At 61.6% G+C, this 115,343-nt stretch carries 95 protein-coding genes and 6 pseudogenes (2 of these 101 running past the window's edge); 49 read left to right on the plus strand and 52 right to left on the minus strand.

Annotated elements, in window-relative coordinates; all coding sequences use genetic code 11:
• The 3 genes from glnL to glnA all read right to left on the minus strand — a co-directional run.
• Window positions 1–659, minus strand: the 5' portion of a protein-coding gene (glnL, locus tag QF045_RS04710) for a nitrogen regulation protein NR(II) (protein WP_005783937.1). Its footprint begins 427 nt before the window's first position; 659 of the gene's 1,086 nt are visible here — the first part of the coding sequence; the start codon lies at window positions 657–659; its stop codon lies off the left edge, out of view.
• Window positions 660–1,031: 372 nt separating this feature from the next.
• Window positions 1,032–1,616, minus strand: coding sequence for a chorismate mutase (locus QF045_RS04715; RefSeq protein WP_306494854.1), 585 nt, complete (start codon window positions 1,614–1,616; stop codon window positions 1,032–1,034).
• Window positions 1,617–1,770: 154 nt separating this feature from the next.
• A complete protein-coding gene (glnA, locus tag QF045_RS04720; RefSeq protein ID WP_024072899.1) occupies window positions 1,771–3,177 on the minus strand; it encodes a glutamate--ammonia ligase in 1,407 nt (468 codons plus the stop codon).
• A gap of 334 nt (window positions 3,178–3,511) precedes the next feature.
• On the opposite strand from glnA, the gene thiI reads away from it, so the two are divergent.
• Both thiI and typA read left to right on the plus strand, forming a co-directional pair.
• A complete protein-coding gene (gene thiI, locus QF045_RS04725) occupies window positions 3,512–4,966 on the plus strand; it encodes a tRNA uracil 4-sulfurtransferase ThiI (protein ID WP_306491249.1) in 1,455 nt (484 codons plus the stop codon).
• Between the two features lie 139 nt (window positions 4,967–5,105).
• Window positions 5,106–6,926 (plus strand): translational GTPase TypA, encoded by a 1,821-nt coding sequence (typA, locus tag QF045_RS04730; protein ID WP_032890153.1) that lies wholly within the window; start codon window positions 5,106–5,108, stop codon window positions 6,924–6,926.
• Window positions 6,927–7,118: 192 nt separating this feature from the next.
• On the opposite strand, the gene QF045_RS04735 is transcribed toward typA, so the two are convergent.
• The gene (locus tag QF045_RS04735; RefSeq protein ID WP_003237464.1) at window positions 7,119–7,553 is read right to left on the minus strand and encodes a YkgJ family cysteine cluster protein; all 435 of its coding nucleotides are present in this window, start codon (window positions 7,551–7,553) and stop codon (window positions 7,119–7,121) included.
• Window positions 7,554–7,805: 252 nt separating this feature from the next.
• On the opposite strand from QF045_RS04735, the gene QF045_RS04740 reads away from it, so the two are divergent.
• From QF045_RS04740 to QF045_RS04765, 6 genes are all read left to right on the plus strand, one after another.
• A complete protein-coding gene (locus tag QF045_RS04740) occupies window positions 7,806–10,256 on the plus strand; it encodes a glycogen/starch/alpha-glucan phosphorylase (RefSeq protein ID WP_306491250.1) in 2,451 nt (816 codons plus the stop codon).
• Between the two features lie 170 nt (window positions 10,257–10,426).
• Window positions 10,427–13,939, plus strand: coding sequence for a DUF2339 domain-containing protein (locus QF045_RS04745; RefSeq protein ID WP_306491251.1), 3,513 nt, complete (start codon window positions 10,427–10,429; stop codon window positions 13,937–13,939).
• The gene (locus QF045_RS04750) at window positions 13,939–15,291 is read left to right on the plus strand and encodes a DUF3999 domain-containing protein (RefSeq protein WP_306494855.1); all 1,353 of its coding nucleotides are present in this window, start codon (window positions 13,939–13,941) and stop codon (window positions 15,289–15,291) included. The genes QF045_RS04745 and QF045_RS04750 overlap by 1 nt, the downstream gene beginning before the upstream one ends.
• Window positions 15,292–15,386: 95 nt before the next feature.
• The gene (locus tag QF045_RS04755) at window positions 15,387–16,397 is read left to right on the plus strand and encodes a class 1 fructose-bisphosphatase (RefSeq protein WP_003187818.1); all 1,011 of its coding nucleotides are present in this window, start codon (window positions 15,387–15,389) and stop codon (window positions 16,395–16,397) included.
• Window positions 16,398–16,647: 250 nt separating this feature from the next.
• The gene (locus tag QF045_RS04760; protein WP_033897714.1) at window positions 16,648–16,902 is read left to right on the plus strand and encodes a lipoprotein; all 255 of its coding nucleotides are present in this window, start codon (window positions 16,648–16,650) and stop codon (window positions 16,900–16,902) included.
• 30 nt (window positions 16,903–16,932) lie between these two features.
• Entirely contained in the window at window positions 16,933–17,502 is a 570-nt protein-coding gene (locus QF045_RS04765; RefSeq protein ID WP_306491252.1) for a lipocalin family protein, read from the plus strand.
• A 43-nt stretch (window positions 17,503–17,545) separates the two neighbouring features.
• Here the strand turns inward: QF045_RS04765 and QF045_RS04770 are convergent, their stop codons facing one another.
• Window positions 17,546–18,910, minus strand: a complete 1,365-nt coding sequence (locus QF045_RS04770; protein WP_306491253.1) for a formimidoylglutamate deiminase — start codon at window positions 18,908–18,910, stop codon at window positions 17,546–17,548.
• 147 nt (window positions 18,911–19,057) lie between these two features.
• Between QF045_RS04770 and hutC the strand changes: the two genes are divergently transcribed.
• The 20 genes and pseudogenes from hutC (at window position 19,058) to QF045_RS04875 (ending at window position 43,490) form a co-directional block, all read left to right on the plus strand.
• Window positions 19,058–19,768, plus strand: coding sequence for a histidine utilization repressor (gene hutC / locus QF045_RS04775; protein ID WP_173668614.1), 711 nt, complete (start codon window positions 19,058–19,060; stop codon window positions 19,766–19,768).
• Window positions 19,765–20,325 (plus strand): HutD family protein, encoded by a 561-nt coding sequence (locus tag QF045_RS04780; RefSeq protein ID WP_306491255.1) that lies wholly within the window; start codon window positions 19,765–19,767, stop codon window positions 20,323–20,325. The genes hutC and QF045_RS04780 overlap by 4 nt, the downstream gene beginning before the upstream one ends.
• Window positions 20,326–20,665: 340 nt before the next feature.
• Entirely contained in the window at window positions 20,666–22,336 is a 1,671-nt protein-coding gene (gene hutU, locus QF045_RS04785) for a urocanate hydratase (RefSeq protein WP_306491256.1), read from the plus strand.
• Between the two features lie 141 nt (window positions 22,337–22,477).
• Window positions 22,478–23,938: a cytosine permease gene (locus QF045_RS04790; RefSeq protein ID WP_306491257.1), complete on the plus strand. Its 1,461-nt coding sequence runs from the start codon at window positions 22,478–22,480 to the stop codon at window positions 23,936–23,938.
• Window positions 23,939–24,006: 68 nt separating this feature from the next.
• Window positions 24,007–24,972 (plus strand): ABC transporter substrate-binding protein, encoded by a 966-nt coding sequence (locus QF045_RS04795; RefSeq protein WP_306491258.1) that lies wholly within the window; start codon window positions 24,007–24,009, stop codon window positions 24,970–24,972.
• A 71-nt stretch (window positions 24,973–25,043) separates the two neighbouring features.
• Complete coding sequence (locus QF045_RS04800) at window positions 25,044–25,895, plus strand: proline/glycine betaine ABC transporter permease (RefSeq protein WP_057724462.1); 852 nt, start codon at window positions 25,044–25,046, stop codon at window positions 25,893–25,895.
• Entirely contained in the window at window positions 25,892–26,716 is an 825-nt protein-coding gene (locus QF045_RS04805) for a glycine betaine/L-proline ABC transporter ATP-binding protein (protein WP_167662987.1), read from the plus strand. The genes QF045_RS04800 and QF045_RS04805 overlap by 4 nt, the downstream gene beginning before the upstream one ends.
• A 166-nt stretch (window positions 26,717–26,882) precedes the next feature.
• A complete protein-coding gene (gene hutH / locus QF045_RS04810; RefSeq protein WP_306491259.1) occupies window positions 26,883–28,391 on the plus strand; it encodes a histidine ammonia-lyase in 1,509 nt (502 codons plus the stop codon).
• Window positions 28,392–28,430: 39 nt separating this feature from the next.
• Window positions 28,431–29,963 carry a histidine ammonia-lyase gene (gene hutH / locus QF045_RS04815; protein ID WP_306491260.1) on the plus strand — a complete coding sequence of 511 codons (1,533 nt, stop codon included), beginning with the start codon at window positions 28,431–28,433 and terminating at the stop codon, window positions 29,961–29,963.
• Between the two features lie 161 nt (window positions 29,964–30,124).
• Complete coding sequence (locus QF045_RS04825) at window positions 30,125–31,534, plus strand: amino acid permease (RefSeq protein ID WP_306491261.1); 1,410 nt, start codon at window positions 30,125–30,127, stop codon at window positions 31,532–31,534.
• 15 nt (window positions 31,535–31,549) lie between these two features.
• On the plus strand, window positions 31,550–32,755 hold the full coding sequence (gene hutI / locus QF045_RS04830) for an imidazolonepropionase (RefSeq protein WP_306491262.1): 1,206 nt from the start codon (window positions 31,550–31,552) through the stop codon (window positions 32,753–32,755).
• Between the two features lie 11 nt (window positions 32,756–32,766).
• The gene (gene hutG, locus QF045_RS04835) at window positions 32,767–33,567 is read left to right on the plus strand and encodes an N-formylglutamate deformylase (protein WP_306491263.1); all 801 of its coding nucleotides are present in this window, start codon (window positions 32,767–32,769) and stop codon (window positions 33,565–33,567) included.
• A 121-nt stretch (window positions 33,568–33,688) separates the two neighbouring features.
• A complete protein-coding gene (pip, locus tag QF045_RS04840; RefSeq protein WP_306491264.1) occupies window positions 33,689–34,660 on the plus strand; it encodes a prolyl aminopeptidase in 972 nt (323 codons plus the stop codon).
• A complete protein-coding gene (dtd, locus tag QF045_RS04845; RefSeq protein WP_306491265.1) occupies window positions 34,657–35,094 on the plus strand; it encodes a D-aminoacyl-tRNA deacylase in 438 nt (145 codons plus the stop codon). The genes pip and dtd overlap by 4 nt, the downstream gene beginning before the upstream one ends.
• A 266-nt stretch (window positions 35,095–35,360) precedes the next feature.
• Window positions 35,361–37,113: pseudogene (locus QF045_RS04850) on the plus strand (glucan biosynthesis protein G).
• Window positions 37,106–39,678: pseudogene (gene mdoH, locus QF045_RS04855) on the plus strand (glucans biosynthesis glucosyltransferase MdoH); the annotation flags it as partial. The pseudogenes QF045_RS04850 and mdoH, both read left to right, overlap by 8 nt.
• Before the next feature lie 184 nt (window positions 39,679–39,862).
• Window positions 39,863–40,663: a transporter substrate-binding domain-containing protein gene (locus QF045_RS04860; protein WP_306491266.1), complete on the plus strand. Its 801-nt coding sequence runs from the start codon at window positions 39,863–39,865 to the stop codon at window positions 40,661–40,663.
• 219 nt (window positions 40,664–40,882) lie between these two features.
• Window positions 40,883–41,680: a transporter substrate-binding domain-containing protein gene (locus tag QF045_RS04865; RefSeq protein ID WP_306491267.1), complete on the plus strand. Its 798-nt coding sequence runs from the start codon at window positions 40,883–40,885 to the stop codon at window positions 41,678–41,680.
• Window positions 41,681–41,803: 123 nt separating this feature from the next.
• Window positions 41,804–42,763 (plus strand): amino acid ABC transporter permease, encoded by a 960-nt coding sequence (locus tag QF045_RS04870; protein ID WP_306491268.1) that lies wholly within the window; start codon window positions 41,804–41,806, stop codon window positions 42,761–42,763.
• Window positions 42,756–43,490 carry an amino acid ABC transporter ATP-binding protein gene (locus tag QF045_RS04875; protein WP_306491269.1) on the plus strand — a complete coding sequence of 245 codons (735 nt, stop codon included), beginning with the start codon at window positions 42,756–42,758 and terminating at the stop codon, window positions 43,488–43,490. The genes QF045_RS04870 and QF045_RS04875 overlap by 8 nt, the downstream gene beginning before the upstream one ends.
• Before the next feature lie 124 nt (window positions 43,491–43,614).
• Here the strand turns inward: QF045_RS04875 and QF045_RS04880 are convergent, their stop codons facing one another.
• From QF045_RS04880 to ubiE, 12 genes and pseudogenes are all read right to left on the minus strand, one after another.
• On the minus strand, window positions 43,615–45,522 hold the full coding sequence (locus QF045_RS04880; RefSeq protein ID WP_306491270.1) for a methyl-accepting chemotaxis protein: 1,908 nt from the start codon (window positions 45,520–45,522) through the stop codon (window positions 43,615–43,617).
• A gap of 134 nt (window positions 45,523–45,656) precedes the next feature.
• Window positions 45,657–46,529 (minus strand): methyl-accepting chemotaxis protein, encoded by an 873-nt coding sequence (locus QF045_RS27670; RefSeq protein WP_373424470.1) that lies wholly within the window; start codon window positions 46,527–46,529, stop codon window positions 45,657–45,659.
• Window positions 46,515–47,573 (minus strand): annotated as a pseudogene (locus QF045_RS27675) (methyl-accepting chemotaxis protein); the annotation flags it as partial. The pseudogene QF045_RS27675 and the gene QF045_RS27670, both read right to left, overlap by 15 nt.
• 253 nt (window positions 47,574–47,826) lie before the next feature.
• Window positions 47,827–48,534, minus strand: a complete 708-nt coding sequence (locus QF045_RS04890) for a 16S rRNA (uracil(1498)-N(3))-methyltransferase (RefSeq protein WP_306491272.1) — start codon at window positions 48,532–48,534, stop codon at window positions 47,827–47,829.
• Complete coding sequence (tatC, locus tag QF045_RS04895; RefSeq protein WP_306491273.1) at window positions 48,531–49,322, minus strand: twin-arginine translocase subunit TatC; 792 nt, start codon at window positions 49,320–49,322, stop codon at window positions 48,531–48,533. Before tatC ends, QF045_RS04890 begins: the two co-directional genes overlap by 4 nt.
• The gene (tatB, locus tag QF045_RS04900; protein WP_306491274.1) at window positions 49,319–49,717 is read right to left on the minus strand and encodes a Sec-independent protein translocase protein TatB; all 399 of its coding nucleotides are present in this window, start codon (window positions 49,715–49,717) and stop codon (window positions 49,319–49,321) included. Before tatB ends, tatC begins: the two co-directional genes overlap by 4 nt.
• Window positions 49,718–49,727: 10 nt before the next feature.
• Entirely contained in the window at window positions 49,728–50,006 is a 279-nt protein-coding gene (locus QF045_RS04905) for a twin-arginine translocase TatA/TatE family subunit (protein ID WP_306491275.1), read from the minus strand.
• 25 nt (window positions 50,007–50,031) lie between these two features.
• Entirely contained in the window at window positions 50,032–50,364 is a 333-nt protein-coding gene (locus QF045_RS04910; RefSeq protein WP_124364757.1) for a phosphoribosyl-ATP diphosphatase, read from the minus strand.
• A 2-nt stretch (window positions 50,365–50,366) separates the two neighbouring features.
• Window positions 50,367–50,759, minus strand: a complete 393-nt coding sequence (gene hisI, locus QF045_RS04915) for a phosphoribosyl-AMP cyclohydrolase (protein WP_065893709.1) — start codon at window positions 50,757–50,759, stop codon at window positions 50,367–50,369.
• A gap of 39 nt (window positions 50,760–50,798) precedes the next feature.
• A complete protein-coding gene (ubiB, locus tag QF045_RS04920; RefSeq protein ID WP_306491276.1) occupies window positions 50,799–52,403 on the minus strand; it encodes a ubiquinone biosynthesis regulatory protein kinase UbiB in 1,605 nt (534 codons plus the stop codon).
• Window positions 52,400–53,023: an SCP2 domain-containing protein gene (locus QF045_RS04925; protein ID WP_306491277.1), complete on the minus strand. Its 624-nt coding sequence runs from the start codon at window positions 53,021–53,023 to the stop codon at window positions 52,400–52,402. Before QF045_RS04925 ends, ubiB begins: the two co-directional genes overlap by 4 nt.
• Window positions 53,023–53,794 (minus strand): annotated as a pseudogene (gene ubiE / locus QF045_RS04930) (bifunctional demethylmenaquinone methyltransferase/2-methoxy-6-polyprenyl-1,4-benzoquinol methylase UbiE). Before ubiE ends, QF045_RS04925 begins: the two are co-directional and overlap by 1 nt.
• Window positions 53,795–53,938: 144 nt before the next feature.
• Here ubiE and QF045_RS04935 point away from each other — a divergent pair.
• From QF045_RS04935 to QF045_RS04945, 3 genes are all read left to right on the plus strand, one after another.
• Window positions 53,939–54,214 (plus strand): polyhydroxyalkanoic acid system family protein, encoded by a 276-nt coding sequence (locus tag QF045_RS04935; RefSeq protein WP_306491278.1) that lies wholly within the window; start codon window positions 53,939–53,941, stop codon window positions 54,212–54,214.
• A 104-nt stretch (window positions 54,215–54,318) separates the two neighbouring features.
• Complete coding sequence (locus QF045_RS04940) at window positions 54,319–54,741, plus strand: phasin family protein (protein ID WP_306491279.1); 423 nt, start codon at window positions 54,319–54,321, stop codon at window positions 54,739–54,741.
• Window positions 54,742–54,753: 12 nt separating this feature from the next.
• Entirely contained in the window at window positions 54,754–55,653 is a 900-nt protein-coding gene (locus QF045_RS04945; RefSeq protein ID WP_306491280.1) for a phasin family protein, read from the plus strand.
• A gap of 82 nt (window positions 55,654–55,735) precedes the next feature.
• Here the strand turns inward: QF045_RS04945 and QF045_RS04950 are convergent, their stop codons facing one another.
• From QF045_RS04950 to QF045_RS04995, 10 genes are all read right to left on the minus strand, one after another.
• Window positions 55,736–56,356: a TetR/AcrR family transcriptional regulator gene (locus QF045_RS04950; RefSeq protein WP_306491281.1), complete on the minus strand. Its 621-nt coding sequence runs from the start codon at window positions 56,354–56,356 to the stop codon at window positions 55,736–55,738.
• 27 nt (window positions 56,357–56,383) lie between these two features.
• Window positions 56,384–58,066, minus strand: a complete 1,683-nt coding sequence (gene phaC / locus QF045_RS04955) for a class II poly(R)-hydroxyalkanoic acid synthase (protein ID WP_306491282.1) — start codon at window positions 58,064–58,066, stop codon at window positions 56,384–56,386.
• A gap of 89 nt (window positions 58,067–58,155) precedes the next feature.
• Window positions 58,156–59,001: a poly(3-hydroxyalkanoate) depolymerase gene (phaZ, locus tag QF045_RS04960; RefSeq protein ID WP_306491283.1), complete on the minus strand. Its 846-nt coding sequence runs from the start codon at window positions 58,999–59,001 to the stop codon at window positions 58,156–58,158.
• Between the two features lie 149 nt (window positions 59,002–59,150).
• Window positions 59,151–60,830: a class II poly(R)-hydroxyalkanoic acid synthase gene (gene phaC / locus QF045_RS04965; protein WP_306491284.1), complete on the minus strand. Its 1,680-nt coding sequence runs from the start codon at window positions 60,828–60,830 to the stop codon at window positions 59,151–59,153.
• Between the two features lie 248 nt (window positions 60,831–61,078).
• Window positions 61,079–61,456 carry a gamma-butyrobetaine hydroxylase-like domain-containing protein gene (locus QF045_RS04970; protein WP_124384758.1) on the minus strand — a complete coding sequence of 126 codons (378 nt, stop codon included), beginning with the start codon at window positions 61,454–61,456 and terminating at the stop codon, window positions 61,079–61,081.
• A gap of 224 nt (window positions 61,457–61,680) precedes the next feature.
• Entirely contained in the window at window positions 61,681–63,018 is a 1,338-nt protein-coding gene (hslU, locus tag QF045_RS04975; RefSeq protein WP_306491285.1) for an ATP-dependent protease ATPase subunit HslU, read from the minus strand.
• Between the two features lie 37 nt (window positions 63,019–63,055).
• Window positions 63,056–63,586, minus strand: coding sequence for an ATP-dependent protease subunit HslV (gene hslV, locus QF045_RS04980; RefSeq protein ID WP_003171209.1), 531 nt, complete (start codon window positions 63,584–63,586; stop codon window positions 63,056–63,058).
• A 258-nt stretch (window positions 63,587–63,844) separates the two neighbouring features.
• Window positions 63,845–64,546 carry an SPOR domain-containing protein gene (locus QF045_RS04985; protein WP_306491286.1) on the minus strand — a complete coding sequence of 234 codons (702 nt, stop codon included), beginning with the start codon at window positions 64,544–64,546 and terminating at the stop codon, window positions 63,845–63,847.
• Window position 64,547: 1 nt separating this feature from the next.
• On the minus strand, window positions 64,548–66,284 hold the full coding sequence (gene argS, locus QF045_RS04990) for an arginine--tRNA ligase (RefSeq protein WP_306491287.1): 1,737 nt from the start codon (window positions 66,282–66,284) through the stop codon (window positions 64,548–64,550).
• A 235-nt stretch (window positions 66,285–66,519) separates the two neighbouring features.
• Window positions 66,520–68,739: a primosomal protein N' gene (locus QF045_RS04995; protein ID WP_306491288.1), complete on the minus strand. Its 2,220-nt coding sequence runs from the start codon at window positions 68,737–68,739 to the stop codon at window positions 66,520–66,522.
• Between the two features lie 244 nt (window positions 68,740–68,983).
• Here QF045_RS04995 and rpmE point away from each other — a divergent pair, with 244 nt between their 5' ends.
• From rpmE to QF045_RS05010, 3 genes and pseudogenes are all read left to right on the plus strand, one after another.
• Window positions 68,984–69,217, plus strand: a complete 234-nt coding sequence (gene rpmE, locus QF045_RS05000) for a 50S ribosomal protein L31 (protein WP_005784030.1) — start codon at window positions 68,984–68,986, stop codon at window positions 69,215–69,217.
• A gap of 14 nt (window positions 69,218–69,231) precedes the next feature.
• Complete coding sequence (locus QF045_RS05005; RefSeq protein WP_306491289.1) at window positions 69,232–70,038, plus strand: thermonuclease family protein; 807 nt, start codon at window positions 69,232–69,234, stop codon at window positions 70,036–70,038.
• A 181-nt stretch (window positions 70,039–70,219) separates the two neighbouring features.
• Window positions 70,220–71,489: pseudogene (locus QF045_RS05010) on the plus strand (malic enzyme-like NAD(P)-binding protein).
• 165 nt (window positions 71,490–71,654) lie between these two features.
• On the opposite strand, the pseudogene QF045_RS05015 reads toward QF045_RS05010, so the two are convergent.
• Window positions 71,655–74,118 (minus strand): annotated as a pseudogene (locus tag QF045_RS05015) (penicillin-binding protein 1A).
• A gap of 51 nt (window positions 74,119–74,169) precedes the next feature.
• On the opposite strand from QF045_RS05015, the gene QF045_RS05020 reads away from it, so the two are divergent.
• The 11 genes from QF045_RS05020 (at window position 74,170) to hemE (ending at window position 88,790) form a co-directional block, all read left to right on the plus strand.
• Window positions 74,170–74,316 (plus strand): hypothetical protein, encoded by a 147-nt coding sequence (locus QF045_RS05020; protein ID WP_306491290.1) that lies wholly within the window; start codon window positions 74,170–74,172, stop codon window positions 74,314–74,316.
• 23 nt (window positions 74,317–74,339) lie between these two features.
• Complete coding sequence (gene pilM / locus QF045_RS05025) at window positions 74,340–74,996, plus strand: type IV pilus biogenesis protein PilM (protein WP_306491291.1); 657 nt, start codon at window positions 74,340–74,342, stop codon at window positions 74,994–74,996.
• Window positions 74,993–75,544 (plus strand): PilN domain-containing protein, encoded by a 552-nt coding sequence (locus QF045_RS05030; RefSeq protein ID WP_306491292.1) that lies wholly within the window; start codon window positions 74,993–74,995, stop codon window positions 75,542–75,544. Before pilM ends, QF045_RS05030 begins: the two co-directional genes overlap by 4 nt.
• Complete coding sequence (locus QF045_RS05035; protein ID WP_306491293.1) at window positions 75,541–76,512, plus strand: pilus assembly protein PilP; 972 nt, start codon at window positions 75,541–75,543, stop codon at window positions 76,510–76,512. The genes QF045_RS05030 and QF045_RS05035 overlap by 4 nt, the downstream gene beginning before the upstream one ends.
• Before the next feature lie 69 nt (window positions 76,513–76,581).
• Window positions 76,582–77,907 (plus strand): type IV pilus secretin PilQ, encoded by a 1,326-nt coding sequence (locus tag QF045_RS05040; RefSeq protein WP_306494856.1) that lies wholly within the window; start codon window positions 76,582–76,584, stop codon window positions 77,905–77,907.
• A gap of 4 nt (window positions 77,908–77,911) precedes the next feature.
• Window positions 77,912–78,430, plus strand: a complete 519-nt coding sequence (aroK, locus tag QF045_RS05045) for a shikimate kinase AroK (protein ID WP_003171222.1) — start codon at window positions 77,912–77,914, stop codon at window positions 78,428–78,430.
• Window positions 78,431–78,555: 125 nt separating this feature from the next.
• Window positions 78,556–79,656 (plus strand): 3-dehydroquinate synthase, encoded by a 1,101-nt coding sequence (aroB, locus tag QF045_RS05050; protein WP_124384768.1) that lies wholly within the window; start codon window positions 78,556–78,558, stop codon window positions 79,654–79,656.
• 9 nt (window positions 79,657–79,665) lie between these two features.
• Window positions 79,666–81,231, plus strand: coding sequence for an SPOR domain-containing protein (locus QF045_RS05055; RefSeq protein ID WP_306491294.1), 1,566 nt, complete (start codon window positions 79,666–79,668; stop codon window positions 81,229–81,231).
• A 350-nt stretch (window positions 81,232–81,581) separates the two neighbouring features.
• The gene (gene gltB / locus QF045_RS05060; RefSeq protein WP_306491295.1) at window positions 81,582–86,027 is read left to right on the plus strand and encodes a glutamate synthase large subunit; all 4,446 of its coding nucleotides are present in this window, start codon (window positions 81,582–81,584) and stop codon (window positions 86,025–86,027) included.
• A gap of 32 nt (window positions 86,028–86,059) precedes the next feature.
• Complete coding sequence (locus QF045_RS05065; protein WP_003171228.1) at window positions 86,060–87,478, plus strand: FAD-dependent oxidoreductase; 1,419 nt, start codon at window positions 86,060–86,062, stop codon at window positions 87,476–87,478.
• Window positions 87,479–87,722: 244 nt separating this feature from the next.
• Entirely contained in the window at window positions 87,723–88,790 is a 1,068-nt protein-coding gene (hemE, locus tag QF045_RS05070) for a uroporphyrinogen decarboxylase (protein ID WP_306491296.1), read from the plus strand.
• Window positions 88,791–88,907: 117 nt separating this feature from the next.
• On the opposite strand, the gene QF045_RS05075 is transcribed toward hemE, so the two are convergent.
• Window positions 88,908–90,134: an MFS transporter gene (locus tag QF045_RS05075; RefSeq protein WP_373424471.1), complete on the minus strand. Its 1,227-nt coding sequence runs from the start codon at window positions 90,132–90,134 to the stop codon at window positions 88,908–88,910.
• Between the two features lie 170 nt (window positions 90,135–90,304).
• Here QF045_RS05075 and QF045_RS05080 point away from each other — a divergent pair, with 170 nt between their 5' ends.
• Entirely contained in the window at window positions 90,305–91,198 is an 894-nt protein-coding gene (locus tag QF045_RS05080) for a LysR family transcriptional regulator (RefSeq protein ID WP_306491298.1), read from the plus strand.
• A gap of 51 nt (window positions 91,199–91,249) precedes the next feature.
• Here QF045_RS05080 and QF045_RS05085 read toward each other — a convergent pair whose 3' ends face one another.
• The 20 genes from QF045_RS05085 to QF045_RS05180 are packed head-to-tail and all read right to left on the minus strand — an operon-like array spanning window position 91,250 to window position 108,577.
• On the minus strand, window positions 91,250–91,645 hold the full coding sequence (locus QF045_RS05085; RefSeq protein ID WP_306491299.1) for a hypothetical protein: 396 nt from the start codon (window positions 91,643–91,645) through the stop codon (window positions 91,250–91,252).
• Window positions 91,646–91,671: 26 nt separating this feature from the next.
• A complete protein-coding gene (locus QF045_RS05090) occupies window positions 91,672–92,898 on the minus strand; it encodes a beta-ketoacyl-ACP synthase (RefSeq protein WP_306491300.1) in 1,227 nt (408 codons plus the stop codon).
• The gene (gene fabG, locus QF045_RS05095) at window positions 92,898–93,626 is read right to left on the minus strand and encodes a 3-oxoacyl-ACP reductase FabG (protein WP_306491301.1); all 729 of its coding nucleotides are present in this window, start codon (window positions 93,624–93,626) and stop codon (window positions 92,898–92,900) included. Before fabG ends, QF045_RS05090 begins: the two co-directional genes overlap by 1 nt.
• On the minus strand, window positions 93,623–94,084 hold the full coding sequence (locus tag QF045_RS05100; protein WP_306491302.1) for a hotdog family protein: 462 nt from the start codon (window positions 94,082–94,084) through the stop codon (window positions 93,623–93,625). Before QF045_RS05100 ends, fabG begins: the two co-directional genes overlap by 4 nt.
• Window positions 94,081–95,247: a beta-ketoacyl-[acyl-carrier-protein] synthase family protein gene (locus QF045_RS05105; protein WP_306491303.1), complete on the minus strand. Its 1,167-nt coding sequence runs from the start codon at window positions 95,245–95,247 to the stop codon at window positions 94,081–94,083. The genes QF045_RS05100 and QF045_RS05105 overlap by 4 nt, the downstream gene beginning before the upstream one ends.
• Complete coding sequence (locus QF045_RS05110) at window positions 95,244–95,726, minus strand: hypothetical protein (RefSeq protein ID WP_306491304.1); 483 nt, start codon at window positions 95,724–95,726, stop codon at window positions 95,244–95,246. The genes QF045_RS05105 and QF045_RS05110 overlap by 4 nt, the downstream gene beginning before the upstream one ends.
• Window positions 95,723–96,457 carry a class I SAM-dependent methyltransferase gene (locus QF045_RS05115; protein WP_306491305.1) on the minus strand — a complete coding sequence of 245 codons (735 nt, stop codon included), beginning with the start codon at window positions 96,455–96,457 and terminating at the stop codon, window positions 95,723–95,725. Before QF045_RS05115 ends, QF045_RS05110 begins: the two co-directional genes overlap by 4 nt.
• On the minus strand, window positions 96,454–97,701 hold the full coding sequence (locus tag QF045_RS05120; protein WP_306491306.1) for an NAD(P)/FAD-dependent oxidoreductase: 1,248 nt from the start codon (window positions 97,699–97,701) through the stop codon (window positions 96,454–96,456). The genes QF045_RS05115 and QF045_RS05120 overlap by 4 nt, the downstream gene beginning before the upstream one ends.
• A 33-nt stretch (window positions 97,702–97,734) precedes the next feature.
• Window positions 97,735–100,065: an MMPL family transporter gene (locus tag QF045_RS05125; protein ID WP_306491307.1), complete on the minus strand. Its 2,331-nt coding sequence runs from the start codon at window positions 100,063–100,065 to the stop codon at window positions 97,735–97,737.
• Window positions 100,037–100,720, minus strand: a complete 684-nt coding sequence (locus QF045_RS05130) for an outer membrane lipoprotein carrier protein LolA (RefSeq protein ID WP_306491308.1) — start codon at window positions 100,718–100,720, stop codon at window positions 100,037–100,039. The genes QF045_RS05125 and QF045_RS05130 overlap by 29 nt, the downstream gene beginning before the upstream one ends.
• Window positions 100,717–101,142 (minus strand): thioesterase family protein, encoded by a 426-nt coding sequence (locus QF045_RS05135; RefSeq protein ID WP_306491309.1) that lies wholly within the window; start codon window positions 101,140–101,142, stop codon window positions 100,717–100,719. The genes QF045_RS05130 and QF045_RS05135 overlap by 4 nt, the downstream gene beginning before the upstream one ends.
• Entirely contained in the window at window positions 101,135–102,676 is a 1,542-nt protein-coding gene (hutH, locus tag QF045_RS05140) for a histidine ammonia-lyase (protein WP_306491310.1), read from the minus strand. The genes QF045_RS05135 and hutH (QF045_RS05140) overlap by 8 nt, the downstream gene beginning before the upstream one ends.
• Window positions 102,660–103,595: a glycosyl transferase gene (locus QF045_RS05145; protein ID WP_306491311.1), complete on the minus strand. Its 936-nt coding sequence runs from the start codon at window positions 103,593–103,595 to the stop codon at window positions 102,660–102,662. The genes hutH (QF045_RS05140) and QF045_RS05145 overlap by 17 nt, the downstream gene beginning before the upstream one ends.
• Window positions 103,592–104,326 carry a glycosyltransferase family 2 protein gene (locus QF045_RS05150; protein ID WP_306491312.1) on the minus strand — a complete coding sequence of 245 codons (735 nt, stop codon included), beginning with the start codon at window positions 104,324–104,326 and terminating at the stop codon, window positions 103,592–103,594. Before QF045_RS05150 ends, QF045_RS05145 begins: the two co-directional genes overlap by 4 nt.
• A gap of 23 nt (window positions 104,327–104,349) precedes the next feature.
• Window positions 104,350–106,020, minus strand: coding sequence for an acyl-CoA synthetase family protein (locus QF045_RS05155; RefSeq protein ID WP_306491313.1), 1,671 nt, complete (start codon window positions 106,018–106,020; stop codon window positions 104,350–104,352).
• A complete protein-coding gene (locus tag QF045_RS05160) occupies window positions 106,017–106,562 on the minus strand; it encodes a hypothetical protein (RefSeq protein WP_306491314.1) in 546 nt (181 codons plus the stop codon). The genes QF045_RS05155 and QF045_RS05160 overlap by 4 nt, the downstream gene beginning before the upstream one ends.
• Window positions 106,559–106,813 carry an acyl carrier protein gene (locus QF045_RS05165; protein WP_003209389.1) on the minus strand — a complete coding sequence of 85 codons (255 nt, stop codon included), beginning with the start codon at window positions 106,811–106,813 and terminating at the stop codon, window positions 106,559–106,561. Before QF045_RS05165 ends, QF045_RS05160 begins: the two co-directional genes overlap by 4 nt.
• 9 nt (window positions 106,814–106,822) lie before the next feature.
• Window positions 106,823–107,092, minus strand: a complete 270-nt coding sequence (locus tag QF045_RS05170) for a phosphopantetheine-binding protein (RefSeq protein ID WP_306491315.1) — start codon at window positions 107,090–107,092, stop codon at window positions 106,823–106,825.
• Window positions 107,070–107,882, minus strand: coding sequence for a 1-acyl-sn-glycerol-3-phosphate acyltransferase (locus QF045_RS05175; RefSeq protein ID WP_306491316.1), 813 nt, complete (start codon window positions 107,880–107,882; stop codon window positions 107,070–107,072). The genes QF045_RS05170 and QF045_RS05175 overlap by 23 nt, the downstream gene beginning before the upstream one ends.
• Window positions 107,858–108,577, minus strand: a complete 720-nt coding sequence (locus QF045_RS05180) for a beta-ketoacyl synthase chain length factor (RefSeq protein ID WP_306491317.1) — start codon at window positions 108,575–108,577, stop codon at window positions 107,858–107,860. The genes QF045_RS05175 and QF045_RS05180 overlap by 25 nt, the downstream gene beginning before the upstream one ends.
• 315 nt (window positions 108,578–108,892) lie before the next feature.
• On the opposite strand from QF045_RS05180, the gene QF045_RS05185 reads away from it, so the two are divergent.
• A complete protein-coding gene (locus QF045_RS05185; RefSeq protein WP_306491318.1) occupies window positions 108,893–109,663 on the plus strand; it encodes a ParA family protein in 771 nt (256 codons plus the stop codon).
• A gap of 737 nt (window positions 109,664–110,400) precedes the next feature.
• Here the strand turns inward: QF045_RS05185 and trxC are convergent.
• Window positions 110,401–110,835: a thioredoxin TrxC gene (gene trxC, locus QF045_RS05190; RefSeq protein WP_306491319.1), complete on the minus strand. Its 435-nt coding sequence runs from the start codon at window positions 110,833–110,835 to the stop codon at window positions 110,401–110,403.
• A gap of 223 nt (window positions 110,836–111,058) precedes the next feature.
• Between trxC and QF045_RS05195 the strand changes: the two genes are divergently transcribed.
• The gene (locus tag QF045_RS05195; protein WP_043047206.1) at window positions 111,059–111,355 is read left to right on the plus strand and encodes a type II toxin-antitoxin system HigB family toxin; all 297 of its coding nucleotides are present in this window, start codon (window positions 111,059–111,061) and stop codon (window positions 111,353–111,355) included.
• Window positions 111,352–111,753 (plus strand): type II toxin-antitoxin system HigA family antitoxin, encoded by a 402-nt coding sequence (locus QF045_RS05200; protein WP_306491320.1) that lies wholly within the window; start codon window positions 111,352–111,354, stop codon window positions 111,751–111,753. Before QF045_RS05195 ends, QF045_RS05200 begins: the two co-directional genes overlap by 4 nt.
• Before the next feature lie 4 nt (window positions 111,754–111,757).
• On the opposite strand, the gene selO is transcribed toward QF045_RS05200, so the two are convergent.
• Together selO and mscK are read right to left on the minus strand one after the other, a co-directional pair.
• Window positions 111,758–113,221, minus strand: coding sequence for a protein adenylyltransferase SelO (gene selO / locus QF045_RS05205; protein WP_306491321.1), 1,464 nt, complete (start codon window positions 113,219–113,221; stop codon window positions 111,758–111,760).
• A gap of 48 nt (window positions 113,222–113,269) precedes the next feature.
• Window positions 113,270–115,343: the 3' portion of a mechanosensitive channel MscK gene (gene mscK / locus QF045_RS05210; protein ID WP_306491322.1), read on the minus strand. The gene runs 1,304 nt beyond the window's last position; the window shows 2,074 of its 3,378 coding nt (coding positions 1,305–3,378); its start codon lies off the right edge, out of view; it ends in the stop codon at window positions 113,270–113,272.

A 115,343-nucleotide genomic window follows, 5' to 3' on the forward strand; every position in this document is an offset into this window, starting at 1 on the left:
CAACCCTGGCTTTCGGCTTCGACCAGTTGGCAGACGCGCTCCAGCACCTCGTGCACGTTGGTCATGGCCAAGGACGGCAGCTTGTTGGAACCGAGCATGCGGTCCACCAGGTTACGCAGGCGGTCGGCTTCTTCAATGATGACATTGGTGTAGTCCTTGAGATGCTCCTCCGGCAGCTCGCGGGCCAGCAACTGTGCCGCGCCGCGAATACCACCCAGCGGGTTCTTGATCTCATGGGCCAAGCCGCGCACCAGCATCTTGCTGGTTTCCTGCTTGGACAGCTGCGCCTCTTCCTTGGTAATGCGCAGCAGGCGGTCGCGGGGATGCACTTCGAGCAGCAGCAGGGTCGCGCCATTGCTCAGGATCGGCGTCACCGCGTAATCGACGGTCAACGTCTGGCCGGTCAGGGCGGTGAGCATCGCCTCGCGCTTGGTGAATGGGTGTGCCTGCTCCACGGCCTGGCGCAACGAGCTCAAGGCTTCGGCCGACTCGGTGAACAATTCGCTGATGAACTGCCCATGGCTGCGCTGGCCGCTGATGGCCAGGAGCATCTCCGCCGCCGGGTTCATGTACTCAAGGCGCAGGTCGGCATTGAGCAGGATGGTCGCGGTGGTCAGGTTGTCGAGTAACAAACGGTGCAGTGCATCACTGATGGTCATCAGGACCTCTTTTGGAGCAAGGCGCAGGCTTGAGGCACACGCTGATACAAGGAAAATGCAAAAACCAAACCAAGGCTCCGAAAAGAAGCGTTAAAGCCCTGAAATAAGCAGTTTTGGCGCGAAACTGTGGCGTTCTGCCAGCTTTGTCGCGAGGATTCGAACCAAAATGGGCTGAGCAGGTGGAGAGGGTGCAGTCTCTCGCACCAATATAGTGCGGTTTCAGAAAATCTGTTCAGGAAGTTGAATGCGCGCAAATTCAATGTGGGAGGGGGCTTGCTCCCGATAGCGGTGTATCAGCTGGCAAATATGCTGACTGACACCCTGCTATCGGGGGCAAGCCCCCTCCCACAGTTTTGATTGGGTCTGCAGGCGTTAGCCTTTGTAGACGCACAGCTCGGCGGTGGCGCGGATCATTGCCAATTGGCGCAGCGGGTCATTCAATGGCTCATGCACCGCCTCGGCGAGCCATTGGGGGCACTTGGGGTCGGTGCGTTGCGGGGTGAAGTCGGCCAACTGCTGCAGCAGGCGTTTTTGCAGCTCGTCCAGTTGCGGGCGGATCTGCTTGACCAGGTCCGGGCGCGGGTCATCGGGCGCCTTGCCCTGGAATTGCCAGTCGGACAGGTGGGTGTACTGCACCAGTTTGTTGGCTTCGATCTGCGCCGAGAAAAACTGCTCGGCGGCGGCGGGGTCCAGCTTGTAGCCGGGTGCCTGGGCGGTGACGCTGGCGATCACCTCCTGCTCGCGCTTCTTGTCTTCTACGGGCTTGTGGCTGTCCCATTTGCTCAAGGCCACCTGATCGGCGATCTCCAGGCGCTCGGCGATGCTGTTGAGCAGCGGCTCGAGGGTGGGCGGTGCGGCGCAGGCGCTGGCACTGACGAACAGCAGGGCGAACACGAGTCTATGTTTCAATGCAGATCTCCTGTGGGAGGGGGCTTGCTCCCGATGGCGGTGTGTCAGTAATACCTATGCTGCCTGACACTCTGCCATCGGGAGCGAGCCCCCTCCCACATTTTTTATCGAATTTGCAGGCGGTAAAGCGGCGTAATCCCACAAAAAAAGGCCTCCCGAAGGAGGCCTTTTTCGTCACGCTACGTCAAGCAGCGCTACCGGATCAGCAGCTGTAGTACAGCTCGTATTCCAGTGGGTGTACGAAGGTGCGAACCTTGATTTCTTCTTCGCTTTTGAGCTCGATGTAGGCATCGATGAAGTCGTCGCTGAACACGCCGCCTTTGGTCAGGAACGCACGGCCCTTGTCCAGCTCTTCCAGGGCTTCTTTCAGGCTGCCGCACACTTGTGGGATCTCTTTGGCCTCTTCAGGCGGCAGGTCGTACAAGTTCTTGTCGGCGGCGTCGCCCGGGTGGATCTTGTTCTGGATACCGTCCAGGCCAGCCATGACCAGGGCTGCGAAAGCCAGGTATGGGTTGGCTGCCGGGTCCGGGAAGCGCGCTTCGATACGACGGGCGCGTGGGCTGGACACGTATGGAATACGGATCGAGGCCGAACGGTTACGGGCCGAGTAGGCCAGCATGACCGGCGCTTCGAAACCTGGGACCAGACGCTTGTAGGAGTTGGTCGACGGGTTGGTGAAGCCGTTCAGGGCCTTACCGTGCTTGATGATACCGCCGATGAAGTAAAGGGCAGTGTCGGACAGGCCGGCATAACCTTCGCCAGCGAAGGTGTTCTTGCCTTCTTTGGCGATGGACAGGTGAACGTGCATACCCGAACCGTTATCGCCGTACAGCGGCTTAGGCATGAAGGTAGCGGTACGGCCGTAGGCATCAGCTACGTTGTGTACGCAGTACTTCAGGGTCTGTACTTCGTCAGCCTTGGCCACTAGGGTGTTGAACTTCACACCGATTTCGTTCTGGCCGGCAGTGGCCACTTCGTGGTGGTGAACTTCGATAACCAGACCCATTTCTTCCATGGCGTTGCACATGGAGGTACGGATTTCGTGGTCATGGTCGAACGGCGGAACTGGGAAGTAGCCACCTTTGATACCTGGACGGTGGCCCTTGTTGCCGCCTTCCACGTCCTGGTCGGACATCCACGAACCTTGTTCGGAGAAAATCTTGAACATGGACCCGGAGATGTCGGACTTGAACTTGACCGAATCGAAGATGAAGAATTCTGGCTCTGGACCTACGAATACGGTGTCGCCGATACCGGTCGACTTCAGGTATTCCTCGGCACGCTTGGCGATCGCACGTGGGTCGCGGTCGTAGCCTTGCATGGTCGAAGGCTCGATCACGTCGCAGACGATGATCAGGGTTGGGTCTTCGGTGAACGGGTCGAGGACGGCAGTGCTGTCGTCCGGCATCAGGATCATGTCGGAGGCTTCGATGCCTTTCCAGCCAGCGATGGAGGAACCGTCGAACATCTTGCCTTCTTCGAAGAAAGCATCATCCAGCGCGTCGCGAGCCGGCATGGTCACGTGGTGCTGAGTACCTTTGGTGTCCGTGAAGCGCAGATCAATCCATTTAACGTCATGATCTTTGATGAGTTGAACCGACTTCGACATGGTGTCCTCCGGGTGGCTTCGGGCTAGGGTAGTGGAGTTAGCCCTTAGAATTTGGGTGATGCCGGCGCGGATACTCCGCCAAGGCAACCTGCCTCACAAGAGAGCAAATTGCATGCCAGTGCGCCAACATGGTCTTTTTGCCTCAAAATGGCCCCTATAACGGTGCAAACGGCCAAAGCGCGATAAATAGCGCACTGCAATGTAGCGTCATTCGGCGAAAATGACCCGTTTTGGTGCGCCGAACATGTGGTGCATATTAACTGGTTAAACCTTGAGCGATTTCCGCTATAATCCGCGCCCCCCTTTTTCAGCAGGCCCGGCGCGCGCTGTTTCCATGAAATTAATCGTTAAAGTCTTCCCCGAGATCACCATCAAAAGCCGACCGGTACGGACGCGTTTCATCCGTCAGTTGGCCAAGAACATCCGTGCCGTGCTCCGTGACCTGGACCCGGCTGTGGTGGTGAATGGCGTGTGGGACAACCTCGAGCTGGAAACCCGCCTGACCGACGCCAAAGCCTTGAAGGACATGACCGAGCGCCTGAGCTGCATGCCGGGCATCGCGCATTTCCTGCAGGTGGACGAATACCCGCTGGGCGACTTCGACGACATCACCGACAAGTGCAGGCAGCACTTCGGTGACGCGCTGGCCGGCAAGATTTTTTCGGTGCGCTGCAAGCGTGCCGGCAAGCACCCGTTCAGCTCCATGGATGTGGAAAAATACGTCGGCAGCAAGCTGCGTCGCGAGTGCGGCGCCGCCGGAATTTCCCTGAAAGCACCCGAAATTGAAGTGCGCATGGAAATTCGCGACCAACGGTTGTTCGTGATCCACAGCCAGCACAACAGCATCGGCGGTTACCCGCTGGGCGCCTTGGAACAGACTCTGGTGCTGATGTCCGGCGGTTTCGATTCGACCGTGGCGGCTTACCAGATCATGCGTCGCGGCCTGATGAGCCACTTCTGCTTCTTTAATCTGGGCGGGCGTGCACACGAATTGGGCGTCATGGAAGTCGCGCACTTTATCTGGAAGAAGTACGGCAGCTCCCAGCGCGTGCTATTTGTGAGCGTACCCTTCGAGGAAGTGCTGGGCGAAATTCTCGGCAAAGTCGATAACGGTCATATGGGCGTCGTATTGAAGCGTATGATGTTGCGCGCGGCGTCGCGGATTGCCGATCAGTTGCAGATCGACGCGCTGGTGACCGGCGAGGCGATCTCCCAGGTGTCCAGCCAGACGCTGCCGAACCTGTCGCTGATCGACTGCGTGACCGAAAAGCTGGTGTTGCGCCCGCTGATCGCCAGTCACAAGCAGGACATCATCGACCTGGCCGAAGAAATCGGCACGGCGGATTTCGCCAAGCACATGCCTGAATATTGCGGGGTCATCTCGGTGAACCCCAAGACCCACGCCAAGCGCAACCGTGTGGAGTATGAAGAACAACAGTTCGACATGGCGATTCTGGAGCGTGCGCTCGAGAACGCCAAAATGGTCCCGATCGATCGAGTGATCGACGAATTGGGCCAGGATGTGCAAATCGAAGAAGTCGACGAAGCCCTGGCCGGCCAGATCGTCATCGACATCCGTCACCCGGATGCCGCTGAGGATGAGCCGCTGGAAATCGCCGGCATCGACGTACAAACGCTGCCGTTCTATGCATTGAACGCGCGTTTCAAGGAACTGGATAACAGCCGTCAGTACCTGTTGTATTGCGACAAAGGCGTGATGAGTCGCCTGCATGCCCACCATTTGCTCAGTGAGGGGCATGCCAATGTGCGCGTTTATCGACCGAGCTAAGAGCCCGGGGCTGTTTGCCTGTGGCCTGCGTCACCGGCCCCCCGACTCTGCCGTCAAGCTGTAACGGCAAGGCCTGACTCTACTGTAAATCGCTGCCACGACCTGTCAGCACACCGAATCCTCTGATCGAGATACACAAGTGATCGAAAATCTACGTAACATCGCCATCATTGCTCACGTTGACCATGGTAAAACCACCCTGGTAGACAAACTCCTGCGTCAATCCGGCACCCTGGAGCGCAACGAGCTCAACGACGAGCGCGTGATGGACTCCAACGACCAGGAAAAAGAGCGCGGTATTACCATCCTGGCAAAAAACACCGCTATCAACTGGAACGGCTACCACATCAACATCGTGGATACCCCGGGCCACGCCGACTTCGGCGGCGAAGTAGAACGCGTAATGTCGATGGTTGACTCCGTTCTGCTGCTGGTTGACGCTCAAGACGGCCCTATGCCGCAAACCCGCTTCGTGACCAAGAAGGCTTTCGAAGCCGGCCTGCGTCCGATCGTGTGCATCAACAAGGTTGACCGTCCAGGCGCGCGTCCGGACTGGGTTCTGGACCAGATCTTCGACCTGTTCGACAACCTCGGTGCCACCGAAGAACAGCTGGACTTCAAAGTCGTCTACGCCTCGGCCCTGAACGGCATTGCCGGTCTGGAACACACCGACATGGCTGAAGACATGACCCCGCTGTACCAGTCGATCGTCGACAACGTACCGGCGCCTAAAGTTGACCGTGACGGTCCGTTCCAGATGCAAATCTCGGCACTGGACTACAACAGCTTCCTGGGTGTTATCGGTGTTGGCCGTATCGCTCGTGGTAGCGTCAAGCCGAACACCCCGGTTGTCGCCATCGGCGCCGACGGCAAGAAGCGTAACGGCCGTATCCTGAAGCTGATGGGCCACCACGGCCTGCACCGTATCGACGTCGAAGAAGCCTTCGCCGGCGACATCGTGTGCGTCAGCGGCATGGACTCGCTGTTCATCTCCGACACCCTGTGCCAGCCGGACAACGTCGAGGCGATGAAGCCTCTGACCGTTGACGAGCCAACCGTTTCCATGACCTTCCAGGTAAACGACTCGCCATTCTGCGGTAAAGAAGGCAAGTTCGTGACCTCCCGTAACATCAAGGAGCGTCTGGACAAAGAGCTGCTGTACAACGTTGCACTGCGCGTTGAAGAAGGCGACTCGGCTGACAAGTTCAAGGTCTCCGGCCGTGGTGAGCTGCACCTCTCGGTACTGATCGAAACCATGCGTCGCGAAGGCTTCGAAATGGGTGTTGGTCGTCCGGAAGTGATCATCCGTCAGGTTGACGGCGTGAAGCAGGAACCGTTCGAAAACGTCACCATCGACACCCCTGAAGAATCCCAGGGCAAGGTCATGGAAGAGATGGGCCTGCGTAAGGGCGACCTGACCAACATGGTGCCGGATGGCAAAGGCCGTGTACGTCTGGAATACAACATCCCTGCTCGTGGTCTGATCGGTTTCCGTAACCAGTTCCTGACCCTGACCAACGGTGCTGGCATCCTGACCTCGATCTTCGATCGCTACGACACCATGAAGTCCGGCGACATGTCCGGCCGTCAGAACGGTGTTCTGGTATCGGTAGAAACCGGCAAGGCGCTGACCTACTCCCTGGAAACTCTCCAGGCGCGTGGCAAGCTGTTCGTTGAACACGGTCAAGAGATCTACAACGGTCAGATCGTTGGTCTGAACAGCCGTGACAACGACATGGGCGTCAACCCAACCAAAGGCAAGAAGCTCGATAACATGCGTGCTTCGGGCAAAGACGAAACCATCGCTCTGGTTCCACCTGTTCGCTTCACCCTGGAACAGGCCCTGGAATTCATCCAGGACGACGAGCTGTGCGAAGTCACGCCTAAGTCGATCCGCCTGCGTAAGAAGATCCTGGACGAAGGCGAGCGTACCCGCGCTGCCAAGAAAGCCAAGAACTGAGTTAACTCAGGCTGAATGAAAAACGCCCCCGGTCGAAAGGCCGGGGGCGTTTTTTTATGTCTGCAGATTTAGTAGTGACTGTGCCGGCCCTATCGGGGGCAAGCCCCCTCCCACCTTGACCTGTGAATACATTCAAAATGTGGGAGGGGGCTTGCCCCCGATGAGGCCCGAGAGAGCCCCACAAAATCCGGATCAGAACTTGTCGAGGGTCTTGAAGTTAGTCTCGCGCACCACTTCCTTGGGCTTGTACGCGCAATACCCCGGCCGCGGCCCGATCTTCGGGTGGTTGCGGCAGGTGTCCGGACGCTTGTCATAAATAGTGCAAAAGCGCGTCTTACGATCCAGGTACAGGCAGTCGTTGTTGCTCATGCGCTGCAGGGTAAAAATCTCGGATTTGGAATTGAAGCGCTCGACGATGCCTTCCTTCTGCAAGCGCTTGGCGATGTTCTTCGGCGGGTCGCCGCGCTCGAACTCGTCGACGATGCCGATGCGGATCAGGTCCTTGATCTTCACTTCGACCGGCAGCGTGCAGCAGCTGGACACGCAGCCACCGCACATATGGGCAGAATATTTCTGCCAGGTCTCGAGACGGTCGAGTTCCGCGGCGGCGATCAGTTGAGGCTTCATCGGGGTTCCAAAAGGTGGGGCTGTGTCCGGGCGCGCGATCATACCGGGATTGGTGTTTTTTTGAACAATATTTTCTGAGTTTCGGTCAGAAGGTGCTTGCCGTTGAGCAGTTGAGTTCAAAACAGGCACGGCCAATGCATTAAACCCCGATAAAGGTAAATGCGTTAAAAAACTGCCGAACCAGAGAGGTCGCCGTCTGTCAGACCGTCTAGGCTCTAGCAACTCCTTCTATCTCGCCCGAGGTCGCAATTGATGTCTCAGGAACCACTTGCACGAGAAGCAGAGGTAGCCGCATTTCGCGATGCCGTCTTGACCAAGCTCACCTACGCGGTGGGCAAGGACCCGGATCACGCCTTCGACCACGACTGGTTCGAAGCCATTGCCCTGGCCGCCCGCGACCAGATGGTCGACCACTGGATGGACCATACGCGGCGGATCTACCGCAAAGGCCAGAAGCGGGTCTATTACCTCTCGCTGGAATTTCTTATCGGCCGCTTGCTCTACGACAGCCTGAGTAACCTCGGCGTGCTGGAGATCGCTCGCGATGCCTTGTCCGAACTGGGTGTCGACCTTGAGCGCATCCGCCTGCTGGAGCCCGACGCTGCGCTGGGCAACGGTGGCCTGGGACGCCTGGCCGCGTGCTTCATGGAAAGCATGTCGACCCTGGGCATCGCCGGTCACGGTTATGGCATCCGTTACGAGCACGGCCTGTTCCGCCAGGCGATTGTCGATGGCTGGCAACAGGAGCAAACCGAACGCTGGCTGGATTTCGGCAACCCGTGGGAGTTCGAGCGCGCCGAGGTGATTTACCCGATCGGCTTTGGCGGCAGCGTGGAAACCCTGGCGGATGCGTCCGGCAAGATGATCCAGGTGTGGTCGCCCAGCGAAACCGTACGTGCGGTGGCCTACGACACCCCGGTAGTCGGCTGGCGCGGCGCCAGCGTCAACACCCTGCGCCTGTGGCGTGCCCGGGCGGTGGAGGACCTGCATCTGGAGCGCTTCAACGCCGGTGACCACTTGGGCGCGGTAGCCGAGGTGGCCCGCGCTGAAAGCATTTCCCGCGTACTCTACCCGGCCGACAGCACCGAAGCCGGGCAGGAACTGCGCCTGCGCCAGGAATACTTCTTCGTTTCGGCCTCGTTGCAAGACTTGCTGCGCCGCCACAAGAACATGCACGGCTCAGTGCTCAGCCTGGGCGAACACGCGGCTATCCAGCTCAACGATACCCACCCGTCCATCGCCGTGGCCGAGTTGATGCGCCAACTGGTCGACCTGCACGACATCCCGTGGGAAGCCGCTTGGGACGTTACCGTCGAAACGCTTTCCTACACCAACCACACCTTGCTGCCCGAGGCGTTGGAAACCTGGCCTGTGGGCTTGATGGAACGCATGCTGCCCCGGCACATGCAGATCATCTACCTGATCAACGCCCAGCACATCGACTCGCTGCGGGCCAAAGGCATTCATGACTTCGACGTGCTGCGTGCGGTGTCATTGATTGAAGAAGACAACGGCCGGCGTGTGCGCATGGGCAACCTGGCATTCCTCGGCTCCCACAGCGTCAACGGCGTGTCCGGCCTGCACACCCAACTGATGCGCAGCACGGTGTTTTCCGAACTGCATAAGCTCTACCCGGAGCGCATCAACAACAAAACCAACGGCATCACCTTCCGCCGCTGGCTGTACCAGGCCAACCCCAAGCTCACCGATATGCTGGTGGAAGCGCTGGGGCCGGACATTCTCGACACCATGGAAACCCGCCTGGGCGAACTGGAAACCTTCGCCGAGAAACAGACCTTCCGCAAAGCCTTCGCTGACCAACGCCTGCACAGCAAGCGTGCGTTGGCCGAGATCATCCATGAGCGCCTGGGCATTTCGGTGAACCCGGCGGCGATGTTCGACGTGCAGGTCAAGCGTATCCACGAGTACAAGCGCCAGTTGCTCAACCTGCTGCACACCGTGGCGCTGTATCAGGCGATCCGGGCCGAGCCGGAGGTCGATTGGGTGCCGCGGGTGAAAATCTTCGCCGGCAAGGCCGCGGCGAGTTATCACCAGGCCAAGCTCATCATCAAACTGACCAACGACATCGCCCGCACCGTCAACAACGACCCGACCGTGCGCGGCTTGCTCAAGGTGGTGTTCCTGCCCAACTACAACGTCAGCCTGGCGGAAAGCATCATTCCGGCGGCGGACTTGTCGGAGCAAATCTCTACCGCCGGTTTCGAGGCGTCGGGCACCAGTAACATGAAGTTCGGCCTCAACGGCGCGCTGACCATCGGTACCATGGACGGCGCCAACGTGGAGATGCACGAGCGCGTGGGTGCCGAGCACATGTTCATCTTTGGCCTCAGCGCCCAGCAGGTAGAAGCCCGCAAGCATGCCGGCGAGTTCAATGCCGGGCCGGATATCGCCGCATCCCATCGCTTGAACGATGTGTTGCAAGCGATCCGTGGCGGGGTGTTCTCGCCAGATGATCCGGGCCGCTATGTGGGCTTGATCGATGGGCTGATCGATTACGACCGCTTCCTGGTGTGTGCCGACTTCGACGCCTACTGGGACGCCCAGGCGCGGGTCGAGGCGCATTGGCATGATTCCAAGGCGTGGTGGCGCTCGGCGGTGCTGAATACGGCGCGCATGGGTTGGTTCTCCTCGGACAGGACGATCCGCGAGTACGCCACCGAGATCTGGAAAGCGCTCGATTAAACACCGCAGTACAAATGTGGGAGGGGGCTTGCCCCCGATAACGGTCTACCAGTTAACAGATATGTCGACTGGAACACCGCTATCGGGAGCAAGCCCCCTCCCACATTGGTTGCGCGTCGATATACTGGCCCCCGGTTTGCCCGCCTCGGGCTGCTTAGGGAATATCGACCATGCAATGGATTTTCATGCTGATTGGCCTGGTGCTCGGCTGGACGCTCGATGAGTCGTTCAGCGATGCGGGCATTGGTGCGTTATTGGGGTTGGGCATCGGCCAGGCGATTCGCCTGTCGAAACTGGCGACCCAGGCGGACCAGCAGGCGCAACAGCTGGAAACCACGCAGAAAGCCCTGATAGCCCTGGGCGAACGCCTGCGGCAATTGGAAGTACCGCTGCCGACCCATAGCGTCGTGGTTGAAGCGCCTATTCCTGAACCTCAACCTCAACCTGTCGCCAAGGCCCCCGAGCTTGTCTGGGAGCTGCCGGCTGAATTGACGCCCGTCGCCATGGTGGCCGAACCGAGCCAGCCGCTGCCGGATACCGTTCGGGTTGCTTCGGCGCGTCCTCAAGCGCCTGCCACCCCCCGCGAGCCCAACCTGATCGAGCGCGGCATCAGCGCTGCGCGCAATTGGTTGTTCGGCGGCAACACTGTGCTGCGCGTCGGCGTGGTGCTGTTGTTTCTTGGCCTGGCGTTTCTGCTGCGTTACGCCACCGAAGGCATGGTGGTGCCGGTCGAGCTGCGCTACGCCGGGGTTGGGGCAGCTGCCGTCGGCCTGCTGGGCCTGGGCTGGTGGCTGCGGCTGCGCAACCGCCAATACGGGCTGATGCTGCAAGGCACCGGCATCGCGGTGCTGTACCTCACGGTGTTTGCGGCGATGCGCCTGCACCCGCTGATCGACCCAGGCGCGGCGTTGGGCCTGTTGGTGGCGGTCACCGTGTTCTCGGCGATCCTGGCCGTTACTCAGGATGCGCTGGGTCTGGCCTGCGCCGCGGCGCTCGGTGGTTTTGCGGCGCCGATCCTCACGTCGACCGGCGCCGGTAACCATGTCGCGTTGTTCAGTTATTTCGCATTGCTCAACGCCGGCATCCTCGCCATCGCCTGGTTCAAGGCCTGGCGTCTGCTTAATCTGATCGGTTTTGTCGGTACTTTCGGCATCGGCTTTGCCTGGGGCATGCGCTCCTACACCCCCGAACTGCTGTGGAGCACCGAGCCGTTCCTGATTGTGTTTTTCCTGATGTACCTGGCCATCGGTCTACTGTTTGCCCGGCGCAAATTGCTGGAGGCGGGAAATGCGCCCGAGGACCGTGATGGGTTGCTGCGCTGGTCGGCGGCCAAGGGCGATTATGTCGACGGGAGTCTGCTGTTCGGCCCGCCGCTGGTGGGGTTCGGCTTGCAGTTCGCGCTGGTCCAGCACCTGGAATTTGCCGCCGCCTTCAGCGCGTTGGGCCTGGGCATTATCTACATGGGGCTGGCGCGGCTATTGAGCGGCGGTCGCGCCTTGCTGCTGGCGCAAACCTGCCTGGCGCTGGGCGTGATCTTCTCCAGCCTGGCGATTCCCCTCGGGCTGGATGCGCGCTGGACCGCTGTGGCCTGGGCGGTGGAAGGGGCGGGGATCTTCTGGCTGGGCTTGCGTCAGCAGAGGCCATTGGCGCGGGTGTTTGGCTTGCTGCTGCAGTTGGGTTCGGCGCTGGCGTTTCTCAGCGAGCTGCACCCCGGCGAGCGGACCTTGCTCGACGGCGCGCCATTGGGTGCGCTGCTGCTGGGCGCAGCGCTGCTGTTCAGCTTCCACCATTTGCGCAAGGCGCCGACCGAACAGGCGAGGGAGTGGGAGCGCAACGGGTTGCCGGTGCTGGCGAGCCTGGGCCTGGGCTTTCTATACCTGCTCGCGCCGCTGCTGTTGCTGACCCAAGGCACCGCCATCAGTTGGGCAATCGCTGGTCTGGTGACGTTGTTTGTTGGCCTGCGCATCGGCTCACGCACCTTCCTCTTCACCGCCTTCGCCGTGCAGTTGCTGGGCGGCGCGTTGTTTCTGCTGCGCTTGCAAGGCGGTGATGGCGCGGCGGTGTTCAGTGCGGGCTGGGGCGGTTTAATCACCGCCTCGTTGATCGGCTTGGCCTTGATCGCAGGCATGCTGCTGGCGGTGCGTGACGAAAAGGTGCGCAGTGATGGGCGGCTGCTGCGCGGGTTGTCGGTGGTGTTGCTGGCCGGTCTGGTGTTGATCAACCTGGCCGTACTGTTCGTACTGCCGTGGGAAAGCGCCAGCGGCGTATGGGCGGCCAGTGGTTTGTTGATCATCTGGCTGAGCCTGTACCTGCAACAGCGCGTCAGTTTTGTGTTTGGTCTGCTGCTGCAACTGGTTGGCGGCGGGTCGTTCCTGCTCGCCGTGCCGCAGTGGGTCGGGCCGTTGACGGGCGAGGGCTTGAGCCCCTTGGCGCACAGCGGTTTCTGGACGCCGATGGTGCTGGGGCTGGCGGCCTTGGTGGGCGCCTGGCGTTTGCAGCGTGAACCCCATGCGCCGCTGTTTGCGTCGCTGAAACTGCAACGCGTGTCCGACCTGTTATTGGTGTGGGGCGCTGCCTGGTGGACGCTGGCGGTGACGGGCGAAGTGTTGAGGTTTGTGCCCGTCGAGCTGCGCGGCGCTTTCCTGCTGGGCGGCGCGGCGATCAGCGTGGCGATCTGGACGCTGCTGGCCTGGCGGCTGAAGTGGTCGTCACTGGGCCTGTTGTGCACCTTGCTGATGCCGGCGGCGAGTGTGGTTTTGCTGCTGAGCGCCCATACCTATTATCACCCGGCGGCGCATTATGGCTGGCTGGCGTGGCCGGCGCTGTTCGCGGTGCATTTTCTTTCATTGCGCCGCTTGGCGGTGGTGGCTCCGCGCAGAGCGCTGGGCATCGCTCATGTGTTGGGCTGCTGGATGTTGCTTGGCCTGCTGGCGCTGGAGCTGCGCTACGGGTTGCTGCGCTTTACGGCCGAATACAATGCCTGGCGCTGGCTGGGTTGGGCGATCCTGCCAAGCCTCTACCTGGTGCTGGCCGCCGCGCCGCGCAGGTTTGCGTGGCCGGTGTCGGCGTATGCCAGGGAATACCGCGTATTCGCAGCGCTGCCCCTGGCGGTGCTGATGCTCGGCTGGTTCTGGCTGGCGAATATGTTCAGCGACGGTACGGCCAATCCGTTGCCCTATGTGCCCTTGCTGAACCCGCTGGACCTGGGCCTGCTGTTCGCATTGCTGGGTGTGTATGTGTGGACACGAAGCGTGGTACCGCAACGCGGGCCACATGCCGAGCGGCTCGCCCAAGGCATCGCGGGGCTTTCACTGTTTGCGTTCTTCACCGCATTGGTGATGCGCACCGCTCACCATTGGGGCGGCGTGCCGTTCCATCTGGATGCGTTGCTCGAATCAATGCTGGTGCAAGCCGGCCTGTCGATCGTCTGGACCCTGATCGCTCTGGGCCTGATGATCGGCGGCCACCTGCGTCATCGTCGCGAGGTGTGGCTGATCGGCGCGGTATTGATTGCCGTGGTGGTGGCCAAGCTGTTTTTTGTCGAACTGAGCAACCGTGGCGGCCTGGCGCGGATCGTGTCGTTCATCGGCGTTGGCGCATTGTTACTGGTGGTGGGCTACTTCGCGCCGCTGCCGCCCAAGCGCGCCGAGCCTGTACTGGAAACTGAAGGAGCAGCCTCTTGATAGGTAAGTTGAGCGTAGTGGTGGTGGGCATGTGTGTGACGTTGTCCGCGTGGGCTCAGGAAACACCCGCCGACTTCAGTACCCAGGTGGCGCTGAGTGTCAGCGGCGACGGCCCTTGGTATCGCCTTGAATTGCCCTTGGCCGTGCAATTGAGCGCCCGTCAGGCCGACCTCAGCGATGTGCGGGTATTTAACGCCGCCGGCGAAGCGCAGGCTTATGCGCTGTCGCGTCAATCACCCTCGCACACTGAAAGCCGCGATGTGACGCCGGTGAAGTGGTTCCCGCTGTACGCCGCCGACACCCAGGAAAACCTGCCCGGTGTGGTAATGAAAACCACCGCCGAAGGCACGCTGGTTGAAATCAAACCGGCCACTGCTGCGAAACCCGGCAAGCAGGTGCTGCGTGGCTGGGTGTTGGACGCCAGCGCGATCAAGGCACCGTTGCAGCAACTGAGCCTCGACTGGAGCCGCGAACAAGACGGTTTCCAGCGTTTCAGCATCGAAGCCAGCAACGACTTGCAGCACTGGGAAGCCTGGGGTGACGGGCAAGTGGCGCGCCTGTCGTTTGCCGATGAGCGGGTCGAACAGCATGACGTCAGCTTGCCGGGCCAATCAGCGCGTTACCTGCGCCTGGTGTGGCAGGGGCAGGCGGCGCCGCTGCTGACGTCTGCCACGCTGGCGAGTGCGACCCGCAGCAGCCTGCCGCTGCCGCTGGTGTGGTCGCAACCGCTGGCGGGCGTGCGGCTCACGGCCGGTGAATATAGCTGGCAGTTGCCGACGGGCCTGAATGTCGAGCGCCTGCGTATCGAGCTCAAGCAGCCCAACACCTTGGCACCTGTGACGCTGCTGGGGCGAAGTGATGCCAGACAGACGTGGCAGCCGTTGAGCAAAGGGTTGTTGTATCGCCTGACCCAGAACGGCAAGGACGTGATGCAGGATCAATTGCAGTTGCCGGGTCAGACGGTCGCTGAGCTGAAACTGCAAGTGGATGAGCGCGGCGGTGGCTTGGGCAGCGAAGCCCCGGCGTTGCGCTTTGCGGTAAGCGCCACACAGCTTGTGTTCCTGGCGCGGGGCGAGCCACCGTTCACGCTGGCACTGGGGAACGGCTCGGTCAAGGCGGCCAACCTGCCGCTGTCTACCTTGATTCCCGACTACAACGCTGAGCGTTTCAGCGCACTGGGGCAGGCCAGGCTGGCGGGGGAGGTCGTGCTCAAACCCGCTGCCGTTGCCGTATCGCCGCCGGTGGGCACCGACTGGAAAAAGCTCGGTCTGTGGGCGGTGTTGCTGCTCGGTGTGGCTGCTCTCGGGGCGATGGCCTACAGCCTGTTGCGCAAACCGCAGGGCCAGCCGTGAACTCTATTGGCGTTAAATCCTCTGATTAGAGGAAATCAGCCCCGACTCGCGCTAAACTGCGCGGGTTTTCAGCCCCCCATTCATCGGAGCCTTCCATGTCCCGCGTTACCTTGAGTCGCTATTTGATCGAGCAGACCCGCAGCAACAACACGCCTGCCGATCTGCGCTTCCTTATCGAAGTGGTGGCGCGTGCTTGCAAGGAAATCAGCCACGCCGTGTCCAAAGGTGCACTGGGCGGTGTCCTGGGCAGCATGGGCACTGAAAACGTGCAGGGCGAAGTGCAGAAGAAGCTGGACGTGCTGTCCAACGAAATCCTGCTCGAAGCCAACGAATGGGGCGGTCACCTGGCCGGCATGGCTTCCGAAGAAATGGACAATGCCTACCAGATTCCGGGCAAATACCCTAAAGGCGCGTACCTGCTGGTATTCGACCCACTGGACGGTTCGTCCAACATCGACATCAACGCGCCGGTCGGCACCATCTTCTCGGTACTGCGTTGCCCGAACGAATACCTGAGCCAGAACGAAGCCCTGAACGAAAAGGCCTTCCTGCAGCCGGGCACCGAGCAAGTCGCCGCCGGTTACGCCATCTACGGCCCGCAGACCATGCTGGTGCTGACCCTGGGCGATGGTGTCAAAGGCTTCACCCTGGACCGCGAAATGGGCAGCTTCGTACTCACCCACGAAGACATCTCCATTCCCGCTTCCACTCAGGAATTTGCGATCAACATGTCCAACCAGCGTCACTGGGAAGAACCGGTGAAACGCTACGTCAACGAGTTGATGGAAGGCGAAGAAGGCCCGTTGAAGAAAAACTTCAACATGCGCTGGGTCGCCGCCATGGTTGCCGACGTGCACCGCATCCTGACCCGTGGTGGCCTGTTCATGTACCCACGTGACAGCCGTGAGCCGTCAAAACCAGGCAAGCTGCGCCTGATGTACGAAGCCAACCCGATGTCGTTCCTGGTCGAGCAGGCGGGCGGTGCGTCCACTGACGGCCACCAGCGCATCCTCGACATCCAGCCCGAAGGCCTGCACCAGCGTGTGGCGGTGTTCCTGGGTTCGAAGGAAGAGGTTGAGCGTGTGACGGCGTATCACAAGAAGTAACTGTGGCGAGAAAGCTTGCTCTCGCTCGGGTGCGTAGCGCCCGCAAGGTTTTCAGGGCTGCTTCGCAGCCCAGCGGGAGCAAGCTCCCTTGCCACGTTCAAAGCAGTTGGCTTTGAACGATGAGAAGCCCCGAAACGTTTCAGCGTTTTCGGGGCTTTTTTGTTTTCGCTCGTCGGGAACCAGACACCTCTTTTCCCTTCTAAGCTTCTGGCAGATACCCCAGCTGCTTTGTCTCTCCAGGAGCTTTTCCATGTCTTTACGCCGTCTCGCCCTGCTGGCTTTTTGCGTGCTGTTAGCCGCTTGCAGCAAGGTCAACCAAGAAAACTACCAGAAACTGTCGGCCGGCATGGCCAAGGCCGAGGTAGAGTCGTTGCTGGGCAAGCCAACCGATTGTTCCGGCGCACTGGGCATGTCCAGCTGCACCTGGGGCGATAAAAACAGCTTTATCAGCGTGCAGTACGCCGGTGACAAAGTTCTGATGTTTTCCGGGCAAGGCCTGAAGTAAACCGGGGCGCGAGCCTGCGGGAGAAGAAGAATGATGCGTTTTGTTGTGTTCCTTTGCGCCAGCCTGTTTTTGGCAGGCTGCGCCAGCCATTCTGGCGATGATCTGCAACCCAAGACCGCGAGCAACGTCAACCTCAAGCGTTACCAGGGCACCTGGTATGAGTTGGCCCGTTTGCCGATGTACTTCCAGCGCAACTGCGCACAATCCGAAGCGCGCTACACCTTGCTGCCCGATGGCAACATGTCAGTGTTCAACCGCTGCCTGACGCCTGAGTGGAAATGGCAGGAAGCCAAAGGCACCGCCACGCCGCAGGTGCCGGGCAAGACCGACAAGCTCTGGGTCGAATTCGATAACTGGTTTACGTCGCTACTGCCGGGCGTCGCCAAGGGCGATTATTGGGTGCTGTATGTCAGCGATGACTACAAGACCGCCATCGTCGGCAGCCCGAGCCGACGTTATATGTGGATCCTGTCGCGCACGCCGACGGTAAGCGCCGATACCCGTGAAGACCTGCTGAGCCGAGCGCGACAGCAGGGGTATGACACCACTCGCTTGATCTGGCGCACGTCGGACAAGCAGATGGCCAAGACTTCGCAGTAACTGAATCTCCAAATGCGGGAGGGGCTTGCCCCTCCCACATTTTTTAACCGAGTAAGTTTCTCAAGACTTGAGTGAATGCCCGGCCGCTTTCTTCCTCGCCAGCATGATGCCCATCCCGCACCACCCACTGGCCGTTGACCAGCACGTCGCGCACTTGCCGATCACCGCCGGCAAACAACCAACGGTTGAGGATCCCGTCCTCGCTGGCGGTCGCCAGGTACGGATCGTTACCGTCCAGCACGATCCAATCCGCGCGCTTGCCCACTTCCAGACGTCCCACCGGCTGACCCAAGGCTTGTGCGCCACCGTCCAGCGCCGCATCGAACAGCGTGCGGCCCACCATCGGCTGATCATGGCGATACAGACGATTACGCCGCTGATCGCGCAGACGCTGGCCATATTCCAGCCAACGCAATTCTTCCACCACGCTCAATGACACATGGCTGTCGGACCCAATGCCCATGCGTCCACCCTGGGCAAGAAAATCCACGGCCGGGAAAATCCCGTCGCCCAGGTTGGCCTCGGTGGTCAGGCACAAACCGGCAATTGCGCGGCTTTTGGCCATGCGCGTGACCTCATCGGCGTCGGCATGGGTGGCATGCACCAGGCACCAGCGCTCATCCACGTCAACGTTGTCATACAGCCATTGCAACGGGCGTTTGCCGCTCCAGGCCAGGCAGTCGTCGACTTCTTTTTGCTGTTCGGCAATGTGGATGTGCACCGGACACGCCTTATCGCTGGCGGCCAGCACTTCCTTGATCTGCTCGGGTGTGACCGCGCGCAGGGAGTGGAAACACAGGCCCAACTGCTGCGCAGGTTGTGCGGCGAGCAGCGGCTGCAAGCGCGCCTGCAGCTCCAGATAATTTTCGGTGCTGTTGATAAACCGGCGCTGCCCGTCGTTGGGCGCCTGGCCACCGAAACCCGAATGCGTGTAAAGCACCGGCAGCAACGTCAAGCCGATTCCGCTGCTGGCGGCTGCCTGGCTGATCTGTTGCGACAGCTCCGTGCGGTCGGCATAGGGCTGGCCGCTGACGTCGTGGTGCACATAGTGAAACTCGGCCACCGAGGTGTAGCCGGCCTTGAGCATCTCGATGTACAGCTGGCGGGCGATGACCTGCAACTGTTCCGGGTTGATCTTGCCGACCATGCGGTACATCAGGTCACGCCAGGTCCAGAAGCTGTCGTTCGGATTACCCGCCACTTCCGCCAATCCGGCCATGGCGCGCTGGAATGCATGGGAGTGCAGGTTAGGCATACCGGCCAATACCGGACCTCTGAGCCGTTCGGCGCCGTCTGCGCTGGCGTTGGCCGCAACCTGTGTCAGCACCCCATCGGCGCAGACTTCAAGACGTACATCATTGGCCCATCCATCAGGCAGCAGCGCGCGTTCGGCAAAGAAAGCGGACATGATCAAGGCACCCCGGTCGTGTGTTTATTTGTATATACATATACAGACGTTTGCCTGCTCGGTAAACTCCGGCAATCTATGCATCTTTTCCCCCTGCAAGGATTCCCTGTGCTGACTCCGCCTGCCAAGTCTTCGCTGGCTGCCCACATGGACGAAAGTCCGGCGCCCTTGTATGCCCGCGTCAAACAGATGATCAGCCAGCAGATCCTCAACGGCAACTGGCCGCCCCATTACCGCGTACCGTCGGAGAGTGAACTGGTCAGCCAGTTGGGCTTCAGCCGCATGACCATCAATCGCGCGCTGCGCGAGCTCACCGCTGAAGGCTTGTTGGTGCGCATGCAAGGCGTCGGTACGTTCGTCGCCGAGCCCAAGAGTCAATCGGCGCTGTTTGAAGTGCACAACATTGCCGATGAGATCGCCTCCCGTGGCCATCGGCACACGTGTCAAGTCATCACGCTGGGCGAAGAAGCGGCCGGCTCGGAACGGGCCGTCGCGCTGGAAATGCGCGAAGGCGGGCGGGTGTTCCACTCGCTGATCGTGCATTTCGAAAACGACATTCCGGTGCAGATCGAAGACCGGTTCGTCAACGCCCTGGTTGCGCCGGAATACCTACAGCAGGACTTTACCCAGCAAACGCCCTATGCCTACCTCAACCAGGTCGCACCGCTGACTGAGGGCGAGCATGTGGTTGAAGCGATCCTCGCCGATGCCGCCGAGTGCAAGCTGTTGCAGATCGAGCCGAGCGAGCCGTGCCTGTTGATTCGTCGGCGCACCTGGTCTGGTCGCCAGCCGGTGACAGCCGCACGCCTGATTCACCCCGGTTCCCGGCACAGCCTTGAAGGACGCTTCAGCAAATGAGTTCAGTCAACGTCTGGCGCGCCGCCGACTACGTGCGCATGCCGTGGAAGAACGGCGGCGGCAGTACCGAAGAGATCACCCGTGACGCGGGCACCGGCCTGGACGGTTTCGGCTGGCGTCTGTCGATTGCCGATATCGCCGAGTCAGGGGGGTTTTCCACCTTCGCCGGTTACCAGCGCGTGATTACGGTGATCAAGGGCGCGGGCATGGTGTTGACCGTAGATGGCGAGGAGCAGCGTGGTTTGTTACCGCTGCAACCCTTCGCATTCAAGGGTGACAGCCAGGTGTCATGCCGCTTGATCACCGGACCGATCCGCGATTTCAATCTGATTTTCTCGCCCCAGCGTTATCACGCACGGTTGCAGTGGATGGATGGCGTGCAGCAGTTTTTCAGCACGGCGCAGACCGTGTTGGTGTTCAGCGTGGCCGATGAAGTGAAAGTGCTGGACCAGAAACTCGGTCATCACGACTGCCTGCAGGTGGACGGTAACACCGGCCTGCTGGACATCTCGGTCAGCGGCCGCTGCTGCGTCATCGAACTGACCCAGCGCGGTTAAATGTCGGAGGGGGCAAGCCCCCTCCCACATGTGTTATGTGCTGCTCATAAAAGCTGTTTCCAACTCGCGCACCAAATTGTTACCGAATGCCCCAGTGCGGCGCAAAGCCACGCTGTCGTGACAAACCTCCCACGCTGTAAAACTCCTCTGTAAGAAATTTCATCATCCTTCGAAGCCTTAATTTTCTAGGCTCGCACGTGTTTTCCAAAAAAAATCGAACGCACGCTTAGCGAGTTGGCCGCCCGATTGCATATGCTTGTACATACAAGTAAAGATGTGTGCGTAAGACTCTCCTTCGCACCATCCATGTTCGCGCGTCGATCGCCGAGGAGTCCTAGCTGTGACCAAGCCTACAAAATACCGTGACGTCGAAATCCGCGCCGCCCGCGGTAACAAGCTCACCGCCAAAAGCTGGCTGACTGAAGCGCCGCTGCGCATGCTGATGAACAACCTCGACCCGCAAGTGGCCGAGAACCCGAAAGAGTTGGTGGTGTACGGCGGTATCGGCCGCGCCGCGCGCAACTGGGAGTGCTACGACCAGATCGTCGAGAGCCTTACCAATCTGAACGACGATGAAACCCTGCTGGTGCAATCCGGCAAGCCGGTCGGCGTGTTCAAGACCCACAGCAATGCGCCGCGCGTGCTGATCGCCAACTCCAACCTGGTGCCGCACTGGGCCAGTTGGGAACACTTCAACGAACTGGATGCCAAGGGCCTGGCCATGTACGGCCAGATGACCGCCGGCAGCTGGATCTACATCGGCAGCCAGGGCATCGTGCAGGGCACTTACGAAACCTTCGTCGAAGCCGGCCGCCAGCATTACAACAGCGACCTCACTGGCCGCTGGGTGCTCACCGCAGGCCTGGGCGGCATGGGTGGCGCGCAGCCACTGGCCGCAACTCTGGCGGGCGCCTGCTCGCTGAATATCGAGTGCCAGCAGGTCAGCATCGACTTCCGCCTGAACAGCCGCTACGTCGACGAGCAGGCCGCCGACCTTGATGACGCCCTGGCGCGCATCGCCAAGTACACCCAGGAAGGCAAGGCGATCTCCATCGCGCTGCTGGGTAACGCGGCCGAAATTCTGCCGGAACTGGTCAAGCGTGGCGTGCGCCCGGACATGGTCACCGACCAGACCAGCGCCCATGACCCGCTCAACGGCTACCTGCCGGCCGGCTGGACCTGGGACGAGTACCGCGCCCGCGCCAAGACCGAACCCGCCGCCGTGATCAAGGCCGCCAAGCAGTCGATGGCCGTGCACGTCAAAGCCATGCTCGAGTTCCAGAAGCAAGGCATCCCGACCTTCGACTACGGTAACAACATTCGCCAGATGGCCCAGGAAGAGGGCGTGGAAAACGCGTTCGATTTCCCTGGCTTCGTACCGGCCTACATCCGCCCACTGTTCTGCCGTGGCATCGGCCCGTTCCGCTGGGCTGCGCTGTCGGGCGACCCGCAAGACATCTACAAGACCGACGCCAAAGTCAAAGAGCTGATCCCCGACGACGCCCACTTGCACAACTGGTTGGACATGGCGCGCGAGCGCATCAGCTTCCAGGGCTTGCCGGCGCGTATCTGCTGGGTAGGCCTGGGCCAGCGCGCCAAGCTCGGCCTGGCGTTCAATGAAATGGTGCGCAGCGGTGAGCTGTCCGCCCCCGTGGTTATTGGTCGTGATCACCTCGATTCCGGCTCGGTAGCCAGCCCGAACCGTGAAACCGAAGCCATGCAGGACGGCTCCGACGCCGTGTCCGACTGGCCGCTGCTCAACGCCTTGCTCAACACCGCGAGCGGCGCGACCTGGGTTTCGCTGCACCACGGCGGCGGCGTCGGCATGGGCTTCTCGCAGCACTCGGGCATGGTGATCGTGTGTGACGGCACCGACGAAGCGGCCGAGCGTATTGCGCGGGTGCTGCATAACGACCCGGCGACGGGGGTGATGCGCCATGCGGATGCCGGTTACCAGATCGCTATCGATTGCGCCAAGGAACAGGGCCTCAACCTGCCAATGATCAAGTAATAAATGTGGGAGGGGGCTTGCTCCCGATGGCGGTGTATCAGCTAAAAAATCAGTGACTGATCCGCCGCTATCGGGGGCAAGCCCCCTCCCACATTTGATTGGCGTAGCACCTAAAAACAATCCATCAGAGGTTGAACACACATGGCTGCAAACGACACCACCCCGTTGATCGAAAGGCGTTCGATCGACTACATCCCGGAAGCGGAAAGACACGGTCGTCTATTGAGCCAGTTCACCCTGTGGCTGGGTGCCAACCTGCAGATCACCGCCATTGTCACCGGGGCCCTGGCCGTGGTGCTGGGCGGGGATGTGTTCTGGTCGTTGATCGGTCTGTTGATCGGTCAATTGCTGGGCGGCGGGGTGATGGCGTTGCACGCGGCGCAGGGGCCCAAGCTTGGCCTGCCGCAGATGATTTCCAGCCGAGTGCAGTTCGGCGTGTATGGCGCGGCCATCCCGATCGTGCTGGTGTGCCTGATGTACCTGGGTTTCACCGCAACCGGCACGGTATTGTCCGGGCAGGCGCTGGGCCAGTTGTTCGGGGTCAGCGACAGCGTCGGCATCCTGATTTTCGCCAGTGTCATCGTGCTGGTCACGGTGCTCGGTTATCGGGTGATCCACTTTATCGGTCGCGTCGCCAGCGTCATTGGCGTGATCGCCTTCGTCTACCTGTTCAGCCGCTTGATGGGCCAGGCTGATATTGGTGCACTGCTGCAGATCCGCCATTTCAGCTGGAGCAGCTTCTTGCTCGCGGTCTCGCTGGCGGCTTCCTGGCAGATCGCGTTCGGGCCCTATGTGGCGGACTACTCACGTTACTTGCCGAGCAACACCTCCTCGGTGAAAACCTTTCTGGCCGCTGGCGCAGGCTCGGTCATCGGCGCGCAGGTGGCGATGATTCTCGGTGTGTTTGCCGCCGCCATGGCCAACGGGCAATTCGCCGGGCACGAAGTGGCCTATATCGTCGGGCTGAGCGGCAGCGGCGCCGCGGCCGCGTTGCTGTACTTCAGCATCGCGTTCGGCAAGGTCACGATTTCCACGCTGAATTCCTACGGCAGCTTCATGTGCATTGCCACCATCATCAGCGGCTTCCAGGGCCACCTGCGGGTATCGCGGATGCAGCGCCTGCTGTTCGTACTGGCGATCGTCGGCACGGCCACCTTGATCGCGCTGCTCGGCCAGCACTCGTTCCTGGGTGCGTTCAAGTCGTTCATCCTGTTTCTGCTGGCGTTCTTCACGCCCTGGAGCGCGATCAACCTGGTGGACTACTACTGCATCACCCGCGAGCGCTATGACGTGCCGGCGCTGGCCGATCCCAAAGGTCGCTATGGCCGCTGGAACCCTCTGGGCATCAGCGTCTATGTGTTCGGTGTGCTGGTGCAACTGCCGTTCATCTCCACCAAGTTCTATACCGGCCCATTGGTGGAAACCCTGGGGGGCGTGGACATCTCCTGGATCATCGGCCTGGTGTTGCCGGCGGCCCTGTATTACCTGTGCGCGAAAAAATGGCACGGCACGATGCCCGATCAACTGATCCTGCCGGTCGAGCAGGACAGCGTTGTACCCACGCCAACAAGCGGGACCGGTCGCGCTGCGGCGCAGGCCTGACGGGACGTGGACAAGGCAGGATGCCTTTTGACTGCCGTAATCCATTTCATGATTGGGAGCGTCACACAATGAAAATGCATAAGACTCTGCTGACCCCGTTGCTTTGCGCTGGCTTGCTGGCAAGCGCCGGCGCCCAGGCGGCCGGCTGGTGCGAATCCGGTAAGCCGGTGAAGTTCGCCGGGTTGAACTGGGAAAGCGGCATGTTGCTCACCGACATCCTGCAAACCGTGCTGGAAAAAGGCTACGACTGCAAAACCGACAGCCTGCCGGGCAACTCCATCACCATGGAAAACGCCCTGAGCAGTAACGACATCCAGGTGTTTGCCGAAGAGTGGGTCGGGCGCAGCGAGGTCTGGAACAAGGCCGAGAAGGCCGGCAAGGTCGTCGGCGTTGGCGCCCCTGTCGTGGGCGCTATCGAAGGCTGGTACGTGCCGCGCTACGTGATCGAAGGCGATGCCAAGCGCAAGCTGGAAGCCAAGGCCCCGGACCTGAAAAATATTGCGGACCTGGCCAAGTACGCCGCGGTGTTCAAGGATCAGGAAGAGCCGTCCAAGGGCCGCTTCTACAATTGCCCGGCCGGCTGGACCTGCGAACTGGACAACAGTGAAATGCTGAAAAGCTACGGCTTGGAGAGCACTTACACCAACTTCCGCCCCGGCACCGGCCCGGCGCTGGATGCGGCAGTTCTGTCGAGCTACAAGCGCGGCGAGCCGATCCTGTTCTACTACTGGTCGCCGACGCCACTGATGGGCCAGGTCGACCTGGTCAAGCTCGAAGAAAAACCGGGTGTGGATAAAAGCGTGAGCATCAAGGTCGGCCTGTCCAAGGCCTTCCACGAGCAAGCGCCGGAACTGGTGGCCGTGCTGGAAAAGGTCAACCTGCCCATCGACCTGCTGAATCAGAACCTCGGCCGCATGGCCAAAGAGCGAATCGAGTCGCCGAAACTGGCGAAAATTTTCCTCAAGGAACATCCTGAAGTCTGGCACGCCTGGGTGAGCGACGACGCAGCCAAGAAAATCGACGCGGCCTTGTAGGTCAAGCGTGTCCGGCTACCCTCAGGGGCAGCCGGACGCCTGGCCTCAACCCATTGGATCGAGAGCACGCTATGTTTCCTGAGAGTTTTACGTTTTCCATCGCCGACTGGGTCAACGGTTGGGTGGACTCGCTGGTCACCAACTACGGCGACGTGTTCCGGCACATTTCCGACACCCTGCTATGGGCCATCGTCAACCTGGAAGGCCTGCTGCGCGCCGCCCCTTGGTGGCTGATGCTGGCCATCGTTGGCGTCATCGCCTGGCACGCCACCCGCAAGGTGGTGACCACGGTCGTGATCGTCGGTTTGCTGTTCCTCGTCGGCGCGGTTGGCCTGTGGGACAAACTGATGCAGACCCTGGCGCTGATGATGGTCGCCACGGTGATTTCGGTGCTGATCGGGATCCCGTTGGGCATCCTTTCCGCGCGCAGCAATCGCTTGCGTTCGGTGCTGATGCCGTTGCTCGACATCATGCAAACCATGCCCAGCTTCGTGTACCTGATCCCGGTGCTGATGCTGTTCGGCCTGGGCAAGGTACCGGCGATTTTTGCCACGGTCATTTACGCCGCGCCGCCGCTGATTCGCCTGACTGACCTGGGCATCCGCCAGGTCGACGGCGAAGTCATGGAGGCCATCAACGCCTTCGGCGCCAACCGCTGGCAGCAGCTGTTCGGCGTGCAACTGCCGTTGGCGCTGCCGAGCATCATGGCGGGTATCAACCAGACCACCATGATGGCGTTGTCGATGGTGGTGATCGCCTCGATGATCGGCGCCCGAGGCTTGGGTGAAGACGTGCTCGTCGGCATCCAGACCCTCAACGTCGGCCGCGGCCTCGAAGCCGGGTTGGCGATCGTGATTCTCGCCGTGGTCATCGACCGCATTACCCAGGCCTATGGTCGTCCACGGCATGAGGCGAGCAAATGACTACCGTCAGCAAAATCGAAGTCAAAAACGTGTTCAAGATATTCGGCAACCGCTCCAAGGAAGCGCTGGCGCTGATTGGCCAGGGCAAGACCAAGGACCAGGTGCTGGCCGAGACCGGTTGTGTAGTCGGCGTGAACGACCTGTCGCTGAGCATCGCCACCGGTGAGATTTTCGTGATCATGGGCCTGTCGGGCTCCGGCAAATCCACCCTGGTGCGTCACTTCAACCGCCTGATCGACCCCACCAGCGGCGCGATCCTGGTCGACGGTGAAGACATCCTGCAACTGGACATGGAAGCCCTGCGCCAATTCCGTCGCCACAAGATCAGCATGGTGTTCCAGAGCTTCGGCCTGTTGCCCCACAAGAGCGTGCTCGACAACGTCGCCTATGGCCTGAAGGTGCGCGGCGAAACCAAGCAGGTCTGCGCCGAACGCGCCCTGCACTGGATCGAAACCGTGGGCCTGAAGGGCTATGAAAACAAATACCCGCACCAGCTCTCCGGCGGCATGCGCCAGCGCGTCGGCCTGGCCCGCGCGTTGGCGGCGGACACCGACATCATCCTGATGGACGAAGCGTTCAGCGCCCTTGACCCGCTGATCCGCGCCGAGATGCAGGACCAGTTGCTCGAACTGCAAAAGACCCTGCACAAGACCATCGTGTTCATCACCCACGACCTCGACGAGGCGGTGCGCATTGGTAACCGCATTGCGATCCTCAAGGACGGCAAGTTGATCCAGGTCGGCACGCCGCGAGAAATCCTGCATTCGCCGGCGGATGAGTACGTGGACCGGTTCGTTCAGCGGCGGGCGGCGGTGGTTTGACGGGCGCCATCGGGAGCAAGCCCCCTCCCACAGTGGAATGCATTCCAAATCAGGAAGGGGCAGGGGTCATACCCCATTCACAGGGGGAATGCATTCCAGATGTGGGAGGGGGCTTGCCCCCGATGAGGCCGGCAAAGCTGCACAAGAATTGGAAGAAGGTATGAACATGTCCCAGGCAACAAACATCACCCTCGCCGATACGCCATTGCGCTGGCAGGACGTGGTCGCCGTCGCTCGCCACGGCGCAGTGCTCGAACTGTCGGGCCACGCCTGGGCGCGCATCGACAATGCCCAGGCCATCGTGCAGTGCATCGTCGCCAGCGGCGAGCGCGCCTATGGCGTGAACACCGGCCTGGGCGCGCTGTGCAATGTATCGCTCAAGGGCGATCAACTGAGCCAGTTGTCGCGCAACACTTTGCTGAGCCACGCCTGCGGTGTCGGCCCGGTACTGAGCGATGAGCAGACCCGCGCGGTTATCTGCGCCGCCATCATCAACTACAGCCACGGCAAATCCGGCGTGCATCCGCAAGTAGTGCGGGCGCTGCTGGCGCTGCTCAACCACGGCATCACGCCCCAAGTACCGTCCCAGGGTTCGGTCGGTTACCTGACCCACATGGCCCATGTCGGCGTGGCGCTGCTTGGCGTCGGCAACGTCAGCTATCGCGGCCAGGTGGTGCCGGCGCAAGCGGCACTGGCCGCCGAAGGTTTGCAGCCGGTGGTACTCGGCGCCAAGGATGGCCTGTGCCTGGTCAACGGTACGCCGTGCATGACCGGCCTGAGCTGCCTGGCCCTGGCCGATGCGCACCACTTGCTGGAATGGGCCGATGTGATCGGTGCCATGAGCTTCGAAGCCCAGCGCGGCCAGATCGATGCGTTCGACGCAGAGATCATCGCCCTCAAGCCCCATGCGGGCATGCAGCACGTCGGCCGGCGCCTGCGCGCCTTGCTCGACGGCAGTGAAGTGATCGCCAGCAGCCACGGCATTCGCACCCAGGACGCCTTGAGCCTGCGCTCGATCCCGCAGATCCACGGCGCGGCGCGTGATCAGCTGGAGCACGCGACTCGTCAGATCGAGACCGAACTCAACAGCGTCACGGACAACCCGCTGGTGCTCGGCACCCCGCAGCATTACCGCGTGGTGTCCCAGGCCAACCCCCACGGGCAGTCGGTGGCGCTGGCCGCCGACCTGCTCGCCATCGCCATGGCCGAAATCGGCTCGGTGGCCGAACGCCGCCTGGACCGCCTGATCAACCCGCACGTCAGCGGCCTGCCGGCGTTCCTGGTGAGCAACCCCGGGGTCAACTCCGGAATGATGATCGTGCAGTACGTCGCTGCGTCGTTGTGCGGGCAAAACCGCCAATTGGCGCAACCGGCGGTGCTCGACAATTTCGTCACCTCGGGCCTGCAGGAAGACCACCTGAGCATGGGCACCAACGCCGCGCTCAAGCTGCACCAGGTACTGACCAACGTTACCCAGATTCTGGCCATCGAATACTTGCTGGCAGCCCAGGCGTTCGAGTTCCTCAAGGACCAGCGCTTCGGCGCCGGCACCGACCGCGCCTGGCGCTTGCTGCGCGAGAAGGTACCGGCCTATGAGCAGGACCGCTGGCTGGCGCCGGACATCGCGGCGGCGGCCGATCTGCTCAAGCACACCGCATCACCGAACGTGCACTGAATACCTATTCAAAAAGAACAATTCACAAGGAGAACGAATGTGACTGCGCTAAACCTGATTCCAGGCCAACTGAGCCTCGCCCAACTGCGGGCCATCTACCAGCAGCCGGTAACCCTCAGTCTGGATGACAGCGCCACGGCGCAGATCGACGCCAGTGTGGCCTGTGTGGAGCAGATTCTCGCCGAGAACCGCACCGCGTATGGCATCAACACCGGTTTCGGCCTGCTGGCCTCGACCCGTATCGCCAGTGAAGACCTGGAAAATCTCCAGCGTTCCCTGGTGCTGTCCCACGCCGCCGGTGTGGGTGAGCCGATCAGCGATGCGCTGGTGCGGCTGGTCATGGTGCTCAAGGTCAACAGCCTGAGCCGTGGGTTCTCCGGGATCCGTCGGCAAGTGATCGACGCGCTGATCGCCCTGATCAACGCCGAGGTGTATCCGCATATTCCGCTCAAGGGCTCGGTCGGTGCGTCCGGTGACCTGGCGCCGCTGGCCCATATGTCCCTGGTGCTGCTGGGCGAAGGCAAGGCACGTTACAAAGGCCAATGGCTCTCGGCAACCGACGCGCTGAAGGTCGCTGGCCTCACGCCGCTGACCCTCGCCGCCAAGGAGGGCCTGGCCTTGCTCAACGGCACCCAGGTGTCCACCGCCTACGCCTTGCGCGGCCTGTTCGAAGGCGAAGACCTGTTCGCCGGCGCCCTTGCCTGCGGTGCCCTGACCGTGGAAGCGGTGCTCGGCTCGCGCTCGCCGTTCGACGCACGGATTCACGCCGCACGCGGCCAGCGTGGGCAGATCGATGCGGCGGCGGCCTATCGTGACCTGCTCGGCGAAAGCAGCCAGGTGTCCCAATCGCACCAGAACTGCGACAAGGTCCAAGACCCGTACTCCCTGCGCTGCCAGCCGCAAGTGATGGGGGCCTGCCTGACCCAGTTCCGCCAGGCCGCTGAAGTGCTGGTGGTGGAAGCCAACGCGGTTTCGGATAACCCGCTGGTGTTCGCCGCTGAAGGCGATGTGATTTCCGGCGGTAACTTTCACGCCGAGCCTGTGGCCATGGCCGCAGACAACATGGCCCTGGCCATCGCCGAAATCGGCTCGCTCAGTGAGCGCCGTATCTCGTTGATGATGGACAAGCACATGTCGCAATTGCCGCCGTTCCTGGTGGGCAATGGCGGGGTCAACTCCGGTTTCATGATCGCCCAGGTGACAGCCGCGGCGCTCGCCAGCGAGAACAAGGCGCTGGCCCATCCCCATAGCGTCGACAGCCTGCCGACGTCGGCTAACCAGGAAGACCATGTGTCCATGGCTCCGGCCGCGGGCAAGCGCCTGTGGGAAATGGCCGAGAACACCCGGGGTGTGCTCGCGGTGGAGTGGCTCGCCGCCTGCCAGGGCCTGGACCTGCGCGACGGCTTGAAAACCTCGTCGAAGCTGGAAAAAGCCCGTGGGCTGCTGCGCGACAAGGTAGCGTTCTACGAGAAAGACCGCTTCTTCGCCCCGGACATCAACGCCGCCAGCGAACTGCTCGCCAGCCGCTGCCTGAATGAGCTGGTGCCGGCCAAGTTGCTGCCAAGCCTGTAACCCACCGCCGCCCCATTGTAGGAGCGAGCTTGCTCGCGAAAATCGCCAACGCTGACGCGACGAACCTGACACCCCTCGGCGCTCTCAGGTTTTTCGCGAGCAAGCTCGCTCCTACAGGAGATGTCGATTTTTTCTCAGGATAAAAATAATAGGGACGAGAAATGCACCAGCAAGAAACAGGTTTGAAACGCGGGCTCAACGCCCGACATATTCGCTTCATGGCCCTCGGTTCCGCGATCGGGACCGGGCTGTTCTACGGTTCTGCCTCAGCCATCCAGATGGCCGGCCCCGCCGTGCTGCTGGCCTACCTGATCGGCGGCGCCGCAGTATTCATGGTGATGCGCGCCCTCGGCGAAATGGCCGTGCACAACCCCGTATCCGGCTCCTTTGGCCACTACGCCAGCACCTACCTGGGGCCGATGGCCGGGTTTATCCTCGGCTGGACCTACGCGTTTGAAATGATCATCGTCTGCCTCGCCGACGTCACCGCGTTCGGTATCTACATGGGCTTCTGGTTTCCCGAGGTGGCACGTTGGGTCTGGGTGCTCGGCATTGTGTTTCTGATCGGCGGCCTGAACCTGTGCAACGTCAAAGTGTTTGGCGAGATGGAGTTCTGGCTGTCGCTGCTCAAGGTCGGGGCCATTGTCGCGATGATCCTCGGCGGTTTCGGCATCATGCTGTTCGGTATTCATTCGGCCGGTGAAAACCAGGCCGCTGGCTTGAGCAATCTGTGGGCGCACGGCGGTTTCATGCCCAACGGCATTGGCGGCCTGATCGCGTCCTTCGCCGTGGTGATGTTTGCCTTCGGCGGCATCGAAATCATCGGTATCACCGCCGGCGAAGCCAAGGATCCGCAGCGCGTGATTCCCAAGGCGATCAACGCCGTGCCGCTGCGCATCCTGCTGTTCTACGTGCTGACCCTGTTTGTGCTGATGGCGATCTACCCGTGGCCGCAGATTGGCAGCCAGGGCAGCCCGTTCGTGCAGATCTTCAGTAACCTGGGTATCGGCTCGGCGGCGACCATCCTCAATATCGTGGTGATCTCGGCGGCGGTATCGGCCATCAACAGCGACATTTTTGGCGCCGGTCGCATGATGTACGGCCTGGCCCAGCAAGGGCAGGCGCCCAGGGGGTTCGCGCAGTTGTCCAGGCATGGCGTGCCGTGGATGACCGTGTTGGTGATGGGCGCCGCGTTGCTGGGCGGTGTGGTGCTCAACTACCTGATCCCGGAAAACGTGTTCCTGCTGATCGCGTCGATCGCCACCTTCGCCACCGTGTGGGTGTGGCTGATGATCCTGTTTACCCAGGTCGCCATGCGCCGCTCGATGACCAAGGCGCAAGTGGCCGAGCTGAAATTCCCGGTGCCGTTCTGGCCCTATGCGCCGGCTGCGGCCATTGTGTTCATGCTGTTTGTGTTTGGCGTGCTCGGTTACTTCCCCGACACCCAGGCGGCCTTGATGGTCGGTGCGGTATGGATCGTGCTGCTGGTCGTTGCCTACCTGCTGTGGGTCAAACCCGCTGCCGGGCAAGCGGCCAAGGTCCATTACGAACCGGCTTTGTCTCATCGATAACTTAGGGAGGCGTTGATGAAAACCCTTTGGCAACACTGCCACGTCGCAACCATGGCTCATGGCAAATACTCGATCATCGAGGACGCGGCCATAGTCACCGCCGGTTCGCTCATCGAGTGGATCGGCCCGCGCAGCCAGGTGCCGACGGCGGACTACACCCAGGTGCATGACCTGCAAGGCGCGTGGGTCACCCCCGGGCTGATCGACTGCCACACCCACACGGTGTTCGGCGGTAACCGCAGCGGCGAATTCGAACAGCGTCTGGAAGGCGTCAGCTATGCGGACATCGCGGCCAAGGGCGGCGGGATTGCCAGCACCGTGCGCGCTACCCGTGCGGCGACCGAAGACGAACTGTTTTTCAGCGCGGAAAAGCGCCTGCGCAGTCTGTTGCGCGACGGTGTGACCACGGTCGAGATCAAGTCCGGCTACGGCCTGGACCTGGCCAACGAACGCAAGATGCTGCGCGTGGCGCGCCGCCTTGGGCAAGCGCTGCCGGTAAGCGTGCGCGCCACCTGCCTGGCGGCCCATGCGTTACCGCCGGAGTACCAGGACCGCGCCGATGACTATATCGAGCACATCTGCAACGAGATGCTGCCGGCCCTGGCCGCTGAGGGGTTGGTGGACGCGGTGGATGCGTTCTGTGAATACCTGGCGTTTTCCACCGAGCAGGTGGAGCGCGTGTTCAAAGTCGCCCAAAAACTCGGCCTGCCGGTGAAATTGCACGCCGAGCAATTGTCTTCCCTGCATGGCTCCAGCTTGGCAGCACGCTACCACGCGTTGTCGGCGGACCATCTGGAATTCATGACCGAAGAGGACGCCATCGCCATGGCCGCAGCCGGCACCGTCGCCGTGTTGCTGCCGGGCGCTTTCTACTTCCTGCGCGAAACCCAGCTGCCGCCGATGGAAGCCCTGCGCAAGCACGGCGTGAAGATAGCGATCGCCAGCGACCTCAACCCTGGCACCTCGCCAGCGCTGTCGGTGCGCCTGATGCTGAACATGGCCTGCACCCTGTTCCGCATGACCCCCGAAGAGGCCCTCGCCGGCGCCACGCAACATGCGGCCACAGCGCTGGGCATGGGCGATACCCATGGCTCCCTGGAAGTGGGCAAGGTCGCGGATTTTGTCGCCTGGCAGATCGATCGTCCTGCCGACCTGGCCTATTGGCTGGGCGGCGAGCTGGATAAACGCGTCGTGCGCCACGGCGTCGACGTCACTGTATAAGGAGTCGCGTTGTGGATAAGGTTCTGACATTCAAACAAGGCAACACACCGCTGCTGATCAGCATGCCCCACGCCGGCCTGCGGCTGGCGCCTGCGGTGCAGGCCGGGTTGATCCCCGAAGCGCAAAGCCTGCCCGACACCGACTGGCACATCCCGACCCTGTACGACTTTGCCGAAGAGCTCGGCGCCAGCACCCTGGCGGCGGAGTATTCGCGGTTTGTCATCGACCTGAACCGACCGTCGGATAACAAGCCGCTCTACGCGGGTGCCACCACCGGCCTGTATCCCGAGACGCTGTTCGATGGCGTGCCGTTGTTCCGAGAAGGGCAGACACCGTCCGAAGCCGAGCGCGCGAGCTACCTGCAGAAGATCTGGGGGCCGTATCACCGCACACTGCAGGAGGAGCTTGCCCGCCTCAAAGCCGAGTTCGGCTACGCGTTGCTGTTCGACGCCCATTCGATCCGCTCGGTGATCCCGCACCTGTTCGACGGCAAATTGCCTGACTTCAACCTCGGCACCTTCAACGGCGCCGCGTGCGATCCAGCATTGGCCAGCCAGCTTGAAGCCATCTGCGCCCAGCACCCGCACTACACCCATGTGCTGAACGGGCGCTTCAAGGGCGGCCACATAACCCGGCACTACGGTAACCCGGCGCAGGATATTCATGCGGTGCAGTTGGAGTTGTGCCAGAGCACTTATATGGAAGAGTTCGAGCCGTTCCGGTACCGCCCCGACCTCGCGGAGCCGACGCAGGGGGTGTTGAAACAATTGCTGCAAGCTCTGCTGGCGTGGGGGCAAACGCATTATCGATAAAGGCTGACCCCGGTCTACGCGCTCAAGGACATGCTCATTGCACAATTCGGGTTTATGATGCCAGACGGCAGAATAATAGACGTCCCCCCTGGGATGAACCCGACACCCTACGGAGCGCGCAATGCAGACTTGGTACCCGCAGATCAAACCCTACGCCCGGCACGATCTGGCAGTCGATGATGTTCACACCCTGTACGTCGATGAAAGCGGCTCCCCCGAGGGCCTGCCTGTGGTTTTCATCCATGGCGGCCCCGGCTCCGGTTGTGATGCGCAGAGCCGTTGCTACTTCGATCCGAACCTGTACCGCATCGTCACCTTTGACCAACGCGGTTGCGGGCGCTCCACGCCCCGCGCCAGTCTGGAAAACAACACCACCTGGGACCTGGTCGCCGACCTTGAGCGCATCCGCGAGCACCTGGGCATCGACAAATGGGTGCTGTTCGGCGGCTCCTGGGGTTCGACATTGTCCCTGGCGTATGCGCAAACCCACCCCGAGCGCGTGCATGGCTTGATCGTGCGCGGCATCTTCCTGGCCCGCCCGCAGGACATCAAATGGTTCTACCAGGAGGGCGCGAGCCGCCTGTTCCCGGATTACTGGCAGGACTACCTGGCGCCGATTCCTGTGGAGGAGCGTCACGACATGATCACGGCCTACCACAAGCGCCTCACCGGCAACGACCAGATCGCCCAGATGCACGCGGCCAAGGCCTGGTCCGGTTGGGAAGGGCGCATGCTGGGCCTGTGCCCGAGCCCGCAGCACGTCGAGCGCTTCTCCGAGCCACAGCGTGCGCTGTCGATTGCCCGCATCGAGTGTCATTACTTCACCAATGACTCGTTCCTTGAACCCAACCAGCTGATTCGCGACATGCACAAGATCGCCCATCTGCCTGGGGTCATCATCCACGGCCGCTACGATATGATTTGCACGCTGGATAACGCCTGGGAGCTGCATCAGGCCTGGCCCAACAGTGAATTGCAGGTGATCCGCGAGGCCGGGCATGCTGCGTCCGAGCCTGGCATTACCGATGCGCTGGTACGCGCAACCGGCGAAATGGCACGACGCCTGCTTGATTTACCGCCTGAAGAAGCATGAAGGGCCTGTTGCAGCGGGTGCGAGGCGCCCGGGTCGAGGTGGCTGGCGAAGTAGTGGGGGCGATTGAACAGGGTTTGCTGGTGCTGGTGGCCGTGGAACCTACAGATACGCCCGAGAGCGCCGATAAACTGCTGCATAAGCTGCTTAACTATCGGGTGTTCAGCGACGATGAGGGCAAGATGAACCTGTCGTTGAAAGACATCGGCGGCGGTTTGCTGCTGGTGTCGCAGTTCACCCTGGCGGCGGACACCAAGAGCGGACTGCGACCAAGCTTCTCCACCGCGGCTGCGCCTGCTCTGGGAGCGGCGCTTTTTGAGCACTTGTTGTTACAAGCGCAACAATTGCATGGCAAGGTGGCATCAGGGCGTTTTGGCGCGGATATGCAGGTGCATTTGGTCAATGATGGCCCTGTGACCTTCCTCTTGCAGACCTGAATGTATGAAAAACGACGTTAATGCCTAAAAACGCAGGGTTTCGCTACAAATACTTCGTTGTCCCTGATGCGTTGTCTCGCGGGCTACTAGATAATCGCGCGCTACGGGGATCAGCGTTGTTTGGTCCATTTTTGACTTAGGTAGAGACTTGTCCGATAGCCAGTGGGGAATCATTTTGCCCCTGGGGAGTCGGAACAATGCTCGCCAACCTGGCATATAGATAGCTGGCCGTTGGTTTTTTGATCTGTTTTCGGCGAGGGTTGCTCGTGATTGTTAGTCCCTGTAATGCACCAAAATTGTCTGCCAAACGGTTACGAAACGCACTGGTGACGGGCTCTGCCCTGTTTTGCCTGTTCGGCGCGGGTCAACTGTGGGCATTCAGTCTGGACGATGTGTCGGCCAAGGCAAAAGAGCTGGCTGGGCAGAAGTACGAAGCTCCGCGCAGCAATCTGCCGAACGAATTCCGCGAAATGAAATTCGCTGACTACCAGAAGATTCGTTTCCGCAATGAAAAAGCCGAATGGGCCGATCAGAACACCCCGTTCAAGCTGTCCTTCTATCACCAGGGTATGCACTTCGATACACCGGTGAAGATCAATGAAGTCACCGCTGACAGCGTCCAGGAAATCAAGTACGACCCCAATCGCTTCGATTTCGGCGACGTAAAGTTTGATCCCAAAGCCACCGAACAGCTGGGTTATGCCGGCTTCCGTGTGCTGTTCCCGATCAACAAGGCTGACAAGCAAGACGAAATCATGACCATGCTCGGCGCCAGCTATTTCCGCGTCGTTGGCAAGGATCAGGTGTATGGCTTGTCGGCCCGTGGCATGGCAATCGACACCGCGCTGCCGTCCGGCGAAGAATTCCCGCGTTTCACCGAGTTCTGGATCGAGCGTCCGAAGCCTGGCGACAAGCACCTGGTGATTTTCGCCCTGCTCGATTCGCCACGTGCGACAGGCGCCTACCGCCTGATCCTGCGTCCGGGCACCGACACCGTGGTGGACGTCAAATCCCAGATGTACCTGCGCGACAAGGTCAGCAAGCTGGGCGTGGCCCCGTTGACCTCGATGTACCTGTTCGGCGCCAACCAGCCGTCCAAGGTCCTCAACTACCGTCGTGAACTGCATGATTCGAGCGGCCTGTCGATCCATGCCGGCAATGGCGAGTGGATCTGGCGCCCGTTGAACAACCCTAAACACCTGTCGGTCAGCAACTTCAGCGTCGAAAACCCACGTGGGTTCGGCCTGCTGCAACGTGGTCGCAACTTCAGCCACTATGAAGACCTGGACGACAACTACGACAAGCGCCCGAGCGCCTGGATCGAACCTGAAGGCGACTGGGGCAAGGGCAGCGTCGACCTGGTTGAGATTCCGACCGCTGACGAAACCAACGACAACATCGTTGCCTTCTGGAGCCCGGCCGAACTGCCGGAGGTCGGCAAGCCGCTGGACGTGTCCTACCGCCTGCACTGGACGCTGGACGATGCTGCCTTCCATTCGCCGGACAGCGCCTGGGTCAAGCAGACCCTGCGTTCCACGGGTGACGTCAAGCAATCGAACCTGATCCGTCAGCCGGACGGCACCGTGGCTTACCTGGTGGACTTCGAGGGCCCGGCCCTGAAGAAACTGCTGCCGGACGCCCCGGTGCGCAGCCAGGTAAGTGTTGGCGACAATCGCCGAGCTGGTTGAAAACAGCGTGCGCTACAACGAGCACACCAAAGGCTGGCGCCTGACCCTGCGCATGAAGATCAAGGATGCGAGCAAGCCGACTGAAATGCGTGCCGCGCTGGTGCAGGAGATTGCACAGGCCGAGCCTGAGCAGGTTTCGACCCATGTGCTCAAGGCTGACAAGGTCTTGGCCAAGCAACACGAGAAGCAGGCCAAGAAAGACGCCAAAGAGGCGAAGGACAAGGACGCCAAGCAGCCAGAAGCCGCACCGGCCCCTGTCACGCCGGAGCCGGCCAAGACCGAACAAGTCCTGACCGAAACCTGGAGCTACCAGTTGCCTGCCGATGAGTAATTCACAAGCCAAGCCAGAAACTCTGTCCGAGTACCTGGCACACCTCCCCATGACGGCTGAGCAGCGCGCCGAGCTGGCGGGCTGCAGCTCCTTCAGCGAGTTGCACGAACGCCTGTCGTCCGCCACCTTCGATGCACCTGTCGACGCTGCCCAAGCGTCGGTGGGCCGCAGGCTCACCCTGAGCACCGCCGAAGAACTGCAGGACGCCGAAATGCTGGCGCTCGACGCCAGCGGTCGCGTGTGCCTCAAGGCCACGCCGCCGATTCGTCGCACCAAGGTCGTGCCCGAGCCGTGGCGTACCAACATCCTGGTACGCGGCTGGCGCCGGATGACCGGGCGTACCAACCCGCCGAAGCCGCCGAAGGACGAGCGGGTACTGCCGGCTGCGCGCTGGCGTACCGTGGGCTCGATCCGCCGCTATATCCTGCTGGTGCTGATGCTGGGCCAGACCATCGTGGCCGGCTGGTACATGAAAGGCATCATGCCGTACCAGGGCTGGTCGCTGGTCGACTTCGACGAAATCCGCAACCAGACCCTGCTGCAAACCGCGACCCAAGTCCTGCCTTACGCCCTGCAGACCAGCATCCTGATCATGTTCGGGATTCTGTTCTGCTGGGTGTCGGCCGGTTTCTGGACTGCGCTCATGGGCTTCCTCGAACTGCTGACCGGTCATGATAAATACCGGATCTCCGGTAAAAGTGCCGGCGATGAGCCGATTCCGAAGGATGCGCGCACCGCGCTGGTGATGCCTATCTGTAACGAAGACGTACCCCGGGTATTTGCCGGTTTGCGCGCAACGTTCGAATCGGTGGCCGCCACCGGTGACCTGGATCGCTTCGACTTCTTCGTGCTCAGCGACAGTAATGAAGCCGATATCTGCATTGCCGAACAGCAAGCCTGGCTCGACGTGTGCCGCGAAGCCGGTGGTTTCGGCAGGATTTTCTATCGCCGCCGTCGCCGTCGCGTCAAACGCAAGAGCGGTAACCTCGACGACTTCTGCCGTCGCTGGGGGGGTGACTACAAGTACATGGTGGTGCTCGACGCCGACAGCGTGATGAGCGGCGAATGCCTGACCAGCCTGGTGCGCCTGATGGAAGCCACGCCGGATGCCGGGATTATCCAGACCGCGCCACGTGCGTCGGGCATGGATACCCTGTATGCGCGCATGCAGCAGTTCGCCACCCGCGTCTACGGCCCGCTGTTCACTGCCGGTCTGCACTTCTGGCAGTTGGGTGAATCCCACTATTGGGGCCACAACGCAATCATCCGCATGAAGCCGTTTATCGAGCACTGCGCCCTGGCGCCGTTGCCAGGCAAGGGCGCGTTTGCCGGTGCGATCCTCTCCCACGACTTCGTTGAAGCAGCGCTGATGCGCCGTGCCGGCTGGGGCGTGTGGATTGCCTACGACCTGCCGGGCAGCTACGAAGAACTGCCGCCGAACCTGCTCGACGAGCTCAAGCGTGACCGTCGCTGGTGCCACGGTAACCTGATGAACTTCCGCCTGTTCCTGGTCAAGGGCATGCACCCGGTGCACCGTGCGGTGTTCCTGACCGGCGTGATGTCCTACCTGTCGGCGCCGTTGTGGTTCTTCTTCCTGGTGTTGTCCACGGCGTTGCTGGCGGTGAACACCCTGATGGAGCCGCAGTACTTCATGGCGCCGCGCCAGTTGTACCCGCTGTGGCCACAATGGCACCCGGACAAGGCGGTGGCGCTGTTCTCCACCACCATCGTGCTGCTGTTCCTGCCTAAACTGCTCAGCATCATCCTGATCTGGGCCAAGGGCGCGAAAGAGTTCGGCGGCAAGTTCAAGGTGACCCTGTCGATGCTGCTGGAGATGCTGTTCTCCATGCTGCTGGCGCCGGTGCGCATGATCTTCCACACCCGTTTCGTACTGGCCGCGTTCCTCGGCTGGGCCGCGACCTGGAACTCGCCGCAGCGCGACGACGACTCCACTCCCTGGAGCGAAGCGGTCAAGCGCCACGGTCCGCAGACCCTGCTGGGCTTCTTGTGGGCCTTGCTGGTGGTGTGGCTGAACCCGAGCTTCCTGTGGTGGCTGATCCCGATCGTCGGTTCGCTGATGCTGTCGATTCCGGTGTCGGTGATTTCCAGTCGGGTCAAGTTGGGCCTCAAGTCCCGCGACGAGAGCCTGTTCCTGATTCCGGAGGAATACAATCCGCCGCAGGCGTTGCTGTCGACTGAGAAGTACACCCACGAAAACCGTTGGCATGCGCTCAATGACGGCTTCGTGCGTTCGGTGGTCGACCCGCAGCAGAACGCCCTGGCCTGCGCCCTGGCGACCTCGCGTCACCGCGAGGCAGAGCCGATCGAGTACCTGCGTGGGGAGCGTGTTCGCCACGCGTTGAAGGTCGGCCCGGCCGGCCTCAACAACAGCGAACGCCTGGCCTTGCTCAGCGATCCAGTGGCCCTGGCGCGCTTGCATGAGCAAGTGTGGAGCGAAGGCCACGCCGAGTGGCTGGATGCTTGGCGTGCTTCGATCAAGGCTGATCCGCACGCACCATTGCTGCCATTGCAACCGCAGTCGTCCCAGGCTCAACCGGCCTGATTCAGACACCCCCGAGGGCTCACCTCGGGGGTGTTGCAGACGCTGGTCCTACAGCGTTTCGCGCCCCTTCCTTTCTTCGCTAACTCCTTGTTATTTCGAAACAAAAGACCTTCTTTCGAGGCGTATTGCCGTGCCTGTGGCTGGGGTAGCATCGCCCCCCAAATCTGACGCGCCACGGGGGCATACATGTTCAAGAGGTATTGTTCGGCACTGCTGATAGGTGCTGCCGCATTGATTCACACAGGCTTGTTAAATGCCGGGGCAATTGACGACGCCGTTCGCCGTGGCGTGCTGAAAGTCGGCACAACGCCGACTTACGTACCGTTTGAAATGACGGACAAACAGGGACGAATCGTCGGCTTCGAGATCGACTTGCTCCACGCGATGAGTCGCGCGCTGGGGGTTGAACTCGAGCTGGTCGCGGTGCCCTACCCAGAGTTGCTGTCAGGGTTGATGGCGAAAAAATTCGATCTGATCGGCAGCGGCATGACGGTCACCCAGGAGCGCAACCTCAAACTCAACTTCAGTGATTCTTTTATCGTGGTGGGCCAGACGGTCCTGCTGCACCCGCGCCTGGCCGGCACGGTAACCAGCATCGAAGACCTGGACGAGACGGGCTATCGGATCGCGGTCATTGAAGGCACTACCGGCGAGGCAGCCGCTCAGCGCTTCCTGGGAGCGGCTCGATTGAAGAGCTTCGCAACGCCAGAGGAGGGGGTGCGCGAGGTGGTGGAGGGCAAGGCCGACGCCTTCATCCATGACGCGCCCTACAATCTGATCGCAATGGCGCGACCCGAGAACAGCTCATTACTGACGCTGGAGCAGCCGTTTACCTTTGAACCCCTGGCGTTCGGCCTGAAAAAAGGCGATTACGACAGCCTCAACTGGATCAATCATTTCCTCAATCAAGTGGCGCAGGACGGCACCTACGATCAACTGCATGACAAGTGGTTCAAGGACACCGCCTGGATCGCAGAGATTGACTGATCGTCATAACTTCTTACACATCAACCCATTAGCACGTTCATGCGCTGACGTGTCTAGGCCTATGGTCAGCCGTGGCGCCGTAGGGCTTCTCTTACATACGCCGATAACATTTAGCCGTGAAGCCTTTGTGACGGGCAACGAGTGGGTTAGGATCGCACCCCGAAATGGCGCAGCCCTTTTGTGCGCCAACCTTATAAGAACCGTTCAGGGGACTTGATGATGAAAAAGTATCTGTCGATGCTGATGCTCGGCGTCACCGCGCTGGTGGCAGCCACTGCCGCCCAAGCCGGCGCCATCGATGATGCGGTCAAGCGCGGCACGTTGAAAGTCGGCATGGACCCGACTTACATGCCGTTCGAGATGACCGACAAGCGCGGCGAAATCATCGGCTTCGAAGTTGACATCCTCAAGGCCATGGCCAAATCCATGGGCGTCAAGCTGGAGCTGGTGTCCACCGGCTATGACGGGATCATCCCGGCCTTCCTGACCGGCAAGTTCGACATGATCGGCAGCGGCATGACCCTGACCCAGGAGCGTAACCTGCGCTTGAACTTCAGCGAACCGTTCATCGTGGTCGGCCAGACCCTGCTGATTCGCAAGGACCTGGAAGGCACCATCAAGTCCTACAAAGACCTCAACGACGAAAAATACCGCCTGACTTCCAAGCTGGGCACCACCGGCGAAATGGTCGCCAAAAAGCTGATCGCCAAAGCCAAGTACCACGGCTACGACAACGAGCAGGAAGGCGTGCTGGACGTGGTCAACGGCAAGGCTGACGCGTTTGTCTACGACGCACCGTATAACGTGGTGGCCGAGAAGAAAGTCGGCAATGGCAAGCTGGTGTTCCTCGACGAACCCTTCACCTTTGAACCCCTGGCGTTCGGCCTGAAGAAAGGCGATTACGACAGCGTCAACTTCATCAACAACTTCCTGCACCAGATCAAGAACGACGGCACCTACGATCGCATCCATGACAAGTGGTTCAAGAGCTCCGAGTGGCTCAAGGACATGGAATAAGGCTTAAGACCGAGTTGCCTGTATCGGGGACAAGCCCCCTCCCGCATTTGGAATGCGTTTCCCTGTGGGAGGGGGCTTGCCCCCGATGGCGGCCTATCAGGCAACACCTATGCGGACAGTGAAATGAAACAGAAAAAAGCCCAATGGCCCTGGCACCTGTTGACGGTAGTCGTGCTGGTCGGCCTGGCTGGCGCCCTGTACTACGCCACCTCGCTGATGTCCTACGAATGGCGCTGGAACCGCGTGCCGCAGTACTTCGCCTATCAGGCCGAGGAAGCGCAGCGTGCGGCGGATATATCCACGGTCATTGAACTGATTCGCAAGGGGGATGTAGCCGAAGTCACCCTGCGCAGTGACGCCGGCACCGAACAAAAGGTGACGGTCGCCGACAACAGCCTGCAAGTGGCGCGTGGCGACGACGTGGCTGAAGGTGACGTCATCGGCGTCAACCGCCATTGGGCACTGGGCCCGCTGATGTGGGGCTTGTGGACCACGCTGTGGTTGTCAGTGGTGTCCGGCATCCTGGGCTTGGCGATTGGTCTGGCTACCGGTTTGTGCCGACTGTCGAGCAACCCGACCTTGCGCGACCTGTCGACGATCTACGTCGAACTGGTGCGCGGTACGCCGCTGCTGGTGCAAATCTTCATTTTCTATTTCTTCATCGGCACGGTGCTCAACCTGTCCCGGGAGTTTGCCGGGATCGCGGCCCTGTCGCTGTTCACCGGTGCCTACGTCGCTGAAATCGTGCGTGCCGGTGTGCAGTCGATCACTCGTGGCCAGAACGAGGCGGCGCGCTCCCTGGGCTTGAGTGCCAGCCAGTCGATGCGGCATGTGGTGCTGCCACAGGCCTTCAAACGCGTGCTGCCGCCGTTGGCCGGGCAATTTATCAGCCTGGTGAAAGACACCTCGCTGGTTTCGGTGATCGCGATTACCGAGCTGCTCAAGAGCGGACGCGAAGTCATCACCACCTCGTTTTCGCCTTTCGAAATCCTGTTCTGTGTGGCAGGCCTGTACCTGCTGATCAACCTGCCGCTGTCGAAAATGGCCAGCCGGCTTGAGCGGAGGCTCGCGCAAAGTGATTGAAGTTCGCGATCTGGTAAAAGTCTTCGACACCCGTGGCCATATCGTGCGTGCGGTGGACCATGTGACCACCCAGGTGGCCAAGGGTGAAGTGCTGGTGGTGATCGGTCCGTCCGGCTCTGGCAAGTCCACCTTTCTGCGCTGCCTCAATGGACTGGAGGCGTTCGATTCGGGCACGGTGAGCATCGAAGGTTTGCAGCTGGCCGACCCGAAGACCGACGTGAACGCCTATCGCCGTGAAGTCGGCATGGTGTTCCAGCATTTCAACCTGTTCCCGCACATGACCGTGCTGGAAAACCTGTGCCTGGCGCAAAAGGTCGTGCGCAAGCGCGGCAAGCAAGAGCGCGAAGCCAAGGCCCTGGCGCTGTTGGAAAAGGTGGGTATTGCACAGAAAGCCAACGAATTTCCGTCGCGCCTCTCCGGTGGCCAGCAGCAGCGGGTAGCGATTGCCCGTGCCCTGGCGATGGAGCCCAAGGTGATGCTGTTTGACGAGCCCACCTCGGCCCTCGACCCGGAAATGGTCGGCGAAGTGCTCGACGTGATGAAGACCCTGGCGCTGGAGGGCATGACGATGGTCTGCGTCACCCACGAAATGGGCTTTGCTCGCGAGGTGGCAGACCGGGTGTTGTTCTTCGATCACGGCAAATTGCTGGAGGACGCCGCGCCGGCCGCGTTCTTCGACGCGCCGAAAGACCCGCGAGCCCAGGCCTTCCTGCGCCAGGTTTTATAGGTTCACGAAGCGGACTCAACTGTGGGAGGGGGCTTGCTCCCGATAGCGGAGTGTCAGTCACCAGACATTTGACTGACACTCCGCTATCGGGAGCAAGCCCCCTCCCACATAGGATAGTGGTGTTTCAAAGCTTGAATTTATCGATCAGCGTCTGCAGATCCAGGCTCAACCTCGTCAACTGAACGCTCGCCGCTGCCGTTTCCTCACTGGCGGCGGCAGTCTGTTCCGACACATCCCGTACCTTCAAGACACTGCGGTTGATTTCCTCGGCCACCGCGCTTTGCTGTTCGGCGGCGGCGGCAATCTGCGGGTTCATTTCCTGGATGACCGATACCGTGCGGGTGATGGCGGCGAGGGCCTCGCCAGCGTCACGGGTCAGGGCAACGCTGTTGTCGGTCAGGTTGCGACTGCTGTCCATGATGTCCGCGACCTGCTGGGTGCCGTTATTCAGGCCCAGGATCAACCCTTCAATCTCCTCAGCCGATTCCTGCGTGCGCTGGGCCAGACTGCGTACTTCATCGGCGACCACGGCGAACCCCCGGCCAGCAGTACCCGCGCGCGCCGCTTCGATGGCGGCATTCAGGGCCAGCAGGTTGGTCTGTTGTGACACGGACTTGATCACGTCGAGCACACTGGCGATCTTTTCGCTCTCCTTTTGCAGAGCCAGCATCGCGCGGCCGGATAAGGCCATTTCACTGGCCAGGTTGCCGATCTGCTCAACCGCCTGGGTGACTACCTGCTCGCCGGCGCCGGCCTGCTGGTCTGCTTCGTTCGCGGCCACGGACGCGCGTTCGGCATGGCGCGCCACTTCCTGGGCGGTGGCGAGCATTTCATTCATCGCCGTGGCCACTTGGTCGGTCTCATGTTTTTGCTCATTCAGCCCGTTGCGGGTCTGTTCGGTCACGGTGGATAACTGCGTCGCCGCACCGGCAATCTGCCTAGCGCTGTCACCGATGCTGCCGATCAGGCTGCGCAGGCTGTGGGTCATTTGGCCGATGCTGTGTTGCAGTTGGCCCAGTTCGTCGCGGCGCTCCACCTGGATATCGTGACTCAGGTCGCCCTTGGCGATACGGTTGGCGGATGCCAGGACCTGGCGTAACGGTAAGACGATCTGCCGAGCAATCCACCAGGCGGCCAGTGTGCCGAGCAGCAACGCCGCAGCGGTGACGCTTGTGAGCAGGGTATGGGTTTGTTCCACTTCCCGGTCGCGTTTAAAGGCCTGGGCCTGGCTTAACAGGTCGTTTTGTTCCAGCACTTGATCGAGTTGTTGTTCGAGTCGGTTCTGCACGGCCTCGGTATTAAGCTGGGCCTCCTTGAGCGTTATCAATTGCGCACGGTAGGCGGCCAATTGGGTTTTGAGCAAAGCCGCATCCACCGGGAGGGTCGTGACGGCCTCCTGCGCCGCCTCCAGTGCATCGAGCGCCGTGCTGACCGTTTGGGCATAGGCTTGCAATGAGTCGGCCGCCCACGCCGGGTTCTGAGTGCCATCATCGGCAAGTGTTATCGCCTGGCGCAGGTCTTCAATGGCATCAAGGGCTTTCTGGTTTTCCTGGTCGGGTAGATCACTGGCGAATTGGGCCAGGGTGTCGCCGGTCTGAAGGGCCATTTGTTTGAGCGGGCTACGGGCGTTTTCACGAAGTTCGACCAGGGACGGTAGCTCATTGAGCGCGGCTTTTAATCCAGCTATCAGGCGCGTTGTTTCCTGAAGGCGCTGCTGGTCGGAGGGGGCTCTCATGTGGGTTGAGAGGTCAGCGATATACAGTTCGATTTTTCCGATGCGCGCGTTGATTTCGCCCAGGCTTGCAGTGTCCGCCAATATTCGATACACGATTCGATCGGCACGCATGGCTTCGGCATCAACAGCCCACTGCCCCAATGTTGTCAGCTTGGAAGAGCGTTCAAGCACGGCATTCAGAGCTTGCCAGCTTGTCACGGCGATGGTGAGACTGAGGAACAGCACCAGGCCAAAACCCAGGGCGAGTTTGAGGCGTACGCTGATGTTGTCCAGCAAGCGAGTCAGCCAAGTAAACATGGTGGACCTCCAAATCTGAAAAGCGCTTAGCAACAGAGCAAACGCTAATCCGATTCGAGGTGAGGGCGGGCTGATAACTGCGTAGGAAATTTCACAAGTTGCGGCAGCCTTGATCGGCTGCCGCGCAGGTCCGGTCAGATGCGGAAGCGCCCGACCAGGGTTTGCAGGTAAATGCCCAGGCGTGCCAGCTCTGCGCTGGACGCCGCCGTTTCTTCGCTGGCTGAAGAGGTTTGTTCGGAAACATCGCGCACATTTAACACGCTGCGGTTGATCTCTTCGGCCACCGCGCTTTGCTGCTCGGCGGCGGTGGCGATCTGCGAGTTCATCGCCTGGATGGTCGAAACGGTGCGTGTGATGTTCTCCAAGGCGCTGCCGGCACGGCGGGTCAGTTCGACACTGCTGTCGGTCAGGCCGCGGCTGTTGTCCATGATGGTCGCCACCTGCTGGGTGCCGGTTTGCAGGCCGACGATCAGCTCTTCGATCTCTTCGGTGGACTTCTGTGTGCGCTGGGCCAGGCTGCGCACTTCGTCGGCCACCACGGCGAAGCCACGCCCGGCTTCACCGGCACGTGCTGCTTCAATCGCCGCGTTCAGCGCCAGCAGGTTGGTTTGCTGGGCCACGGATTTGATCACGTCGAGCACGCTGCCGATCTTGTCGCTCTCGCGCTTCAGGTCGCCCATGGCGATGGTCGAGTTGCCGACTTCAGTGGCCAGGCGCTCGATCTGGGCGATGGCTTCACCGACCACCTTGTCGCCTTCACGGGCCTGCAGGTCAGCGGCTACGGCGGCTTCCGAGGCTTCTTCGGCATTGCGCGCAACTTCCTGCACGGTGGCCGCCATCTCGTTCATGGCAGTGGCCACCTGGTCGGTTTCGATCTTCTGGCTGTTGACCCCGGCACTGGTCTGTTCGGTCACCGCCGACAACTGCTCGGCGGCGCTGGCGATTTGGGTGACACCGTCACTGATACCGCCGATCAACTCGCGCAGGCCCACGGTCATGCTTTGCATGGCGCGTTGCAGTTGGCCCAGTTCGTCCTGACGAGAGGATTCCAGGTTGTGGCTCAGGTCGCCTGAAGCCACGCGTTCGGCAACCTTGAGGGTTTGATTCAACGGAGTGACGATCTGGCGGGTGATTGCCCAGGCGGCGAAGATGCCAAAGGCGAGCGCCAACACGGTCGCCAGCAGTAACAGGTATTTGGCCTGAGCGGCATCGGCATCCCGCACGGCGGTCTGGGAGGTGGTGAGCTTATCGCTGCGGTCCAGCAGGATATCGCCCTGGGCCATCATGATTTTCAAGGCTGCAGCACTGGCTACCTGCGAATCGCGGTACTGGCTGACGGCGGAGCGGTAGGCCTGCAGCGAAACGCCGGCCTCTTGCAGGTTGGCGAGGAATTGCGCAGGCAGTTGCCCTTCGAGTTCGCTGGCTTTCTTCAGCGCATTGTCGATGGCGTCGAGCGCGGGCTGCTCGGCTTCGACCTTGCCACTGTAGGTGTAGCCGCGCACCTGGAAGCGCGCTTGCTGGATCAGCTTGCTCAGGTCGACCACGCTGTTGAACTGGCTGACGCTGTCGCCTTGCAACAGGGCCTTCTCGATCTCGTTGATTTTCAGGACGGCATTGTCAGCGGTATCGCCAAGCTTGCTGCGTGCGCCCTCACGCTTGAGGCCGGCCTGGACCATAGTGCCGAACGCCTTTTTATACTGGTTCAGGGCGTCCTGTTGTTGTTCCACCAGCGCCTTGTCGCCAGGCTGCTCGATCAGCTCGGCGGCGGTTTTCAGGCCGTTGTCCAACTGCGTGATCAAGCCATTGACCACATCGGTGCCTTGTTCGCCGCGACGCATTTCGAAGTCCAGGCGCGCCAGGCGCAGGTCCTTGGTCAACCCGTTGAGGCTGGAGATAAAGCCCAGCTTGTCGCCTCGCCCGATCACATCGCTCAGGCCGGTCCAGCCGGTGAACGTGATCAACAGCGTCAGGATCAACACCAAGCCAAAGCCTACGCTCAGCTTGCGGTTGACGCTCACATTCCCCAATTTTTCGGCCGACCAACGATACATGCTGCAAACTCCCCTGGAACAAGGCTTGGACTTATTCACAGGCTATCGGCATGAGTATCGGATTCTGTAGCCTCACCGCCCCAATGTGGGAGGGGCGAGCCCTAATGCCAGTCAGTTAAGGCTTTTTGTAGGAGCGAGCTTGCTCGCGAAAAACTCAAAGCCACCGCGTTTATCCAGAATGAACGCGTTGCCTGGACGTTTTTCGCGAGCAAGCTCGCTCCTACAGTGAGCCCCTGCCACATTGGGTATCGGGTTAGAACAGCCGTGCGAGCAGGGCAGTCACGGCGGTTTCAACCCGCAGGATGCGCGCGCCGAGCTGCACCGGCTGCAAGCCGGCCTTGGTCAGCAACTCGACTTCATAGGGAATCCAGCCACCTTCCGGCCCAATCGCCAGGGTCACCGGTTCATCCAGCCCGCGGGGGCAGGGCGGGTAGTCGCCGGGGTGGCCGATCAGGCCAAGCGTGCCCGCCGTCATGGCCGGCAGGCGATCCTCAACGAACGGCTTGAAGCGTTTCTCGATAATGATCTCGGGCAGTACCGTATCCCGCGCCTGTTCCAGGCCCAGGATCAGTTGCTCGCGGACCGCTTCCGGCTCGAGAAACGGTGTTTGCCAGAAGCTTTTTTCCACCCGATAACTGTTGACCAGCACCACCTTTGGCACACCCATGGCCGCGACGGTTTGCAGTACTCGGCGCAGCATTTTCGGGCGTGGCAACGCCAGCAGCAGGGTCAGCGGCAGTTTGCTCGGTGGCGGTTGGTCGAAGCTGACCTGCAGCTCGGCCTCGCTGGCGTGCAGGCGCAGCAACTGCGCATTGCCCATCAACCCACCCATACGCCCGACGCGCAGGTTGTCACCCACCTCGGCGCGATGCACTTGCTGCATATGCACCAGGCGCCGATCACGCAGGACCACCCGGTCGGGCGCAATGAAATCGGCCTCTTCGAGCAGCAGCAGGTTCACGACTGGGCCGCTGGCGGCTGATCGTCGTCGGCGGACGTGTCCTGCGGGTGTTCACCACGCTTGCTGATCAGGCCACTGAACAGGATGCCAACCTCGAACAGCATCCACATCGGCACGGCCAGCAGGGTCTGGGAGAAGATGTCCGGCGGGGTGAGGATCATGCCGACCACGAAGCAACCGATGATCACGTACGGGCGGATCTTCTTCAGGTACTTCACGTCGACCACGCCGATCCACACCAGCAATACCACCGCCACCGGGATTTCGAAGGCCACGCCAAAGGCGAAGAACAGCGTCATCACGAAGTCGAGGTAGCTGGTGATGTCGGTCATCATTTCCACACCGGCCGGGGTGGCGGCGGCGAAGAATTTGAAGATCAGTGGAAACACCAGGAAGTAGGCGAAGGCCATGCCGGTGTAGAACAGCAGGATGCTCGACACCAGCAACGGCACGGCGATGCGCTTTTCATGCTTGTACAGCCCAGGCGCGATGAAGCCCCAGATCTGATGCAGGATCACCGGGATGGCCAGGAACAGCGAGACCATCATGGTCAACTTCAACGGTGTCAGGAAGGGCGACGACACGTCGGTGGCGATCATCGTTGCGCCCGCCGGCAGGTACTGGCGCAGCGGCGTCGAGACGAAGGTGTAGATCTGCTGGGTGAAGGCAAACAGCCCGGCAAAGATGATGAAGATCGCCGCTACGCAACGCAGCAGGCGGGTACGCAGCTCGGTGAGGTGCGAGACCAGCGGCATGTGCTGGTCGTTTTCCGGTTTATCAGCGCTCATGGGGCTCGCGGCGGCAATGTAGGGTCATGGGGCGCGGGCGACGCAACGGGCGTCGGCGCAGGCTCTGTCGGGGTGGGCGCAGCGGGGGCGACGGCGGCTGGCGCGATGCTGTTTTCGACCACAGGCTCCGCCGGTTTGGCGGGCTCCTGCACCGGCGACAGAATCTTGCGCGTTTCCTGCTCCAACGACAGGATATGTTCGTTGTGCAACTGACGACGGATCTCGTCGGCGCCGATTTCCCGTTCAACTTCCTGTTTGATCGCGTTGAAGCTGCGTTTCAGGCGCCCGATCCATAGGCCGGCCGTGCGTGCGGCACCGGGCAGGCGCTCCGGCCCTAGTACCAGCAGGGCCACGAGGCCGACAAGCAGCAGTTCAGAGAAGCTGATACCAAACATTAGTCAGTGCTCACGAGTCTTTGCGGGTCGGCTCTTGGACTTTTTCAGCCTGCACGTCGAAGGTGCGACGCTCGGTGATCGGCTGGGTGGCCTGAGGGTGCACAGGCTGGGCCGGCGGGACCGGGTTCACAACCGGGTCTGCAGGTTTTTCGTCATCGTTCATGGCCTTGCGAAAGCCCTTGATCGACTCGCCAACGTCAGTGCCCAGGTTTTTCAGTTTTTTGGTGCCGAACACCAATACCACGACCACCAGAATGACGATCCAGTGTTTCCAGTCAAAAATGCCCATGCTGTATATCCTCAGTCAAAGTTGTTCAGGCGGACGGGCGCGAGGCCTTCTCGGCGTGCCCGGACAGGCCGAAGCGACGGTCCAGCTCATCCAGCACGGCCTGTGGGTGCTGCCCCAGCTGGGCGAGCATCACCAGGCTATGGAACCACAAGTCGGCGGTCTCATAGATGACATCGCTGCAATCACCGCTGATCTGCGCATCCTTGGCGGCAATGATCGTCTCGACGGATTCTTCGCCGAGCTTTTCCAGAATCTTGTTCAGGCCCTTGTGATACAGGCTGGCGACGTAAGAGCTGTCGGCGTCCGCGCCTTTGCGCTCTTCCAGCACCTGGGCCACACGGTTGAGGGTATCGCTCATGTTCAATGTCCTGCCGAATAGATGGCGTGCGGGTCTTTGAGCACCGGTTCCACCACCTTCCATTCGCCGTTCTCGAACACGCGATAGAAGCAACTGTGACGGCCGGTGTGGCAGGCAATGCCGCCGATCTGTTCGACCTTGAGGATCACCACGTCGGCATCGCAGTCCAGGCGCAACTCATGCAGTGTTTGCACATGCCCGGATTCTTCGCCCTTGCGCCACAGTTTGCCACGCGAACGTGACCAATAGATGGCGCGCTGCTCAGCGGCGGTAAGGCTCAGGGCCTCGCGGTTCATCCAGGCCATCATCAGCACGCGCCCGGTCTTGTAGTCCTGGGCAATGGCCGGCACCAGGCCGTCACTGTCCCACTTGATCTCGTCCAGCCAGTCTTTCATGTTCGGCTCCGGCAATTTGCGACAGTGTAACCGGATGGGTTATCGACGCACGATCAGATAAACGCCCACGGCGACCATGATACCGGCCGGCCAGTGGCCCAGTTGGTTCAACGGTCCGCCAATCGCCAGCATCACCCCACCCATCAGATGCGCGGCACCGAGCAGGCGCAGGAACCAATCGTCCTTGCGCTTGCGCCATGGCGGCTCAGGATCCTTGGCGTGAGGCTGGGACATGCGCTCCAGCAGGTCGCGGGTCATATTGGCCAGGTGCGGCAGCTGTTCCATCTGGCTGTGCAGGTTGCCTAGCACGGTTTTCGGGCTCATCCGCTCACGCATCCAGCGCTCCAGGAACGGCTGCGCGGTGTTCCACAGGTCGAGGTCCGGGTACAGCTGGCGGCCCAGCCCTTCGATGTTGAGCAAGGTTTTTTGCAGCAGCACCAGCTGCGGCTGCACTTCCATATTGAAGCGGCGCGCGGTCTGGAACAGACGCATCAGCACCTGACCGAAGGAAATATCTTTTAACGGTTTTTCAAAGATCGGCTCGCACACGGTGCGGATCGCCGCTTCGAATTCATTGAGCTTGGTTTCTGCCGGCACCCAGCCCGAGTCGATGTGCAACTGCGCCACGCGGCGGTAGTCACGCTTGAAAAAGGCGAACAGGTTGCGTGCCAGGTAGTCCTGGTCCTCTGGCGTGAGGCTGCCGACGATGCCACAGTCGATCGCAATGTACTGCGGGCTCCACGGGTTGACGGTGCTGACGAAGATGTTGCCCGGGTGCATGTCGGCGTGGAAGAAACTGTCGCGAAACACCTGGGTGAAGAAGATTTCCACGCCGCGTTCGGCCAGCATCTTCATGTCGGTACGCTGGTCGGCGAGGGTCGCAAGGTCGGTGACTTGCACGCCGTAGATGCGCTCCATCACCAGCACTTTGGGGCGGCACCAGTCCCAATACACTTGCGGCACGTACAGCAATTGCGAGCCTTCGAAGTTGCGGCGCAACTGGCTGGCATTGGCGGCTTCGCGCAGCAGGTCGAGTTCGTCGTAGATGGTTTTTTCGTAGTCGGCCACCACATCCACCGGATGCAGCAGGCGCGCATCGGCGGAGAAACGCTCGGCGGCGCGGGCGAGAATGAACAGCCACGCCAAGTCCTGGCCGATGATCGGCTTAAGGCCCGGCCGGATGACTTTCACCACCACTTCTTCGCCGCTCTTGAGCTGCGCGGCATGCACCTGCGCGACCGAGGCCGAAGCCAGCGGCTCGACATCGAAGCGGCTGAACACCTCGCTGATCTTCTTGCCCAGCTGTTCCTCGATCAGCTTCATCGACAGCTGCGAATCGAACGGCGGTACGCGGTCTTGCAGCAGCATCAGCTCATCGGCGATGTCTTCGGGCAGCAGGTCGCGGCGCGTCGACAGGATCTGCCCGAACTTGATAAAGATCGGTCCCAGGTCCTGCAAGGCCAGGCGCAGGCAGGCGCCGCGGCTCAGCGCAAGCTTCTTGCGCGGCAACCAGCGCCACGGCAGCACGTAGCGCACCGCCAGCAGGAACCATGGCAGGGGCAGGGCGAACAGCAGGTCATCGAGGCGGTAGCGGATTACGACGCGCTGGATACGAAACAAACGGCGGACGGCGAGCAGCTTCATGCGTTATCGCTTGGCTCAAGGGAACGGCTCAGGCGCTCGAAGCGGGCCTCGAGACGTTCCAGGTCGATTTTGGCCTTGTCGAGCTCACGAAAGCGCGCTTGCGCTTCGCGTTGCCCGACCAGGGTGCGCGATTCTTCGCTCAGGTATTCGGCGAGGTTCTGGTTGAGGCTGGCGAACCCTTGCTGGTACCAGCGCGAGCGGCTGCGCAGGTGGCCGCCGATCAACTGAGTGGCGACGGGGCCGATCCAGCGTGACAGTTCGTATTCCCAGTCCAGTTCCAGGTCCTGCAGCACGGCGGCCAGGTCCATCAGCACCGCGCTGTCGCCTTCCAGCGCCACTTCGGGGCTGTGCAGGATAGCGGTCTTGTTGCGGCTCAGCGCCAGGTGCAACAGGCTGGACGCTGGCGCACGCAGGGTGCAGTCGGCCTCGGCGGCCCATTGCGTGGCGAGCAGCAGGCCTTCATCGCTGGGCAGGATAAACAGCTGCAAGGCAGGGCTGCGGCAATCGACGGCGATGACTTTGCCGCTCAGGTGCGCAAGCCGCGCCAGGGCGGTGCTGTCCAGGCGCAGAACACGGTTGAGGCCGTGTTCGACGCTTGCGAGAAGGCCGGCGAGCAGCATCAGGGTTTGATGCCGCGGTGCAGGGCCACGATGCCAGAAGTCATGTTGTGGTAAGTCACGCGGTCGAAACCGGCTTCCACCATCATCGACTTCAGGGTTTCCTGGTCGGGGTGCATGCGGATCGATTCGGCCAGGTAGCGGTAGCTCTCGGCGTCATTGGTGATCAGCTTGCCCATCAACGGCATGAAGGCGAACGAGTAGGTGTCGTACACCTTGGACATCAGCGCGTTGGTCGGCTTGGAAAATTTCCAGCACCAGCAGGCGGCCACCCGGCTTGAGCACGCGCAGCATCGAGCGGATGGCGTCTTCCTTGTGGGTGACGTTGCGCAGGCCGAAGGCGATGGTCACGCAATCGAAGTGGTTGTCCGGGAACGGCAGCTTTTCAGCGTCGGCCTGGACGAATTCGATATTGCCGGCCACGCCCTTGTCGAGCAGGCGATCACGACCCACCTTGAGCATCGAGCCGTTGATGTCGGCCAATACCACCTGGCCGGTCGGGCCCACCAGCTTGGAAAACTTGGCCGCCAGATCGCCCGTGCCGCCGGCGATGTCCAGCACGCGATTGCCGGTGCGTACGCCCGACAGTTCGATGGTGAAACGCTTCCACAGGCGGTGCATGCCGCCGGAAAGCACATCGTTCATCAAGTCGTACTTGGCGGCTACGGAGTGGAACACCTCAGCGACTTTTTCCGCTTTCTGGCTTTCCGGGACGTTCTTGAAGCCGAAGTGAGTGGTGGGTTCGGCATCGCTGCCTTTGCGCTGATCAGTCATATCGCTGTCACCAAAAGAGAATGCGGGACATGATAATCCCCAAGGCCTGCTTTGTCTTGGCAAGGCTGAAGGTAAGATAGGTGCTTATCGAGACCTTTTGCCGCATGGAAGGTTTCCAGGCCTTTATAAAGAGGAGTCATTGCAATGGCCCGTATAACCGTTGAGCGCGAACATTCCCTGGGTAAAGAACGCGCACGGGCGAAGGCCGAGACGCTGGCGCTGAAACTCAAGGACAAATATGGCGTGGAGTCGTCATGGGCCGGCGATACCTTGAAGCTCAAGCGATCGGGCGTCAAAGGCACTGTTCTGGTCGAGGATGACTTATTGCGTATCGACGTGGAACTGGGCCTGTTGATGTCAGCCATGAGCGGTACCCTCAAATCCGAAATCGAAAAGGCGCTGGACAAGGCGCTGGCCTGATTCGAAGGCACTTAGGGTGCCGATTCTAATTTTTCTCCCTACTTTGTGCCCAAGCCCCCCACTCCGGAGGGCGGTTCCTCCACCCTTTCTGCGTGAGGTGCACCATGGCCAAAGTTATTCTGAAGAAAAAAATCGACGCGCAAACCACTGCTCTGAGCGAAGTTAAAAGCTATGCCCGCAAGATCTGGCTGGCGGGTCTTGGTGCCTACGCCAAGGTCGGCAACGAGGGTGGCGAATACTTCAAAGAGCTGGTTAAGAGCGGACAAGATGTTGAAAGTAAAAGCAAAAAAGTTGTCGTTGAACAACTTGATGCCGCCAACAGTCAGATTGACCAAGTAAAGCGTAACGTCTCCGGCGTCAGTCGCGTGGTTGAAGTTCAACTGGATAAAGTTGAAAAAGCTTTTGACACACGTGTTGCAAGTGCCTTGAATCGAATCGGCATTGCGTCTAAACATGACGTGGAGACACTCTCTGCTAAGCTCGAAGAGCTGACGGCATTGCTCGAACGTGTCGCGCGTAAACCCTAAGGAGACATCGGGATGGCTGTTAAAAAAACTACTCAGAAAGAAGGCAGCTCGTGGGTCGGGGAAGTTGAAAAATACTCCCGAAAGATCTGGCTTGCTGGTTTAGGCGTGTACTCGAAGGTTAGCAGTGACGGCGGCAAATACTTCGAGACTCTGGTCAAGGACGGCGAGAAAGCCGAGAAACTGACCAAGAGCACCGTTGGTAAAAAAGTTGATGCCGCCAAGGCGAGCGCAGGTTCGGCCAAGTCGAGCATTTCCGACACGTGGAACAAGTTGGAAGAAACATTCGACAAGCGCCTCAACAGTGCTATCTCGCGACTGGGCGTGCCGAGCAAGGCTGAACTGAAAACCCTGCACAGCAAGGTCGACACCCTGACCAAGCAAATCGAAAAACTGACCGGCGCCAAAGTGGCTCCCGCGAAGGTTGCGGTGGCTAAGCCTGCTGCAAAAGCAGCAGCCAAGCCGGCCGCTAAAACGGCTGCAGCCAAACCCGTTGCTAAAGCGGCTGCCAAGCCCTTGGTTAAAGCTGCGGCCAAACCTGCGGTCAAGGCTCCCGCCAAAGCCGCTGCTAAACCTGCTGCCAAGCCTGCGGCGAAAACCGCAGCTGCCAAGCCAGCCGCCAAGCCAGCCGCAAAACCCGTAGCCGCCAAAGCTGCCGCTAAACCCGCAGTTAAGGCCGCCGCTAAACCTACTGCTAAGCCTGCAGCTGCTAAACCCGCAGCCAAACCTGCCGCCGCCAAACCTGCGGCAAAACCCGCAGCGAAGAAGCCAGCAGTCGCGAAAAAACCAGCGGCAGCCAAGCCTGCTGCTGCGGCGACCACCGCTTCCACAGCCAACTCAGTGTCCGCACCGACCCCTGCCGCTGTGACCCCGACTGCCACGTCGACGCCGCCGACGCCATCCAGTCAGTCCTGAGTTTTTCCAGGACACAAAAAATGCCCGGCCTGCGAAGGTCGGGCATTTTTTATGGCGCAGCAGCCATAGATCGCTCCCCTGTTCAATTGGCGTCATCCAGGTATTTCAGCGCAAATCGCTCGGCCGCCTGCCGTGCCGGCGCGAGCAAGTGCGGCGCTACCAGCATCATTACCTGGTAAATCACTATCTGCACTTCACCCTTGCGGTCGAGAATCCGCTGGTAGTCCAGGGAAAACAGCAGGGTCATGGTGATCTGTTCCACCAGTTGGCCGAGCGCCTGTGTATCGCTGACCAATTGCCCCGCCGCCTTCAACCGCGCCAGCAACGAGGCCAGTGTCCGTTTGAGCGCGGTGAGCAGGTTGCGAATACCCTTGGCCAACTTCGGCAGGCGCCCGGCCAGGTTCGACAGGTCCTGGAACAGAAACCGGTAATGAGCCATGCGCTCGACGATCAGGTGCAGGAACAGCCAGTAGTCCTCGGCCTCCAGCTGTGCGTCGGGGGGCGGATCGAGCAAGGGCGCCAGTTCAGCCTGAAAGCGCTCGAACAACCCGAGCACCAGAGGCTCCTTGCCGTGGAAGTGGTAATAGAGATTGCCGGGGCTGATCCCCATTTCATTGGCCACTTCCATGGTCGACACGTTCGGTTCGCCCTTGTGATTGAACAACTGCAGGGCACATTCAAGGATACGCTCGCGGGTCTTCATCCAGCCTTCTTAGTGTGTTCGTTGAGCTCAGCGCACGCGCACGTAGGTGCCTGGCGCCGCTTCCATCGGTGGGTAGTTCTGGTTGCCCAGGGCGGTGAGGGTTTCGCGTTGCACGCCCGAACGTTGCTGAACCCACGTCAGCCACTGCGGCCACCAGCTGCCTTCGACGTGGCTGGCGTCGTAGTACCAGGCGCGCGGGTCGCTGCTCAGCTTGGGGTTCTCGACGTAATTGGCCTTGGGGTTGCCAGGCGGATTGAGGATGCTCTGGATATGCCCGCTGCTGGACAGCACGAAACGCCGCTCACCGCCCAGCAGTTGGGTGGAGCGATACACGGCGTCCCATGGCGTGATGTGATCATTGATGCCGGCCACGCTGAAGCTGTCGACCGTGACCTTCTGCAAGTCGATGGGGGTGCCGCACACCTCAAGCCCACCCGGATGACTGAGCGGGTTGTGCTTGAAAAAATCCAGCAGGTCGCCATGCAATGCGGCGGGCAGGCGCGTGTTGTCGTTGTTCCAGTACAGGATGTCGAAGGCCGGTGGTTCCTTGCCCAGCAGGTAGTTGTTGACCCAGTAATTCCAGATCAGGTCATTGGGGCGCATCCAGGCGAACACCTTGGCCATGTCGCGACCGTCCAGCACACCTTGCTGGTACGAGCGGCGTTTGGCGGCTTCAAGGGTTTGTTCATCGGCGAACAGCATGGCCGGGCTGTCGATCTGGCTGTCGAGCAAGCTCACCAGGTAACTGGCGCTGGCGATGCGCCGTAGCTGGCGCTTGGCTTGCAGATGGCCTTGCAGGGCAGCAATGGTCAGCCCTCCTGCGCACGCGCCCATCAGGTTGACCTCCCGCGCGCCAGTGATCGACCGGCAGACGTTCAGCGCTTCCTCCAGCGCGGCAACGTAGGTGGACAGGCCCCATTCACGATGGCGCACATCCGGGTTGCGCCAGCTGATCATGAAGGTCTGCAGGCCGTTTTTCAGGGCGTATTGCACAAAGCTGTTGGCCGGGCTGAGGTCGAAGATGTAGTACTTGTTGATTTGCGGCGGCACCACCAGCAAGGGCTTGGCGTATTGTTTCTCGCTCATGGGCCTGTACTGGATCAACTCCAGCAGCTCATTGCGAAACACCACGGCGCCTGGGGTGGTGGCAACGGTCTTGCCGACTTCGAAGGCATGCTTGTTGACCTGGCGCGGCAGGCCATTGTTGTGCAGCAGGTCTTCGAACAAGTGGCTCACGCCGCGCACCACACTGTTGCCGCCGGAATTGAGCAGCTCCTTGATTGCCAGCGGGTTGAGCAGGGTGTTGGACGGCGAGACGGCATCGTTGAGCAGGGCGAACGCGAACTGCGCGCGGGCACGGTCATCCGCGCTGAGGGCGCTGTCGTCGATCCAGTTGCGCGTCTGTTTTTGCCAGCTCAAGTAGGCTTGCAGGCTTCGCCGGTACAGCGGATTGAGCTTCCAGGTGGGGTCGGCGAAGCGCTTGTCGTGAGGGTTGGGCTCATGCACCGTTTCACCCAGCAACACGCGGCCCAGTTGGCCGCCCAGGGCCAGGGCGTGGCGTGCGCTGTGCACCGGGTTGCGCAGGCCATGGGCCGCGACAGTGCGCAGGGTTGACAGCAGGTCCCGGCCGCGCAGGCCGGTGATCGCATTTTGCGCATTGATGAACGCAGCAGGGGTGGGCGCCGGGTTCGTCACGGGTCTTTCTCGCATGAGCCAACACTCCTTCGTCAAGCCATCAAGAGGCACGCCAATTCAGAACCATAGTCGGTTCCTGGCAAGTTGCGCGGCGGTGCGATCCTTCACACCGCCGGTCGCGGATGTATCACGGCGCGCAGGCGCTCTTCTTCGAGAAATTTCATGATGATCGGCGCTACGGCTTCAGCCCGGGTGATCAGGAACAAATGGCCATCGTCGATGATGTGCAACTGCGCATTGGGGATGCGCCAGGCGAGCATGCGCATGTTGACCAGCGGGATCAGCGGGTCGTCGTCCCCGGCCAGTACCAGCGTGGGCTGGCGAATTTTGTGCAGCCAATGGATGCTGGTCCAGCCCAACCCCGCGAACAGTTGCCAGTAATAGCCCAGCTTGCCGGCCGAGCGCACTTTGCTGGCATGTTCGGCGGCCAGCTTGGGGTCGCGGCGGAACGATCCGCCGTAGATCATCGGTGCTATGCGCACCACATGGGACGGCTGGATATAACGGCGCGGGCTGGCCATCAGCCACAGCACTTTTGGTTTGCCCGGCACCATCACTGCACCCGCCGCCGTGGCGGCCAGGATCAGTTTCTTGCAACGCTCCGGGTAGTCATAGGCGAACTGTTGCGCCAGTGCTCCGCCCCAGGACACGCCCACCACGCTCACTTGGCCATAATCGAGGTAATCGAGCATGCGCGCCGTGAGCTTGGCCAGGCCGGGGAAGCGATAGGGCCGGTTGGGCGTGGAGGAACCGCCCACGCCCGGCACGTCGAAGGCGATCACCTCCAGGTTCGGGTCCAAGGCCTGGACGAACGGGAACACCAGTTCCAGGTTGGCGCCGATGCCGTTGAAGATCAGCAGCGGCGTCAGGTGCGGCTTGCCCGGTCGTACCGCCGTGCGGATGGCTTGGCCGTCCAGGTCGATGGTGCGGAAGATGAACGGTTGCGGCATGTTCAAGCCCTGTGAAGTATTACAGGAGAAAGGGGGGCAACATGTGGGCGGGGGCTTGCTCCCGATGGCGGTGTATCAGTCAGCACACCTGACATTGATCCATCTCTATCGGGAGCAAGCCCCCTCCCACATTTGGACCTCATTCCAATCTACCGCTCATGCACATAAGTGCCCGGCGCCGCTTCGGCTGCGGTGTAGGTTTTATTGCCCAGAACAGTCGGCGCCTTCTTCAACTTTCCGGCCCGTTCCGCCTGCCATGCCTGCCAGTGCAGCCACCACGAATCCGTGTGCTTGGTCGCATTTTCCTGCCATTGCAGCGCATTGCCCGCCAAGCCGTCGCTGGTCTGGTAACGCGACTTGGGGTTGCCTGGCGGGTTGAGGATGCTCTGGATATGCCCGCTGCTGGACAGCACGAACTCCACCTTGCCGCCAAACAATTGCGCCGACTTGTAGCAGGACTGCCAGGGGGTGATGTGGTCATTGGTGCCGGCCAAGGAATAGATATCGGCCGTGACTTGCTTGAGGTCGATAGGCGTGCCGCACACTTCCAGGGCGTTGGCGCGCACCAGTGGGTTGTTCTTGAACAGCTCGATCAAGTCGCCATGGAAGGCGGCCGGCAGACGCGTGGTGTCGTTGTTCCAGAACAGGATGTCGAACACCGGCGGCTCGTTGCCCAGCAGGTAGTTGTTGACCCAGTAATTCCAGATCAAGTCGTTGGGTCGCATCCAGGCGAACACCTTGGCCATGTCGCGGCCTTCCAGCACGCCGGCCTGATAGGAATGGCGCTTCGCCGCTTCCAGGGTCTGTTCATCGACGAACAGCGCCACCTGGGTGTCCAGCGTGGTATCCAGCACGCTCACCAGCAACGTCAGGGCATTGACCTTCTTTTCGCCCAGCGCGGCGTAGTGGCCCAGCAGCGCGGTGCAGGTGATGCCGCCGGAGCAGGCGCCGAGCATGTTCACGTCCTTGCTGCCGGTAATCGACGTGATCACATCGACCGCTTCCTTGAGCGCCTCGATATAGGTCGACAGGCCCCACTCGCGCTGGGCCTTGGTCGGGTTGCGCCAACTGACAATAAAGGTCTGCTGCCCGTTGCGCAGGCAGAAACGCGCCAGGCTCTTATCCGGGCACAAGTCGAACACATAGAATTTGTTGATCTGCGGCGGTACCACCAGCAGCGGGCGTTCGTGCACCTGCTCGGTGATCGGCCTGTACTGGATCAGCTCCAGCACGTCATTGCGAAACACCACGGCGCCGTCGGTGGTGCCCAGGGTTTTGCCCACTTCGAAGGCGCCCATGTTGACCTGGCTCGGCATGCCGCCGTTGTGCACCATGTCCTTGGCCAGGTGGGACAGGCCATCGAGCAGGCTCTTGCCGCCGGTTTCAAAGAAGCGTTTGACCGCCGCCGGGTTGGCCGCGCTGTTGGTGGGCGCCATGGCTTCCGTCATCAGGTTGATCACGAAGTGACCACGGCTGATGTCCTGTTCCGACAGATTGCTGTCGCCGATCCAGTCGTGCAGTTCCTTGCGCCACGCCAGGTAAGTCTGCAGGTAGCGCTTGTAGAGCGGGTTCTGGCTCCAGGCCGGGTCATTGAAGCGACGGTCGTCACTCTCTGGCACCAGCGCCGATTTGCCGAACATCACGTTCTTGAGTTCCACCCCGAAATGGGCGACGTGTTTGACGCTGTGTAACGGTTGCTTGATGGCTTGGGTCAGCACCATCTTCGCCGAGGCCAGTAAATCCTTTTTGCGTAACGCGATGATCGGGTTCAGCCCCAGGGTGTTTTCCGAGGCCTGGCGTTTCAAGTCATCGTTGTTCTTGTTACTCATCTACGACGCTCCATTGTCCGAAAGACGAGTACCGGCGATTGCTGCGCACCCATTTCGATACACGACACCAGCCTGGTACTGCGACTCGGGTGACCGTTGATACCGCATCGTCAAATGCAGGGAACTTGCCAGTTCCATTGGTTACCCGAGTTTAATTTTTTTCGCAAGCGGGCCAATCATTGGCCTCGAGACAGGGCATTCAAGCAGATGAAATTAGAAAATGCCCTCTAAAGCGCAAGAAGCCTGCGCTAGAGCATCAGCCGCACGACCGACTGGTTCGGGTCGCGGGTTTTTCCGGCCGCTTTGAGCTCGGCCAGGTAATCAGCCCACAGCGCGTCCTGACGCACGGCCAACTGATAAAGGTAATCCCAGGTGAACAGTCCGCTGTCATGGCCGTCGTCGAAGGTCAATTTCAGTGCGTACTGGCCGGCCGGTTCCAGCTTGATCAACTTAACGTTGAGCTTGCCGAATTGCAGGATGGGTTTGCCGTGGCCCTGGACCTCGGCGGAAGGCGAGTGCACGCGTAGGAATTCGGCGGGCAGTTGGTAAGTTTCGTCCGGGCCGTAAGTCAGGCCAAGAGTGTTGGAGGTTTTGTGCAGGTTTACAGCGGTAGGAAATTTCGACATTGGCGATAACCCTGAAGAAACCGGCTTCAAAATGTGGGATGGGGCTTGCCCTAATGCCAGTCATTCACGACTTTTTGTAGGAGCGAGCTTGCTCGCGAAGAACGTCCAGGCAACGCGTTAATTCTGCATAAACGCGGGGGCTTTGAGTTCTTCGCGAGCAAGCTCGTTCCTACATTAGGGCTTGCCCCCCTCCCACATTCAAGCAAGGCAGTTCTGTACGAGGCTTACAGGATATACCGCGACAGGTCTTCGTTCTGCGCCAATTCGCCCAAATGGCTGTTGACGTAATCCGCGTCGATCTTGATCGCTTCGCCATTCTGCAAACCTGCCATGTCGCCCGCGCTGAACGACACTTCTTCCAGCAAGCGTTCCAGCAGGGTGTGCAGGCGACGGGCACCGATGTTCTCGGTCTTCTCGTTGACCTGCCAGGCGATCTCCGCCAGGCGCTTGATACCGTCGGCCTGGAATTCGATGCCCAAGCCCTCGGTTTTCAGCAGCTCACGGTATTGCTCGGTCAGCGAGGCATGCGGCTCGCTCAGGATGCGCTCGAAGTCGCCCGGGGTCAGCGCCTTGAGTTCCACGCGGATCGGCAGACGGCCTTGCAGCTCCGGTACCAGATCGCTTGGCTTGCTCAGGTGGAAAGCACCGGAGGCGATAAACAGGATGTGGTCGGTCTTGACCATGCCCAGCTTGGTGTTGACCGTGCAGCCCTCGATCAGCGGCAGCAGGTCGCGCTGTACACCTTCGCGAGACACATCGACACCGCCGGAATTGCCGCGCTTGGCCACCTTGTCGATCTCATCGATAAACACGATGCCATGTTGCTCGACCGCTTCCAGGGCCTTGGCCTTGAGTTCTTCCTCGTTCACCAGGCGCCCGGCTTCTTCGTCGCGCACCAGTTTCAGCGCTTCCTTCACCTTGAGCTTGCGGCTTTTCTTCTTGCCCTTGCCCATGTTGGCGAACAGGTTCTGCAACTGGCTGGTCATTTCTTCCATGCCCGGTGGCGCGGAAATATCGACGCCGGACACTTCGGCGACTTCGATCTCGATTTCCTTGTCGTCCAACTGGCCTTCACGCAGGCGCTTGCGAAACAGCTGACGGGTGTTGGAGTCGGACGACGGCGCGGCATCTTCGTTGAAACCCATGCGCGCCGGTGGCAGCAGGGCGTCGAGAATGCGTTCTTCGGCGGCGTCTTCGGCGCGGTGGCTGACCTTGGTCACTTCCTGCTCACGCAGCATTTTCAAGGCGGCATCGGCCAGGTCGCGGATGATCGATTCGACGTCGCGGCCCACGTAGCCCACTTCGGTGAACTTGGTGGCTTCGACCTTGATGAACGGGGCATTGGCCAACTTGGCCAGGCGTCGGGCAATTTCGGTTTTACCGACGCCGGTCGGGCCGATCATCAGGATGTTCTTCGGCGTTACTTCAACACGCAGTTCTTCGGGCAGTTGCATCCGGCGCCAGCGGTTGCGCAGCGCAATCGCGACGGCGCGCTTGGCATCGTCCTGGCCGATGATATGGCGATTGAGTTCATGGACGATTTCGCGGGGAGTCATGGACATAATGTTTGGCGGCCTCAAGCGGGAATAAGCCTACGGCTTACTCGGCGAGGTCCTGCTCCTCAATGGTCTGGTTATGGTTGGTGAACACGCAGATATCGCCGGCGATACCCAGGGCGGTCTCGACGATTTCACGGGCCGACAGGTCGGTTTTCTTCAACAGCGCGCTGGCCGCAGCTTGTGCATAGCCGCCACCGGAACCCATGGCGATCAGGCCATGCTCGGGTTCAACCACATCGCCGTTGCCGGTGATGATCAAGGACGCGTCTTTGTTGGCGACCGCCAGCATGGCTTCGAGGCGGCTCAGGGAGCGGTCGGTGCGCCATTCTTTGGCGAGTTCGACGGCGGCGCGCACCAAGTGGCCCTGGTGTTTTTCGAGCTGGCCTTCGAAGCGTTCAAACAGGGTGAAGGCGTCGGCGGTAGCGCCTGCGAAGCCGGCGAGTACCTGGCCGTGGTACAGGCGACGCACTTTCTTGGCGTTGCCTTTCATCACGGTATTACCCAGGGAAACCTGGCCGTCGCCGCCCATGACGACTTTGCCGTGGCGACGTACTGAAACGATGGTGGTCAAGGGGAGAGTCTCCACGCAGCGGGGCGAAAATGCCCTGATGGAAACTCATATGGGGGTGGCGAGAAGGATTTCAACCGTAGGACAGTATGGCGGACGAGTGGCGTTTACTGGTCTGACGCTCATTCCAGAACACCACAAAACCAAATGTGGGAGGGGGCTTGCCCCCGATGGCGGGCTGTCTGCCAACGAATACGTTGACTGATACACCGCTATCGGGAGCAAGCCCCCTCCCACAGTTTGATTGGCATTGAGCTTGAGTCAGCGGCTCTGGCGCTGTTGTAACAACAGGTTGCTAAAGCCCGCCCCAGCCAATTGTTTCTGCGCCACGGTCAACTGTTCGCGGTTGCTGAACGGGCCCACCAGCACGCGATACCAGGTCGCGTCCTTCACGGTGCCAGACTCCACCGTCACCGCTTGGCCCAGCAGAATGATCTGTGCCCGCACGCGATCGGCATCCGCCTGTTTCGGGAACGAGCCCGCCTGCAGGAAGAACTTGGTCACCGGGGCGGCCTTGGTCGCAGCCACCGCAGGCGCGGGCGGCGGGGTAATCCCGGCCAGCGCGGCCTGGGCGCGTGCGGTGTCGATTTTCGCCGCTTCCGCAGGCGTAACCGGCGTGGTCGGCACTTGCGGCGTCGGCAGGGTTTTCTCCGGCACAGCGTCGGGCGGCACGATCACTTCCGATTCCGGCAGCAGCGTGTAGAAATCGTACTTGGGCTTCACCGGTGCGGTCGGGCTCGGCGCAGTCTTGTTGGCCTCGGCGATTTTCGTGGCCTTCTGCTGCTCCTGTTTGACGCGCTTGACGTCATCGCCCTGGCCGGGCTCCAGCTTCATCAGAAACACCACGAATGCGCCGACCGTGAGGCCGATGGCCATCCACAGCCAGCCCGGAATCGGCTGCTTGGCCGGGGCCTGGTAACGGCTCGCGCCGCGCTTGGGTGCAGGTTTTTTCTTGGCGGCCAACTTACATGCGCTCCAGTGTTTCCAGGCCCAGCAGCTCCAGGCCTTGCTTGAGGGTCCGTCCCGCCAGTGCGGCGAGGCGCAGGCGACTTTGCTTCTGGGCTTCGTCGTCTGCGCTGAGGATCGGACAGTTCTCGTAGAAACTGGAGAACAGGCCGGCCACTTCGTACAGGTAGGTGCAGAGGATATGCGGCGTGCCTTTCTCGCCGACGCTGTTCAGCACTTCGCCGAACTGCGCCAGCTTGGCGGCCAGTTCCTGCTCATGGGGCGCGTCCAGCACGATCTGGCCTTCGACTTCGCTGAAATCCTTGCCCAGTTTGCGGAACACACCGGCCACGCGTGTGTAGGCGTAGAGCAGGTACGGCGCGGTGTTGCCTTCGAAGTTGAGCATCAGGTCGAAGTTGAAGCTGTAGTCGCTGGTGCGGTGCTTGGACAGGTCGGCGTATTTCACCGCGCCAATCCCCACCACGCGGGCAATGTTGCGCAAGTCGGCCTCGGCCAACTCGGGGTTCTTTTCCTTCACCAGGCTATAGGCGCGTTCCTGGGCTTCGGTCAGCAGGTCGATCAGCTTCACGGTGCCGCCGTCGCGGGTCTTGAACGGGCGACCATCGGCGCCGTTCATGGTGCCAAAACCCATGTGTTCCATGTGCATCGGGTGGGTGACGAAGCCGGCGCGGCGCGCCACTTCGAACACTTGCTGGAAGTGCAGGGCCTGGCGCTGGTCAACGAAATACAGCGCACGGTCGGCCTTGAGCACGCCGCTGCGGTAGCGCACGGCGGCCAGGTCGGTGGTGGCGTAGAGGTAGCCGCCATCGGCCTTGACGATGATCACCGGCAGCGGCTCGCCATCGGCGGTCTTGAATTCTTCCAGGAACACGCACTGCGCGCCGTTGCTCTCGACCAGCAGGCCCGCGGCCTTGAGGTCGTTGACCACATTGATCAAGTCGTCGTTGTAGGCGCTTTCGCCCATCACATCGGCCATGGTCAACTTGACGTTGAGCAGCTCGTAGATTTCCTGGCAGTGGGACAGCGAGATGTCGCGAAAGCGCCCCCACAATTCCAGGCATTCCTTATCGCCCGCCTGCAGCTTGACCACCAGGCTGCGCGCACGGTCGGCGAATTCTTCGGATTCGTCGAAGCGCTTCTTGGCGGCGCGGTAGAAGTTTTCCAGGTCGGACAGTTCGTTGCTGGTGATCGGGTTTTCCTGCAGGTACGCCATCAGCATGCCGAACTGGGTGCCCCAGTCGCCCACGTGGTTCTGACGGATGACGGTGTCGCCGAGAAACTCCAGCACCCGCGCCACGCCGTCGCCAATGATGGTCGAGCGCAGGTGGCCAACGTGCATCTCCTTGGCCAGGTTCGGCGCCGACAGGTCGATGACCACGCGCTGGCTGTCGCCGGCCTTGCGTGCGCCGATGTTGGCATCGGCCAGGGCCGCGTCCAGGCGCGAGGCCAGGGCCTGGGTGTTCTGGAAGAAGTTGATAAAGCCCGGACCGGCGATTTCGGCCTTGGTGACACTGCCGTCAGTCGGGAGCGCAGCGATGATTTTTTCCGCCAGGTCGCGCGGTTTCATGCCGGCCGGCTTGGACAGCATCATCGCAATGTTGCTGGCGAAGTCGCCGTGGGTCTTGTCGCGGGTGTTTTCCACCTGGATCGCCGGCGACAGGCCTTCAGGCAACACACCTTCGTTGACGAGTTGGGTGAGGGCTTGTTGGATCAGCTGGCGAATGGTGTCTTTCATGGTGTTCTCTTTCGACCGCAAGCGGCGGCGCGCGATGCGCAGGTGGAAAAACTGGGCATTATCCGTGGCGAGGGCGGGCTTGCCAACCGTTCCAGACCTGCGGAGCTGTTTAAGGCAGTTGTGCCCTTGTAGGAGCGAGCTTGCTCGCGAAAAACCCGAGGGCGCCGCGTGAAATCAGGATACCGCGTTATCGTTAACGATTTTCGCGAGCAAGCTCGCTCCTACAGGGGGTGGGTCAATATAGGTCGACCGGGTCTACATCCAGCGACCATCGCACCTGTCGCCCGCTGGGCATTTGCTCCAGGGCAAGTAACCAGCTACTTAATAATCGATGCAGCGGTGCGCGGGACGTTGCCTGCAAGAGTAGCTGAGCCCGATAGCGCCCGGCACGGCGTTCCATGGGGGCAGGCACCGGGCCGAGCAGTTCGATGCCGCTCAGACCCAGTTCGGCAAGCAAACGTTCGGCGGCGCTGCAGGCCTCGTCGAGAAAACCTTCGGCCTGGCCCGGCTTGTGCGCCTCGGCGCGCAGCAGTGCCAGGTGCGCAAACGGCGGCAGGCCGGCGGCGCGGCGTTCGCTCAGCGCCTGCTCGGCGAAGGCAAAGTAACCTTGTTCGGTCAGTTGAATCAGCAGTGGATGGTCGGCCAAGTGCGTCTGGATGATCACCCGGCCCGGCTCTTCGGCACGCCCGGCGCGGCCGGCGACCTGCACGATCAGTTGCGCCATGCGCTCGCTGGCGCGGAAGTCGCCGGAGAACAAGCCACCGTCGGCATCCAGGATCGACACCAGGGTCACCCGTGGGAAGTGATGCCCTTTGGCGAGCATCTGCGTGCCGACCAGAATGCACGGCTGGCCCTTCTGGATGGTGGCGAACAATTGGTTCATCGCGTCCTTGCGCGAGGTACTGTCACGGTCGACCCGCAGCACCGGGTAATCCGGAAACAGGATGCCCAGGCGCTCTTCGGCGCGCTCGGTGCCCGCGCCGACCGGGCGCAAGTCGACTTTGCCGCATTGCGGGCAGTGGCGCGGCACGCGCTCGACATGGCCGCAATGATGGCAGCGCAATTCGCCGTGGCGCTGGTGCACGGTCATGCGCGCATCGCAGCGCTCGCATTCGGACATCCAGCCACAGTCGTGGCACAACAGGGTCGGCGCAAAGCCACGGCGGTTGAGAAACACCAGGACCTGCTGGCCGGCGGCGAGGGTCTGGCCGATGGCTTGCTGCATCGGGCCGGAAATACCGCTGTCCAGTGGCCGGCTTTTTACGTCCAGGCGCAGGAAACGCGGTTGTTTGGCGCCACCTGCGCGCTCATTCAGGCGCAGCAGCCCATAACGACCGGTGTAGGCGTTATGCAGGCTTTCCAGGGAGGGCGTCGCCGAACCCAACACAATCGGTATGTCTTCCTGGCGTGCGCGCACCAGCGCCAGGTCGCGGGCGTGGTAACGCAGGCCTTCCTGCTGTTTATAGGAGCCGTCGTGCTCTTCGTCGATGATGATCAGCCCCGGATTTTTCATCGGCGTGAACAGCGCCGAGCGGGTGCCGATAATAATGTCGGCCTCGCCGTCCCGCGCCGCCAGCCACGACTCCAGGCGCTCACGGTCGTTGACCGCCGAGTGCACCAGGGCGATGCGCGCGTTGAAGCGCTGTTCGAAACGCGCCAGGGTTTGCGGGCCGAGGTTGATCTCCGGGATCAGCACCAGCGCCTGTTTGCCGGCTTGCAGGGTTTCGCGGATCAACTGCAAATAGACTTCGGTCTTGCCGCTGCCGGTGACGCCCGCCAGCAGGAACGCATGGAAGCTGTCGAACCCGGCGCGGATCGCTTCATACGCGGCGCGTTGTTCAGGATTCAGCGGCAGCTCCGGTTGCGCCAGCCAGTGTTCGTGACGTGGGTCGGGGGCATGCTTGCGGATTTCCACCTGCACCAGGCCTTTGGCGAGCAGCAGGTCGAGGCTGTCCTTGCTCAGCATCAGCTTGCTCAACAGCTGATGGGCGACGCCATGGGGATGCTGCGCCAGGGTTGCCAGGGCTTCACGCTGGCGTGGGGCGCGAGCGATACGTGGGTCATCGAGGCGGGCGCCGGGCGTCATCGACCAGAAACGCTCCTGGCGCGCTTCGGCCAGTTCGCCCTGGCGCAGCAGCACCGGCAAGGCCCAGCTCAAGGTGTCGCCGAGGCTGTGCTGGTAGTACTGCGCGGTCCACAGGCACAGCTTGAACAACGCGGGCGGCAGCGGCGGTGTGGCGTCGAGGATGGCGATGGCCGGCTTGAGCTTTTCGGCGGGCACTTCGCTGTGGTCGGTGACTTCCACAAGGATGCCGATCATTTCCCGGCGCCCGAATGGCACGCGCACGCGCATGCCGGGCTGCAACTGCGCATGCGACACACCGGCCGGGGCACGGTAATCGAACAGGCGGCGCAGGGGCGAGGGCAGGGCTAGGCGCAAAATGGCGTCGGGCACGCGGGGAGTCTCATATGAAAACAGGCGGTGGTGCAGGGGCGGGAGACTAGCAGACCGGTGGTGCGGGTGTCCCGTCTCTGGCACGTCACCTCAACAGTGGAGTGCCCGGTTTTCTGATGAAAGGGAGTTTTCAGTCGTCACAGCCGCTTGCGCGAATACAAAGGTCTGGTAGAATCCGCGGCCTAATTACGTGCGGTATTCGACAATAGTGTCGAGTGGCGGCACGCTAGCCCGAGGAAGTGCCATGAAAGCCGATATCCATCCAGCGTACGAAACCATCGAAGTAACCTGCAGCTGCGGCAACAAGTTCGAAACTCGCTCGAACCTGTGCAAGCCACTGGGTACTGACGTATGCAACGAGTGCCACCCGTTCTACACCGGTAAGCAGAAAACTCTGGACACCGGCGGCCGTGTACAGCGCTTCGCAGATCGCTTTGGTGCTTTCGGCAAGAAGCCTGCTGCTACTCCAGCAGAGTAAGGCGCAAAAGCCTTATGGGCTTTTACCCGCTGTTGAAAAAGGCGTCCCTTGTGGGCGCCTTTTTTGTGCCTGGGATTTGGCTCTGCGCCGCCCAGGCCCAGGCATTCTGCGCCGCGCCGACATCGGTGACGCGCGTAGAGGTTCAGCGCGTGGTGGATGGCGACACCGTGCGCCTCACCGATGGCCGCAGCGTGCGCATGATCGGTCTCAACGCCCCGGAGACCGGCAAGAAGGGGCGTGCTGACGAGCCATTCGCCGTCGCTGCTCGCCAGCGGTTGCAGGCTTTGGTAGAGGCCAGTGAGGGGCGCGTCGGCTTGGTGTCGGGCCGCGAGGCCAAGGATCGCTATGGGCGAACCCTGGCACACCTCTACGGCGCCGACGGCGAAAATCTGGAAGCGCGATTGTTGGCCGAGGGCCTGGGCTTTCAGGTGGGCGTCGCGCCCAACGTCGACCTCGTGTCCTGCCAGCAGGCCGCTGAAAACACTGCGCGGCGGGCCAGGTTGGGCCTGTGGCGGCAGTGGCCGGTGCAATCGGTGACCCAGATCAAGCAATCCGGCTTCGCCTTGATCAGTGGCCGGGTCAGCAAGATCGAACGCAATCGCGGCGCAATCTGGATCGAATTGCAGGGTTCAGTGGTATTGCGCATTGCACCCGATCTGGTCCGTCAATTCGACGCTGACCTGCTCAGTGGTCTGCAAGGCAAGACAATCGAGGCGCGTGGCTGGGTGCAGGATCGCTCGCGGCGTGGTGCGCTGAAAGGTGGCCAGGCACGTTGGCTGTTGCCGATCACTGCCCCGGGAATGCTCACAACTACGATTTAATAAAAAATTGTAGACATTTTTTTAGTCGATTGTGAACAGTCAATCCCTTGTATCCCGTGGCTTTAGACTAAAGTACGCCGCCGCAGGGCCTTGACACCTGTGACTGACCAGTCTTGTAGGGGCTTTACGACACGCGTATCCTCGGCGGTCCGTCGACCAACAGTAAAAGCGGAATGCCAATATGTCTGATTTGAAAACTGCCGCTCTCGAATATCATGCCAATCCTCGTCCAGGAAAGCTGAGTGTAGAGCTCACCAAAGCCACTGCCACCGCCCGCGATCTTTCGCTGGCCTATAGCCCTGGCGTTGCCGAGCCCGTACGTGAAATCGCCCGCGACCCTGAGCTGGCGTACAAGTACACCGGTAAAGGCAACCTGGTTGCAGTGATTTCTGATGGCACCGCGATCCTGGGTCTGGGTAACCTCGGCCCATTGGCTTCCAAGCCGGTCATGGAAGGCAAGGGCGTGCTGTTCAAGCGCTTTGCTGGCATCGACGTTTTCGACATCGAAGTCGACTCCGAAAGCCCGCAGGCCTTCATCGACACCGTCAAGCGCATCTCCATCACCTTCGGTGGCATCAACCTGGAAGACATCAAGGCACCTGAGTGCTTCGAGATCGAAAAGGCTCTGATCGAGCAGTGCGACATCCCGGTATTCCACGATGACCAGCATGGCACCGCAATCGTTACTGCGGCCGGCATGATCAACGCGCTGGAAATCGCTGGCAAAACCCTTGCCGAGGCGAAAATCGTCTGCCTGGGCGCGGGCGCCGCCGCTATTTCCTGCATGAAGCTGATCATCAGCATGGGCGCCAAGCTGGAAAACATCTACATGGTCGACAGCAAGGGCGTGATCCAGTCCGAGCGTACCGACCTGAACCAGTACAAGGCGATGTTCGCCCACCCGTCCTCCAAGCGCACCCTGGCTGATGCCCTGGACGGTGCCGACGTGTTCGTCGGCCTGTCCGGCCCGAACCTGCTGAGCGCTGAAGGCCTGAAGTCGATGGCGCCGAACCCGATCGTGTTCGCCTGCTCCAACCCGGACCCGGAAATCTCGCCGGAACTGGCCCACGCCACCCGCAGCGACGTGATCATGGCCACCGGCCGTTCGGACTACCCGAACCAGGTCAACAACGTACTGGGCTTCCCGTTCATCTTCCGTGGTGCCCTGGACGTTCGCGCTAAGCGCATCAACGAAGAAATGAAAGTAGCGGCCGCCAACGCCCTGCGTGAAACTGGCCAAGCTGCCGGTGCCGCAGGATGTATGCGACGCTTACGGTGGCGCCAAGCTGGAATTCGGTCGTGAGTACATCATTCCCAAGCCAATGGATAAGCGCCTGATCACCCTGATCTCCGATGCCGTGGCCAAGGCTGCAATCGAGACCGGTGTGGCAACCCTGCCGTATCCGAAGAACTACCCGCTGCAAAGCGTGGATGATGTGTTCAACGGCTAAGCCGTTGTAACGCACCAACAAAAAGCCCCGGCTCTTGCGAGTCGGGGCTTTTTTGTATCTGATCGTTCCCACGCGTGGGAACGAGCCTCAAGTTTCAAGCCTCAAGCTTAAGAGCGGCGCGTCGCAGCCCTTTCTTGTCGCTTGTAGCTGACCGCTTATCGCTCTCTAAAAGAGATCAATCGGCGCACCTTCATCCGCCGGCAGCGGGCTGCCCGGCACTACGCCATTGCCCAGCTCGTTGACCGATGGCGGCGTGTCTTCGCTCTTGAACAGCTCGAAGGTAGGCGTTCGGCGTGCTTGGCGAGGCGGCGCGGCCACTGACCGGGTCGATGCGCAGGCTGAGAATGCCTTCCGGTTCCGGCTGGGTGTGCAGCGGCTTGTCCTTCAGGGCCGCGCCCATGTAGCTCATCCAGATCGGCAGCGCGACGGTGCCGCCAAACTCGCGACGGCCCAGGCTTTCGGGCTGGTCGTAACCGGTCCACACCGTCGTCACGTAGTCGCCGTTGTAACCGGAGAACCAGGCATCCTTGGATTCGTTGGTGGTACCGGTCTTGCCGGCGATGTCCGCGCGGCCCAGAGCCAGTGCACGCCGGCCGGTACCCTTCTTGATCACGTCCTGCAGGATGCTGTTGAGAATATAGGTGGTGCGACCATCCACGATGCGCTCAGCCACCGCCGGTGCCTGTGGTTCGGTCGATGCGGGCGCGCTTGCGGCAGGCGTCGTGCCCGGCGTCGGCTCGATGGTGATGCCACCGTTGCTCGGTGCGGCGAGGCCATCGGTTGCCGCCATGCCATTGACCACATCGCCCGGTACGCGTGGCGGGTTGGCGGTGAACAGCGTGTCGCCATTGCGGCTTTCGATCTTGTCGATCAGGTAGGGCGAGATCTTGTAACCGCCGTTGGCAAAGGTACTCCAGCCGGTGGCGATTTCCATTGGCGTGAGGGTCGCGGTGCCCAGGGCCAGGGACAGGTTCGGCGGCAGGTCAGACTTGGCGAAGCCAAAGCGGGTCATGTAGTCGATGGTCTTGCCCACGCCCATCGCCTGCAGCAGGCGGATCGACACCAGGTTGCGCGACTTGTACAGCGCCTCGCGAATGCGGATGGGGCCGAGGAAGGTGTTGGTGTCGTTCTTCGGGCGCCAGACCTTGTCCAGGTACTCATCGACAAACACGATCGGTGCGTCGTTTACCAGGCTCGCAGCGGTGTAGCCGTTATCCAGTGCGGCGCTGTAGATGAACGGTTTGAAGCTCGAACCCGGCTGGCGCTTGGCCTGGATGGCGCGGTTGTAGTTGCTCTGCTCAAAGGCGAAGCCGCCGACCAGCGAACGGATCGCACCATTTTGCGGGTCAAGGGACACCAGGGCGCCCTGGGCGACCGGTACCTGGCTGAATTTCAGGCTGTCATCCGCCTGGCGCTGCACGCGGATCAAGTCACCCACCTGCGCCACGTCGGACGGCTGCTTGGGCATCGGGCCCATGCTGTTGGTATTCAGGAACGGGCGCGCCCATTTCATGCTGTCCCATGCCACATGCGCTTCGCCGGTACGGGTCAGTACTTGCACGCCGTCCTTCTGCACCTGGGTGACGATGGCCGGTTCCAGGCCGCTGATGGAGCGCTGTTTGCCCAACTCGGTGGTCCAGGCGCTCAGGGTCTTGCCCGGCAGGCGCGATTCAGGGCCGCGATAGCCGTGGCGCTGGTCATAGGTGATCAGGCCGGAGTGCAGCGAATTGTTGGCAATTTCCTGCAGGTTGCTCGGAACGGTCGTAGTGACACGGAAACCTTCGGTGTAGGCCTCGCTGCCATACCGGCCGACCATCTCGGCACGGGCCATTTCGGCGATGTAGGGCGCGTTCACTTCCGGCGTAGGCACGTGGTAGCTGGCGTTCAACGGCTCGGCCACGGCGCTCTCGTAAGCGGCCTGGTCGATCTTGCCGAGCTTGTACATGCGCCCCAGGATCCAGTCGCGACGCTCCTTGCTGCGCGCCGGGTTGGCCAGGGGGTTGAAGCGCGAAGGTGCCTTGGGCAGGCCGGCAATCATCGCCATCTGCGCCAGGCTGGCGTCGCGAATCGACTTGCCGTAGTACACCTGGGAAGCCGCCTCGATACCGTAGGCGCGGTTGCCCAGGTAGATCTTGTTGACGTAGAGCTCGAGGATTTCGTCCTTGGTCAACTGACGTTCGATCTGCAGTGCCAGCAGGATCTCGGTGGCCTTGCGCGAAAAACTGCGCTCGCTGGTGAGGAAGAAGTTCTTCGCCACCTGCATGGTGATGGTGCTGCCGCCGGATTGAATGTGTCCGCTTTTTACCAACTGCGTGGCTGCACGCACCAGGCTGCTGGGGTCGACACCGTAGTGGTTGGCGAAGTTATCGTCTTCGGCCGACAGCAATGCGCTGATGAAATTGGGTGGAATGTCGGCGAAACGGATCGGGGTGCGGCGCATTTCGCCGAACTCCGCGATCAGTTTTTCATCGCTGCTGTAGACCCGCAAAGGAATCTGCAACTGGATACTTCTGAGGGCCTCTACGGAGGGCAAACCCGGACTAAGGTAGAGGTAGGCCCCGCTGAGTACGAGCAGCAGCCCGCAGACGATCGCGACAATGGAGTACCCGAAAAACTTCAGCAGACGAATCAAGGCTTTTGGATTTCCAGAGAAAAGAAAGAGTTACGCGTCGGGGCATGCATGGCAAACGATGGATCGACCCGGGCAGCAGATAAAAAGCGGGAAAAAACGCTGGGCATTAAAGCATTTTTCGCCTTCGGGCGTCATTGGCGCGGCTCAAACAAGTCGACCGAATGCACGCTGCCCGGCGGCAATCAGGCGGTATGACAGGCAAAGCTTTAGGGAGTTTTATGGGAAAGGGATTTTTCAGGCGAAAACTCGACGTCGTTCTCGGCGTTGACATCAACGATCAGGGGATCAGGCTGGTCGAACTGGGCCGTTCGGCGCAGGGTTTCAGCATTCAGGGGTATGCCACCCAGGGATTGCCGGCGCATACGGTGGTCGATGGCACGTTGCTTGACCTGGAAGGGGTGGGGCGCACGCTGCGCCAGGCGTTATCCGGGCTGCACAGTGGAGCCAGGAGTGCGGCCGTGGCGGTGTCGGGCCCTTCAGTGATTACTCGGGTGGTGGACATGGACGCGAACCTCAGCGATGAAGAAATGGCTTGGCAGATACAGATGGAGGCCGACCAGTACATTCCTTACCCTTTGGACGAAGTTGCCCTGGATTTTCAGGTGCGCGGACCGTCACCTCATGGAGCCGGGCGGGTCGAGGTATTGCTGGCGGCATGCTTGCTTGAGCAGGTCGAGGCCCGCGAGGCGGTATTGGCCCTGGCCGGGCTGGTGGCACGGGTGGTGGATGTCGAAGCGTTTGCATTAGAGCGCGCTTGCCGTCAGGATTTTGCCAGCTTCACGCCGGGTCATCGAGTCGATGGCGCACAATGGGCCGCCGATGCCCAAGGGATGGGAGTGGCTTGCGGGTTGGCCCTGAGGAGTTTCGCTGGATGACACGAATCAATCTTTTGCCCTGGCGCCGGATGCTGGCGCAGCGGCGCCGCAAATATTTCCTGGCGCTGTTGCTGGCGTTTGCCTGCCTGGCGCTCGCGGCGGTGTGGCTGGCGGATCAGGTGATCGACCAGGCGATAGACCGGCAGGTCACCCGCAACGTCCGCCTGGGCGGGGAAGTCGCGGTACAAGACGCGCGAATCAAGACCATCGACGATCTGCAGGAGCGAAGCCAGCAATTGGCCCAACGCATGAAGGTTGTGCAGGACCTGCACGACGCCCGCTCTTCCGGCGCCCGGCTCTTCGACCAATTGGCTCGCGCGATGCCCGACGGGGTCCACCTGCACGAAGTGGTCGCGAGTGGGGATACCCTCAGCATTCGCGGCAGTGCAGACAGCAACCAGGATATCGCCCAGTTGATGCGCCGGTTGGAGGCCTCGCAAGGCGGCCACTCCGCACGGCTCGAGCGTGTCCGGGCCGAGGGTGAGCGCGGCGATCATGAGTTTCAGCTGATGGTGCGTCAGGGGGAAACTATCGAGGCTCACCCATGAGCCTGCCCAGGCTCGACTTTTCCGCACTCTCCCACAACGCTGCAACATGGCCCTGGCCTGGAAGGGCTCTGCTTAGCTGCGCGCTCGCCGGCCTGGTGCTGTTGGTAGGCGAGGTGTTGTACCTGGGGCCTTCGCGGGAGCGATTGCACGGGTTCGAGGCGCGGGAACAGGTGCTGCAGCAGCAGTTTGACGAAAAAGCCGGCGTGGCCGCCGAGCTTGAGGCTCACACCGAGCGAGTCAGGTTGATGGAAGAGGCTGTGGCGGACCTTCAAGGGCAGTTGCACGGCGAGTCCGCAGTGCCGGCCTTGCTTGAAGACATCGCACGGCTGGCGGTTGCCAAAGGCGTTTGGGTCGAGAACGTCGAGGTGCTGGAGGAGGCGTCGCTGCTGTTCCATGTCGAGCAGCCCTTGAAGATGGGCGCGACCGGGGCGTATCACGACTTGGCGGCGTTCGTCAGTGCCCTTGGCGGCTTGCGGCGCATCGTCACGGTGCATGACCTGGCGCTGCGGCCTGAGGGTGCCCTGTTACGTCTTGAACTGCTGGCCAAGACCTATCGAGGCACGGCCCAGGCAAGCAAAGCGTCCCAGACAGTCGTCCCGACCCCGCGCTTTGTCTATGACTCATCCTCCCTGCGCGACCCGTTCCAAATGCTGGCCTTGCAACCGGATCACACACCTGGGCGGCCAGTGCTTGCACCGGATCTCACTCGGCCCCGCGGGCCGCTGGAGAGCATTGCCACCGACCAGTTCAACATGGTCGGTACGCTGTCGGGCGGTGGGCAGACCTTCGCGTTGTTGCGTGCCGGATCGACGGTGCATCGGCTGGCGGTCGGTGATTACCTGGGGCCGGATCATGGCCAGGTCCTGTCCATTCAGGACGGGCATGTCGAACTGGTCGAGCGCTTTCCCGATGAACAGGGCCTCTGGCTGGAGCGTCCTAGAACACTGGTGCTGAACGTCAACTCATAACGGAATCAAACAATGAAAAGGATTTTCTCGTCCTTCGGTGTGGCGCTATGGATAGCGTTCACGGCGCCGATGGCTGCTGCTGTACCCAATCGCGTCGACCTGATCCACCTGCCGCCGCCCGTAAGCCCACCTGCGGTGGGTTACACGGGCGACAAGCTGAGCCTTAATTTCCAGAACATCGCGTTGCGCGCGGCATTGCAGCAGATCGCCGACGTCGCAGGCCTCAACCTGGTGGCCGGTGACGAAGTGCAAGGCGCGATCACCCTACGGCTCAAGGATGTGCCCTGGGATCAGGCGCTGGACTTGGTATTACAAGCCAAGGGCCTGGACAAGCGGGTCAAGGCCGGCGTATTGCTGGTTGCTCCCGCTGATGAATTGGCCGCTCGCGAGCTGCTGACGCTGGAGGCGCGCAAGCAATTGGCTGATCTGGCGCCGTTACGCCGGGAGTTGCTGCAGGTCAATTACGCCAAGGCAGCCGACCTCGCCAAGCTGTTCCAGTCAGTGACCGGCTTTGAAGGCGCGACCGACGAGCGCGGCTCGGTGGCGGTAGACGATCGCACCAACAACATCATTGCCTATCAGACCAGTGAGCGGCTGGAAGAACTGCGGCGGATCGTGGCGCAGTTGGACGTGCCGGTGCGCCAAGTGATGATCGAGGCGCGCATCGTCGAGGCCAATGTCGATTACGACAAAAGCCTGGGGGTGCGCTGGGGCGGGCGGCTTGATCGCGGCAATTGGGGCGCCGGCGGGATCCCCAAGCCCCAGGCGGACGGTACTCAGCCCCCCGAGAACTCACCCAGCTCACCCTTTGTCGACCTGGGTTCGCTGACCGGCACCTCTGGCCTGGGGCTCGCCTTTATCACCAACAACCTGCTGCTCGACCTCGAACTGACCGCCATGGAAAAATCCGGCAACGGCGAAATCGTCTCACAGCCCAAGGTTGTCACCTCTGACAAGGAAACCGCGCGCATCCTCAAGGGCACCGAGATTCCCTACCAGGAATCCACGTCCCAGGGCGCGACCTCGGTGTCGTTCAAGGAAGCCTCGCTGTCACTGGAGGTCACGCCGCAGATCACACCCGATGACCATGTGATCATGGAGGTCAGGGTCACCAAGGACGAGCCCGACTACCTGAACAAGCTCAACGACGTTCCGCCGATCAAGAAAAACGAGGTCAACGCCAAGGTCCTGGTCAAGGACGGCGAGACCATTGTCATCGGCGGGGTTTTCTCCACTACCCAAAGCAAAGTGCTAGATAAAGTGCCATTTTTGGGCGATGTGCCGTATCTTGGCCGCCTTTTCCGGCGCGATGTGCGGGCGGAGAAAAAATCCGAGCTGCTGGTGTTCCTGACTCCGCGTATCATGAATAACCAGGCGATTGCTGTGAGTCGTTGATTCTGTGCGAAATTTGATTCTTGTAGGGCCGATGGGCGCTGGAAAAAGCACCATCGGCCGTTTGCTGGCCAAAGAGCTGCGCCTGCCATTCAAAGATTCCGACAAGGAAATTGAATTGCGCACGGGTGCCAATATCCCATGGATCTTCGATAAGGAAGGCGAACTGGGCTTTCGCGACCGCGAGCAGGCGATGATTGCCGAGCTGTGCGGTTGCGATGGCGTGGTATTGGCCACCGGCGGCGGCGCGGTGATGCGCGATGAAAACCGTCGCGCGCTGCATGCCGGTGGACGGGTCGTCTATCTGCACGCCTCGGTCGAGCAGCAGGTGGGTCGCACCGCCCGTGATCGCAATCGTCCGTTGCTGCGCACGGCCAATCCGGAAAAAACCCTGCGCGACCTGCTTGCGCTGCGCGATCCGCTTTATCGAGAAATCGCCGATCTGGTGGTGGAAACCGATGAACGGCCGCCTCGAATGGTGGTGCTCGATATTCTTGAGCGCCTGCAACGGTTACCACCCCGTTAAAGCCTGGCCGCAAATGCGCTATTCTCGGCGGCGCGCCATGACCTTGCGGGGTATGGCGTAGAGCCATTAGGCAGCGTCTGACCCAGGCGTTACCGGTCGTCAAAATATCTTCAACGCGGGGACACATGCAGACACTTAAGGTCGATCTAGGCGAGCGCAGCTACCCGATCCATATTGGCGAAGGTCTGTTGGACCAGCCTGAGCTGCTCGCACCGCATATTGCCGGTCGGCAAGTGGCGATCATCTCCAATGAAACGGTGGCGCCGCTGTATCTGGAGCGCCTGAGCCGCAGCCTGGCAGCGTACTCGGTGATCTCGGTGATCCTGCCCGACGGCGAAGCCCACAAGAACTGGGAAACCCTGCAACTGATTTTCGATGGCCTGCTGACCGCACGGCATGACCGCCGCACCACGGTGGTCGCCCTGGGCGGCGGTGTGATCGGCGACATGGCCGGCTTCGCGGCTGCCTGCTACCAGCGTGGCGTGGACTTTATCCAGGTGCCGACCACGTTGCTGTCCCAGGTCGATTCGTCGGTGGGCGGCAAGACCGGCATCAATCACCCGCTGGGCAAGAACATGGTTGGCGCGTTCTATCAGCCGCAGGCCGTGCTGATCGACACCGCGACCCTTAACACCTTGCCGCCCCGCGAGCTGTCGGCGGGCCTGGCCGAAGTCATCAAGTACGGGCTGATCTGCGATGAGCCCTTCCTGACCTGGCTCGAGGAACACATGGACGCCTTGCGCGCCCTTGACCAGGTGGCACTCACCGAGGCGATTTCCCGCTCATGTGCGGCCAAGGCGCTGGTGGTGAATGCCGACGAACGGGAGTCCGGTGTACGGGCTACCCTGAACCTGGGCCACACCTTCGGCCATGCGATCGAAACGCACATGGGCTATGGTGTGTGGCTGCATGGGGAAGCCGTAGCGGCTGGCACCGTGATGGCGCTGGAGATGTCGCAGCGCCTGGGCTGGATCAGTGCCCAGGAGCGTGATCGCGGTATCCGTCTGTTCCAGCGCGCCGGTTTGCCGGTGATCCCGCCGTCTGAAATGACCGAGGCGGATTTCCTGGAACACATGGCAATAGACAAGAAAGTGATCGACGGTCGACTGCGCCTGGTGCTGTTGCGCCACATGGGCGAAGCAGTGGTGACCGACGATTATCCGAAAGAGATTCTACAGGCCACGCTGGGAGCGGATTACCGCGCCCTGGCCCAGCTCAAAGGTTAATAAGACCCGATGACTAGTTTGCATGCCGACGAGGCGTTCCTCGGCCATTACCACCTGAGCCACGACCCTTTCGCGCCTCGGGTGCCAGGTTTCAAATTCTTCCCTGCCCAGCGCAAGCCGGTGTTGGGGCAATTGCACCACCTCGCGCGCTACAGCCAGTTGCTGCTGGTGGTCACGGGGCCGTTGGGCAGCGGCAAGACCTTGCTGCGCCAGGCGCTGGTCGCCAGCACCAACAAGCAATCGGTGCAGAGCGTGGTGGTCTCGGCCCGTGGTGCCGGTGATGCGGCCGGCGTATTGCGCCAGGTGGCGCAGGCGCTGGACGTCGCCAACGCTGAGCCTAACGCGATCCTCAAGCAGGTGGTGCAACTGGGCCTGACCGGCCAGGAAGTCTATCTGCTGGTGGATGATGCCGAGCAGCTCGACGAGTCCGCCCTGGAAGCACTGTTGGCGCTGGCCGCGGGTACGCCGGAAGGTCGTCCCCATGTGTTCCTGTTTGGCGAGTCGTCGTTGATCGCCGATCTGGAGCAGATCAGCGGTGAGCAAGAGCTGTTCCACGTCATCGAATTGCAGCCGTACGAAGAAGAAGAGACCCGCGAATACCTGGCGCAGCGCCTCGAAGGTGCCGGGGCCGGTATCGAACTTTTCTCCGCTGCGCAGATCTCTGATATTCACGAAAGCTCCGATGGCTGGCCTGGCAACATCAATCAGGTTGCCCGCGATGCAATGATCGAAGCCATGATTGCCAGCCGCTCCGCGGTCAAGCGTCCAAAGATGGGGTTCACTATGCCTAAGAAGCACGTATTGGCTATTTCCGCCGTTGTCGTGGTCGCTGTTGCCGCCGCCTGGTTGATCCCAGGTCGCAGCAAGGCACCGACAACCGCCGGCGCGCCAACCGAACAGGCGCAGTTGCCACTGGGCAAACCCACGCCAAATGTCGAATTCGCCAACTCCGGCCAACCGACCAACCTGCCGATGGTCGGCCAACCTGTGATGCGCGGCCCGCTGGCTGAAGAAGCCGGTGGCATCTCCGAAGGCGACGACGGCGTGCCGGTGGAAGGCTCCAGCGCCACGCCACCGACCGTCACCACCACCGCGCCGCCTGCGGGCGTGCCTGCCGGTACGCCAGCGACGCCGGTTGCCCCCGTTGCGCCAGTCGCCAAGCCGACCCCCGCGCCAACGGTCGCCACGGCCAAGCCAGCACCGGTCGCCAAGCCCGCTCCAGCGCCAACACCGGCGGCCAAGCCTGCTGAAAAACCTGCGGCCACCGTTGCCAAGGCCGGTGCTGCTGGCAGCAGCTGGTACAGCAGCCAGCCTACCGGTAACTTCGTGGTGCAGATCCTCGGCACCAGCTCCGAGGCCAATGCCCAGGCGTTCGTCAAGGAGCAGGGCGGCCAGTACCGTTATTTCAAGAAAGTACTCAATGGCAAGCCGCTGTATGTGATCACTTACGGCAGCTTCCCAAGCCGCGCCGCAGCCGATTCCGCCATCAAGGCCTTGCCAGCGAAGGTTCAGGCTGGTAAACCTTGGCCTCGCACTGTTGCCAGCGTTCAACAAGAACTGGCAACAACTCGCTGAAGATCCGGCGGCCTTACCCAGGCCGCCCTCCCGGCACCTCAAAAAAACTACAACAGCGTGCAGCCCTGAAGGCCGCGCGCTTTGTGGTGTCTGCGTCATAGTAGCTTTTGAGTCGTAGCGGTCAGAATTAAAAAAGTTTTGACTAGCACAGCATATCGCTTTAAACCTTTCATAAATGCGACATAGATTTGCGACATTTCGTCGCTAAATTTGTGAGCGTCTGTGTCGGTGTGTACAATGACCTCCCTTTTGCCCCCGCTAAGCCGGCGTACGTTCGGCGTGGAAGGTAACCGGTTGAATTGAAAAGAAATTTGCCTCGGTATAAGAGGCAGCCTGGTGAGAAAGTGTCTATGAAAGCAGGTCTGTACCAACCCGATGAATTCAAGGATAACTGCGGTTTCGGCCTGATAGCCCACATGCAGGGCGAGCCCAGTCATACCCTTTTGCAAACGGCCATCGAGGCCCTGACCTGCATGACCCACCGCGGTGGGATCAACGCCGACGGCAAGACCGGTGACGGCTGCGGCTTGCTGATTCAAAAGCCCGACCAGTTCCTGCGCGCTGTCGCCAAAGAGCATTTCGCCGTCGAACTGCCCAAGCAGTACGCCGTGGGCATGGTGTTTTTCAACCAGGACCCGGTCAAAGCCCAAGCCGCTCGCGAGAACATGAACCGCGAGATCGTTGCCGCCGGCCTGCAACTCGTCGGCTGGCGCAAAGTGCCAATCGACACCAGCGTCCTCGGCCGCCTGGCCCTGGAGCGTCTGCCGCAGATCGAACAAGTGTTCATCGCAGGCGACGGCCTGAGCGACCAGGACATGGCGATCAAGCTGTTCACATCGCGTCGTCGCTCGTCGGTGCTCAACGCCGCCGACACCGACCACTACATCTGCAGCTTTTCCCACAAGACCATCATTTATAAAGGCCTGATGATGCCGGCGGACCTCACCGCCTTTTATCCGGACCTGAGCGATGAGCGCCTGCAAACCGCAATCTGCGTGTTCCACCAGCGCTTCTCCACCAATACCCTGCCGAAATGGCCGCTGGCCCAGCCATTCCGCTTCCTCGCCCACAACGGCGAGATCAACACCATCACCGGCAACCGCAACTGGGCCGTGGCCCGTCGCACCAAGTTCGCCAACGATCTGATGGACCTGGAAGAGCTCGGCCCGCTGGTCAACCGCGTGGGTTCGGACTCCTCCAGCATGGACAACATGCTCGAGCTGATGGTCACCGGCGGCATCGACCTGTTCCGTGGTGTGCGCATGATCATTCCGCCAGCGTGGCAGAACGTCGAGACCATGGACCCGGATCTGCGGGCGTTCTACGAATACAACTCGATGCACATGGAACCGTGGGACGGCCCGGCCGGCGTGGTCATGACCGACGGCCGCTACGCGGTGTGCCTGCTCGACCGTAACGGTCTGCGCCCGGCGCGTTGGGTCACCACCACCAACGGTTTCATCACCCTTGCGTCGGAAATCGGCGTGTGGAACTACAAGCCCGAAGACGTCATCGCCAAAGGCCGCGTAGGCCCTGGGCAGATCCTGGCCGTGGACACCGAAACCGGGCAGATCCTCGACACCGACGCCATCGACAACCGTTTGAAGTCCCGTCATCCGTACAAGCAATGGCTGCGCAAGAACGCCCTGCGCATCCAGGCGACCATGGAAGACAACGACCACGGCTCGGCTTTCTACGACGTCGATCAGCTCAAGCAGTACATGAAGATGTACCAGGTCACGTTCGAAGAGCGCGACCAAGTGCTGCGCCCGCTCGGCGAGCAAGGCTATGAGGCGGTCGGCTCCATGGGCGACGACACGCCCATGGCTGTGCTGTCCCAGCGCGTGCGCACGCCATACGACTACTTCCGCCAGCAATTCGCCCAGGTGACCAACCCACCGATCGATCCGCTGCGCGAAGCCATCGTGATGTCGCTGGAAGTGTGCCTCGGTGCCGAGCGCAACATCTTCCAGGAATCGCCGGAGCACGCTTCCCGCGTGATCCTCAGCTCGCCGGTCGTTTCGCCGGCCAAGTGGCGTTCCTTGATGACCCTGGAGCGTCCAGGTTTCGACCGCCAGATCATCGACCTGAATTACGACGAAAGCCTTGGCCTTGAAGCCGCTGTGCGCAACGTCGCCGACCAGGCCGAAGAAGCCGTGCGCGCCGGTCGTACCCAGATCGTGCTGACCGACCGGCATATTGCCCCCGGCAAGCTGCCGATCCACGCTTCGCTGGCCACCGGCGCGGTGCACCACCGCTTGACCGAAAAAGGCCTGCGCTGCGACTCCAACATCCTTGTGGAAACCGCCACGGCCCGCGACCCGCATCACTTCGCCGTATTGATCGGTTTCGGCGCCTCGGCGGTCTATCCGTTCCTCGCGTACGAAGTGCTCGGCGACCTGATCCGTACTGGTGAAGTACTGGGCGACCTTTACGAAGTGTTCAAGAACTACCGTAAGGGCATCACCAAGGGCCTGCTCAAGATCCTGTCGAAGATGGGCATCTCCACGGTCACCTCGTACCGTGGCGCGCAACTGTTCGAAGCCATCGGCCTGTCCGAAGAAGTCTGTGAGCTGAGCTTCCGTGGCGTGCCAAGCCGTATCAAGGGTGCACGTTTCGTCGACATCGAAGCCGAACAGAAAGCCCTCGCGGCCGAAGCCTGGAGCGCGCGCAAGCCGATCCAGCAAGGCGGCCTGCTCAAGTTTGTGCACGGTGGTGAATATCACGCCTACAACCCGGACGTGGTCAGTACCCTGCAAGCCGCTGTGCAGCAGGGCGACTACGCCAAATTCAAGCAATACACGAGCCTGGTGGACAACCGCCCGGTGTCGATGATCCGCGACCTGTTCAAGGTCAAGACCCTGGACACGGCGCTGGACATCAGTGAAATCGAGCCACTGGAATCGATCCTCAAGCGCTTTGACTCCGCCGGTATTTCCCTGGGCGCCTTGTCGCCCGAGGCCCACGAAGCCCTGGCCGAAGCCATGAACCGCCTGGGCGCGCGTTCCAACTCCGGCGAAGGCGGCGAAGACCCGGCGCGCTACGGCACGCTCAAGAGCTCGAAAATCAAGCAGGTTGCTACCGGCCGTTTCGGCGTAACCCCGGAATACCTGGTCAACGCCGAAGTGCTGCAGATCAAGGTCGCCCAGGGCGCCAAGCCCGGTGAAGGCGGCCAGCTGCCCGGCGGCAAGGTCAACGGTCTGATCGCCAAGCTGCGTTATGCAGTACCGGGCGTGACGCTGATCTCGCCACCGCCGCACCACGACATCTACTCGATTGAAGACTTGTCGCAGCTGATTTTCGACCTTAAACAAGTCAACCCGCAGGCCCTGGTCTCGGTGAAACTGGTCGCGGAAGCCGGCGTGGGCACCATCGCCGCCGGTGTGGCCAAGGCCTATGCCGACCTGATCACCATTTCCGGCTACGACGGCGGCACCGGCGCTTCGCCGCTGACCTCGATCAAATATGCCGGCGCACCCTGGGAACTCGGCCTGGCCGAAACCCACCAGACCCTGCGCGGCAACGACCTGCGCGGCAAAGTGCGGGTACAGACCGACGGCGGCTTGAAAACCGGCCTCGACGTGATCAAGGCCGCGATCCTCGGCGCCGAAAGCTTCGGTTTCGGCACCGCGCCGATGATCGCCCTGGGCTGCAAATACCTGCGCATCTGCCACCTGAACAACTGCGCGACCGGGGTTGCCACCCAGAACGAGAAGCTGCGCAAGGATCACTACATCGGCACCGTCGACATGGTGGTGAATTTCTTCACCTACGTCGCCGAAGAGACCCGTGAGTGGCTGGCCAAGCTGGGCGTGCGCTCGCTGGAAGAGCTGATCGGCCGTACCGATCTGCTGGACATTCTTGAAGGCCAGACCGCCAAGCAACAGCACCTGGACCTGACGCCGCTGTTGGGCAGCGACCACATTCCGGCAGACAAGCCACAGTTCTGCCAGGTGGACCGCAACCCGCCGTTCGATAAAGGCCTGCTGGCCGAGAAGATGGTTGACCTCGCCGGCTCCTCGATCAACGACGCCAGCGGTGGTGAATTCGCCCTGGATATCTGCAACTGCGACCGTTCCATCGGCGCGCGCATCTCCGGCGAAATCGCGCGCAAGCACGGCAACCAGGGCATGGCGAAAGCGCCGATCACCTTCCGCTTCAAGGGCACCGCGGGCCAGAGCTTCGGCGTGTGGAACGCCGGTGGCTTGCACATGTACCTGGAAGGCGATGCCAACGACTACGTGGGCAAGGGCATGACCGGCGGCAAGCTGGTGATCGTTGCGCCTCAAGGCAGCGTCTACAAGAGCCAGGAAAGTGCCATCATCGGCAACACCTGCCTGTACGGCGCCACCGGTGGCAAGCTGTTCGCCGCCGGCACTGCCGGTGAGCGTTTCGCCGTGCGTAACTCCGGCGCCCACACCGTGGTCGAAGGCACTGGCGATCACTGCTGCGAGTACATGACCGGTGGCTTTGTCGCGGTACTGGGCAAGACCGGTTACAACTTCGGTTCGGGCATGACCGGCGGTTTCGCCTACGTGCTCGACCAGGACAACACCTTCGTCGACAAGGTCAACCACGAGTTGGTCGAGATCCAGCGGATCAGCGGCGAGGCCATGGAGTCGTACCGCAACCACTTGCAGCACGTGCTGGACGAGTACGTTGAGGAAACCGGCAGCGAATGGGGTCGTAACCTCGCCGAGAACCTCGATGATTACCTGCGTCGTTTCTGGCTGGTCAAGCCCAAGGCTGCCAACCTGAAATCGTTGCTTTCCAGCATCCGTGCCAACCCGCAGTGATATGCGCCTGAAGAGTTTGATGAGGTTTTAACATGGCTGAACGTCTGAATAACGACTTCCAGTTCATCGATGTCGGGCGCAAAGATCCGAAGAAGAAACTGTTACGTCAACGCAAGAAAGAGTTCGTGGAAATCTACGAACCCTTCAAACCCCAGCACTCGGCCGACCAGGCCCACCGCTGCCTGGGGTGCGGTAACCCGTATTGCGAATGGAAGTGCCCGGTGCACAACTTCATTCCCAACTGGCTGAAATTGGTGGCGGAGGGCAACATCCTCGCGGCCGCCGAGCTGTCGCACCAGACCAACACCCTGCCGGAAGTCTGCGGCCGGGTGTGCCCGCAGGACCGTCTGTGCGAGGGTGCGTGCACCCTCAACGACGGTTTCGGCGCGGTGACCATCGGTTCGGTGGAGAAGTACATCACCGACACCGCGTTCGCCATGGGCTGGCGCCCGGACATGTCCAAGGTCAAACCGACCGGCAAGCGTGTCGCGATCATCGGTGCGGGTCCGGCGGGCCTGGGCTGCGCCGACGTACTGGTGCGTGGCGGCGTGACCCCGGTGGTGTTCGACAAGAACCCGGAAATCGGTGGCCTGCTGACCTTCGGCATCCCCGAGTTCAAGCTGGAAAAGACCGTACTGAGCAACCGTCGCGAAGTGTTCACCGGCATGGGCATCGAGTTCCGCCTGAACACCGAAATCGGCAAAGACATCACCATGGAGCAACTGCTCGCCGAATACGATGCGGTCTTCATGGGCATGGGCACCTACACCTACATGAAGGGCGGTTTTGCCGGTGAGGACCTGCCGGGCGTGTATGACGCCCTCGACTTCCTGATCGCCAACGTCAACCGCAACCTGGGCTTTGAAAAGTCGCCGGAAGATTTCGTCGACATGAAGGGCAAAAAGGTCGTGGTACTCGGCGGTGGCGACACCGCGATGGACTGCAACCGTACGTCGATCCGCCAGGGCGCCAAGTCGGTGACCTGTGCCTATCGTCGTGACGAAGCCAACATGCCCGGCTCGCGCAAAGAGGTGAAGAACGCCAAGGAAGAAGGCGTGAAATTCCTCTACAACCGCCAGCCGATCGCTATCGTGGGCGAAGATCGCGTCGAAGGCGTGAAGGTGGTCGAGACCCGTCTTGGCGAACCCGACGCTCGTGGCCGTCGCAGCCCGGAGCCGATCCCGGGTTCCGAAGAGATCATCCCGGCCGACGCCGTGGTGATCGCCTTCGGCTTCCGCCCAAGCCCGGCGCCGTGGTTTGAACAGTTCGAAATCCAGACTGACAGCCAGGGCCGCGTCGTCGCCCCGGAACAAGGCCAGTACAAGCACCAGACCAGCAACCCGAAAATCTTCGCCGGTGGCGACATGGTGCGCGGCTCTGACCTGGTGGTAACCGCGATCTTCGAAGGCCGTAACGCCGCCGAAGGGATCCTGGATTACCTGCAAGTCTGACCCCGATCCCTGCTTGAAATGGGATCAAAATGTGGGAGGGGGCTTGCCCCCGATGGCGGAGTATCAGTCACCAGATTCACTGGCTGACACACTGCAATCGGGAGCAAGCCCCCTCCCACATTTGTTTTGTGCTGTGTTCAAGCTGGCGCGACAAATTGACCCGATAGACAAAAGGCACGGCGCATTCCGTGCCTTTTGCGTCGCGCTCTGAGAAAATGCCCGCACTTTTTTTGCGGATGCCGACATGACTGCCCTCAAGAACGACCGTTTCCTTCGTGCCCTGCTCAAGCAGCCCGTAGACGTCACCCCCGTGTGGATGATGCGTCAAGCCGGTCGCTACCTGCCGGAATACCGCGCCAGTCGCGCCAATGCCGGCGACTTCATGAGCCTGTGCATGAATCCTGCGTTCGCCTGCGAAGTCACGATGCAACCGCTGGACCGCTACCCACAACTGGACGCGGCCATCCTCTTCTCCGACATCCTCACCATCCCGGACGCCATGGGCCAAGGCCTGTACTTTGAGACCGGCGAAGGCCCGCGTTTCAAGAAAGTCGTCAGCACCCTGGCCGATATCGAAGCCTTGCCGATCCCCGATCCGCACAAAGACCTCGGCTACGTGATGGATGCCGTCAGCACCATCCGCCGCGAGCTCAACGGCCGCGTGCCGCTGATCGGCTTCTCCGGCAGCCCATGGACCCTGGCCACTTACATGGTCGAAGGCGGCTCGTCGAAAGACTTCCGCAAGACCAAGGCCATGCTCTACGACAACCCGCACGCCATGCACCTGCTGCTGGACAAGCTGGCGCAGTCGGTCACGTCCTACCTCAATGGCCAGATCATGGCCGGCGCCCAAGCGGTGCAGATCTTCGATACCTGGGGCGGCAACCTGTCGGCTGCGGCATACCAGGAATTCTCCCTGGCCTACATGCGCAAGATTGTCAGCGGCCTGATCCGTGAACACGAAGGCCGCAAAGTGCCGGTCATCCTGTTCACCAAGGGCGGTGGCCTGTGGCTGGAAAGCATCGCCGATGCCGGTGCCGATGCATTGGGCCTGGACTGGACGTGCGATATTGGCGAAGCGCGCCGTCGCGTCGGCAACAAGGTTGCGCTGCAAGGCAACATGGACCCCACCGTGCTCTATGCCAAGCCGGAAGCGATTCGCACCGAAGTCGGCCGCATCCTCGCCAGCTACGGCAAAGGCACCGGCCACGTGTTCAACCTGGGTCACGGCATCACGCCGGAAGTGAACCCGGAGCATGCCGGTGCGTTCTTGCGCGCGGTGCATGAACTGTCCGCCCAGTATCACGAGTAAACGCAAAACCAATGTGGGAGGGGCTTGCCCCCGATAGCGGTGGATCAGTGACAGATACTGAGCCTGACACACCGCCATCGGGGGCAAGCCCCCTCCCACATTTAAAGCCAGAAAACCTCAGGTTTTCACATGGCTCAACGGCGCCAACTTCGCCAGCTTCAACGCCACCAACAGCGCCCCGGTCAACAACACCACGATAAACGCGCCAATCCCGTTCCACCCGGCAAAGTGCCAGAAAAACCCGCCTGCCGTCCCCGCAACGCTCGACCCCACGTAATAACAAAACAGATACAGCGACGACGCCTGTCCCTTCGCCTTCAGCGCACGGCGGCCGATCCAACTGCTGGCCACCGAATGGGCGGCGAAGAAGCCAAAGGTAAAGATCAGCATGCCCGGCACCACCAGCCATAGGGGGGTGAACAGTGTCAGGAGCATGCCGGCGAGCATCAGCACAATGGTGCCCCACAGCACGCGGCGGCGGCCCAGGCGGTCGGCGAGGGCGCCAATTTTCGCCGAGCTGTAGATGCCGGACAGGTACACCAGCGAAAGCAGGCCGACCACGGCCTGGCTGAGGTCATAAGGGTCGGCCAGCAGGCGATAGCCGATGTAGTTGAACAGGGTCACAAACGCACCCATCAGCAGGAAGGCTTCCAGGAACAGCCACGGCAGACCCGCGTCCTTGAAATGCATCACGAAGCCGTCCAGCAGGCTGCGCGGCTTTAGGCTGCTGGCGCGGAAGTTGCGCGATTCAGGCAGGATTTTCCAGAACACCGTCGCGGCGATCAGCGCCAGGCCGCCGATGATCAGCATTGCGGTGTGCCAACTGACGAAGTCAATCAACACGCCGATGATCAGGCGCCCGCTCATGCCGCCAATCGCATTGCCGCCGATGTACAAGCCCATGGCCAGGCCGATGTGCTGCGGGTGGATCTCTTCGCTCAGGTAGGTCATTGCCACCGCGGCCAAGCCGCTCAAGGACAGGCCCACCAGCGCACGCATCAGCAGAATGCCCTCCCAGTTGGGCATCAAGCCGCTGGCAATCGTAGCCAGCGCCGCACAGAACAGCGCAGCGACCATCACTGGCTTGCGCCCCAGCGTGTCGGAAATCGGCCCGGTGATCAGCAGGCCGAAGGCAAGCATGGCCGTGGCGATCGACAGGATCAGGCTGCTTTGTGCGGCATTGATGGAAAACTCGTGGGACAGCGCCGGCATCATCGGCTGTACGCAATACAGCAGGGCGAAGGTCGCAAACCCGCCGGAGAACAGCGCCAGCACCGTGCGCATGAACATCGGCGTGCCTTTTTCGATGTAGCCGTCGTTGAGCTGGGCGACGACCTCATCCAGGGCAGTGGGCGGGGCTTCTTGAGCGTGTGCAGCAACGGCAGATTTCACGGGGGACCTCGGGGAAAAGACGGCCACGGCCGGCAATACGAAAAAGAATATAGCTGGCTAATGATTCTTTCCAATATATTGTTCGACCTGTTTGATAGCTTTGACGACCTAATGAGGCTTGCATGGAATTACGTCACCTGCGCTACTTCATCGCCGTCGCCGAAGAGCTGCATTTCGGCCGCGCCGCGCAAGTACTGGGGATTTCGCAACCGCCGTTGAGCCAGCAGATTCAAGCGCTGGAACAGGAACTGGGCGCGCGGTTATTCGAGCGTACTAATCGTCGGGTCGAGTTGAGTGAGGCGGGGCGCCTGTTCCTGAACGAAGCGCGCCTGGTGCTGGCCCAGGTCGATAAAGCGGCGGACGTCGCTCGGCGGGCGCAGATGGGAGAACTGGGAGAGCTGAAGATCGGCTTTACCTCGTCGGCGCCGTTCACCGCCAGCATCCCGCAGGCGATCTTTGCGTTTCGCCAGGCGTTTGCGGCCGTGCATTTGAGCCTGCAGGAGATGAGCAGCACCCAAGTCGCCGAATCTTTGGTGGATGAGACAATCCAGGTCGGGTTCATGCGGCCATTGCCGTTGCCGGACTCCCTCAGTGTGATCGAGCTGATGCGCGAGCCGTTGGTGGCGGTATTGAGCGCCGGGCATCCGCTGGCGCAAGGTAGCGAGCGCGGTTTGCACCTGGCGCAGTTGGCTGAGGAACCCTTTGTATTCTTCCCGCGCAGTTATGGTAGCGGCCTCTATGCGCAATTGCTCAACCTGGCCCGCGACGCCGGCTTCAGCCCGCGCTTTTCCCAGGAAGCGGGTGAAGCGATGACCATCATCGGCCTGGTGGCGGCGGGGCTGGGGGTGTCAGTGCTGCCCGCTTCCTATCAGCGTATCCGCATCGACGGCGTGGTGTACCGCACCTTGCTGGACCCGGAGGCGGTAACGGCGGTATGGCTGGTGCAGCGCAAAGGCCCGCAGTCGCCCATGGCGCAGGCGTTTGTGGAACTGCTGACACGTAAGGCTTCTGTGTAACGCCGCAGATCCGATCGTTCCCACGCGTGGGAACGATCCAAACAATCAGCGTTACTGCATGCCCGCCGAGCGCAAGCCCGCCATGATGTCGCGATCCAGCATGCTCACCCAACGGTTGTAGTTACGATGGATCTTGCCGTCCTTGTAGCCCAGGTCGCGGCTGTCGCGGTAGGTGATGGCGTAGCTGTTGCGGGTGTAGCGGATATCGATGGCCGCATAGAACTGGTTGCGCACGGTGATCTCGGCCTGCACCCGTTGCGGGCTCAGGCGTTGTACCGTCCACTCGCGTTTTTGCAGGGCGGCGACGATCACCTGTTTCATTTTTTCTTCGCTGACCTGGGTGGTGGCCGGCAGCTCGTGCTGGGTGTTAAGCACCGGCTTGTTGGTGCAGCCGGCGGTGGTCAGCAGGGCCAGGGTGACCAGGGTGGCGCGTAGCAGGGAAGACATTCCGTTTTCTCCAATCGATTAAAAAGTCAGGACCAGCGGCGGAAAATCAGCGAGGTGTTGACGCCGCCAAAGGCAAAATTGTTGTTCATCACGTAGTCGTGGTGCATCTCGCGAAAGCCACCTTGCAGGTAATCCAGCTCGCCGCATTGCGGGTCGACGGCGTCCAGGTTGAAGGTGTGCACGTACTGGTCGCGGTTCATCATCTCGATGCTGAACCACGATTCCAGCGCCCCGCACGCGCCCAGGGTGTGGCCCAGGAAACTCTTCTGCGAACTGATGGGCATGCGGCTGCCGAACAGGCTGCTGGTGGCCAGGGTTTCAGCGATGTCGCCCTGGTCGGTGGCGGTGCCGTGGCCGTTCACGTAGCCGATGGCGGATGGCTCAAGCCCGGCATCTTCCAGGGCCAGTTCCATGGCGCGGCGCATGGTTTTCTGTTCCGGGCGAGTGGTGTGCTGGCCGTCGGCATTGCTGCCAAAGCCGACCAGTTCGGCATGAATATGCGCACCCCGTGCCAGTGCGTGTTCCAGCTCTTCCAGCACCAGCATGCCGCCGCCTTCACCGATCACCAACCCATCGCGACCGCTGTCATAAGGGCGTGGGCTGGTTTGGGGGGCGTCGTTTTTCAGACTGGTGGCGTAGAGCGCGTCGAACACCATCGCCTCGGTGGGGCACAGCTCTTCGGCGCCACCGGCGAGCATCAAGGGCAGGCGGCCGAACTTGATCGCCTCATAGGCATAGCCGATGCCCTGGCTACCGCTGGTGCACGCGCTGGAGGTGGGGATCAAACGGCCGGTCAGGCCGAAGAAGATGCTGATATTCGCCGCGGTGGTGTGCGGCATCATGCGCACATAAGAGTTGGCGTTGAGCCCTTCGGCCACCGAGTTCAGCAGCATATTGCCGAACGCCTTGATCTCATCGGTGCTGCCGGTGGACGAGCCGCACGCCACACCCATGCGCCCGTCTTTGATCGACGCGTCACCGAGCAAGCCGGCGTCCTGCAACGCCTGCTCCGCAGCCCACACCGCCAGGCGCGAGACGCGGCCCATGCTGCGCAACTGCTTGCGCGTCCAGTGCGCCGGTACGACAAAATCGTCAATCGGCCCGGCCAGGCGCGTGTTCAATTCGGTGAAACGGTCCCACTCGTCCATGCGCCGGATGCCGCTGCGGTTGGCGCGAAAATTGGCCGCGATGGTGTCCCAGTCGCTGCCCAGGGAGGTCATGCCGGCCATGCCGGTGACAACAACGCGCTTCATCAGCACAGGCCCCCGTTCACGGCCAACACCTGGCGCGTGATATAGCCGGCCTCGGCCGACATCAGGAAGTTCACGGCGCCTGCCACTTCTTCAGGCGTGCCCATGCGCTGTGCCGGGATCATTTTCATCAGTTCCTGCACCGGTACGTTTTCGTCGAGCATGGCGGTATCGATCAAGCCCGGTGCCACACAGTTGACGGTGATCTTGCGCTTGCCCAGCTCGATGGCCAGTGCCTTGGCTGCGCCGATCAGGCCCGCCTTGGACGCGCTGTAATTGACCTGCCCACGGTTGCCGATCAGCCCGGAGACCGAGGTGATGCACACGATGCGCCCGGCGGCGCGACGACGGATCATCGGCATCATCACCGGGTGCAGCACGTTGTAGAAACCGTCGAGGTTGGTGCGCATCACCACGTCCCAGTCCTCTTCGGACAGGGCCGGAAAGGCGCCGTCGCGGGTCAGGCCGGCATTGAGCACCACACCGTAATAAGCGCCATGCTGCTCAACGTCGGCTTCCAGGATCTGCTTGCACGCCGCGCGATCGGCTACGTCGAATTGCAGCACCCGCGCCTGGCGGCCCAGCGCTTGAATCTGGGCCTGTACCGCGCAGGCTTCGGCGCGACCACTGCGGCAATGCAGCACGATGTCATGCCCGGCCTGGGCCAGGCGCAGGGCAATGGCGCGGCCGATGCCACGGCTGGAGCCGGTGACCAGTACGGATTCAGTCATGGCGTTTCGTCCTTCGATTCATCTAAATAGTTGGCCGCCTGGGGCGGTCGAAATACGTTCAAGCGTGCGCTGGCCTGGATCCCGTCGCCGGTGAGGTGGCATTCGAACACCCCCATGCCGTTGTCGTCTTCCAGGGAGCGCAGGCCGTGGATGTTCAGTTCGGCGCCTGCGGGAAAATGCTCCACGTTGCACTCGAATTTACGCGTGCCCAACAGGAAGCCCAGTTCCACCGCCCGGCCTTGCTGGCGCGCGCGGCAACCGGCGTAGGCGGCGACGCTTTGCGCCATCAACTCGATACCGACCCAGGCCGGCAGGCTGCCGTCAGCCCGGTTGAACAGGCCGCCGGGCTTGACGGTGAGGCGGGTGTGCACGCGCTCTTCATCGAACGACAGCACCTGGTCGATCAGAATCATGTCGCCCGCGTGGGGCAGCAGTTCGGCGAGTGGCCAATCGGTCATGGGGCCTCTCCAATAATCAGGCTGACGTTGTTGCCGCCGAAGGCAAACGAGTTGCTCATCAGGCAGGGTGTTTTCAAGGTGTCGCCCGTGCGTGCCCACTGCAACGCGGGCAGCGCCGGGTCCGCTTGGCCGTCCCACACGTGGGGCGGGACCAGGCCGTGGGTCAGGCTCAACCAGCAGAACGCCGCTTCCAATGCGCCCGCCGCGCCGAGGGTGTGGCCGCTCATCGGCTTGGTCGACGAACAGGCCACGCCGCCCGGAAACAGGCTGTCGACGGCCAGGCTCTCCATGGCGTCGTTGTGTTGGGTGGCGGTGCCGTGCAGGTTCAGGTAACCGATCTGTTCGGGCGTAAGTTTTGCGCAGGCCAAGGCCTTGCGCATCGCCTGCAACGCCCCTTTGCCGGTGGGCTCGGGCGCGGAGATATGGTGCGCGTCGCAACTGGCGCCGCTGCCCAGCAGGGCGACCGGTGCTGCCTCGCGGCTCATCACGAACAGCACCGCCGCTTCGCCGATATTGATACCGTTGCGGTTCACCGAGAACGGATTGCAGCGCTCGGCAGACACCGCTTCCAGTGCGGTAAACCCGTTGAGCGTCAGCCTGCACAAGCTGTCGACACCACCGCAGATCACCGCATCGCACACGCCCAGGTCGAGCAGGCGCTGGGCACTCATCAAGGCGCGGGCGCTGGAGGTGCAGGCGGTGGAGATCACATAGGCCGGGCCGCTCAATTGCAGCCAGTCGGCGAGGAAATTCGCCGGGGCGCTGAGTTCCTGCTGCTGGTAGTCGTAGTCGCCGGGAAACGCATTGTCGCGCAGGTAGTGGGCGATGCCGCGACTGGCTTCGTCGATGCCCGAAGTGCTGGTGCCCAGCACCACGCCCACCCGTGAGCCACCGTAGGTGTGGATTGCCTGGCGGATTTGCGCTTCGATCTGCAACGCGGCTTCCAACAGCAGCTGGTTATTGCGGCTGCTCTGCGGCCCCAGTTGCGCGGGAATGGCCGCCAGCTCGCCGCGCACAGCCGCCACCGGCACCACACGCTCAGGCACCCAGCCGCTCTCGGCACGCATGCCGGAGCAGTCACCGGCAAACAGGCTGCGGCTGACCTCGGCCTGGCCGCGGCCCAGAGCGCAGATCACACCGAGGGCATTGAGGTAGGCCGTCATTTGCCGACCCCCAGCGGGGTAATGCGATAGCTCAACGGTTGGCCCGCCATGTTCACGCTGAACACCTCTGAGGACTGATAGACGATTTGCCAATGACCCGGCAGCGTTCGCGTGAGGTCCATGGCTTGGGCCGAAGGATACAGCGCGCGCACGTCATCCGCCGAGGTCAGGGCAAAGAGCAGCGCGGCGAACAATTCCCGCGCCTGGGGATTGGGCGGCAGCAAGCCATCGGCCTGCCACTGCCCGTCGATCAGCTTCTGCCGGGCCTGGGGAATGCCCAGCGGGTCCATCATCGACCAGCGAAGCGCCGCCCCTTCACGCTGGATCACCAGCAGCCAGTCCTGGCTGCGGTCGCCCTCCAGGCGCTGCACATGCAATTGCATCGGCAAGGCCAGGGCCGGGATTTTTTCCGGCAGCGGCGTCTGGCTGGCGCATGCGCCGAGCAACAACAGGCAACCGATCAACAACCAGCGCATCATAAGCTCGCGCTCTCCAGCGGCTTGCGCGCCACGCAGTTGACCAGGGTTTCCTCACGCTGGCCCACCGGTGGCGCCTGGCGCAGGCCCCAGCGTTCGAGCAGGCCAAAATCGCTGGAACGGCTCCACCACAAATAGGGGTACGAGACGTTCCCCGCGCCGAATTCAAAGCCTTGCTCGCGCAGCATGTCCAAATACTCCTCAGCGCTTTTCTGCACGTGCATCGGGTGACGGAACAGCCAGCGAATCACCCAGGTATCGATATAGGCCTCAGTGGATTCGGCAAACAGCAAATAGCCGCCCGGCTTGAGCACCCGATAGAACTCCTTGAGGGAGCGGTGTTGCTCGACCAAGTGGTGAAAGGTCTGGTGGCAAAACACGATATCGACGCTGGCGTCGGCGACGTCGAGGGTGGCGCAGTCACTGGCGATCAACTCCACGTCCAGGCTCTGGCGAGCGGCTTCTTCGCGGCTCAGCGCCAGGCTGTGGGGGTCGGCATCCAGGCCGATCAGGCGCGAGGGTGCAAAGACCTGCTGCAGCAACTTGAACGACTTTCCCTGGCCGCAACCGGCGTCGAGCAATACCGGCGCGGCCGGCAGCGGTTCGCTGAACAGGCTGCGCAGGTCGTTGATCGCCACGCGCAATACATGGTGCTGCCAGGTGTGGCTGCGCAGGAACCAGAAGCCGAATCGGGTTTCCTCGACGTAGTTTTTACTCAGGTATTGGCCGCTCATGCCGTCTCACTCGCACAGATTTGCGACAACATCCGCAGGCGCCGCTTGGGCTCGCTGACAAACGGGTTGCGTTCGTCCCAGGCGTAACCGGCCAGAATCGAGCTGATCATGCGGCGAATCTCCGGCGAACTGCCTGCGTGGAAAATCACATCCTGGAAGGTGCCGGCATACCAGCCCTCCACGTAGCAACGGAAGGTGTCGACACCGCGCTTCAGCGGTTCGGCAAACTCGGTTTGCCAGTCCACCGTTTCGCCCTGCAGTTGGCGATGCAGCAAGCCTGCGGCCATGCTCGCCGAACGCATGGCGATGGTCACGCCGGAAGAGAACACCGGGTCGAGAAATTCCGCCGCGTTGCCCAGCAGCGCAAAACCAGGGCCGTGCAGGGTTTTGACGTTGGCCGCATAGCCGCCGATGCTGCGCGCCGGAGTGTCCCACACAGCATGTTGCAGCACGCCGGACAGGCTTGGGGTTTGCTCGATAAAGCCGCGCAGGCAGGCGTCGAGGTCGCCGTCCTGGCCGTCAAAATGTTCCTGGGCCGCGACCACGCCCACCGAGCAGCGGCCGTTGCTGAACGGGATGGTCCAGAACCAGATGTCGCGCTTCTCGGGATGGGTCGTCACCAGAATCTTGGTGCGGTCAAAGCCTGGGTGTTCGATGCCGTCTTCGACGTGGGTGAACACGGCCTTGCGCAGCGGGAAATTCGACGGCGCTTCAAGGTCCAGCAGGCGCGACAGCACGCGGCCGTAGCCACTGGCATCCAGCACGAACTTGGCCTTGAGGTGGTACTCGCTGCCGTTCTGGCGGCGTACGTGCAGGTAGCGACACTCGCCGGAAAAGTCCACGCCGACGATGCTTTCGCCGTAGCGGATTTCCACACCCTGCAACGCTGCCTGATCCGCCAGCAGCTTGTCGAACTCGGCGCGCTGCACCTGGAAGGTCGTCGGCTTGCCGTTGCTGAACGTGTCACCGAAATCGAACGCACTGTAGCGCTCGCCCCAGGCGAACGCGGCGCCGGTTTTCAGTTGAAAGCCGGCAGCCTGCACGGCCTCGAGCATGCCGGCTTCTTCGATAAAGTCGATGCAGTGCGACAGCAGGCTTTCGCCAATCGAGAAACGCGGAAAATGCTCGCGCTCGATAATCAATACATCATGCCCTTTGCGTTTGAGCAGCGCGGCCGCGATGGCGCCGGATGGGCCGGCACCGATCACCACCACCTGGCGACGTTCCATTTCAACTGTGGGCACGAAGGCTCCTTGCCACTTTGGCGATATTCACATTCATAAGGCGTGTTTCTGTTGCCCGGCCCAAGGCGCCAGCATAAAGCTGAAGGCCAGGCCGAGGCTGACCGACAGGCCGAAATTGCTCACCGCCGGGGTACTGGAAACGGCCAGCAGGCCGAATGACAACCAAGTCGTCAGCGCGGCCAGTAAGGTTCCCAGCAGGCTGACGGCGGCACCGCCAATCTGCTCGCGCATCAGGATCGCATAATCGACGCTGATCGCCGTGACCAGCAGCAGGCCGAACAGGCTGAACAGCGTCAGCGGCTGGCCCAGCCAACCGAGGCTGGCGAGGCTGCACAGCGCCGCCAACAACGGCAGCGCGACGATGCGCACGGCGCCGGTGAAGCCGAAGGGCAGTATCAACAGGACCACAATCAAAACACAGGACAGCAGCTTCAATTCGGCGGCGCTGATTTGGGTGTCGGCAAACACGCGGTTCAGGTCACCCAGGCGATCCACCAGTTGCACGCCCGGCAAATCCAACGCCTGCACCCGCAGCAACGCCGGGTGGTTCAAGCCTTGCAGGCTGACCATCGCCGCCACGCCGCCGTCTACCGGGCCCAGCCACAACGTGCGCCACGGCTCGGCCAGGGGGCCTTTGAGCGCGGCGTCGATGTCTTCGGTGGGCAGCGCCTGCAGCTGCGCGACTTCAGCTTGCAGCGCGCTGGCGGGAACGCCGAGGTCCAGCAGCGGTTGCCAGTGTTGCGCGAGGGTATTGAGCGCATCGCGCAGTTGCTGCTGCTCGGCGGGCAGGTTGACCAGTTGATTCAACGCCAGGTAACCCTGCAGCTTGTCCATGTTCACCAGTTGATCCAGGCGTTGACCCAGAGCAGCCTGGCGTTCCAGTAGCTGCTGCTGAGTGTCGGCACGCACCAGGAAGAACTGACTGGTGGGTTGGAACCCGGTAATGCGCGCCACGGCCTGGGCTTCTTGCAGCAACTGCGGCGGCGCGCCGATCCATTGGCGAATATCGTTTTTACTGTTCAGTTGCCACAGGCCGCCGGCGCAGAACACCAGCACGCCCACCAGCAGCAACGCGCCTGGCACGCGCTTGATCAATGCCGCTCGCCACTGCCACAAGCGTTCGGCGATGCGCAGCGGCCATTGCGCAGGGCGCAGTTCGACACCGCTGAGCAGCGCCGGCAGCAGGCACACGGCCGACAGATACGCGCCGACCAGCCCGGCGGCGGAGAACACCGCGATTTGCGTCAGCGCCGGGAACGGTGTCCAGGCCAACGCCAGATAGCCGATGCAACTGGTGGCCAGGCTCAGGCTCAGCCCCGGCAGGGTCAGGCGCAATGCCGGCCAACTGCGCCACGGTTGCAGGCTCCAGCTTTTCGACAGGTAGTGCAGCGGGTAGTCCACCGCCACGCCGATCAGGCTCGAGCCCAGCACCAGGGTCATCACATGCATATGGCCAAACAGCGCCACGCAGGCCACTGCGCCAAACAGCATGCCGACGATGACCGGCACGAACGCCAGCAGCACCCGCCAGCGCCGGAACGCCAGCAGCAGTAACAGCAGGATGCCCACGGTGGCGCCGCCGCCGACCCAGGTGATTTCTCGGGTGGCTTGCTGCTGCCCGCTGGCCGCGTAGAGCAAGCCGCTGGCGGCGAGCACTTGCACACCTTGCCTGCCGGCCTCGGTGCGGCTGGCCTGGAGCAAATCCGCCACTTGCAGCGGCAGCTTCATGTCGAAGGCATTGCCGGTGGTGCGCGCCCGCAGGAGCACCCAGCTTTTGCCGTCGGCATCGGCAATCAACGCGCCGCTGCCGATATCCAGCTGTACCGCACCGTGTTGCGGCTGGCTGTTCTGGATGCGCCCGGTCAGGCCCAGCCAGTCGTCCTGGCTCGGCACCAGACTGAAGCCGGTGAAGGGGTCGAACAGTGACTGCACACGCTGCTGGATGAAGGCGTCAGGCTGCTGGATCAACTGCTCGCGGTCCTTGGCCGAGAGCATCGCCAGTCGACCGCGCAGCAGTTGCTCGCGCAGCGCCGGCAAGTCGGCTTGCAGGTTCCATTGCACCTTTTCAAACAGGCCGCTGGCTTGCCATTGCTCGGCCAGTTGCTGCGCCACAGTCAGCGCTTGCTGGCGGTCGGCATGCCCCACCAGCACCAGCATTTCGCGGTTCAGCGGTTCCTGCATGCGCTGCTCGGCTTGCAACTCCAGAGCGTCCGGCGTACTGCCGGGCACCAGCTCCATCAGGTTGGCCGACAGTGGCGCACCGTCGCGCCACTGCCAGCCGGCCAGGGCCAGCACCGCCACCAGCAGGATCAGGAACAGGCGCGGCAGCAGGCGCTCACTGGGCAAAGTCGTGTTGCTCCGCATCGCTCAGTGGCTGGTCGGCGGTGCTGTCCTGCATGCGCAGTACCGTGCTGTCGCCCTGGGTTTCCAGCAGCTCGATGGCGTTCACCAGTGCGCCGCCGTCGATATTTATCTGGGTGAACACTTGCTTGAGCAACAGCGAACGCGGGATCAGTGTGAGCTTCCATTGTTGAGCCTCGCCTTGCAGTTGCAGCTCGAAGTCGCGCTGCAAACCGCTGCTGTCGCCCCCAAGCACGGCGAGGAACAGACGATTCTGCTCGGTACCGGCGCTCTTGGTGGGCAGTAATTGCCAACCGTTGGCGTCACGCCGAGCGATGCCCTGGGCGCTGATGCGGTAGTCCTGCTGCAGCGGGGTTTTGAGCAGCCACAGCAAACCGTGGTCCTTGGCGAGCACGAAGCTGCCTTTGCTGACCAGTGGCTGGGGCAGGGCGCGTAGGTGTTTTTCCTGGGTGAAGTGGCCGTGGATCACGCTGGGTTTGGCGAGCTGCTCGCTGAGCTGTTGCAGGTCGAAGGCGTGGGCGCTGAAGCTCAGCAACGCGGCGGCCACTGTAGGAGCGAGCTTGCTCGCGAAAAACCTGAGGGCGCTGCGGGGCGTCAGGTGGCCCGCGTTATCGTTGGCGATCTTCGCGAGCAAGCTCGCTCCTACAGGGGGGGTCATTTCAGGGCCCTTTCTACGGCGTCGGTGAAGACTTTGGGGGAGGCCAATTGCATCTCGCGGCTGGCGATTTCTACCGCCACTTGCACGGTGCTGGCGCGGGTCAGGCGTTCGCCGCTGGCCAGGTCGGTGATCAGGTAGTTGACCTTCAAACGGTTCTCCCATTCCACCAGGCTGGCGCGTACGTTGATCGTTTGGCCGAACGTGGCGCCGCGCACATAGCGCAACTGCATGTCGATCACCGGCCAGGCGTAGCCGGCTTCGAGCATCGCTGTGTAGTTGTGGCCGATTTTGTCCAGCAGCGCGCAGCGCGCCACTTCCAGGTACTTCACGTAATGCCCGTGCCACACCACGTTCATGGTGTCGACATCGAAAAACGGCACGAGGATGTGCGTGTCGCAGTGCAGCACGCCGGGGCTACGCATGCAGCCTCCAGTGTTGCTCGGCAATGCGTTGCAGGCACAGGCGCAGTTCGCCTTCCAACGCGCGGTCTTCAATGACCGGCGCAAAGTCCTTGGCCAGCTCTTCATGCATCGCCGCCAGCGCTGGCGGCAACGGCCGGGCATCCTCGGCCTGGGCACGCAGCCACACGCCCTGGTGGGCCGCGAGCAAGGTGGCGGCGGCCACCTGTTCGGTCAGCTCCAGCACGCGCACAGCGTCGCGGGCGGCGATGGTGCCCATGCTCACTTTGTCCTGGTTATGGCATTCGGTAGAGCGCGAAAACACGCTGGCCGGCATGGTGTTTTTCAGCGCTTCGGCAGTCCAGGCGCTGGTGCCGATCTGCACGGCCTTGAAGCCGTGGTTGAGCATGGCGCGGTCGGCCGGCGCGCCCGACAGGTTGCTCGGCAGGCCGTGGTTGTAGCGCACGTCCACCAGCAGCGCCAGTTGGCGGTCGAGCAGGTCGGCGACGTTGGCCACCAGCGTCTTGAGGCTGTCCATGGCAAAGGCAATGTGCCCGCCGTAGAAGTGCCCGCCGTGCAGCACGCGTTCGGCTTCGGCGTCGATGATCGGGTTGTCGTTGGCGCTGTTCAGCTCGATCTCGATAAACGAGCGCAGCCAGTTCAGGCTGTCGGCCAGTACGCCGAGCACATGGGGCGCGCAGCGCAGCGAATAGCGGTCCTGCAGGCGGTGCAGCGGGGCCGTCGGTGCATCAATGGCCAGGTCTTGGCGCAACCAGGCGGCGACTTGCATCTGCCCTGGATGGGGCTTGGCGGCGAACAGGCGCTCGTCGAAGTGTTCCGGGTTGCCTTGCAGCGCCACCACATTCAGCGCGGTAATACGCGTGGCCAGGTGCAGCAGGTAATCGGCGCGGGCGAAGGCCAGGCACGCGATGCCGGTCATCACCGCCGTGCCGTTCATCAACGCCAGGGCTTCCTTGGGCCGCAGCACCAACGGTTCCCAGCCCAGTTCGCGATGAACGTCGGCGGCTTGGCGGCGTTCGCCACGAAACAGCACTTCACGCTCGCCGGACAAGGTCGCCGCGACGTAGGACAGCGGCGTCAGATCGCCGCTGGCGCCTACCGAGCCTTCTTCCGGGATCAGCGGCAGCACGTCGTGTTCAAGGAAACCCTGCAGGCGCTCCAGCAGTTCCACGCGTACCCCGGACACGCCATGGCACAGCGACTGCAAGCGCGCCGCCAGCACGGCGCGGGTGGCCTGGGCGTCGAGCAACTTGCCCAGCCCGCAGCCGTGGAAAGTGTACAGATGACGCGGCAGCGCTTCGACATGGTGCAAGGGCACCGCGACCACGCACGAGTCGCCGTAGCCGGTGGTCACGCCGTAGATCACGCCTTCCTTGTCCAGCAGCGAGTCAAGGAACTGCGCGCCCTTGGCGATGCGCTGGCGATACGTGGCATCGTCCTGCAAGCGGGTGGGCACCTGACGGTTGGCCAGGGCCAGTACGTCTTCGATGCGCAGGGGGCGTTCGCCAAAGGTGATCGGCTCAAGAGACGTGGTCATCGGTCTTCCAGAAAGGGTAAAAGTTGAACCATTGTTGAGGCGCTTGCAGGCAGAACTGGCCCAGGCGCGCGGCGTAGCGGGCGGTCCACAGCGCAATGACCTGCTCGCGGGTGCTGCGCTTCCATTCGATCAATTGCGCGAAGGGCTCGATGGTCAGGTGATAGCGGCCCTGGTGCTTGAGGCACATCAGCAAGTTGACCGGGCATTTGAGCAAGCCGGCCAGCAGCCATGGGCCTTGGGGAAACGCAGCCTCATGCCCGAGGAAATCGACGCGCACCGTACGCCCGCCGTGCAGCGGGATGCGGTCGCCGGCAATCGCCAGCCATTCGCCATCGTCCAGGCGCTGGCTGAGCAGCAGCATGGTGGCCGGGTCCAGCTCGCTGACTTGGATCAGGCGCAAGTGGGTCGCCCCCGCTTCGCCCAGCAGTCGATTGAAACGCTCGGCATGCTTGGTGTGCACCAGCACGTTCATGGTGACTTGCTCGCCGATCTCCGCCAGCGCGCGGCACACTTCCAGGTTGCCCAGGTGCGCGCCCACCAGCATCTGCCCGCGCTCGCCACGCAGTTGGCCGCGCAGTTGCGCCGGGTCGTTGATTTCGATCTGCTCCAGGCGCAGCTTGCCGTTCCACACGTCCAGTTTGTCGAGCAGTGAGTCGGCGAACGCCATGAACTGGCCAAAGACCTTTCTGTGGGTTGGCAGCAAGTCGTCGCGCGCGCTCCACTGCGCCAGGCGCTGCTGGTATTGCCAGGCACTCTGGCGCGCGGTGCGGCCAAACAGGAAAAAGTAAAACACGATGCTGTACAGCAGCGGGCTTAGCAGGCGGCGGCCAAGCACTTTGGCCGCGACTGCGGTGAATTTCATCAGCCAGAAGCTGCCGCGTTCCTCGCGGTCGGCCCAGTGTTTGCCGCTGTCGCTCATGCCTGCCACCGACGCCACAGGATAGCCGGCGCGCGCACCAGCATGCCGAAGAACAGTCGCGTGTGCATGGCGCTGATGCGCACGTTGTCGCGGAACAAGCGAAAGTGCGACAGGCCGTCGGCCGGGTAATGCACCTGGGTGGGCAGCCAGCGCATGGGCTGGTTGCGCCAGGCCAGGCGCACAAGAATGTCTGAGTCGAAATCCATGTGCGTGCCGATGTAGGCCGAGTCCATCAGCGCCAGCGTGGGGGCCAGCGGGTACACGCGAAAGCCGCACATCGAGTCGCGAATCTGCAACGACAGCGTGTTGATCCACACCCACACGTGGGTCAGGTAGCGTGCGTAGAGGCGACCCTTGGGCACGCTGTCGTCGTATTCGGGGTAGCCGCAGATGATGGCGTCGGGGTGCCGGCGGGAGGTGTCGATAAAGGTCTCGACTTCGCGCAGGTCGTGTTGGCCATCGGCATCGACCTGCAGGGCATGGGTGTAACCCAGTCGCGCAGCTTCGCGAAAGCCGGCCATGGCCGCGCCGCCCTTGCCCTGGTTGCTCGGCAGGGTCAGCAGGGTAACGTTGTCCAACAGCGCCAATTGCGCCAACACCGCTGCGCAGGCCGCGCTGCTGCCGTCGTCCACCAACAGGCACGGCAGGCCGCTGTTCAGCAGGCTGCGGACCACGGCGGGCACGGCGGCTTCATGGTTGTAGACCGGGATCAGGGCGCAGGGGTTATGCATGATGAGCGTCTCGCCACAGAAGACTATTCATTCGGCGCCTCCAGCACGATTCGGCCGCTGGAGCACGCGGCGTTGCCATTGCGGTAGGCGAAATACAACTTGCCGCGTTCCTGGTCGAAGCGCAGGTGCAGTTCGATACGGTCACCGGGGCGCACCAGTTGCTGGAACTTGAGCACTTCCATACCGGCGAATGTCGGCGGCAGGTCCAGCAGCTGCTGGCCCAGGTTGAAGGCCCATTCCACCTGCACCACCCCCGGCAGTACTGGCGTTACCGGGAAGTGCCCGCTGAAATAGGCCAGGTCCGGCGCAATGCTCAGTTGCAACGTCCATTCGCCGTCGGTTTCGACCTGCTCCAGCACCTCCGGCGCCTTGGGCCGCGGCGCCAGCAACAGGGCCTCGATATCGGCCTGGGGCAGCTTGCCCTGGCTGTTGAGCGGCAGTTGGCGCAGCAAGCGCCAGCGGCGGGGCAGGGCCAGGGCTTCGCAATGCTGGCTCAGGTGCTCGCGCAGGGTTTGGGTCAGCGTGCGCCGGCCCTGGTTGCGCAGCGCATGCAACCCTGCCGCGCTCAGCACCACCAGGGCACCGAGCGAGGCGCGGTTTTCCTGCACCACGCCCAGGCGCGTTTCGGCGACCCAGGGGTGGGTCATCAACGCCTGTTCGAGCATCGGCAGGGAGATGCGTTTTTCTTCCAGCTTGACGATGCGGTCCAGGCGGCCAAGCAGTTCGAAGCGGCCATCGGCATGGATGCGCGCGGCATCGGCGGTCTGTTCGACATGCCCGTCGGGCAGGTACGGCGAGGCAATTCGCAGGGCGCCGTCGGCATCCTGGCTCAGTTGCACATCGGCAAACGGCTGCCAGGGCTGGGCCCCCTGGCGCCAGGCGATACCGCCGGTTTCCGAGCTGCCAAGAATCTCCGTCGGCCATTGCTGCAAGCGGTCATAGAGGCTGCCGGCGGCCTCGACAGGCAAGGCGCCACCGGAGGAAAACACCCGTGCCACCTGGCTCAGTGCCGGCCAGTCGAGGTTATCGCCCATGCGCTTGAGCAGTGCCGGGCTGGCCACCCAGGCAAATTGCGCATGCTCGCGACTGGCGCGCTGCATGTCCTCGGGAAAGGCCAGTTGCCTGCGTACGAAGGTACGACCGGCGCACAGCGGCCACAGCACGCGAAACAGCAGCCCGTAGATATGTTGGGTGGCGACGCTGCCGATGATGCAGGCGTCCTTCAGGTCGACGCCCCACAGCGCTTCCAGCGCCTGGACCTCATTGGCCAGCTGGCGCAGGGACTTGTCGATCCGCTTGGGTTCGCCGCTGGAGCCGGAGGTGCACAGGCTCAGTTGGCAGCTATCCAGGTCGAGTGCGGCGGGGCTCAAGGGCGCCTGATACAGGGCCTCCAGTTCCGACGCTTGCGTCAGCCAGGCATCGACAGCGTCGGCCCAGCGTTGACGGGTCTGGGGCTGCAGGTCGGCGGGCAGTAGCACGCTGACTCCGGCACGCCAGGCGCCGAGCAAGGCAATCGCCAGTACGCCCGCGTCTTCCAGGTGCACCGCCAGGCGCTGTATGCCACGCGCTTGCAGGCCTGCCGCCAGGCGCAGCGATTGCTCCACCAGTTGTGCATGATTCAGCGCCGGCTCAGTCGTGACCTGGCGGTGTTCCTGCGGCTCGAGCAGCAGATGCTCAAGTTTCAAACCTTTCATATGCGGCCTCGAACCCTTTGTCGTACCAGCCATTCCACGGCAAACAACAGCCCCATCAGCCCGTAGGCGATCAAGCCGTTGTACAACGTCCACCAGCTCAATGGCGCCCATAAGGTGAGGGCGGCAGCGAGCAGGCCATTACACAGAAAAAACACACTCCACACGACGGTGACCTGGCGGGTGTACACAATCGCCTGCGGCGGCAACTGCGCCTCGCTCATGCGCGCCAGGCGCTCGACCATCGGCGGCCCGTAGATAAGGCTCAGGCCGAACAGTGCCAGCATGAACGCGCTGACCAGGCTGGGGTACCAACGCAACCACTGTGGGTTGTCGAACCAGGCCAGCGCCAGGCAGAACACGATCACCACCAGCGCCATCCAGCGGCTGCCGGGGCGTCGCGCAGCGGTGAACGCGCGCAGCAGCCACAGGCTGCCCAGCAGCAGGCCGAATTGCCAGGGCGCAAAATGCTCGGTGCCGTAATACACCGCAAAGGGGTACAGCAGCCCCGCCAGCAACAGACCAAGGCCGATCAGCCGGCTCATGCGGCGGGTTGGACCAGACGGTACACCGCCTCAACCACGTCATTCACGGTGCGAACTGCCTTGAATTCTTCAGCGGCGATCTTCTTGCCGGTCTGACGCTTGATATGGTCGATCAGGTCCACGGCATCGATGCTGTCGATTTCCAGGTCCTGGTACAGGTTGGCATCAAGGGTGACGCGTTCAGGTTCCAGTTCAAACAGTTCCACCAAGGCGTCGCGCAGGGTGTTGAAAATATCGTCACGAGTTTGCATGGTCCGGTCTCAAGCTGCCTGTCTGGCCGTGACGAATGCCGCAAGGCTGGCCACGTTGGTGAAATGATTGCGCGTGTCCTTGGCGTCGGCGTCGATCTTGATGCCGTACGTTTTCTGAATGGCCAGGCCCAGCTCCAGGGCATCGACCGAGTCCAGGCCCAGGCCTTCGCCGAACAGGGTCTGGTCGCTGCCGATGTCGTCGACGCTGATGTCCTCCAGGCCCAGGGCCTCGATGATCAGCATCTTTATGTCGTGCTCAAGGCGGTGTTGGTCGCTCATCTTCGGCGAGCTCCTTAATGAAATAGTGATGCAGGTAATCGTTGAGCTTGCGTGACGCCTGGGGGGCGGGGCCCTGTGCGGCAAACACGTGTGGTTCTATATCGGCACCTACGCGCAAACTGAAGTGGAATCGGCATTTGGGTATGCGATACCAGGGCTCGGCCTTGGTCAGGGTGGTGGGGCTGACCTTGATCACCACCGGGGTGATGATTGTCGCACCGCGCAACGCAATGGCCGCGCCGCCGCGATGAAAGGCAGGTGCCGCGCCGGGTGTGGTGCGGGTGCCTTCGGGAAAGATGATCAGGGTCTGGCCGGCGCGCAGCGCATCGGCGGCCGCATCCAGCATGTCGGCGCTGCCGTCGTTGCTGATGTAACCCGCGTCGCGCACTGGGCCACGGGTGAACGGATTTTGAAACAGGCTCTGCTTGACCACGCAATTGGTCTGGCGCATCAGGCCGATCAGGAACACCACGTCGATCAGCGACGGATGGTTGGCGACGATCATCTGGCCAGGGCGGCCGAGCTTTTGCTCACCCTCGACGCTGTAGGTGAGGATGCCCAGAAATTTCATCAGCCGAATAAAAAACCAGAACAGGCAACTGATGGTGTGACGCGCACGTCGTTGATGTTGCCCGGCGTCGCCCGGCAGGCAACTGAGCAGCGGGAATACCAGCAAACGCAGGCACAGCCCGCCGACACCGAACACAAAGAAGCTGGTGGCCGTGGCGAACAGGCGCCAGTAATAGGCCTGCCGTGGTTTGTCGGTCAGGGCTTGCGTCGCCAGTTCCATACTCGGTTCTTCCAGGCATGTTGGCAGGCACCCTGTTCGGTCAACAAGGTGCGCAGCAGGTTCAGGGCGTGGGGCCACTGGGTTGGAGTGAGTTGGACAGTGCCGCTGTTTAGTTCCAGCTGCCACTCGTCGCCCGGTGTGAGCAAAAGGCCGAGGGCGTAGGGGAAGGGCACGTCAGCGATCCAGTTGGCATACGCCTGGGGCGGTTGTTCTTCGGTGATCACCAGCAATACGGCTGGAGCGCCTTCGTTGAGCAGCGCGGCGGCTTCGAGCAGGCCATGTTCGAGGCCATCACCGGCGGCGGCGAGGGCCGTCATTTCGCTGGTTTCATTGCGCAGGATCGACCACAGGCCAATCACCGCGTTATGCACTGACAGGCTGAACTGGGTCGGCGACAGCGGTTGCTCGTTGGCCAGGTCGCTGAGGATGTCGAGGGTGCGCGGGGTTTCGCCGTGGCGGGAGATAAACACCAGTGGCAGCGCTTCAAGGCCCTCGGCCAGCGGCCAGCCCACGCTGAACGCCATGCGCGCCAGACGGCTCAAGCGTCGGCGCTGCATGGCTGGCAGAAATGACACATCCGGGGATGCGTCGCTGACGGGCAGCAACACCGGGTCCCGACACCAGGCGTGCCAGTCGTGCGCGCTCTCCAGGCCAGGAGCCCAGGCGCGCCATTGGGCGATGTTGAAGTTGATCACTGAGAAGTTATCCCGCCCCTGCGGGCTTCCGTGTGCGGCCGATGGCCCCGGATTCCGGGACAGAGGGCAATGGCCGAATGGCGCGCATTATCCCGGTGCCGCTGGGTTCTAGCAAACATTGGTAAAAATTTGTTCACGGGCGATCACAAATTAGTTGGACGAATTTACAGATTGTGCGCGCTAGAGGGCTGGACCGGATTGTCGGAGCGTTCCCATTCATTTGTGGGCCAGACACCGCCGATGGATGAACGAGGTAGCTAACCGGCGCTTTTGCGCTCTACACTCGGTCATTCATTGATACACGGAGGTTTTTCCATGCGGCGCGTGGTGTTCAATCAGAAAGGCGGCGTGGGCAAGTCCAGCATCGCCTGCAACCTGGCGGCGGTCAGCGCCAGCGAAGGCTATCGAACCCTGTTGGTGGACCTCGATGCACAGGCCAACTCCACCCAGTACCTCACCGGGCTGACCGGCGACGATATTCCCATGGGAATCGCCGATTTTTTCAAGCAAACCCTGTCTTCCGGGCCGTTTTCGAAGAAGAACAAGGTGGATATCTACGAGACGCCGTTCGACAACCTGCACGTCATCACCGCCACGCAGGAACTGGCGGACCTGCAGCCCAAGCTTGAGGCCAAGCACAAGATCAACAAGCTGCGAAAGCTGTTGGATGAGTTGAGCGAGGATTACGACCGGATTTACCTGGATACGCCGCCGGCCCTGAATTTCTATGCGGTTTCCGCGCTGATTGCCGCTGATCGCGTGCTGATTCCCTTCGACTGCGACAGCTTCTCGCGCCAGGCCCTGTATGGCCTGTTGGCCGAAATCGAAGAATTGAAGGATGACCATAACGAAGGCCTGGAAGTGGAAGGTATCGTGGTCAACCAGTTCCAGGCCCGGGCGAGCCTGCCGCAGCAGATCCTGGATGAATTGATTGCCGAAGGCTTGCCGGTATTGCCGGTGTACCTGGCCAGCTCCGTGCGCATGCGCGAGTCGCACCAGGAGAGCAAGCCGCTGATCCATCTGGACCCACGGCATAAGCTGACGCTGCAGTTTGTGGAACTGCATAACCTGCTGGAAAGTGCCTGACCTCAAGCACTGCACAGATCCAATGTGGGAGGGGGCTTGCCCCCGATAGCAGTGTGTCAGCTACAGATAAGCTGGCTGACATACCGCAATCGGGAGCAAGCCCCCTCCCACATTTTTTTGGATTGCATTCCAGCTGGGTTTCTGGGACTTGTCCTACGCAGTCTGTAGGAGCGGTCTGGCAGCAGGGGATTGGCCTTGTAACCTTGCCTACAGCTACGCCAGAATCCGCCGGCTTGTGCGTCTGGATGGGCGTCTCTAAGGTTTGCCGGTCGCTGAATGTTCAGTGATCGGGTTTAGTAGCCCTAACGACCAAAGTATTTGTACCGCTTCAACAGCATGGCGTTTACCGCCTACCTGATGGTGGCTGTATGCAGGGCACCTTCGGGTGCGCCGGTCTTTGCTTTGTTCCCCGGTCTACTAACCTGCGTACAGCTGCCACCCTTCGTTTAGTAGCGAAGTGGTAGCAGCCCTATCAGGGAACAAATGCATGTCTATCAGTCTTTTCAATGTGGCACCCAACCTCCCTACCGAAACCCTCGTGCTCAACAGCTTGGCGTCATGCTGGTCAGCCAGATGATGGACCGCCAAGCCCCACTGGCCCAAGGCTAAAACGCGGTCAAATGTGGGAGGGGGCTTGCTCCCGATGGCGGTGTGTCAGTCCTGTACTTGGCAACTGATCCACTGCTATCGGGGGCAAGCCCCCTCCCACATGGTTTGGTGTTGTTCTGATGGGCCGGTTACACGCCTTGGCTGCGCAACCAGCTCATCAACTGCGGCAACGGAAACGCCCCGCTCTGGCGCGCCACTTCGCGGCCATTCTTGAACAGGATCAAGCTGGGAATCGAGCGAATCCCCAATTGCGCCGACAGCTGTTGATTAGCCTCGCTGTCGAGCTTGGCCAGCCGGCACTTGCCTTCCAACTGCCCGGCGGCCTGCTCGAATACCGGCGCAAACGACTTGCACGGCCCACACCAATCCGCCCACACATCCACCAGCAACGGCAGGTCGCCCTTGATCTGGCTGGCGTAGTCGCCTTGTTTCAATTCAAAGGGCTTATTCAACAACACAGGCTGCTTGCAGCGCCCACATTTCGGCGCATCGCCCAGGCGTTCGCCGGGGATGCGGTTGAGAGCGTTGCAATGAGGGCAGGGGATTACGAGAGGTTCAGACATCGGAGGCTCCTGGGGACTGGCCAATAGATGGTATCTGGTGGCGGGGCTGAGATTTATCAAGGCTGGGTGCAGAGACTCATTCGCTCACATTTTTGCCGGCGCCCCGGTGAGTCGGCTGTCTAGGCTATTTCGTGTGCGCCACTGGTCTGTTTGCGGCTATAGCAAATTGCGATAGTTCGAATTCAGGTTTAACCTTCATAGCAAGATGCGATAAGGACGTTGCATGCGAGTCATCAGTGAAAGCAGGATCTGGGAAGCAAAGGGAAAATGGCCGCGCTCGGCAACAGCTTTGGATCAGTGGTATCGCGTGATCAAACGCAACGCTCCCAAGGACTTCGCTGCAATGAAAGCCATGTTTCCCGCCACGGATAAGGTAGGTGAATTTCATGTATTTGATATTGGCGGTAACAAGCTGAGGTTGATTGCGTCGGTGCAGTATCGAATGCAGCGCGTTTACATCAAGCACCTGCTTGACCATCGCGATTATGAGAAGGACAAATGGAAGGAAAAAATCAGATGAGCGCGCTTATGCGAGTAGCGGCAGAGCATTGGGAGTTCGTTGCGCCTGTGCTGTGCAAGCCGCAAAACGAGGCAGACTACGACGCACTGGTCTGCGGTTTGGATGAGCTGTTGAGCCTGGTGGGCGATGACGAAGACAGTCCGCTGATGAGCCTGGTCGATATTTTCAGCGACTGGATCGAAGCCTACGACCGTGAACATCGTCCAATGCCAGTGGCCAGCGGTGTCGATGTGCTGCGCTACATGATGCGCGAGCACAATCTCACTCAGAGCGACCTTCCGGGGGTTGGGGCGCAATCAGTCGTCTCTGAGATATTGAGCGGAAAACGCCAGCTTAACGTGCGCCAAATTCGGTGGTTGGCCGAGCGCTTTGGGGTCTCCGTGGAGACCTTTATCTAAGCGCTCAAGACGAACAACTAATCTCCAAATGCTTGCCCCAATCCGGCGGCCGCTGTGCGTACTGCTCCATCCCCGCTTGTTCCTCAAACGGCTTGGTCAGTACCTCATGCAGCCGTCGCACTTCGCTGTAATCGCCTTGCTCGGCGGCGGCGATGGCGTTTTGTGCGAGGTAATTGCGCAGGATGTACAGCGGGTTCACGGCATGCATACGCTCACGGCGCTGCTCTTGGCTGTAATCGCCGTCGCGCAAGACCCGCGCCGTGTACCGTTCGGCCCAGGTGTCGAAGCCGGCCATGTCGACAAAGTCATCGCGTAACCGGGTAACCGCCAACGCTGCCGGCTCATCGCCGAGGCGCCGGAAGAACAGGGTGTAATCCACGCCGCTGTTCTGCATCAGCTTGAGCAACCGCTCCACCAGTTGCTGGTCATCGTCTTCGGCCCTGGTCAGGCCCAGCCGGCGACGCATCAGGTCCAAGTAGTGGGCTTGATACAGCGGCAGGTACAGGCCGAGGGCTTCTTTGAGTGCATCAACGCTGATGAATGGCGTGAGCGCCTGGGCCAATGCGCTGAGGTTCCACCGCCCGATCGGCACCTGGTTGCTGAAGGAGTAACGCCCCTCGTGGTCGGAGTGGTTGCAGATGAAGTGCGCATCGAAGTCATCAAGAAACGCAAACGGCCCGAAGTCGAAGGTGATGCCCAGGATCGACATGTTGTCGGTGTTCATCACGCCATGACAGAACCCATAGGCCTGCCATTTGGCGATCATCTCGGCGTTGCGCTCGACGATTTCGCGGAACATCGCCAGGTAGGGTTCCGGTTGCTCGCGGCACTCGGGGTAGTGCAGGTTCAACACGTGTTCAGCCAGTTCGGCCTGCTGCTCGGGCTTTTTGGTGTAGTAGAAATATTCGAAATGCCCGAAGCGGATATGGCTGGGTGCCAGGCGCAGCACCATCGCCCCGCGTTCCTGCTTTTCACGCCACACCGGCGTGCTGGAGCCGATCACGCACAAAGCGCGGCTGCTGGGTATGCCCAAGGCATGCAGCGCTTCTGAAGCGAGAAACTCACGGATCGAGGAACGTAGTACCGCACGCCCGTCGCCCATCCGCGAGTAAGGCGTCATGCCGGCGCCCTTGAGATGCAGGTCCCAATGCTCGCCCGCCTGGTTATACACCTCGCCCAGCAACAACCCTCGGCCATCGCCCAATTGTGGGGTGTAGCCGCCGAACTGGTGCCCGGAATAGACCATCGCCCGCGGCTGCGCTTCGGCCCACAGCTTGTGCCCGCCGAACAATTCGGCAAACAGGGGCGTCTCGGCCACGGCCGGGTCGAGGTCGAGCAGGCCCATGGCCGCTTTGCTCGCCACGACAAGGCGCGGCTCATCGAGCGGCTCGGGCAGAACGTGGGTTGAGAACGCATCGCCCAGGCGTGCGAAGCGGTTGTCGAAGGTCAGTTCGTCGAGGGCTTTCACCGGCGATCTCCAGCAGGATGCCCCAGCATTTTGCTGGGGCTGAGTTCGTTAGTCGAGTTTGCTCGGCGGTGGTTCAGGCGCGTCTTCGACCTTTCCGGCGGGCGGCTCGGGGGTATCCTGCTCGGGCGCGACGAGGGTCTTGCGCTCGTCTTCCACCGGCACCAGTTTGTATTCCTGGCCGTGCATGTTCTTCAAGTACACCTCCATCTGTCGGAACGAGATGTTGATGTGCTGCTTCTTGAACTCACGGTTGATATAGCGATTGACCTCGTCCAGCACCGGGTTGCGGTCGCCCAGGTCGCGCACATGCATGCGCAGCTCATGGTCGAGGGTGCTTTCGCCGAAGTTGAGGAAGTACACGTGGGGTTCCGGTTCTTTCAGTACCCGCGGGTTTTCCCTGGCGGCCTTGAGCAGCAGTTCCCTCACCAGGTCCAGGTCGGAGCCGTAGTCGACGCCCAGCTTCAGGGTGACCCGGGTGATGGTGTCGGTCAGCGACCAGTTGATCAGTTGCCCGGTGATGAACGTCTTGTTCGGGACAATGATGTCCTTGCGGTCGAAGTCGGTGATGGTGGTGGCGCGGATGCGGATCTTGCTCACCGTGCCCGATAGGTTGCCGATGGTAATGGTGTCGCCGATGCGCACCGGGCGCTCGAACAGAATCATGATGCCGGAGATGAAGTTGGCGAAGATCTCCTGCATGCCGAAGCCCAAGCCTACCGACAACGCCGCCACCAGCCACTGCAACTTGTCCCAGCTGACGCCGAGGGTGGACAGCGTCGAGACGAAACCCACGCCGGCGATCACATACGACAGCAACGTCGTGGTGGCATAGGCGCTGCCTTGGGCAAGTTCCAGTTTGGACAGCACCAGCACTTCGAGTAAGCCTGGCAGGTTGCGCGCCAGGGCGAAGGTGATGCCAATGATGATCAGCGCGCCGAGCAAGTCGCCGATGCTGATCGGCACCATGCTGATATTCGCACCGGTACCGCTGGTGTATTCGTACAGCGTGACGTTGTCCAGGTAGGAAAATACCGAAATCAGGTCCGACCATACCCAGTACAGCGCTGCGATAAAGCCGCCGAGCAAGGCCAGGCGGATCAGGCGCAGGGATTGTTCGTTGACCTTTTCGATGTCCAGGGTGGGTTCTTCAACCACCGCTTCGCCTTCGCCGGCTTCCTTGGCGGCCTGGCGTTTGGCCAGGGCGCGGGCATAGGCCAGGCGTCGGGCGGCGACGCTCAGCCAGCGGACGAAGGTGGCTTCGATCACCAGCCAGAACATCAGCAGGTACAGGGTGTTGATCAAGCGATCACTGAGCTTGAGCGCGGTGTAGTAGTAGCCGAAGCAAACCGCGATAAACAGCGCAATGGGCAGGGCGGTGAACAACAGGCCCACGGCTTTGCGAAACAGCGAGGCTTTCTCATGGGTGGGGCTGTTCAGCAGCAGGCGGCTGAGCAACCACGCCATCAAGGCGTAGCAGGTGAGTACCACGGCGATACCCAGCACGTCTTCGGCGAGTGCCGCCGGTTGGTGCTCGGCAATGGCCACTACGGCCACCAGCGCCAGTACTACCAGCCCGAGCTTGCGTACCCAGCCTTGCAGGAATTCGACCTGGGGTTTTTCCCAGCGAAAGTGCAGTTCGGCCACACCGCCGGGCGCCAGGATGCGGTAAGCGGTGTAAAACACCAGCCACGCCTGGGCGATCTGCAGCAGGGCCGAGCCCAGGTTGGCGTTTTGCCCACGGGCGTCGATCTGCAGCGCATAGCCGCACAGCGCCAGGCCCAGGGACACCGGCATCGCCAGCAGGATGTTGATCAGGATCGCCTGCGGCGTGTGCCACTGGCTGTCGCGCTTGAAGTGACCTATGTCCAGGTGGACTTTGTTGAGGCGCTGATACAGCGCCTTGCGCCGCCACAACAGCGCGCCGATCAACAGCAGCAGCGGCAGGAACAGCAAGGGGCGCTGGGTCAGGCCGTCATACAGTTCGCTGACGCTGGAAGCCCAGGGCAGGGTGGTGATTTGCTTGCTCAGGTGCGCCGGTACGGTTTCCAGCCACTCGGTGTCCAGCGGCTTGTTGCTCGGGATCCAGAACATCTGCTCATCGAGCGTGGCGCGCAGGGTGGTG

Origin of the sequence: Pseudomonas sp. W4I3, assembly GCF_030816195.1 — a bacterium.
Lineage (GTDB): Bacteria > Pseudomonadota > Gammaproteobacteria > Pseudomonadales > Pseudomonadaceae > Aquipseudomonas.

What these genes read in the sequence shown, in the direction of transcription:
- QF045_RS05175 (WP_306491316.1), bottom strand. Translation starts at nt 107,882, where the DNA reads ATGGAACTGGCGACGCAAGCCCTGACCGACAAACCACGGCAGGCCTAT.
- QF045_RS04735 (WP_003237464.1), bottom strand. Translation starts at nt 7,553, where the DNA reads ATGAAGCCTCAACTGATCGCCGCCGCGGAACTCGACCGTCTCGAGACC.
- QF045_RS05065 (WP_003171228.1), top strand. Translation starts at nt 86,060, where the DNA reads ATGGCTGAACGTCTGAATAACGACTTCCAGTTCATCGATGTCGGGCGC.
- hutI (WP_306491262.1), top strand. Translation starts at nt 31,550, where the DNA reads ATGAAAACCCTTTGGCAACACTGCCACGTCGCAACCATGGCTCATGGC.
- QF045_RS05135 (WP_306491309.1), bottom strand. Translation starts at nt 101,142, where the DNA reads ATGCGTAGCCCCGGCGTGCTGCACTGCGACACGCACATCCTCGTGCCG.
- gltB (WP_306491295.1), top strand. Translation starts at nt 81,582, where the DNA reads ATGAAAGCAGGTCTGTACCAACCCGATGAATTCAAGGATAACTGCGGT.
- QF045_RS04805 (WP_167662987.1), top strand. Translation starts at nt 25,892, where the DNA reads ATGACTACCGTCAGCAAAATCGAAGTCAAAAACGTGTTCAAGATATTC.
- QF045_RS27670 (WP_373424470.1), bottom strand. Translation starts at nt 46,529, where the DNA reads ATGCAAAGCATGACCGTGGGCCTGCGCGAGTTGATCGGCGGTATCAGT.
- trxC (WP_306491319.1), bottom strand. Translation starts at nt 110,835, where the DNA reads ATGTCTGAACCTCTCGTAATCCCCTGCCCTCATTGCAACGCTCTCAAC.
- dtd (WP_306491265.1), top strand. Translation starts at nt 34,657, where the DNA reads ATGAAGGGCCTGTTGCAGCGGGTGCGAGGCGCCCGGGTCGAGGTGGCT.
- hutH (WP_306491310.1), bottom strand. Translation starts at nt 102,676, where the DNA reads ATGACCACGTCTCTTGAGCCGATCACCTTTGGCGAACGCCCCCTGCGC.
- QF045_RS05170 (WP_306491315.1), bottom strand. Translation starts at nt 107,092, where the DNA reads ATGAGCGACCAACACCGCCTTGAGCACGACATAAAGATGCTGATCATC.
- QF045_RS04780 (WP_306491255.1), top strand. Translation starts at nt 19,765, where the DNA reads ATGAGTTCAGTCAACGTCTGGCGCGCCGCCGACTACGTGCGCATGCCG.
- hutH (WP_306491259.1), top strand. Translation starts at nt 26,883, where the DNA reads ATGTCCCAGGCAACAAACATCACCCTCGCCGATACGCCATTGCGCTGG.
- QF045_RS05105 (WP_306491303.1), bottom strand. Translation starts at nt 95,247, where the DNA reads ATGACGGCCTACCTCAATGCCCTCGGTGTGATCTGCGCTCTGGGCCGC.
- QF045_RS05185 (WP_306491318.1), top strand. Translation starts at nt 108,893, where the DNA reads ATGCGGCGCGTGGTGTTCAATCAGAAAGGCGGCGTGGGCAAGTCCAGC.
- QF045_RS04925 (WP_306491277.1), bottom strand. Translation starts at nt 53,023, where the DNA reads ATGCTGCTCGCCGGCCTTCTCGCAAGCGTCGAACACGGCCTCAACCGT.
- hslU (WP_306491285.1), bottom strand. Translation starts at nt 63,018, where the DNA reads ATGTCCATGACTCCCCGCGAAATCGTCCATGAACTCAATCGCCATATC.
- QF045_RS04825 (WP_306491261.1), top strand. Translation starts at nt 30,125, where the DNA reads ATGCACCAGCAAGAAACAGGTTTGAAACGCGGGCTCAACGCCCGACAT.
- QF045_RS05150 (WP_306491312.1), bottom strand. Translation starts at nt 104,326, where the DNA reads ATGCATAACCCCTGCGCCCTGATCCCGGTCTACAACCATGAAGCCGCC.
- QF045_RS04865 (WP_306491267.1), top strand. Translation starts at nt 40,883, where the DNA reads ATGAAAAAGTATCTGTCGATGCTGATGCTCGGCGTCACCGCGCTGGTG.
- phaC (WP_306491284.1), bottom strand. Translation starts at nt 60,830, where the DNA reads ATGAGTAACAAGAACAACGATGACTTGAAACGCCAGGCCTCGGAAAAC.
- hisI (WP_065893709.1), bottom strand. Translation starts at nt 50,759, where the DNA reads ATGAAAGACTGGCTGGACGAGATCAAGTGGGACAGTGACGGCCTGGTG.
- QF045_RS05055 (WP_306491294.1), top strand. Translation starts at nt 79,666, where the DNA reads ATGACTAGTTTGCATGCCGACGAGGCGTTCCTCGGCCATTACCACCTG.
- QF045_RS05035 (WP_306491293.1), top strand. Translation starts at nt 75,541, where the DNA reads ATGAGCCTGCCCAGGCTCGACTTTTCCGCACTCTCCCACAACGCTGCA.
- ubiB (WP_306491276.1), bottom strand. Translation starts at nt 52,403, where the DNA reads ATGAAGCTGCTCGCCGTCCGCCGTTTGTTTCGTATCCAGCGCGTCGTA.
- QF045_RS04880 (WP_306491270.1), bottom strand. Translation starts at nt 45,522, where the DNA reads ATGTTTACTTGGCTGACTCGCTTGCTGGACAACATCAGCGTACGCCTC.
- QF045_RS04905 (WP_306491275.1), bottom strand. Translation starts at nt 50,006, where the DNA reads ATGGGCATTTTTGACTGGAAACACTGGATCGTCATTCTGGTGGTCGTG.
- QF045_RS05160 (WP_306491314.1), bottom strand. Translation starts at nt 106,562, where the DNA reads ATGAGCCGGCTGATCGGCCTTGGTCTGTTGCTGGCGGGGCTGCTGTAC.
- phaZ (WP_306491283.1), bottom strand. Translation starts at nt 59,001, where the DNA reads ATGCCGCAACCGTTCATCTTCCGCACCATCGACCTGGACGGCCAAGCC.
- hemE (WP_306491296.1), top strand. Translation starts at nt 87,723, where the DNA reads ATGACTGCCCTCAAGAACGACCGTTTCCTTCGTGCCCTGCTCAAGCAG.
- tatC (WP_306491273.1), bottom strand. Translation starts at nt 49,322, where the DNA reads ATGAGCGCTGATAAACCGGAAAACGACCAGCACATGCCGCTGGTCTCG.
- glnA (WP_024072899.1), bottom strand. Translation starts at nt 3,177, where the DNA reads ATGTCGAAGTCGGTTCAACTCATCAAAGATCATGACGTTAAATGGATT.
- QF045_RS05165 (WP_003209389.1), bottom strand. Translation starts at nt 106,813, where the DNA reads ATGCAAACTCGTGACGATATTTTCAACACCCTGCGCGACGCCTTGGTG.
- QF045_RS05110 (WP_306491304.1), bottom strand. Translation starts at nt 95,726, where the DNA reads ATGATGCGCTGGTTGTTGATCGGTTGCCTGTTGTTGCTCGGCGCATGC.
- argS (WP_306491287.1), bottom strand. Translation starts at nt 66,284, where the DNA reads ATGAAAGACACCATTCGCCAGCTGATCCAACAAGCCCTCACCCAACTC.
- QF045_RS05085 (WP_306491299.1), bottom strand. Translation starts at nt 91,645, where the DNA reads ATGTCTTCCCTGCTACGCGCCACCCTGGTCACCCTGGCCCTGCTGACC.
- QF045_RS05005 (WP_306491289.1), top strand. Translation starts at nt 69,232, where the DNA reads ATGGGCTTTTACCCGCTGTTGAAAAAGGCGTCCCTTGTGGGCGCCTTT.
- thiI (WP_306491249.1), top strand. Translation starts at nt 3,512, where the DNA reads ATGAAATTAATCGTTAAAGTCTTCCCCGAGATCACCATCAAAAGCCGA.
- QF045_RS04970 (WP_124384758.1), bottom strand. Translation starts at nt 61,456, where the DNA reads ATGTCGAAATTTCCTACCGCTGTAAACCTGCACAAAACCTCCAACACT.
- QF045_RS04770 (WP_306491253.1), bottom strand. Translation starts at nt 18,910, where the DNA reads ATGTCCGCTTTCTTTGCCGAACGCGCGCTGCTGCCTGATGGATGGGCC.
- QF045_RS05125 (WP_306491307.1), bottom strand. Translation starts at nt 100,065, where the DNA reads ATGCGGAGCAACACGACTTTGCCCAGTGAGCGCCTGCTGCCGCGCCTG.
- QF045_RS04950 (WP_306491281.1), bottom strand. Translation starts at nt 56,356, where the DNA reads ATGAAGACCCGCGAGCGTATCCTTGAATGTGCCCTGCAGTTGTTCAAT.
- hutC (WP_173668614.1), top strand. Translation starts at nt 19,058, where the DNA reads ATGGACGAAAGTCCGGCGCCCTTGTATGCCCGCGTCAAACAGATGATC.
- QF045_RS04740 (WP_306491250.1), top strand. Translation starts at nt 7,806, where the DNA reads ATGTCTCAGGAACCACTTGCACGAGAAGCAGAGGTAGCCGCATTTCGC.
- QF045_RS04755 (WP_003187818.1), top strand. Translation starts at nt 15,387, where the DNA reads ATGTCCCGCGTTACCTTGAGTCGCTATTTGATCGAGCAGACCCGCAGC.
- QF045_RS04935 (WP_306491278.1), top strand. Translation starts at nt 53,939, where the DNA reads ATGGCCCGTATAACCGTTGAGCGCGAACATTCCCTGGGTAAAGAACGC.
- QF045_RS04945 (WP_306491280.1), top strand. Translation starts at nt 54,754, where the DNA reads ATGGCTGTTAAAAAAACTACTCAGAAAGAAGGCAGCTCGTGGGTCGGG.
- QF045_RS04760 (WP_033897714.1), top strand. Translation starts at nt 16,648, where the DNA reads ATGTCTTTACGCCGTCTCGCCCTGCTGGCTTTTTGCGTGCTGTTAGCC.
- QF045_RS04795 (WP_306491258.1), top strand. Translation starts at nt 24,007, where the DNA reads ATGAAAATGCATAAGACTCTGCTGACCCCGTTGCTTTGCGCTGGCTTG.
- aroB (WP_124384768.1), top strand. Translation starts at nt 78,556, where the DNA reads ATGCAGACACTTAAGGTCGATCTAGGCGAGCGCAGCTACCCGATCCAT.
- QF045_RS04800 (WP_057724462.1), top strand. Translation starts at nt 25,044, where the DNA reads ATGTTTCCTGAGAGTTTTACGTTTTCCATCGCCGACTGGGTCAACGGT.
- fabG (WP_306491301.1), bottom strand. Translation starts at nt 93,626, where the DNA reads ATGACTGAATCCGTACTGGTCACCGGCTCCAGCCGTGGCATCGGCCGC.
- QF045_RS04940 (WP_306491279.1), top strand. Translation starts at nt 54,319, where the DNA reads ATGGCCAAAGTTATTCTGAAGAAAAAAATCGACGCGCAAACCACTGCT.
- QF045_RS04790 (WP_306491257.1), top strand. Translation starts at nt 22,478, where the DNA reads ATGGCTGCAAACGACACCACCCCGTTGATCGAAAGGCGTTCGATCGAC.
- rpmE (WP_005784030.1), top strand. Translation starts at nt 68,984, where the DNA reads ATGAAAGCCGATATCCATCCAGCGTACGAAACCATCGAAGTAACCTGC.
- QF045_RS05020 (WP_306491290.1), top strand. Translation starts at nt 74,170, where the DNA reads ATGGCAAACGATGGATCGACCCGGGCAGCAGATAAAAAGCGGGAAAAA.
- QF045_RS04860 (WP_306491266.1), top strand. Translation starts at nt 39,863, where the DNA reads ATGTTCAAGAGGTATTGTTCGGCACTGCTGATAGGTGCTGCCGCATTG.
- pilM (WP_306491291.1), top strand. Translation starts at nt 74,340, where the DNA reads ATGGGAAAGGGATTTTTCAGGCGAAAACTCGACGTCGTTCTCGGCGTT.
- QF045_RS04765 (WP_306491252.1), top strand. Translation starts at nt 16,933, where the DNA reads ATGATGCGTTTTGTTGTGTTCCTTTGCGCCAGCCTGTTTTTGGCAGGC.
- QF045_RS04870 (WP_306491268.1), top strand. Translation starts at nt 41,804, where the DNA reads ATGAAACAGAAAAAAGCCCAATGGCCCTGGCACCTGTTGACGGTAGTC.
- QF045_RS05115 (WP_306491305.1), bottom strand. Translation starts at nt 96,457, where the DNA reads ATGAGCGGCCAATACCTGAGTAAAAACTACGTCGAGGAAACCCGATTC.
- QF045_RS05090 (WP_306491300.1), bottom strand. Translation starts at nt 92,898, where the DNA reads ATGAAGCGCGTTGTTGTCACCGGCATGGCCGGCATGACCTCCCTGGGC.
- QF045_RS04745 (WP_306491251.1), top strand. Translation starts at nt 10,427, where the DNA reads ATGCAATGGATTTTCATGCTGATTGGCCTGGTGCTCGGCTGGACGCTC.
- QF045_RS05080 (WP_306491298.1), top strand. Translation starts at nt 90,305, where the DNA reads ATGGAATTACGTCACCTGCGCTACTTCATCGCCGTCGCCGAAGAGCTG.
- QF045_RS05195 (WP_043047206.1), top strand. Translation starts at nt 111,059, where the DNA reads ATGCGAGTCATCAGTGAAAGCAGGATCTGGGAAGCAAAGGGAAAATGG.
- QF045_RS04910 (WP_124364757.1), bottom strand. Translation starts at nt 50,364, where the DNA reads ATGAGCGATACCCTCAACCGTGTGGCCCAGGTGCTGGAAGAGCGCAAA.
- QF045_RS05200 (WP_306491320.1), top strand. Translation starts at nt 111,352, where the DNA reads ATGAGCGCGCTTATGCGAGTAGCGGCAGAGCATTGGGAGTTCGTTGCG.
- tatB (WP_306491274.1), bottom strand. Translation starts at nt 49,717, where the DNA reads ATGTTTGGTATCAGCTTCTCTGAACTGCTGCTTGTCGGCCTCGTGGCC.
- QF045_RS05155 (WP_306491313.1), bottom strand. Translation starts at nt 106,020, where the DNA reads ATGAAAGGTTTGAAACTTGAGCATCTGCTGCTCGAGCCGCAGGAACAC.
- QF045_RS05130 (WP_306491308.1), bottom strand. Translation starts at nt 100,720, where the DNA reads ATGACCCCCCCTGTAGGAGCGAGCTTGCTCGCGAAGATCGCCAACGAT.
- QF045_RS05040 (WP_306494856.1), top strand. Translation starts at nt 76,582, where the DNA reads ATGGCTGCTGCTGTACCCAATCGCGTCGACCTGATCCACCTGCCGCCG.
- pip (WP_306491264.1), top strand. Translation starts at nt 33,689, where the DNA reads ATGCAGACTTGGTACCCGCAGATCAAACCCTACGCCCGGCACGATCTG.
- QF045_RS05030 (WP_306491292.1), top strand. Translation starts at nt 74,993, where the DNA reads ATGACACGAATCAATCTTTTGCCCTGGCGCCGGATGCTGGCGCAGCGG.
- phaC (WP_306491282.1), bottom strand. Translation starts at nt 58,066, where the DNA reads ATGCGAGAAAGACCCGTGACGAACCCGGCGCCCACCCCTGCTGCGTTC.
- QF045_RS05100 (WP_306491302.1), bottom strand. Translation starts at nt 94,084, where the DNA reads ATGACCGATTGGCCACTCGCCGAACTGCTGCCCCACGCGGGCGACATG.
- QF045_RS05145 (WP_306491311.1), bottom strand. Translation starts at nt 103,595, where the DNA reads ATGAGCGACAGCGGCAAACACTGGGCCGACCGCGAGGAACGCGGCAGC.